This is a genomic window from Phaeobacter sp. JH204B (genome assembly GCF_048055755.1).
Taxonomy (GTDB): domain Bacteria; phylum Pseudomonadota; class Alphaproteobacteria; order Rhodobacterales; family Rhodobacteraceae; genus Phaeobacter; species Phaeobacter bryozoorum.
This window is the reverse complement of sequence record NZ_JAYMXF010000009.1, coordinates 1-115,041: the sequence shown is the minus strand read 5'-3', so window position 1 is coordinate 115,041 and position 115,041 is coordinate 1. Positions and strand designations below refer to the sequence as shown.

104 protein-coding genes, 3 tRNA genes and 1 other RNA gene are annotated in these 115,041 nt (G+C 62.1%); 48 read left to right on the top strand and 60 right to left on the bottom strand.

Annotated elements, in window-relative coordinates; all coding sequences use genetic code 11:
- Positions 1-265 precede the first annotated feature (265 nt).
- From VXL81_RS04665 to VXL81_RS04650, 4 genes are all read left to right on the top strand, one after another.
- The gene (locus tag VXL81_RS04665) at positions 266-1,936 is read left to right on the top strand and encodes an ABC transporter substrate-binding protein (RefSeq protein ID WP_416553135.1); all 1,671 of its coding nucleotides are present in this window, start codon (positions 266-268) and stop codon (positions 1,934-1,936) included.
- Between the two features lie 139 nt (positions 1,937-2,075).
- Positions 2,076-3,128, top strand: a complete 1,053-nt coding sequence (locus VXL81_RS04660; protein WP_340545436.1) for an ABC transporter permease — start codon at positions 2,076-2,078, stop codon at positions 3,126-3,128.
- 14 nt (positions 3,129-3,142) lie between these two features.
- Positions 3,143-4,585 (top strand): ABC transporter permease, encoded by a 1,443-nt coding sequence (locus VXL81_RS04655; protein WP_340545435.1) that lies wholly within the window; start codon positions 3,143-3,145, stop codon positions 4,583-4,585.
- A 102-nt stretch (positions 4,586-4,687) separates the two neighbouring features.
- Positions 4,688-6,775, top strand: a complete 2,088-nt coding sequence (locus VXL81_RS04650) for an ABC transporter ATP-binding protein (protein WP_340545434.1) — start codon at positions 4,688-4,690, stop codon at positions 6,773-6,775.
- Positions 6,776-6,802: 27 nt separating this feature from the next.
- On the opposite strand, the gene VXL81_RS04645 is transcribed toward VXL81_RS04650, so the two are convergent.
- Entirely contained in the window at positions 6,803-7,177 is a 375-nt protein-coding gene (locus VXL81_RS04645; RefSeq protein ID WP_340545433.1) for a hypothetical protein, read from the bottom strand.
- Positions 7,178-7,470: 293 nt separating this feature from the next.
- The gene (locus VXL81_RS04640) at positions 7,471-8,055 is read right to left on the bottom strand and encodes a lytic transglycosylase domain-containing protein (protein ID WP_416553133.1); all 585 of its coding nucleotides are present in this window, start codon (positions 8,053-8,055) and stop codon (positions 7,471-7,473) included.
- A 342-nt stretch (positions 8,056-8,397) separates the two neighbouring features.
- On the opposite strand from VXL81_RS04640, the gene ssb reads away from it, so the two are divergent.
- Positions 8,398-8,925, top strand: coding sequence for a single-stranded DNA-binding protein (gene ssb / locus VXL81_RS04635; protein ID WP_340545431.1), 528 nt, complete (start codon positions 8,398-8,400; stop codon positions 8,923-8,925).
- A 273-nt stretch (positions 8,926-9,198) separates the two neighbouring features.
- Positions 9,199-11,421, top strand: a complete 2,223-nt coding sequence (locus VXL81_RS04630) for a methyl-accepting chemotaxis protein (protein ID WP_416553131.1) — start codon at positions 9,199-9,201, stop codon at positions 11,419-11,421.
- Positions 11,422-11,564: 143 nt separating this feature from the next.
- Here VXL81_RS04630 and aroB read toward each other — a convergent pair whose 3' ends face one another.
- Positions 11,565-12,692: a 3-dehydroquinate synthase gene (aroB, locus tag VXL81_RS04625; protein ID WP_416536049.1), complete on the bottom strand. Its 1,128-nt coding sequence runs from the start codon at positions 12,690-12,692 to the stop codon at positions 11,565-11,567.
- Positions 12,692-13,282 carry a shikimate kinase gene (locus tag VXL81_RS04620; protein WP_340545429.1) on the bottom strand — a complete coding sequence of 197 codons (591 nt, stop codon included), beginning with the start codon at positions 13,280-13,282 and terminating at the stop codon, positions 12,692-12,694. The genes aroB and VXL81_RS04620 overlap by 1 nt, the downstream gene beginning before the upstream one ends.
- An 81-nt stretch (positions 13,283-13,363) precedes the next feature.
- Between VXL81_RS04620 and VXL81_RS04615 the strand changes: the two genes are divergently transcribed.
- From VXL81_RS04615 to VXL81_RS04590, 6 genes are all read left to right on the top strand, one after another.
- Positions 13,364-13,513, top strand: coding sequence for a hypothetical protein (locus VXL81_RS04615; protein ID WP_340545428.1), 150 nt, complete (start codon positions 13,364-13,366; stop codon positions 13,511-13,513).
- Complete coding sequence (locus tag VXL81_RS04610) at positions 13,503-15,251, top strand: hypothetical protein (RefSeq protein WP_416538689.1); 1,749 nt, start codon at positions 13,503-13,505, stop codon at positions 15,249-15,251. The genes VXL81_RS04615 and VXL81_RS04610 overlap by 11 nt, the downstream gene beginning before the upstream one ends.
- Before the next feature lie 24 nt (positions 15,252-15,275).
- A complete protein-coding gene (locus VXL81_RS04605; RefSeq protein WP_416553129.1) occupies positions 15,276-16,283 on the top strand; it encodes a site-specific tyrosine recombinase XerD in 1,008 nt (335 codons plus the stop codon).
- 95 nt (positions 16,284-16,378) lie between these two features.
- Entirely contained in the window at positions 16,379-17,689 is a 1,311-nt protein-coding gene (locus VXL81_RS04600) for an HlyC/CorC family transporter (protein ID WP_340545425.1), read from the top strand.
- A gap of 188 nt (positions 17,690-17,877) precedes the next feature.
- On the top strand, positions 17,878-20,295 hold the full coding sequence (locus VXL81_RS04595) for a GcvT family protein (protein ID WP_416553127.1): 2,418 nt from the start codon (positions 17,878-17,880) through the stop codon (positions 20,293-20,295).
- A gap of 245 nt (positions 20,296-20,540) precedes the next feature.
- The gene (locus VXL81_RS04590; RefSeq protein ID WP_416542349.1) at positions 20,541-21,203 is read left to right on the top strand and encodes a nucleotidyltransferase family protein; all 663 of its coding nucleotides are present in this window, start codon (positions 20,541-20,543) and stop codon (positions 21,201-21,203) included.
- A gap of 9 nt (positions 21,204-21,212) precedes the next feature.
- On the opposite strand, the gene VXL81_RS04585 is transcribed toward VXL81_RS04590, so the two are convergent.
- The 13 genes from VXL81_RS04585 to VXL81_RS04525 form a co-directional block, all read right to left on the bottom strand.
- Positions 21,213-21,812: a Hint domain-containing protein gene (locus VXL81_RS04585; RefSeq protein WP_416553125.1), complete on the bottom strand. Its 600-nt coding sequence runs from the start codon at positions 21,810-21,812 to the stop codon at positions 21,213-21,215.
- Positions 21,813-22,328: 516 nt separating this feature from the next.
- A complete protein-coding gene (xylB, locus tag VXL81_RS04580) occupies positions 22,329-23,765 on the bottom strand; it encodes a xylulokinase (protein ID WP_416553123.1) in 1,437 nt (478 codons plus the stop codon).
- Between the two features lie 39 nt (positions 23,766-23,804).
- The gene (gene xylA / locus VXL81_RS04575; protein WP_416553121.1) at positions 23,805-25,109 is read right to left on the bottom strand and encodes a xylose isomerase; all 1,305 of its coding nucleotides are present in this window, start codon (positions 25,107-25,109) and stop codon (positions 23,805-23,807) included.
- Positions 25,110-25,111: 2 nt separating this feature from the next.
- Positions 25,112-26,176 (bottom strand): LacI family DNA-binding transcriptional regulator, encoded by a 1,065-nt coding sequence (locus VXL81_RS04570; RefSeq protein WP_416553119.1) that lies wholly within the window; start codon positions 26,174-26,176, stop codon positions 25,112-25,114.
- A gap of 195 nt (positions 26,177-26,371) precedes the next feature.
- Positions 26,372-26,461: transfer RNA gene (locus VXL81_RS04565), tRNA-Ser, on the bottom strand.
- A 92-nt stretch (positions 26,462-26,553) separates the two neighbouring features.
- A complete protein-coding gene (locus tag VXL81_RS04560; RefSeq protein WP_416553117.1) occupies positions 26,554-27,285 on the bottom strand; it encodes an alanyl-tRNA editing protein in 732 nt (243 codons plus the stop codon).
- Positions 27,282-29,813 (bottom strand): DUF3772 domain-containing protein, encoded by a 2,532-nt coding sequence (locus tag VXL81_RS04555; RefSeq protein WP_416553115.1) that lies wholly within the window; start codon positions 29,811-29,813, stop codon positions 27,282-27,284. The genes VXL81_RS04560 and VXL81_RS04555 overlap by 4 nt, the downstream gene beginning before the upstream one ends.
- Positions 29,810-30,844, bottom strand: a complete 1,035-nt coding sequence (locus tag VXL81_RS04550; RefSeq protein WP_416553113.1) for a cysteine synthase A — start codon at positions 30,842-30,844, stop codon at positions 29,810-29,812. Before VXL81_RS04550 ends, VXL81_RS04555 begins: the two co-directional genes overlap by 4 nt.
- 90 nt (positions 30,845-30,934) lie before the next feature.
- A complete protein-coding gene (locus VXL81_RS04545) occupies positions 30,935-32,053 on the bottom strand; it encodes an NUDIX domain-containing protein (protein ID WP_416540256.1) in 1,119 nt (372 codons plus the stop codon).
- 29 nt (positions 32,054-32,082) lie between these two features.
- Positions 32,083-32,523, bottom strand: a complete 441-nt coding sequence (locus VXL81_RS04540; protein ID WP_340545414.1) for a TrgA family protein — start codon at positions 32,521-32,523, stop codon at positions 32,083-32,085.
- Between the two features lie 15 nt (positions 32,524-32,538).
- Positions 32,539-33,744, bottom strand: coding sequence for a class I SAM-dependent methyltransferase (locus VXL81_RS04535; RefSeq protein WP_416553111.1), 1,206 nt, complete (start codon positions 33,742-33,744; stop codon positions 32,539-32,541).
- 90 nt (positions 33,745-33,834) lie between these two features.
- Entirely contained in the window at positions 33,835-35,274 is a 1,440-nt protein-coding gene (locus tag VXL81_RS04530) for a cryptochrome/photolyase family protein (RefSeq protein ID WP_416553109.1), read from the bottom strand.
- Between the two features lie 32 nt (positions 35,275-35,306).
- The gene (locus VXL81_RS04525) at positions 35,307-36,530 is read right to left on the bottom strand and encodes an aminotransferase class V-fold PLP-dependent enzyme (protein WP_416553107.1); all 1,224 of its coding nucleotides are present in this window, start codon (positions 36,528-36,530) and stop codon (positions 35,307-35,309) included.
- A gap of 146 nt (positions 36,531-36,676) precedes the next feature.
- Here VXL81_RS04525 and VXL81_RS04520 point away from each other — a divergent pair, with 146 nt between their 5' ends.
- Positions 36,677-37,060: a VOC family protein gene (locus VXL81_RS04520; RefSeq protein WP_416538677.1), complete on the top strand. Its 384-nt coding sequence runs from the start codon at positions 36,677-36,679 to the stop codon at positions 37,058-37,060.
- Positions 37,061-37,127: 67 nt separating this feature from the next.
- On the opposite strand, the gene VXL81_RS04515 is transcribed toward VXL81_RS04520, so the two are convergent.
- Together VXL81_RS04515 and acuI are read right to left on the bottom strand one after the other, a co-directional pair.
- The gene (locus tag VXL81_RS04515) at positions 37,128-38,765 is read right to left on the bottom strand and encodes a BCCT family transporter (protein WP_340545409.1); all 1,638 of its coding nucleotides are present in this window, start codon (positions 38,763-38,765) and stop codon (positions 37,128-37,130) included.
- Between the two features lie 492 nt (positions 38,766-39,257).
- Entirely contained in the window at positions 39,258-40,250 is a 993-nt protein-coding gene (acuI, locus tag VXL81_RS04510) for an acryloyl-CoA reductase (protein WP_416553105.1), read from the bottom strand.
- A 214-nt stretch (positions 40,251-40,464) separates the two neighbouring features.
- Here acuI and VXL81_RS04505 point away from each other — a divergent pair, with 214 nt between their 5' ends.
- The 5 genes from VXL81_RS04505 to VXL81_RS04485 all read left to right on the top strand — a co-directional run bounded on the left by VXL81_RS04505 (position 40,465) and on the right by VXL81_RS04485 (position 44,481).
- On the top strand, positions 40,465-41,214 hold the full coding sequence (locus VXL81_RS04505) for a FadR/GntR family transcriptional regulator (RefSeq protein ID WP_416553233.1): 750 nt from the start codon (positions 40,465-40,467) through the stop codon (positions 41,212-41,214).
- Positions 41,215-41,274: 60 nt separating this feature from the next.
- Positions 41,275-41,627: a transfer-messenger RNA gene (ssrA, locus tag VXL81_RS04500) on the top strand.
- Positions 41,628-41,990: 363 nt separating this feature from the next.
- Positions 41,991-42,431, top strand: coding sequence for a nuclear transport factor 2 family protein (locus VXL81_RS04495; protein ID WP_340545407.1), 441 nt, complete (start codon positions 41,991-41,993; stop codon positions 42,429-42,431).
- A gap of 129 nt (positions 42,432-42,560) precedes the next feature.
- Positions 42,561-43,868 (top strand): chromate efflux transporter, encoded by a 1,308-nt coding sequence (gene chrA / locus VXL81_RS04490; protein ID WP_416553103.1) that lies wholly within the window; start codon positions 42,561-42,563, stop codon positions 43,866-43,868.
- A 136-nt stretch (positions 43,869-44,004) separates the two neighbouring features.
- Complete coding sequence (locus VXL81_RS04485; RefSeq protein WP_416538673.1) at positions 44,005-44,481, top strand: SspB family protein; 477 nt, start codon at positions 44,005-44,007, stop codon at positions 44,479-44,481.
- Between the two features lie 231 nt (positions 44,482-44,712).
- Here VXL81_RS04485 and VXL81_RS04480 read toward each other — a convergent pair whose 3' ends face one another.
- Positions 44,713-45,255 carry a hypothetical protein gene (locus VXL81_RS04480; protein ID WP_340545404.1) on the bottom strand — a complete coding sequence of 181 codons (543 nt, stop codon included), beginning with the start codon at positions 45,253-45,255 and terminating at the stop codon, positions 44,713-44,715.
- 312 nt (positions 45,256-45,567) lie between these two features.
- Here VXL81_RS04480 and fumC point away from each other — a divergent pair, with 312 nt between their 5' ends.
- From fumC to VXL81_RS04460, 4 genes are read left to right on the top strand one after another with little or no spacing between them, the layout of a single operon-like run.
- The gene (gene fumC, locus VXL81_RS04475; RefSeq protein WP_340545403.1) at positions 45,568-46,962 is read left to right on the top strand and encodes a class II fumarate hydratase; all 1,395 of its coding nucleotides are present in this window, start codon (positions 45,568-45,570) and stop codon (positions 46,960-46,962) included.
- Positions 46,962-47,141 carry a DUF4169 family protein gene (locus tag VXL81_RS04470; RefSeq protein WP_340545402.1) on the top strand — a complete coding sequence of 60 codons (180 nt, stop codon included), beginning with the start codon at positions 46,962-46,964 and terminating at the stop codon, positions 47,139-47,141. Before fumC ends, VXL81_RS04470 begins: the two co-directional genes overlap by 1 nt.
- Positions 47,134-47,352 (top strand): ribbon-helix-helix domain-containing protein, encoded by a 219-nt coding sequence (locus VXL81_RS04465; RefSeq protein ID WP_029601902.1) that lies wholly within the window; start codon positions 47,134-47,136, stop codon positions 47,350-47,352. The genes VXL81_RS04470 and VXL81_RS04465 overlap by 8 nt, the downstream gene beginning before the upstream one ends.
- Before the next feature lie 29 nt (positions 47,353-47,381).
- Positions 47,382-47,549, top strand: a complete 168-nt coding sequence (locus tag VXL81_RS04460) for a hypothetical protein (protein WP_416553101.1) — start codon at positions 47,382-47,384, stop codon at positions 47,547-47,549.
- 48 nt (positions 47,550-47,597) lie between these two features.
- Here VXL81_RS04460 and VXL81_RS04455 read toward each other — a convergent pair whose 3' ends face one another.
- From VXL81_RS04455 to VXL81_RS04445, 3 genes are all read right to left on the bottom strand, one after another.
- Complete coding sequence (locus tag VXL81_RS04455; protein WP_416553099.1) at positions 47,598-49,034, bottom strand: cytochrome P450; 1,437 nt, start codon at positions 49,032-49,034, stop codon at positions 47,598-47,600.
- Positions 49,034-50,284 carry a hypothetical protein gene (locus VXL81_RS04450; protein WP_416553097.1) on the bottom strand — a complete coding sequence of 417 codons (1,251 nt, stop codon included), beginning with the start codon at positions 50,282-50,284 and terminating at the stop codon, positions 49,034-49,036. Before VXL81_RS04450 ends, VXL81_RS04455 begins: the two co-directional genes overlap by 1 nt.
- A gap of 244 nt (positions 50,285-50,528) precedes the next feature.
- A complete protein-coding gene (locus VXL81_RS04445) occupies positions 50,529-51,281 on the bottom strand; it encodes a cytochrome c biogenesis CcdA family protein (protein WP_340545399.1) in 753 nt (250 codons plus the stop codon).
- 66 nt (positions 51,282-51,347) lie between these two features.
- Between VXL81_RS04445 and VXL81_RS04440 the strand changes: the two genes are divergently transcribed.
- Positions 51,348-51,608 carry a sulfurtransferase TusA family protein gene (locus VXL81_RS04440; RefSeq protein ID WP_416542366.1) on the top strand — a complete coding sequence of 87 codons (261 nt, stop codon included), beginning with the start codon at positions 51,348-51,350 and terminating at the stop codon, positions 51,606-51,608.
- Between the two features lie 82 nt (positions 51,609-51,690).
- On the opposite strand, the gene VXL81_RS04435 is transcribed toward VXL81_RS04440, so the two are convergent.
- The 7 genes from VXL81_RS04435 to purC all read right to left on the bottom strand — a co-directional run bounded on the left by VXL81_RS04435 (position 51,691) and on the right by purC (position 60,605).
- Positions 51,691-52,113, bottom strand: a complete 423-nt coding sequence (locus tag VXL81_RS04435; protein WP_416553095.1) for a DUF4440 domain-containing protein — start codon at positions 52,111-52,113, stop codon at positions 51,691-51,693.
- Positions 52,114-52,188: 75 nt separating this feature from the next.
- Positions 52,189-55,104 carry an Rne/Rng family ribonuclease gene (locus VXL81_RS04430; RefSeq protein ID WP_416553093.1) on the bottom strand — a complete coding sequence of 972 codons (2,916 nt, stop codon included), beginning with the start codon at positions 55,102-55,104 and terminating at the stop codon, positions 52,189-52,191.
- 564 nt (positions 55,105-55,668) lie between these two features.
- Positions 55,669-57,006: a sigma-54 dependent transcriptional regulator gene (locus VXL81_RS04425; protein WP_340545395.1), complete on the bottom strand. Its 1,338-nt coding sequence runs from the start codon at positions 57,004-57,006 to the stop codon at positions 55,669-55,671.
- A gap of 29 nt (positions 57,007-57,035) precedes the next feature.
- The gene (locus VXL81_RS04420; RefSeq protein WP_340545394.1) at positions 57,036-58,805 is read right to left on the bottom strand and encodes an ATP-binding protein; all 1,770 of its coding nucleotides are present in this window, start codon (positions 58,803-58,805) and stop codon (positions 57,036-57,038) included.
- Positions 58,806-58,842: 37 nt separating this feature from the next.
- Positions 58,843-59,511 carry a phosphoribosylformylglycinamidine synthase subunit PurQ gene (gene purQ, locus VXL81_RS04415; protein ID WP_340545393.1) on the bottom strand — a complete coding sequence of 223 codons (669 nt, stop codon included), beginning with the start codon at positions 59,509-59,511 and terminating at the stop codon, positions 58,843-58,845.
- A complete protein-coding gene (gene purS / locus VXL81_RS04410) occupies positions 59,508-59,741 on the bottom strand; it encodes a phosphoribosylformylglycinamidine synthase subunit PurS (protein ID WP_416536096.1) in 234 nt (77 codons plus the stop codon). The genes purQ and purS overlap by 4 nt, the downstream gene beginning before the upstream one ends.
- Before the next feature lie 102 nt (positions 59,742-59,843).
- The gene (gene purC / locus VXL81_RS04405) at positions 59,844-60,605 is read right to left on the bottom strand and encodes a phosphoribosylaminoimidazolesuccinocarboxamide synthase (protein WP_340545391.1); all 762 of its coding nucleotides are present in this window, start codon (positions 60,603-60,605) and stop codon (positions 59,844-59,846) included.
- A gap of 280 nt (positions 60,606-60,885) precedes the next feature.
- Between purC and VXL81_RS04400 the strand changes: the two genes are divergently transcribed.
- The 3 genes from VXL81_RS04400 to bmt all read left to right on the top strand — a co-directional run bounded on the left by VXL81_RS04400 (position 60,886) and on the right by bmt (position 64,579).
- A complete protein-coding gene (locus VXL81_RS04400; RefSeq protein WP_340545390.1) occupies positions 60,886-61,203 on the top strand; it encodes a DUF1476 domain-containing protein in 318 nt (105 codons plus the stop codon).
- A gap of 113 nt (positions 61,204-61,316) precedes the next feature.
- Complete coding sequence (locus VXL81_RS04395) at positions 61,317-63,473, top strand: phosphatidylglycerol lysyltransferase domain-containing protein (protein ID WP_416553091.1); 2,157 nt, start codon at positions 61,317-61,319, stop codon at positions 63,471-63,473.
- Between the two features lie 89 nt (positions 63,474-63,562).
- Positions 63,563-64,579, top strand: a complete 1,017-nt coding sequence (bmt, locus tag VXL81_RS04390; protein WP_416536100.1) for a betaine--homocysteine S-methyltransferase — start codon at positions 63,563-63,565, stop codon at positions 64,577-64,579.
- Between the two features lie 86 nt (positions 64,580-64,665).
- Here the strand turns inward: bmt and VXL81_RS04385 are convergent, their stop codons facing one another.
- Positions 64,666-65,772: a PA0069 family radical SAM protein gene (locus VXL81_RS04385; protein WP_416553089.1), complete on the bottom strand. Its 1,107-nt coding sequence runs from the start codon at positions 65,770-65,772 to the stop codon at positions 64,666-64,668.
- Positions 65,773-65,994: 222 nt separating this feature from the next.
- Here VXL81_RS04385 and VXL81_RS04380 point away from each other — a divergent pair, with 222 nt between their 5' ends.
- Both VXL81_RS04380 and VXL81_RS04375 read left to right on the top strand, forming a co-directional pair.
- Positions 65,995-66,696, top strand: a complete 702-nt coding sequence (locus tag VXL81_RS04380; protein WP_340545386.1) for a corrinoid protein — start codon at positions 65,995-65,997, stop codon at positions 66,694-66,696.
- 1 nt (position 66,697) lies between these two features.
- Positions 66,698-67,423 (top strand): DUF1638 domain-containing protein, encoded by a 726-nt coding sequence (locus tag VXL81_RS04375; protein ID WP_416553087.1) that lies wholly within the window; start codon positions 66,698-66,700, stop codon positions 67,421-67,423.
- Between the two features lie 46 nt (positions 67,424-67,469).
- Here VXL81_RS04375 and VXL81_RS04370 read toward each other — a convergent pair whose 3' ends face one another.
- Positions 67,470-68,099, bottom strand: coding sequence for a glutathione S-transferase family protein (locus VXL81_RS04370; protein ID WP_416536106.1), 630 nt, complete (start codon positions 68,097-68,099; stop codon positions 67,470-67,472).
- A gap of 95 nt (positions 68,100-68,194) precedes the next feature.
- Here VXL81_RS04370 and VXL81_RS04365 point away from each other — a divergent pair, with 95 nt between their 5' ends.
- The gene (locus VXL81_RS04365) at positions 68,195-68,905 is read left to right on the top strand and encodes a helix-turn-helix transcriptional regulator (protein WP_416536944.1); all 711 of its coding nucleotides are present in this window, start codon (positions 68,195-68,197) and stop codon (positions 68,903-68,905) included.
- A 33-nt stretch (positions 68,906-68,938) separates the two neighbouring features.
- On the opposite strand, the gene VXL81_RS04360 is transcribed toward VXL81_RS04365, so the two are convergent.
- The gene (locus VXL81_RS04360) at positions 68,939-69,349 is read right to left on the bottom strand and encodes a SufE family protein (RefSeq protein ID WP_340545382.1); all 411 of its coding nucleotides are present in this window, start codon (positions 69,347-69,349) and stop codon (positions 68,939-68,941) included.
- 163 nt (positions 69,350-69,512) lie between these two features.
- On the opposite strand from VXL81_RS04360, the gene VXL81_RS04355 reads away from it, so the two are divergent.
- Positions 69,513-70,037, top strand: a complete 525-nt coding sequence (locus VXL81_RS04355; protein ID WP_340545381.1) for a hypothetical protein — start codon at positions 69,513-69,515, stop codon at positions 70,035-70,037.
- Between the two features lie 99 nt (positions 70,038-70,136).
- Here VXL81_RS04355 and rnd read toward each other — a convergent pair whose 3' ends face one another.
- Positions 70,137-71,294, bottom strand: a complete 1,158-nt coding sequence (gene rnd / locus VXL81_RS04350; protein WP_416553085.1) for a ribonuclease D — start codon at positions 71,292-71,294, stop codon at positions 70,137-70,139.
- 229 nt (positions 71,295-71,523) lie between these two features.
- Here rnd and VXL81_RS04345 point away from each other — a divergent pair, with 229 nt between their 5' ends.
- A complete protein-coding gene (locus VXL81_RS04345; RefSeq protein ID WP_416553083.1) occupies positions 71,524-71,718 on the top strand; it encodes a hypothetical protein in 195 nt (64 codons plus the stop codon).
- A 29-nt stretch (positions 71,719-71,747) separates the two neighbouring features.
- On the opposite strand, the gene purN is transcribed toward VXL81_RS04345, so the two are convergent.
- From purN to VXL81_RS04330, 3 genes are all read right to left on the bottom strand, one after another.
- The gene (purN, locus tag VXL81_RS04340; RefSeq protein ID WP_416553081.1) at positions 71,748-72,344 is read right to left on the bottom strand and encodes a phosphoribosylglycinamide formyltransferase; all 597 of its coding nucleotides are present in this window, start codon (positions 72,342-72,344) and stop codon (positions 71,748-71,750) included.
- The gene (gene purM / locus VXL81_RS04335) at positions 72,341-73,387 is read right to left on the bottom strand and encodes a phosphoribosylformylglycinamidine cyclo-ligase (protein ID WP_416540276.1); all 1,047 of its coding nucleotides are present in this window, start codon (positions 73,385-73,387) and stop codon (positions 72,341-72,343) included. Before purM ends, purN begins: the two co-directional genes overlap by 4 nt.
- A 123-nt stretch (positions 73,388-73,510) precedes the next feature.
- On the bottom strand, positions 73,511-74,488 hold the full coding sequence (locus tag VXL81_RS04330; protein WP_416544269.1) for an MBL fold metallo-hydrolase: 978 nt from the start codon (positions 74,486-74,488) through the stop codon (positions 73,511-73,513).
- 118 nt (positions 74,489-74,606) lie between these two features.
- Between VXL81_RS04330 and VXL81_RS04325 the strand changes: the two genes are divergently transcribed.
- The 9 genes from VXL81_RS04325 (at position 74,607) to VXL81_RS04285 (ending at position 83,402) form a co-directional block, all read left to right on the top strand.
- Positions 74,607-75,542 carry a LysR family transcriptional regulator gene (locus tag VXL81_RS04325; protein ID WP_416544268.1) on the top strand — a complete coding sequence of 312 codons (936 nt, stop codon included), beginning with the start codon at positions 74,607-74,609 and terminating at the stop codon, positions 75,540-75,542.
- Between the two features lie 34 nt (positions 75,543-75,576).
- Positions 75,577-75,652: transfer RNA gene (locus VXL81_RS04320), tRNA-Ile, on the top strand.
- 193 nt (positions 75,653-75,845) lie between these two features.
- Complete coding sequence (locus VXL81_RS04315) at positions 75,846-76,877, top strand: LacI family DNA-binding transcriptional regulator (RefSeq protein ID WP_340545374.1); 1,032 nt, start codon at positions 75,846-75,848, stop codon at positions 76,875-76,877.
- 114 nt (positions 76,878-76,991) lie between these two features.
- Entirely contained in the window at positions 76,992-78,293 is a 1,302-nt protein-coding gene (locus VXL81_RS04310) for an ABC transporter substrate-binding protein (RefSeq protein WP_416553079.1), read from the top strand.
- Positions 78,294-78,409: 116 nt separating this feature from the next.
- Positions 78,410-79,276, top strand: coding sequence for a carbohydrate ABC transporter permease (locus VXL81_RS04305; protein ID WP_340545372.1), 867 nt, complete (start codon positions 78,410-78,412; stop codon positions 79,274-79,276).
- A 9-nt stretch (positions 79,277-79,285) separates the two neighbouring features.
- Positions 79,286-80,116: a carbohydrate ABC transporter permease gene (locus VXL81_RS04300; RefSeq protein ID WP_340545371.1), complete on the top strand. Its 831-nt coding sequence runs from the start codon at positions 79,286-79,288 to the stop codon at positions 80,114-80,116.
- 12 nt (positions 80,117-80,128) lie between these two features.
- Complete coding sequence (locus VXL81_RS04295) at positions 80,129-81,133, top strand: ABC transporter ATP-binding protein (protein WP_340545370.1); 1,005 nt, start codon at positions 80,129-80,131, stop codon at positions 81,131-81,133.
- On the top strand, positions 81,130-81,903 hold the full coding sequence (locus VXL81_RS04290; protein WP_416538657.1) for an L-iditol 2-dehydrogenase: 774 nt from the start codon (positions 81,130-81,132) through the stop codon (positions 81,901-81,903). Before VXL81_RS04295 ends, VXL81_RS04290 begins: the two co-directional genes overlap by 4 nt.
- A gap of 29 nt (positions 81,904-81,932) precedes the next feature.
- Positions 81,933-83,402: a mannitol dehydrogenase family protein gene (locus VXL81_RS04285; RefSeq protein ID WP_416553077.1), complete on the top strand. Its 1,470-nt coding sequence runs from the start codon at positions 81,933-81,935 to the stop codon at positions 83,400-83,402.
- 36 nt (positions 83,403-83,438) lie between these two features.
- On the opposite strand, the gene VXL81_RS04280 is transcribed toward VXL81_RS04285, so the two are convergent.
- A complete protein-coding gene (locus VXL81_RS04280) occupies positions 83,439-84,752 on the bottom strand; it encodes a cytochrome-c peroxidase (protein ID WP_416553231.1) in 1,314 nt (437 codons plus the stop codon).
- Between the two features lie 51 nt (positions 84,753-84,803).
- Here VXL81_RS04280 and VXL81_RS04275 point away from each other — a divergent pair, with 51 nt between their 5' ends.
- A complete protein-coding gene (locus tag VXL81_RS04275) occupies positions 84,804-85,277 on the top strand; it encodes a tetratricopeptide repeat protein (RefSeq protein ID WP_340546311.1) in 474 nt (157 codons plus the stop codon).
- Between the two features lie 59 nt (positions 85,278-85,336).
- On the opposite strand, the gene dctP is transcribed toward VXL81_RS04275, so the two are convergent.
- The 6 genes from dctP to VXL81_RS04245 form a co-directional block, all read right to left on the bottom strand.
- Positions 85,337-86,395 (bottom strand): TRAP transporter substrate-binding protein DctP, encoded by a 1,059-nt coding sequence (gene dctP / locus VXL81_RS04270; RefSeq protein ID WP_416553075.1) that lies wholly within the window; start codon positions 86,393-86,395, stop codon positions 85,337-85,339.
- 46 nt (positions 86,396-86,441) lie between these two features.
- Positions 86,442-87,917 (bottom strand): TRAP transporter large permease, encoded by a 1,476-nt coding sequence (locus VXL81_RS04265; protein ID WP_416553073.1) that lies wholly within the window; start codon positions 87,915-87,917, stop codon positions 86,442-86,444.
- A complete protein-coding gene (locus tag VXL81_RS04260; RefSeq protein WP_416536124.1) occupies positions 87,917-88,507 on the bottom strand; it encodes a TRAP transporter small permease in 591 nt (196 codons plus the stop codon). The genes VXL81_RS04265 and VXL81_RS04260 overlap by 1 nt, the downstream gene beginning before the upstream one ends.
- A gap of 62 nt (positions 88,508-88,569) precedes the next feature.
- Positions 88,570-89,091, bottom strand: a complete 522-nt coding sequence (locus tag VXL81_RS04255; protein ID WP_416544261.1) for a flavin reductase family protein — start codon at positions 89,089-89,091, stop codon at positions 88,570-88,572.
- On the bottom strand, positions 89,091-89,981 hold the full coding sequence (locus VXL81_RS04250) for an aldo/keto reductase (RefSeq protein ID WP_416553071.1): 891 nt from the start codon (positions 89,979-89,981) through the stop codon (positions 89,091-89,093). The genes VXL81_RS04255 and VXL81_RS04250 overlap by 1 nt, the downstream gene beginning before the upstream one ends.
- On the bottom strand, positions 89,981-91,135 hold the full coding sequence (locus tag VXL81_RS04245) for an LLM class flavin-dependent oxidoreductase (RefSeq protein WP_416553069.1): 1,155 nt from the start codon (positions 91,133-91,135) through the stop codon (positions 89,981-89,983). Before VXL81_RS04245 ends, VXL81_RS04250 begins: the two co-directional genes overlap by 1 nt.
- A 101-nt stretch (positions 91,136-91,236) precedes the next feature.
- Between VXL81_RS04245 and VXL81_RS04240 the strand changes: the two genes are divergently transcribed.
- Entirely contained in the window at positions 91,237-91,947 is a 711-nt protein-coding gene (locus VXL81_RS04240; RefSeq protein WP_340545362.1) for a GntR family transcriptional regulator, read from the top strand.
- 8 nt (positions 91,948-91,955) lie between these two features.
- Positions 91,956-93,062, top strand: a complete 1,107-nt coding sequence (locus VXL81_RS04235; protein ID WP_416553067.1) for a Gfo/Idh/MocA family protein — start codon at positions 91,956-91,958, stop codon at positions 93,060-93,062.
- Positions 93,063-93,083: 21 nt separating this feature from the next.
- Here the strand turns inward: VXL81_RS04235 and VXL81_RS04230 are convergent, their stop codons facing one another.
- A complete protein-coding gene (locus VXL81_RS04230; RefSeq protein ID WP_416553064.1) occupies positions 93,084-94,403 on the bottom strand; it encodes an ATP-binding protein in 1,320 nt (439 codons plus the stop codon).
- A gap of 84 nt (positions 94,404-94,487) precedes the next feature.
- Between VXL81_RS04230 and VXL81_RS04225 the strand changes: the two genes are divergently transcribed.
- The gene (locus VXL81_RS04225) at positions 94,488-95,402 is read left to right on the top strand and encodes an MBL fold metallo-hydrolase (RefSeq protein ID WP_416553063.1); all 915 of its coding nucleotides are present in this window, start codon (positions 94,488-94,490) and stop codon (positions 95,400-95,402) included.
- A gap of 86 nt (positions 95,403-95,488) precedes the next feature.
- Positions 95,489-95,563: transfer RNA gene (locus VXL81_RS04220), tRNA-Asn, on the top strand.
- A 56-nt stretch (positions 95,564-95,619) separates the two neighbouring features.
- On the opposite strand, the gene VXL81_RS04215 is transcribed toward VXL81_RS04220, so the two are convergent.
- The 8 genes from VXL81_RS04215 to VXL81_RS04180 form a co-directional block, all read right to left on the bottom strand.
- The gene (locus tag VXL81_RS04215) at positions 95,620-96,825 is read right to left on the bottom strand and encodes an MFS transporter (RefSeq protein ID WP_416553061.1); all 1,206 of its coding nucleotides are present in this window, start codon (positions 96,823-96,825) and stop codon (positions 95,620-95,622) included.
- 153 nt (positions 96,826-96,978) lie between these two features.
- Positions 96,979-98,412: a sensor histidine kinase gene (locus VXL81_RS04210; RefSeq protein WP_416553059.1), complete on the bottom strand. Its 1,434-nt coding sequence runs from the start codon at positions 98,410-98,412 to the stop codon at positions 96,979-96,981.
- Between the two features lie 25 nt (positions 98,413-98,437).
- Positions 98,438-99,115, bottom strand: a complete 678-nt coding sequence (locus VXL81_RS04205; protein WP_416536140.1) for a response regulator transcription factor — start codon at positions 99,113-99,115, stop codon at positions 98,438-98,440.
- 194 nt (positions 99,116-99,309) lie between these two features.
- Positions 99,310-99,678 (bottom strand): glycine zipper family protein, encoded by a 369-nt coding sequence (locus VXL81_RS04200; protein WP_416553057.1) that lies wholly within the window; start codon positions 99,676-99,678, stop codon positions 99,310-99,312.
- A gap of 119 nt (positions 99,679-99,797) precedes the next feature.
- A complete protein-coding gene (locus tag VXL81_RS04195; RefSeq protein WP_416553055.1) occupies positions 99,798-100,280 on the bottom strand; it encodes a hypothetical protein in 483 nt (160 codons plus the stop codon).
- A gap of 186 nt (positions 100,281-100,466) precedes the next feature.
- Positions 100,467-101,867, bottom strand: a complete 1,401-nt coding sequence (locus VXL81_RS04190; RefSeq protein WP_340545353.1) for a TRAP transporter large permease — start codon at positions 101,865-101,867, stop codon at positions 100,467-100,469.
- 11 nt (positions 101,868-101,878) lie between these two features.
- The gene (locus VXL81_RS04185) at positions 101,879-102,529 is read right to left on the bottom strand and encodes a TRAP transporter small permease subunit (protein WP_340545352.1); all 651 of its coding nucleotides are present in this window, start codon (positions 102,527-102,529) and stop codon (positions 101,879-101,881) included.
- A gap of 86 nt (positions 102,530-102,615) precedes the next feature.
- On the bottom strand, positions 102,616-103,632 hold the full coding sequence (locus VXL81_RS04180) for a C4-dicarboxylate TRAP transporter substrate-binding protein (RefSeq protein ID WP_340545351.1): 1,017 nt from the start codon (positions 103,630-103,632) through the stop codon (positions 102,616-102,618).
- A gap of 604 nt (positions 103,633-104,236) precedes the next feature.
- Here VXL81_RS04180 and acs point away from each other — a divergent pair.
- The 3 genes from acs (at position 104,237) to VXL81_RS04165 (ending at position 107,583) form a co-directional block, all read left to right on the top strand.
- Complete coding sequence (gene acs, locus VXL81_RS04175; RefSeq protein ID WP_416553053.1) at positions 104,237-106,198, top strand: acetate--CoA ligase; 1,962 nt, start codon at positions 104,237-104,239, stop codon at positions 106,196-106,198.
- An 8-nt stretch (positions 106,199-106,206) separates the two neighbouring features.
- Positions 106,207-106,890, top strand: a complete 684-nt coding sequence (locus VXL81_RS04170) for an adenylate kinase (RefSeq protein WP_416553051.1) — start codon at positions 106,207-106,209, stop codon at positions 106,888-106,890.
- A 192-nt stretch (positions 106,891-107,082) separates the two neighbouring features.
- A complete protein-coding gene (locus VXL81_RS04165) occupies positions 107,083-107,583 on the top strand; it encodes a flavin reductase family protein (protein ID WP_340545348.1) in 501 nt (166 codons plus the stop codon).
- Positions 107,584-107,631: 48 nt separating this feature from the next.
- Here the strand turns inward: VXL81_RS04165 and VXL81_RS04160 are convergent, their stop codons facing one another.
- The 7 genes from VXL81_RS04160 to hydA form a co-directional block, all read right to left on the bottom strand.
- Positions 107,632-108,885, bottom strand: coding sequence for a 4Fe-4S binding protein (locus tag VXL81_RS04160; RefSeq protein WP_416536152.1), 1,254 nt, complete (start codon positions 108,883-108,885; stop codon positions 107,632-107,634).
- Between the two features lie 289 nt (positions 108,886-109,174).
- Complete coding sequence (locus VXL81_RS04155; RefSeq protein WP_340545346.1) at positions 109,175-109,393, bottom strand: DUF6500 family protein; 219 nt, start codon at positions 109,391-109,393, stop codon at positions 109,175-109,177.
- 137 nt (positions 109,394-109,530) lie between these two features.
- Positions 109,531-110,517: an ABC transporter substrate-binding protein gene (locus VXL81_RS04150; RefSeq protein WP_416553049.1), complete on the bottom strand. Its 987-nt coding sequence runs from the start codon at positions 110,515-110,517 to the stop codon at positions 109,531-109,533.
- 117 nt (positions 110,518-110,634) lie between these two features.
- Positions 110,635-111,480 carry an ABC transporter permease gene (locus VXL81_RS04145; protein WP_340545344.1) on the bottom strand — a complete coding sequence of 282 codons (846 nt, stop codon included), beginning with the start codon at positions 111,478-111,480 and terminating at the stop codon, positions 110,635-110,637.
- 85 nt (positions 111,481-111,565) lie between these two features.
- Positions 111,566-112,483, bottom strand: a complete 918-nt coding sequence (locus tag VXL81_RS04140; RefSeq protein ID WP_340545343.1) for an ABC transporter permease — start codon at positions 112,481-112,483, stop codon at positions 111,566-111,568.
- A gap of 105 nt (positions 112,484-112,588) precedes the next feature.
- Positions 112,589-113,428 carry an ABC transporter ATP-binding protein gene (locus tag VXL81_RS04135; RefSeq protein ID WP_416553047.1) on the bottom strand — a complete coding sequence of 280 codons (840 nt, stop codon included), beginning with the start codon at positions 113,426-113,428 and terminating at the stop codon, positions 112,589-112,591.
- 60 nt (positions 113,429-113,488) lie between these two features.
- Positions 113,489-114,943, bottom strand: coding sequence for a dihydropyrimidinase (hydA, locus tag VXL81_RS04130; protein ID WP_416540294.1), 1,455 nt, complete (start codon positions 114,941-114,943; stop codon positions 113,489-113,491).
- Between the last annotated feature and the right edge of the window lie 98 nt (positions 114,944-115,041).

The following is a 115,041-nucleotide window of genomic DNA, read 5'->3' as shown; positions in this document are numbered from 1 at the left end:
GCGGCCTACCGGCTGACTGTGCACATATGCCCAGTACTAAAACTTTCGGACTGGCCTCCCTTGGGGAAAAACACAAAACCGACACCGACAATGTCGCAAAAGTCATGTGAAACGTCGACTTCTTACATTGACCTCACCCGCGATCTGGGGCCGAATGATCAGACGGGGAAACAATCTTTGAACACAGCACCTCAAACGGCGCCAGCCAGCTCAGATGGCCCGCCGTTCCAAAAGCGAAAACTTGCGGTGCAACAGGGAGAGCCACATGACAAAAGACACCATCACCGGGACCGATATCCACCCGGCGGCAAAGATGTATGCGACAGAAACCCTTGCTGGGAAGATGGATCGACGCGAATTCATGGTCCGCGCCACCGCGCTTGGCGTCAGTTCGGCTGCGGCATACGGCCTCCTTGGGCTTGACGCCCCTGTTCAGGCCGCAGGTCATGAACAGACCGGCGGCACCCTGCGCATGCAGATGGAAGTGCGCGCCCTGAAGGACCCGCGCACCTATGACTGGGCGCAGATCGCAACCTTTACCTCCGGCTGGCTGGAATTCCTGGTCGAATACAACAGCGATGGCTCCTTTGAGCCGCTGCTGCTGGAAAGCTGGGACGTCAACGAAAACGCGACCGAGTTCACCCTGCATGTCCGCAAAGGGGTGAAGTGGAACAATGGCGACGATTTCACCGCAGAGGACGTGGCCCGCAACATCACCGGCTGGTGCGACAAGAGCGTCGAGGGCAACTCCATGGCAGGCCGTATGGCGTCGCTGATCGACGCCGACACCGGCCAAGCCGCCGAAGGCGCCATCACCGTTGTCGACAGCCATACCGTGCTGCTGAAAACCAACACCCCGGACATCACCATCATTCCGGGGATGGCTGATTATCCCGCGCAGATCACCCATGCCAGCCATACCGGCGACACCATGCTGGAGAACCCCATCGGCACCGGTTACATGCTGCCTGAGTCGATGGAAGTCGGCGTGAAAGGCGTCCTCGTACGCAACGAAGACCACGAATGGTGGGGCACCGCAGCGGGCAAAGGCGGCTATCTGGACCGGATCGAATTCATTGATTACGGCACCGATCCGGCGTCGTTCCTGGCGGCCTATGAGGCCGAAGAAATTGATATGAACTGGGAATCCGTGGGGGAATACGTCGATATCTTTGACGGCATCGGCCTGAACCGCTCGGAAATCGCCTCCGGCTTCACCATCGTGATCCGCCCCAACCAGCTGACCGAGGTCAACGGCACCAAGCCTTATGCCGACAAGCGCGTGCGCCAGGCGATTGCCATGGCGGTGGACAACACCGTCTGCCTTGAACTGGGCATGTCCGGCTATGGCATTCCGGCAGACAACTGCCATGTCGGCCCGATGCACCCCGAACACGATCCGACTGTGACGCGGCTGCCGTTTGACCCGGCCAAGGCCAAGGCGCTGATGGAAGAGGCAGGCATGCTCGACTATGAGCACGAGCTGCACTCCATCGACGACGACTGGCGCCGCAACACGACCGACGCGGTCGCAGCCCAGCTGCGTGACGCGGGCTTCAAGGTCAAACGGACCATTCTGCCCGGCTCGACCTTCTGGAACGACTGGGCGAAATACCCGTTCAGCTCCACCAACTGGAACCACCGCCCGCTCGGCACCCAGGTTCTGGGACTGGCTTACCGCTCCGGCGAAGCCTGGAACGAAGCCGGTTTTGCGAATGAAGAGTTCGACAGCCTGCTGGCCGAAGCCAACGCACTTGCAGATGTCGATAAACGGCGCGAAGTCATGGCCAAGCTACAGGCCATCATGATTGACGAAGGCGTTACCATCCAGCCCTTCTGGCGGACCGCCATCCGCCACCACACCGACAATGTGGTCGGCGTCGACAAGCACATCGCCGATCTGCCCCAGATCTACAAATGGGCTTTCAAGGCCTGATCTGACACAGCGGGCCGCGCCGCACGGCGCGGCCCAAAGCTTCTGGCCGCAAGAAAACGCTCAATAGCCTGGCAGGCCGCCGACTGCGGCCTGACCATTGGCCTAACTCAAGGCGTACAGCCACCAACGGGAGCATTCCATGGGACTGTTCATCCTCAGGCGTGTCGGGATCATGATCCTGACCGCGCTCTGCCTGACCTTCATCGTCTTCACGCTGACCAATCTCTACCCGAACCTTGAAAAACTCGCCAAGACCCAAGGCAACTTCCGCATGTCGGACGAGGCGGTCGCCAGCTGGCTGGAAAAGGGAGGGTATCTGCAACCGATGCCGGTGAAATACGGCCAATGGCTGGGAGTGCTGCCGGGCTGGACCACGGTGACAGATGAGGGGACCACAGGGCGCTGCATCACCGGGGTTCAACCCGCCGAAGAGGCCGCAGCCGCCCCACGTTTCTGCGGCATTCTTCAGGGCGACTGGGGCCATTCGAGCGTTTTCAAGGATGATGTCAGTTCCATCATTGCAACGCGCCTTGGCAATACCGGTTTTCTGATGATGTGGGTGCTGATCCTGATGGTGCCCTCGGCGCTCTTGATCGGGATCCTGGCCGGGATGCGCGAAGGCTCCGTCACGGACCGCACACTGTCAACCGCCTCGATCCTGACCACGGCAACCCCGGAATATGTCTCCGGTGTGATCTTCATGGCGGTCTTCACCTCCTCTGCCGTTGGCTTGAAATGGTTCAAGGGCACCGCAAATTCGGCGATGGTCGACGCCAATTTCGAAAACTTCTTCCTGCCGGTACTGACCATCGCCCTTTATGGCATCGGCTATATCGCCCGGATGACCCGCGCCTCCATGACCGAGGTGATGACCGCACAGTATATCCGTACCGCCCGGCTCAAGGGCGTCAGTTTTCCAAAAATCGTCATGCGTCACGCGCTGCGGAATGCGCTGATCGCCCCCTTCACGGTGATCATGCTGCAGTTTCCCTGGCTGCTGAACGGCGTGGTGATTGTCGAGACCCTGTTCAACTACAAGGGCTTCGGCTGGGCGCTGGTCGAGGCGGCTGGCAATAATGACATCGAACTGCTCTTGGGGATTTCGGTGGTCTCTGTCGTTGTCGTGCTGCTCACGCAGCTGATTTCCGACATTGGCTATGTCTATCTCAATCCCCGTATCCGGATTTCCTGAAGGAGGAACGCAGCATGGACCCTCTCAGCTGGACCGGAAGTCTTGCCTTTCTGAACCCGGTGCTGATCCTTGCCCTGGTGGCACTGGCGCTCTGCATCATTGCCTGGCTGGTGCTCAGCATCGTCACGGTCAGCCCGACAACAATGATCAACGCCCATGGCAGCGCCGGTCTCGCGACCACACCCGATGTGCTGGCCGGCAGGGCGGTGCGCCTCAGCTTTCTTGCGGTGATCGGACTGATCCTGATCTATATCCTCTTCGGCGTGCTGTTTGGCGCCAGCGGCGGCATCGTCGGTGCCATGGCGCGGCTGCTGCTGCCGGTCTGGATCGCGCTGGTGGTGCTGTTTGCGGTGTCGATGACCTTCAAGCGGCGGCTCGGTCTTTATGGCAAGCTGTTCGACAGCCCAATCGGTATGATCGGCTTTGCGCTGGTGATGTTCTGGGTCTTTACCGGTGTGCTGGGCGCGATGGATCTGATCTCACCGCACGACCCGCTGACCCAGGTCAGTGGCCTCAAGAACAAGCTGCCCGGCACCCCCCTGCCCGGCGCCGAGGCCGACAGCGGCATTGCGGCCTGGTATCTGCTTGGCGGTGACAACCTGGCACGCGACGTCTTCAGCCGCCTGATAGATGGCGCCTGGGTGGTGGTGCAGATCGCGCCGCTGGCCACGGTGTTTGCCTTTATGGTGGGGATCACGCTGGGGCTGCCTGCGGGCTATTACGGCGGCCTGTGGGACACGGTGCTGTCCTTCCTCGCCAACCTGATCCTGGCCTTCCCGGTGATCCTGCTGTTCTACCTGCTGGTCACCCCGGAGATCATCGCAACCGGCCTGCCGCAATATATCGCCGTGGTGCTCTTTGCCTTTCCGCTGATCTTTGTCGGGGTGCTGATCCACTCGCGCTTCCGCACCCGGCCGCAGCACAGCGCGCTCTGGCTGGCCGTCGTGCTGATCCCGGGCCTGCTGGGCTATCTGTCGCTGATCAATGAGGCGGGATCCAAGATTACCTTCTGGCCGCTCGATCTCTTTGACGTGCCGGGCGGTATTCTGGTGGTCTTTGTCTCGGTTGTCTTTGTCAATTCGCCCACCGTGTTCCGCATCGTGCGCGGGCTCACCATGGACATCAAGACCCGCGACTATGTCGCCGCCGCCCAGACCCGGGGGGAACGGCCCTGGTACATCATGCTGTGGGAGATCCTGCCCAATGCGCGCGGGCCGCTGATCGTCGATTTCTGCCTGCGCATCGGCTATACCACCATCCTCCTCGGCACGCTGGGCTTTTTCGGACTGGGCCTGCCACCGGAAAGCCCTGACTGGGGCAGCACCATCAACGACGGGCGCAAGCTGCTGTCGGTCTACCTGCACCCGCCGCTGCCGCCGGCGCTGGCGCTGCTGAGCCTGGTTCTGGGGCTGAACCTCCTGGCCGATGGCCTGCGCGAAGAAAGCCTGCGCGATTGATCCGAACCGGTCGGACCGGGGGCCAGCCCCCGGACCCCCGGGATATTTTGGGGCCAGAAGAAGGGCAGACCACCCTTCCAGCTCCAACAGGGAGATAAGATGATGAACAAACTGGCAGATTATGACGGCCCGATCCTGGAAATCGACAAGCTGTCGATCTCCTTTTTCACCCGGTTGCGCGAAATTCCGGCGGTGATGGATTTCTCCGTCACCGTGCAGCCCGGCGAGGCGGTGGGGCTGGTCGGGGAATCGGGCTGCGGCAAATCCACAGTGGCGCTTGGCGTGATGCAGGATCTGGGCAAGAACGGCCGCATCACCGGCGGCTCCATCAAGTTCAAGGGCCGCGATCTGAGCGAGATGAGCGCCGAAGAGCTGCGCGATGTGCGCGGCAATGAGATCGCGATGATCTATCAGGAGCCGATGGCCTCGCTCAATCCGGCGATGAAGATCGGCAAGCAGCTGATGGAAGTGCCGATGATCCACGAGGGCGTCAGCAAGGAAGAGGCCTATCGGCGCGCGCTGGAGGTGGTGAGCGATGTCCGCCTGCCCGACCCTGAGCGGATGCTGAATTCCTTTCCGCATCAGCTGTCGGGCGGCCAGCAGCAACGTATCGTGATCGCCATGGCCTTGATGTCGAAACCGGCGCTGCTGATCCTTGATGAGCCGACCACCGCGCTCGACGTGACGGTGGAGGCCGCCGTGGTCGAGCTGGTGAAGGATCTGGGCAAGAAATACGGCACCTCAATGCTGTTCATCAGCCACAACCTCGGGCTGGTGCTGGAAACCTGCGACCGGCTCTGTGTGATGTATTCCGGCGAGGCGGTGGAGCGCGGCTCCATCCATGATGTCTTTGACGAGATGCAGCATCCCTATACCCAGGCGCTGTTCCGCTCGATCCCGCTGCCCGGCGCCGACAAGAATGCGCGCCCCCTGGTGGCAATCCCCGGCAACTTCCCGCTGCCCCACGAGCGCCCGCCCGGCTGCAACTTCGGCCCGCGCTGCGATTACTTCGTGGCCGGGCGCTGTGATGCCCAGGATATTCCGATGGCAGCCGTCCATGGCAACGACCGCCACCATACCCGCTGTCTGCGCCATGATGAAATCGACTGGAACGCCCCGATTGCCGCCGCTGTGCAAAAGGAAAAACCCGAGGTCGGCAAGGTGGTCCTGAAAATCGACAATCTGCGCAAATATTACGAGGTCTCGGCCAATGCGCTGTTTGACAGCGGCGCGCGCAAGGTGGTGAAGGCCAACGAAACCCTGAGCTTCGAGGCCCGGGAGAGTGAGACCCTGGCCATCGTCGGCGAGAGCGGCTGCGGCAAATCCACCTTTGCCAAGGTGCTGATGGGGCTGGAGACCGCGACCGATGGCGCCATCGAATTGGATGGCAAGAATATCGAAGCCACCCCGATCGAACAGCGCGACACCCGCACGGTGTCCGATGTGCAGATGGTGTTTCAGAACCCGTTCGACACGCTGAACCCCTCGATGACCGTGGGCCGTCAGATCATGCGGGCGCTGGAAATCTTTGGCATCGGCGACAGCACGGCGGCGCGCCGGGAGCGGATGCTGGAGCTGCTGGATCTGGTCAAGCTGCCGCGGGCTTTTGCCGACCGGATGCCGCGCCAGCTGTCAGGCGGGCAGAAACAGCGCGTCGGCATTGCCCGCGCCTTTGCCGGTGGCGCCCGCATCGTGGTGGCGGATGAGCCGGTCTCGGCGCTGGATGTCTCGGTGCAGGCGGCGGTCACCGATCTGCTGATGGAAATCCAGCGCAAGGAGAAGACAACGCTCCTGTTCATCTCCCACGACCTCAGCATTGTGCGCTATCTCAGCGACCGCGTGATGGTGATGTATCTCGGCCATGTGGTGGAACTGGGCACCACCGATCAGGTCTTTGCCCCGCCCTATCACCCCTATACAGAGGCGCTGCTGAGCGCCGTGCCGATCGCCGACACCTCGGTTGAGAAACGCCATATCGTGCTGGAAGGCGATATCCCCTCGGCGATGAACCCGCCGCCCGGCTGCCCGTTTCAGACCCGCTGCCGCTGGAAGTCGAAGGTGGCCGATGGGCTCTGCGAACGCGAGGTTCCGCCGGTCCGCACCCTTGCGGGGGGCCATCAGGTGAAATGCCATCTCGACGATGCCGAACTGGCCCAGATGGAACCGGTGATCAAAATCGCCGCCGAGTGATCGGCGGTCAGGGCGCCTGGGAAACGATCAGCCCAGCAGAAGCATCACGATGATCAGCAGGTTCATCGAGGCAAACTGCATCAGTCGCGGCATATCGTGGCGGCGCAGCACGGCATAGGCGGCCAGCGCAATAGAGGCCGCCGCCCCGGCGAGAGAGGCGCCGCCGATCAGCAGCCCGATCTGGCCGGTATTGGGTCCCCAGGGCGCGCCGGGCGTATAGATCCCCTTGAGGCCGACACCGATCAGGATGCCCAGAATGGCGCCCGCCAGCGTGAACTCCACGCCGCGGATCGCCAGCGGTGCGCGGTCGGCAATCACACTGTCAACGATCTGCGGCGACGGGCCGGACTGGGGCTGCCATTGCATCTGATTCAGGCGTTCGTCGAAGCGTTTGAAAGACACCGGGATATTCCTCTTCTGAAGCTTCCGATTAGTTGCCAAGAGATTAAGGCAACTTTCTGGCAGTCAGACGGAGTTAACGCGGCATTAAGGAAGATTATCAGCGTATTAATGCCGATCGCCCGGACAATCGGCAAGCTGCTGCCGAAACTGCGTAGAATTTCAGATTTGAAGCTCAGATTTCAAACAGAGAAAACACGCAGACCCCCGGTCAATTGCGCCCCCAAGCGCGCAGGCTCAGCGTGGTCAGGCTGCTGCGCGACGGTCACCCTGGCGCAATCCCCTGCCGGAGGGGCTTAGCTGCCCCAGATCTTCTTCACGTAGTTCTGGGTCTCGCGGTAGGGCGGCACACCGCCATGTTTGCGCACCGCTTCGGGGCCTGCGTTATAGGCCGCCAGCGCCAGCCGCCAGGATCCGAACTTGCGGTACTGCCGGGCGAGGTAGCGCGCGCCACCTTCCAGGTTCTGCCTGGGATCGGTGGCATCCACCCCCAGCGCCTTGGCGGTGGCGGGCATCAGCTGTGCCAGCCCCAGCGCGCCCTTGTGGGATTTTGCCGTCGGGTTCCAGCCGCTTTCCTGCTGCACCAGTCGCAGAAACAGATCCTCCGGCACGCCGTGTTTCTGCGCCGCGGCCCGCGCAATGTTCAGATACTGGCCCCGATATTTGCCTCTATACGGCAGGCTGCCGTGTTTGGAGGGCGTATGGATGGTGGGCGGTTGCAGGCGGATCGAATTCTTGTACTGCCCGGCAGCGCGCTCATCCAGAACCCGCGCGTGCGAGGCAAACAGCTTGCGCTGGCTCTTTGTGCTGAACATATCTGCCGTCGCCATCTGGCCCGACACAACACCGGCCAGCGTGACCCCCACCAACAGCCTACGCATAAAACGCCCTGCCCTGTCCCTGTTTTTCCGTATCCTGGATTGCGCGAAACTATATCCGGATTGACTAAAAAGAAAAGAACCTTCGCGTTTCCTGCGGCTGCGGCCGGTGATGCGGGCGCCTCTCGCGCAAAATATGAGGATGACCTCAGATATCGCGGCCAGCCGACTTTCATGTGGCGACCCGGAGCGGTAGTGTGGCCGCCAACCCGGCGCGACCAGATTCGGACCGGACAGATTTCATACCCCGACGGGGCCCGCCGAAACCGCTGAGCTGGAGGGGTAGACCACCCGGCTTTTGCTGATTTTCGCGACTCCGAACGACCAGACCAAGAGGACAGACCCATGGCAGGCTCAGTCAACAAAGTAATCCTGATCGGCAACCTCGGCCGTGATCCCGAAGTGCGCAGTTTCCAGAACGGCGGCAAGGTCTGCAACCTGCGGATCGCAACCTCCGAGACCTGGAAAGACCGCAACACCGGCGAGCGTCGCGAAAAAACCGAATGGCATTCGGTCGCGATCTTCTCCGAAGGTCTGGTGCGCGTGGCAGAACAATATCTGCGCAAAGGCTCCAAGGTCTATATCGAGGGCCAGCTGCAAACCCGCAAATGGCAGGACCAGAGCGGCCAGGACCGCTACTCGACAGAGGTGGTCTTGCAGGGCATCGGCGGCACGCTGACCATGCTTGATGGCCGCAACGAAGGCGGCCAGGGTGGTGGCAGCGGCTATGGTGGCGGTCAGGGCGGCGGCAGCTATGGCGGCGGCGGTGGCTACGACAGCGGCCCCAGCGGCGGCGGTCAGGGCGGCGGCTTCGGCGGCGGCAACCAGGGCGGCGCATCGCATAATATCGACGATGACGAGATCCCGTTCTAAAGGCGAATCACAGTCACGAACCGGCGCCAAAAGCCCGGTCGACTGGTGTTTTTCCTGCGCAGACCTCCATCGGTCTGCGCATTTTTTTTTGCAAAACCCTTAGTTCCCATAGCGATAGCGGCGGCGATTGATCCCAGCCAATAACCAGCAAAACAAGGCGATTTTGAATTCATCTTTTATCTAAAATCTCTATCGGGCGATAAAGTACATATTCTATTAGCACCTCGAACCTACGGTTTTGCGGACCGATAACGTTAAGCCGGAGCGTAGAGTATGATCAGCCGACTGTTGCAGCGTATGTCCATCCGGGCAAAGATTATGACCCTCATCGGGTTGCCTCTCCTTATTATTATCGGGATATCCGGCGCGGTGCTGTACACGCTGAACAAACGGGCGAGTTTCGACACCACGCTGACCCGGGACATCATGCTGACCGCGAGCGAGCTGGTTCATAATCTACAGCTGGAGCGCGGCATGTCTGCGGAGTTCCTCTCCACCGAGGCGACCGCGCTCCCTGCCCGGCTGGAAACCCAGCGCCAGACATCGCAGGAGTTGCGCGAGCATATGCTGGAGGTGATCGAAACCGCCGATCTGTCACAGTTGCACGACAACACGCGTGTCTTCGTCAGTCTCGCCCATGACGAGCTGGAAGGCCTGGATGACATGCGCCTCAAGATCGCGGATCGGGCCATCAGCGCGCCGGAAGCGGTCGAATTCTACAGCAAACTGAACCTCCACCTGCTGGAAACCGCCCTTGCCTTTGAGGTGCTGGTCCACGACACCGAACTGGCCGAGCGTGCGATGGCCTTTACCTATTTTCAGATGGCCAAAGACGCCTATGGCATCCAGCGTGCGGTCGGTGCCCAGGGCTTCGCCAACGGCTGGACCGAAAACCTGCAATCACGGATGCTCATTTCCTATATGCAGTCAAAAGAACGCATGCGCGTTTTCCATGAGCTGTCCGACAGCGAAAGCGTCGAGCTTTTTGACGGGCAGGCCGCAGGCGAAACCTATCAGACCTTTGCGAATATCCGGTCGGATGTGCTCGCCGGTCGCACCCCTCAGGACCTGACCGCCGAGGAGTGGTTCGAGATCGCCACCAACGCGATTGAGATTGTCAAAGAGGTCGAAACCGAGATCCGCGATCAGCTGATGGCCGATTTCGAGGCTTTCGACAGGTTCAACAACAATGCCTTCTACCAGACGCTGGCTGGCCTCTCCTTTGTGATCGTGGCGATAAGCCTTGGCGCGCTGGTGATGGCCCGCGATATCGCAGGCGGGGTGCGGATGGTAACCACCGCTCTGGAGCGGATCAGCTCCGGTGAGCTGGAGATCGACATCTCCGGCAAATCGCGCAAGGACGAGATCGGCAATATCGCGCGACAGGCCGAAATCCTGCGCGGTCACGCCCTCGAAAAACGCGCGGCCGATGATCATCTGGACCGCGCGATGGCCGAACAGAAACTGGTCTCCGACGCCATCGCCGAAGCGCTGAGCCAACTCAGCAACAAGGTGCTGGTCTACCGTCTGAAAGACCATTTCCCCGAAGATTTCAAAAGCCTGCGCATGGATTTCAACGAACTGGCCGCCTCGCTACAGGATGCCATGAGCACCGTCCGCAGCGCCGCCCTGTCGGTTGGCGACGACAGCCAGACCATTGCCGCCAATATGGATGATCTGTCCCGGCGCACCGAGTCGCAGGCCGCCGCGCTCGAACGCTCCACCCATGCCATGAACGAGATCACCACCAGCGTTGGCGAATCCGCCAGCAACGCCAAGGAGGCCGAGACCATTGCCGGCACCACTCAGGACAAGGTCAACGATTGCGAAGAGATCGTTCAGAAAACGGTGACTGCGATGGAGGAGATCCGCGCCTCCTCCGACGAGATTTCCCAGATCACCAAGGTGATCGAGGATATCGCCTTCCAGACCAACCTCCTGGCCCTCAATGCCGGTGTCGAGGCGGCGCGCGCCGGTGAGGCCGGCCGTGGCTTCGCCGTTGTCGCCAGCGAGGTGCAGCGGCTGGCACAGCGCTGCTCCGATGCGGTATCGCAGATCGACGAAATCACCGCCCGCAGCTCGGCACAGGTCAATACCGGATCCAGCCTCGTCGGCTCTGCCGGCAGCGCCATGTCCGAGGTCAGCACCCAGGTGAGCGCGATTTCCGTACTGATCGTCTCGATTGCAAAGGGGCTGGAGACCCAGTCGACCCAGCTGAGCGAGGTGAACCACGCCGTCGGCGAGATGGAACAGATGACGCAGACCAATGCCGCCATGACCGAGGAGACCACCGCCTCGGCCACGCAGCTGTTCCAGCAGGCACGCGAGCTGAACACGATGATCGGCGCCTTTCAGCTGGAAGGCACAGCAGCCCCCGCCTCAGCGCAGGAGGAGCACAGCGACGCGGAGATGGCGGCGCAGATGGCCGCCGCCGCCGAGCATGACGCCGCAGATATCGAAGCTGGCGTTGACGACGACGAATCCTGGGTCGCCTGATCCTCAGGCCAGCCAGGCCAGATCCTCATCCGGCATATGACACAGCCCCCGCCATGGCAGGGGCTGGCGTCAGTTGAACGGCGTGCCGAGCAGCGCGCCGTCACGTCGGGATCAGGTCTGGGCCAGCGCCGCCCCTCAGGCCGTCACCGCTGCGCCAGCGCCTCCCGCAGCACCTCCAGCACCGCCTCCGGCGGCACGTCCCCGGTGACAAAAGCATGGCCGATGCCGCGCGCCAGAATGAACCGCAGCTGGCCATCGACCACCTTCTTGTCCTGCCCCATCAGCGCCAGCAGCGCCTCGGCATCCGGCAGGTCGCCGGGGATATCGGCGAGGTCGGTCTTCATCCCCATCGCCTTCAGATGCGCCCGCACCCGGCTGGGGTCTTCCTGGCTGCACAGGCCCAACCGCGCCGACAGCTCAAACGCCAGCGCGCAGCCGATCGCCACCCCTTCGCCATGCAGCAGCCGGTCACCATATCCGGTGGCCGCCTCCAGCGCATGACAGAAGGTATGGCCAAGATTAAGCAGCGCGCGGTCGCCCTGTTCGGTCTCGTCACGCACCACGATATCGGCCTTCATCTGCACCGAGCGGGTCACCGCCTCCACCCGTGCCGCGCGCGCACCGGCCGCCAATGTCGGCCCCTGCGCCTCCAGCCAGTCGAAAAACGCCGCATCCCCCAGCAGCCCGTATTTGACCACCTCGCCATAGCCGGCCAGAAAATCGCGCGGCGTCAGCGTGCTCAGCAGCGCGGTATCCGCCAGCACCAGCGAGGGCTGATGAAAGGCCCCGATCAGGTTCTTGCCCTGCGGCGCATTGATGCCGGTCTTGCCGCCGACGGAGCTGTCGACCTGCGCCAGCAGCGACGTCGGGATCTGCACAAACCGCACCCCGCGGCGCAACACAGCCGCCGCAAACCCGGCCAGATCGCCGATGACGCCGCCACCAAAGGCGATGACGATGTCATTGCGCTCGACCTTCTGCTCCAGCAGCCATTCCACAGCGCGGCTGAACTGCGGCCAGCCCTTGGTGCTTTCTCCGGGGGGCAGCGCCAGCGCCGCCATCTCGATCCCCGCTTCCGCCAGCCCGGCCTGCAAGGCCTCCAGATGATGCGCAGCCACTGTCTCATCGGTCAGCACCGCCACTTTCGGACGGCGCAGCAATGGTTGCAGCCGCGCGCCCACATCCGCAAGAAGATCCGGCCCGATCACCACGTCATAGGCCCGCTCGCCCAGGTCGACATGCACAACCCGTTCCAAGCTGAACTGCACCATCATATCCACTCCAGCACGTCCGGGCGGGCGCGCAGCGCCTCGATCACCCGGTTCACCATTTCATCTATCGACGCCTGCCCGTCCGACACCACGGTCAGATCCGCCTGCGCATAATAAGGCACCCGTTCATGATAGAGCGCCGACAGCGTCGCATGGGGATCCTTGGTGCGCAGCAGGGGCCGCGTGTCGCGGTGTTTGACCCGGTTCCACAGCACCTCAAGATCCGCATTCAGCCAGATCGCAACCCCGCGTTCGGAGATGATCCTGCGGTTTTCCTCGGCCAGGAACGCACCACCGCCGGTGGACAGCACGCCACGCTCCTCATCCAGAAGACGCCGGATGACCTGGCGCTCCTTCTGCCGAAAGAACGGCTCGCCATCGCGGGCAAAGATTTCGGGAATGGTGCGGTTGGCCGCGGCCTCGATTTCGTGATCGCTGTCCAGAAACGGGGCCTTCAGACGGGCAGCAAGGGCCCGGCCCACGGCCGTCTTCCCTGCCCCCATCATCCCCACCATGACGATGGTCTTCTTCAGCGCTCCGGGCACCCGGCGGTCACCCGCGCCACTGAGTGTTTGCTCTTTTTCGCTCATTCTTCAGTGAATGACGTGATATTGCTAAAAAGGCCATATATAACTTGCACAAAAGCCAAAGAAGCAGTCAGCGGGACACCCATGGGGCGATTGATCAAATACCTACTTTATTTAGTTATACTGGCAGCGATCGGATTGGTGATCTATGCCTATGTCGGGCCGTGGTTCGGGGCGGATTTCGACGCCCCCACCTCCGAGGTCCGCAAACCGGTGGTTCTGAATGCCGACTAGAAAACGGCGCGGTGAGTCGGCCCCTGCGCGCTCTCCCTCGGGCAGAGAATGCGAGGCCGCCCCCGCCCTGATCACCCAGCGACTGGCGCAGATCGCGTCCCTGACCCGCCCCCTGACGCTGAGCCTCGGGGTGGCGGTCGGCGTTGGCCTTGCCGCTTCGGCCCCGGCACAATCGCCCGCGACCACGCGCCCCCCCGCACCCGCTGCCACCCCCCCATCAACCACGCCCCCCGCGGCCAAGACGCCGCGACCGGGCAGCCGGGCCGCAAAACCGGATGATCCGCTCGCCGCCATCGACTGGCTGGCCACGCCGGCGCCGGATGCAGGGCTGCCCGGCACCGTTCTGCTGGAACCACCCGTCGCCGGGTCTGCCCGACGCCCCGAGGTCACCGTGACGCCGCTCGCCAGCCTTGTTGCGCCCGTCGGCCTTGTCAAACCCGCCTCCACCGGACTGCCTGTCGACCTGTGGCGCGGCAGCAGCGCCGAGGAGCTGGCCACCCTGCTGGCCGCCGTGCCTGTGCGCAACTCCCCGGCGATGCAGTCGCTGATGTTCACCCTGCTGCTGTCGGAAACCCGCCCGCCTGCCGAGGGCGGCGAGACGCTGCTGCTGGCGCGGCTGGACCGGCTGATGGATCTTGGCGCCCCGGACCCGGCGCAGGCCCTCGCCGAACAGGCAGGCCCCACCCGCAGCACCGCCCGGTTCAAGCGCTGGTTCGACGCCACCCTGCTGACCGGTGACGAGCAGACCGCCTGCCGTGCCCTGCAGGAACAGCCGCATCTGGCGCCCGATTACGCCGCCCGCATCTTCTGCGCCGCCCGACTCGGCGACTGGCCGACCGCCGCGCTGCTGCTGGAGGCCGCCCATGCGCTTGAACTGGTCGACAGCCGCCAGCTCGACCTTCTGGACCGCTTCCTCAACCCCGATGTGTTCGAGGATGCCGCCCCCCTGCGAGCGCCCAAATCGCCGGATCCGCTGACCTTCCGCCTGTATGAAACCATCGGAGAACGCCGCCCGACCGCCAATCTGCCCCGCGCGTTTGCAGCGGCAGATCTGCGCGATATCGCCGGCTGGAAGGCGCAGCTGGAAGCGGCTGAACGGCTGACCCGCATCGGCGCGCTGAACCCCAATCATCTGCTGGGGCTCTACTCCGAACGCGCCCCCGCGGCGTCCGGCGGCATCTGGGACCGGGTTGCGGCGCTGCAACGCTTTGAAACCGCACTCGAAACCGGCAGCGCCGAGGCCGTCAGCAAGACCCTGCCAAAGGTCTGGCAGGCCATGCGCACCGCAGAGATCGAAACCGCCTTTGCCGATCTTTTTGCCGACCGGCTGGCGCGGATCCCGCTGGAGGGCAGCGCCGCACAGCTGGCCTGGCGCATCCGCCTGCTGGCCCCGACCTATGAAACCGCCTCCCACAGCCTGCCGGATCTGAAGGGCCACGCCGCCTTTGTCGCGGCGGTGGCGCAGGGCGTGCCGACGGCCGAGCTGGCACATAGCGGTCTTGAGCAGGCGATCGCCGCCGCCTTTGCCCCCGAAAGTGCTGCCCCTCGCAAGCTTCAGCGCCTGCTGGACAATGGCCAGCTCGGCGAATCGATCCTGCGCGCGATGCAGCTCTTTGCCCAGGGCGCCGAGGGCAATCTCGGCGATCTCACCGATGCGCTGGCAACCTTCCGCGCCGTCGGACTCGAGGATACCGCCCGCCGCGCCGCCTTGCAGCTGCTGCTGCTGAACCGTCGCTAGGCCCGCCGCCATGGTCCCTCCCCGATGAGCAGCCCCGCCAATGCCCCACAGGATGATCTGCAATGGATCTCCACCTTTCTGGATGCGCAGGCCGCCGATCTCGGTGCGGCGCGCAACACCTTGCTGGCCTATGGCCGCGATCTGAAGGATGTCGCCAGCTGGCTTGCCCATAATAACCTCGGTTTTGGCAGGGCCTCCCGCGATAATATCGAGGCCTATCTGATCTCCTGCGACGCCGAAGGGCTGGCCCGCGCCACCCGCGCCCGCCGCCTCTCCGCGATCAAGCAGATCTACCGCTTTGCCTTTGACGAAGGCTGGCGCAGCGACAATCCCGCGATCCAGATCAAGGGGCCGGGACGCCAGAAGGCCCTGCCCAAAACCCTTGAGGTGATCGAGGTCGACCGGCTGCTCTATGCCGCCCGCCAGTCTGGCCGCAGCACCGCCGACCGGCTGCGCAACACCTGCCTGATGGAGCTGCTCTATGCCACCGGCATGCGGGTGAGCGAGCTGGTTGGCCTGCCGGTGGCGGCCGCGCGGGGCGATCCGCGCATGTTGCTGGTGCTGGGCAAGGGCGGCAAGGAACGCATGGTGCCGCTGTCGCCGCCGGCCCGCGATGCGCTGGCGGCCTGGCTTACCGCGCGCGACACCGCCGAAGAGGCCGCCGTTGCCAAAGGGGCCGCCCCCTCGCGTTTCTTGTTCCCGTCGCGCGGCAAATCCGGCCATCTGACCCGGCATCGGTTCTATCTGCTGATCAAGGAATTTGCCGTCGCCGGGGGCATCGCGCCCGAAGCGGTGTCGCCCCATACCCTCCGCCACGCCTTTGCCACGCATCTTCTGACCAATGGCGCCGATCTGCGGGCGATCCAGGCACTGCTTGGCCATGCCGATATTGCCACCACCGAGATCTACACCCATGTGCTGGACGCCCGGCTGAGCGAGCTGGTGCTGGACCATCACCCGCTGGCCCGCCCTGCCGGGGCTGCCGATCACCCCGCCCCACCGGGTAAAACCGACCTGTCGGGAACAGAATAGCTCCCGCACGGCGCGAGCGTGCCACCTCCCCCCTTGCGACAGAGCGGTCGGCACCCCATAACCATGGGGATCACAACATTTCTTTCGGGACTCTGATGGACAGCACCACGACCTTTGTCGATTCCACCTTCTGGACCACCGCCGGCGCAATTGTCTTCCTGCTGGTTCTGTCGGGGTTTTTCTCTGGCTCCGAGACCGCATTGACAGCCTCTTCGCGGGGCAAGCTGCGTTCGCAGGCCGACAAGGGCTCCAACGGCGCCAAACGTGCACTGGCGATCACCGAAGACAGCGAACGGCTGATCGGCTCGATCCTCTTGGGCAACAACCTGGTGAATATCCTCGCCACCTCGCTGGCCACCGCGCTGTTCACCCGCGCCTTGGGCGAAAGCGGTGTCGCGCTGGCCACCCTCGTCATGACCCTTCTGGTGCTGATCTTTGCCGAGGTCCTGCCCAAGACCTACGCCATCTCCAATGCCGAGAAAGCCGCCGCCGCCGTTGCCCCTCCGATTGGCATATTGGTCACGTTGCTGGCCCCCGTGGTGGGGGCCGTCCGCCTTCTGGTGCGCGGTGTGCTCCGTCTGTTTGGCGTACGCATCGACCCCAACAGCCACATCATGGCCGTCCGCGAGGAAATCGCCGGCGCCCTGCACCTTGGCCACTCCGAAGGCGTGGTCGAAAAGGAAGACCGCGACCGGATCCTTGGCGCCCTTGATCTCTCCGACCGCTTTGTCGAGGAAATCATGCTGCACCGCTCCAATATCGAGATGATCGACGCCAGCCTTGAGCCACAGAAGATCCTCGAACAATGTCTGACCTCGCCGCACACCCGCCTGCCGGTGTTCAAGGACGAGCCGGAGAACATCATAGGCGTGCTCCATGCCAAGGATCTTCTGCGGGAGATGTACGCCCAGATCGGCGGCCCCGACGGCGATGCCGCCTCGCTGCGCAACTTCAATATCACCAGCGTGACCAAACCGCCCTATTTCGTCCCGGAAACCACCACACTGGATGAACAGATGCGCCAGTTCCTGCGCGCACGCACCCATTTTGCGCTGGTGGTCGATGAATACGGCACCCTACAGGGCCTGATCACCCTGGAAGACATCCTTGAGGAAATCGTCGGCGAGATCACCGATGAATTCGACCCGGATGAGGAAACCGTGGTGAAGAAAACCAGCGACGGCAACTATCTGGTCGATGGCGCCACCACCATTCGCGATCTCAACCGCGCAACCGACTGGTCGCTGCCCGATGACGAGGCCAACACCATCGCCGGTCTGGTCATTCACGAGGCGCAGACAATCCCCGTCGTGGGGCAGGTCTTTTCCTTCCATAATTTCCGCTTTGAGGTCACCGCCCGCGACGGCAACCGCGTGACGGAGCTGAAAATCCGCCCGCTGCAATAACGCAACCGCGCCCCCGCATCATCAGGCCGCCGCCCCACCGGGTGGCGGCTTTTTTTGATGCAGCACCCCATGGCTGACGCCCGGTTCGTCCTTGCAGCGCTCAATCCCGACGGCAGATGTCGCGTTTTTGCTGGACTACTAAACACATCTGTCCAGAATAACCGCAAACAGCCAGTGGGGGATGCAAGATGAAGACGACAACACGGGTAGCGGTGATCGGTGGCGGCGTTGTGGGGTGCTCGGTGCTCTATCACCTGACCAAGCTCGGCTGGTCCGATGTCCTGCTGCTGGAACGCTCGGAGCTGACCTCAGGCTCCACCTGGCACGCGGCGGGCGGCTTCCATACGCTGAACGGCGACACCAACATGGCGGCGCTGCAGGGCTACACCATCAAGCTCTACAAGGAACTGGAGGAGATCACCGGCATGTCCTGCGGGTTGCACCATGTCGGCGGCGTCACCCTCGCGGACAACCAGGAACGTTTCGACATGCTGAAGGCGGAGCGCGCCAAGCACCGGTTCATGGGGCTGGAAACCGAGATCATCTCTCCCGAGGAGATCAAGAAAATCGCCCCGGTCACCAATATCGACGGCATCATCGGCGGCTTGTATGACCCGCTCGATGGCCACCTCGACCCCTCCGGCACCACCCACGCCTATGCCCGCGCCGCGCGCATGGGCGGCGCCACGATTGAAACCCACTGCAAGGTGATCGAGACCAGCCAGCGCCCCGATGGCAGCTGGGATGTGGTCACAGACAAGGGCACAGTGCACGCCGAACATATCGTCAACGCCGGCGGCCTCTGGGCGCGCGAGGTGGGCGCCATGGCAGGCATCTACATGCCCCTGCACCCGATGGAGCATCAATATATCGTCACCGACGAGGTGCCGGAGATCGCCGAAATCATCGACGGCGGCGGCGAGCATCCGCATGTGATGGACCCGGCCGGCGAAAGCTACCTCCGTCAGGAAGGCCGCGGCCTCTGCATCGGCTTCTATGAACAGCCCTGCAAACCCTGGGCCGTCGATGGCACGCCATGGGACTTCGGCCACGAACTGCTGCCCGATGATTTCGACAAGATCGAGGACAGCATCGCCTTCGCCTACAAACGCTTCCCGGCGCTCGAACGCGCAGGCGTCAAATCGGTGATCCACGGCCCCTTCACCTTTGCCCCCGACGGTAACCCGCTGGTCGGCCCGGTGCCGGGGATGCGCAACTACTGGTCAGCCTGCGCCGTCATGGCCGGCTTTAGCCAGGGCGGCGGCGTCGGGTTGATGCTGGCGCAATGGATGGTCGAGGGCGAATGCGAGCGCGATACATTCGCAATGGACTGCGCCCGTTTCGGCGGCTGGATCACTCCGGGCTATACTCGGCCCAAAGTTATTGAAAACTATCAGAAACGCTTCTCCATCGCCTACCCGAACGAGGAACTGCCCGCGGCCCGCCCGTTCCGCAGCACCCCGATGTATGACATCTTCGATGGCATGGGCGCGGTCTGGGGTGCCCAATACGGGCTGGAGGTGCCGAACTACTTCGCCACAGGTGACGAGCCCCGCTATGAAACCCCCTCCTTCCGCCGCTCCAACGCGTTCGCGGCCACCGCACGCGAAGTGAAAGCCGTGCGTGAAAACGTCGGTATCAACGAGGTCCACAATTTCGGCAAATACCTGGTCAAAGGCGCCGGCGCCCGCGCCTGGCTCGACCGCATCATGGCCGGTCGGGTGCCACAGCCGGGCCGCCTGTCGCTGACACCGATGCTGTCGCCCAAGGGTCGCCTGATCGGCGACTTCACCATCTCCTGCCTGTCCGAGGACGAGTTCCAGCTCACCGCCTCTTACGGCGCGCAGGCCTACCATATGCGCTGGTTCCTGCAGAATAACGACGACGGCATCAGCATTGAGAACATCTCCGACACCCGCACAGGCTTCCAGATCGCAGGCCCCCGCGCGCGCGCGGTCCTGCAAGCCTGCACAAGGCAAGACATCTCGGACATGCGCTTCATGGATGTGCGCCGCCTGAACTTGGGCATGGCCGACTGCATCGTGCAGCGGGTCAGCTATACCGGGGATCTGGGCTATGAAATCTACTGCGACCTGCCCAGCCAGCGCGCCCTGTGGGATGCGCTGTGGAATGCAGGCCAGCCGCACGGCATGAAACCCTTTGGCATGCGGGCGATGATGTCGCTCAGGCTCGACAGGTTCTTCGGCTCCTGGCTGCGCGAATTCTCCCCCGATTACACGGCGGCGGAAACCGGCTTGGACCGCTTTATCTCCTTCAAGAAACCCGTTGATTTCATTGGCCGCGCCGCGGCTGAAGCCGGACGCGACACACCGCCAGCCCGCCGACTCTGCGCCTTTGAGGTGGAGGCTGACGACGCAGATGTGACCGCCTATGAGCCGATCTGGCTGGACGGCGCAGTTGTGGGCTTCTGCACCTCCGGCGGCTACTCCCACCACGCGCAGAAATCCATCGCACTCGGCTTTGTCCCCACCAACCGCGCTGAAGAGGGTCTGGCGGTCGAGATCGAGATCCTGGGCAAGATGCACAAGGCCCGACTGATCACCAGGCCGCTGTTTGATGCCGACGGCGCCCGGATGCGCGGCTGACAGCAGCAGGCGGGTCAATATTTCTGACCCGTCTCCCCCACCGTTGCCATGTCAGCGCGCGCCGGGCCGCCGCTTTCGTGCAACAGATGGGTCCTGCCCCGGCCCCAATGTTTCGCACGCGAAACATTACGTCAGCCTCACTGACCTGCCCTGTCGCTTTTGCTGGACCCCCCTCCTCTTCTGGCCCTAAATATCCCCGCCGGAGGCTTCCGACAGCGCGGCACCACGCCAGGGAGGCGACAGATATGACCGCCATCGCCATTCTGATCCTCGCTGCCGGCAGCGCCTCGCGGATGCGCGGGCGTGACAAACTGCTGGAGGAGATCGACGGAACACCGCTTCTGGCCCGGATCTGCGGGGCGGCCCTTGGCACCGGGCAGGACACCTATGTCACCTTGCCAGCCGCACCCCACCCAAGAGCCCAGCTGCTCAGCCGCGCCTGCCCCGCTGCAACAGCGCTCTTTGTGCCGGACGCGCAGGAGGGCATGGCCGCCTCCATTCGCTCAGGCATCGCAGGTCTGACCAAGAGCTACGAGGCGGTGATGATCCTGCCTGCCGATATGCCGGAGTTGACGCAAGCCGATCTGGCGCAGGTCGCGGGCAGCGCTATGGCGCTGCCAGACCGGATCCTGCGCGCGACCGGAACAGCAACCGGTGCAGCCACAGGCCCAATCACCGGGGCGCAGGAGCGGTTTGGACATCCGGTGGTCTTTCCCCGCCGGTATTTCGCCGCGCTCGGCCAGCTTAGCGGCGATCAGGGTGCCCGCGCGGTTCTAAAGGCTGCACAGGATCAGGGAGAGACCATTCACCCGGTGCCGCTGCCCGAGGCCCATGCGCTCACCGATCTGGACACGCCCGAGGCGTGGACGGCCTGGCGCCGCGCGCGCACGACATTCAAAAGCGATTAGGCCACAGGGCTAGTGGATGAACCACTGCGCCCCCGCCTTGCACCCCGGCCGTCGGCGTGACGGCTGCGCAGGGGGCCCACCGGGCACCGGCGGCCGTGTCTGCAACTCGGGAAACAGCATCAGCACCTCATCGCGCTGGGCGCGATCCAAGCCGCGCTGGGACTGGTCGGCAGGCTGAAAACACTCGATCCACGCCCCGTCGGCACAGACCACCTGATGGTCCTCACAGACAAAATGCAGATAGTCGATGCTGGTGGTCTCTACCGCATCGACCCCGGACAATCCGGTCAGATGTTTGGCCGCGACCAGTATCTCGCGATTCTCGAAATAAAACGCAGTCTTGTCATTGCCGATCAGCACCCGATGGCTCGGGCTGAGCAGCAGATCCCGCTCCGGCATCCCATTGCCAAGCGACCCTGCCGCGATCAGCACCGGTTGCAGATGTGCCGCCGCCTGCAGGGCGCTGCGATCCAGCCTCCGCCGCCCGATCCAGCGAATGGGCTGCAGGCCGTTGTCGCGGGTCATCACCCGATCGCCAACGCTCAGATCCTCGACAGCACAGCTCCCCTGAGGGGTCGCAACAGTTGTTCCGGGCGTAAAGCAAGGCACGTCATGATCTCCGTCCAAAAGCCCGACCACCCCGGTCGCACAGCCGTGCAACCGGTCCCTGGCCTGCCTTGGTATTGCAAAGGGGCGCCACACCTCGGGGTACAGCTTTGAAGAGAGCGCCACTCATCCTGTGGCAGCATGGGATTACCCTACGCGGGCAAATCTGCCTAAAAAAGAACAAAATCTTAATCAGCGTGCATCCGCCGGCCCGGCCGTCCGATGATCCCGTCCCCAGAGGCCGGGGATTGTTTCCGGTCTGACCGCCGTCACCGCGCGATCCCGCAGAATCTGCCGTCACCGCCGCGAAACAACCGCCGTTTGTCGCCATCCTGCAAACAATGGCAGATCATCAGAGCGCACAGCCGCCCTCTGTCAGATCCATCACGCGAACCGCTGGGCGCAGGGGTTGTCCCACGGCGCGCAACAATGGGGAGAATTTTAGACAACTTGTCGCCACCACGGGCTGATTTACGATTCGCCCGGCCCCGTGACGCCGACTGAGGCGCCGACCAGCGCTCAGATCATGTCGCTGACCCGCTGGCGAAAGGTCGCATAGGCTGCGTCAAAACCATCGCGCAGGGCAGCATCGGGGGTGACCGTGCGCGCGATCTGCGGCGCGGTCAGAACCTCGGCGGGATCCGCACCTGTCACCGCCAGCCGGGCCAGTCGCGCCGCACCAAGCGCGGCGCCGAACTCGCCCCCCTGCGGGAGATGCAGCGGCAGGTCCAGCACCGTGGCCAGCAGCCTGACCCAATAGGGTGATCTGCTGCCGCCGCCGATGACCAGACAGCTGTCCAGCTCAGCGCCGGTACTGCGCAGCGCCGCCAGACAGTCGCGCAGCCCGTAGCAGACACCCTCCATCACCGCGCGGGCCATATCCTCGGTCGTGGTCGCGACCGACAGCCCCTGAAACCCACCGCGCAGGCTTGCCGAGTTATGCGGCGTGCGCTCACCGGAGAGATAGGGAAGGAATGTCACCTCGCCGGGGGGGCGCAGCTGATCGCCAAGACCTGCTGTCAGATCCGCAGGGCTGCGTCCGGTGATCCGTCCCAGCCAGTTCAGGCAATCGGTGGCCGAGAGCATCACCCCCATCTGATACCAGCGCTCCGGGATCGCGTGACAGAAGGTATGCACCGCCGTTGCCGGATCCGGGTGGAACCCGTCTCGCGCGGTCAGCACCACACCGGAGGTGCCAAGCGAGACAAACCCCTGCCCCGATGCCATCACCCCGGTGCCACAGGCCGCAGCGGCATTGTCGCCTGCGCCACCGGCCACGGTCACGTCTTTGCCAAATCCCCAGCGCGCGGCCAGTTCGGGACGCAGGATACCACCAGGCTCGCAGCCCTCGACCAGATCCGGCATTTGATCACGCCGCATGTGACCCGCGCGCAGCAGAGGCTCCGACCAGTCCCGCGCCCCCACATCCAGCCAGGAGGTGCCTGCGCTGTCGGACATGTCGGCCACGTGGCGCCCGGTCAGATGCAGGTTCAGATAGGCCGCAGGCAGCAGGACCTTGGCCGTATTGGCAAAAATCTCCGGCTCGTGGCGCTGCACCCACAAAAGTTTCGGCGCGGTGAACCCCGGAAAGACGATATTGCCGCTCAGATCGCGGACCTTCGCTGTAGCGTCCAGCTCAGCCGCCTCGGCGGCGGAACGGGTGTCGTTCCACAGGATGCAGGGCCGCAGCACCTGATCTGCGCCGTCCAGCAGCACCGCACCGTGCATATGCCCTGCCACTGCAATGCCGCATATCTGACCATAGCCGGGGGTATCCCGCAGCTGGTCCATCGCGCGATCCAGCGCGGTAATCCAGTCGCCGGGATCCTGTTCCGACCAGCCGGGATGGGGGGTCTGCACGCAATACTGCGCCTCAGCCGAGGCGACAGGCTTGCCCGCCGCATCGGTCATCAGCGCGCGTAGCCCCGATGTGCCAAGATCAATGCCAAGATACATATCTGTGCCCTCTCCCCATTACGCCGTGGTCCTGCCGCCTCAGACGAAGCGGTTGACCAGCGCCTCCAGCTGTTCCTGACGGCCAGAGACCGGCTGCGGATCAAGCGCCCTGGCCTCGGCCTGATCGGCGATGGCCTCCAGCGTTGCGCCCTCGGCCAGATAGGCCTGCGCCTCGGCAGTGGTCCAACCGGCGTAACGGTCGCGGCGCTTGGCCTCGAGGCTATCACTTTCCAGCATGGCAGCGGCGGCGCGTAGCCCCCGCGCGCAGACGTCCATGGCCCCCACATGGGCCGCGATCAGATCCTCGGCATCCAGCGACTGACGGCGCAGCTTGGCATCGAAATTGGTGCCGCCGCTGGCAAAGCCACCGCCGCGCAGAATTTCATAATAGGCCAGCGCCACCTCCGGCACGTTGTTGGGGAACTGATCGGTGTCCCAGCCGGACTGGTAGTCGTTGCGGTTCATGTCGATGGAGCCAAAGATCCCCAGCGCGTTGGCCATGGCGATCTCATGTTCAAAGCTGTGACCGGCGAGGATCGCGTGACCCTGTTCAATGTTCACCTTCACCTCATCCTCAAGACCAAAGCGTTTGAGGAAGCCGTAAACGGTGGCAACGTCATAGTCATATTGATGTTTGGTCGGCTCCTGCGGCTTTGGCTCGATCAGGATCGCGCCTTTGAAGCCGATCTTGTGTTTGTAGTCGACCACCATCGACAGGAAACGGCCCATCTGCTCCAGCTCACGCGACAGATCGGTGTTGAGCAGGGTTTCATAGCCCTCGCGTCCGCCCCAAAGGACATAGTTCTCGCCGTTCAGACGATGGGTCAGATCCATGCAGGCGCGCACGGTGGAGGCGCAATAGGCAAAGACATCCGGGTCAGGGTTGGTGCTGGCGCCGGCCATATAGCGGCGGTTGGAGAACATATTGGCCGTCCCCCACAGAAGTTTCGGACCGCCATCTGCCATTTTCTGTTCCAGCAGATCGCCCATCTGGTTCAGGCGTTTGTGGCTTTCGGCGAGGCTTGCGCCTTCTGGCCGGATATCGTGGTCGTGGAAACAGTAGTACGGCACGCCGAGGATGCGGAACATGTCAAAGGCGGCCTCCGCCTTCATGCGCGCCAGATCCATGGTATCGGCGGGGAACCACGGCCGATCAAAGGTCTGCCCGCCAAAGGGGTCGTTCCCCTCCCAAACAAAGTTGTGCCAGTAGCAGACGGCAAAGCGCAGGTGGTCTTCCATCCGTTTGCCCATGATCATTTCATCGGGGTTGTAGTGGCGATAGGCCAGCCCGTCGCCATCTGGATTGTAGGTGATTGCTGCGATGTCGTCGAAATAGCCAGCCATGGTCAGGCCCTCTCTTCTGGCCCGACCGCAGGCTGCGGGGGCATGTTGTGTTTGAAATGGACGGCGGGAATGATCTGCGCGGTCAGCGGGTCGAACGGCAGCCCGTCGCTGAGCGCGACAAGGGCCGCAAGGGCGGCGGTGATTTCCTGCGCCGGTTTCTGGTCGATCACCGCATCAATAAGGCCCTGCGCCACGGCATCGCGGGTCGCGGCGCAGAGTTCGTGGCTGATCACCACCGGAGGGTGCGGCCGTGCCGTCGCCGACAGGGCCGCGACCAGCCCCGGAATGCCGGCACCCAGATTGTAGACCCCGGTAATGTCGGGGTTTGCATCAAGCGCGCGGCGCAGCGCCTGTTCCAGCACATCGGGGTCGTCGCCGGTCTCCAGCGGTGGCAGCACCGGCAGACCGGGCGAGACCACATCGCAGAACCCGGCGTAGCGGTCGGCATGATCGCGGGCGCTGAGACTGCCGGTGATGGGAAGGATCCGGCCCCGCCCTTCGGAGGCCGCTCCGCGATGGGCCAGCACCATCAGGTCGCCTGCGGTGCGACCTGCGGTCCGGTTGTCGATCCCCACATAGGCATCCCGCGTGGTTTCCGGGCTGTCGGCGACCAGTGTGACCACGGCAACACCCCTGGCCCGCAGGCTGGTCAGCCCGGCCTCAACCTGCGGATCCTCCACCGCCACAAGGCAGAGGCCGTCGTAATCCTCGGCGGCGCAGTTTTCGATCGCCCGCACCAGCGCCGCCGCATCAAAGGCAGGCACATGGGTGATGGTGATCTGCTGGCGCGCCTGCGCGCGGCGGGTCTGTTCGCTTTGGAGATGCTCATGCAGCCGGGCAAAGAAGCCCTCGCCCGCCATCGGCAGCAGAAAGGCAAACCGGTAGCGGCGACGGCGTGACAGATTGGCGGCGGTGATATCGCGCTGATAGCCCAGCTCGGCAATGGCGGCGCGCACCCGGTCCTGCGATTTTTTCGCCACCCCGCCGCGATTGTTCAGCACCCGGTCCGCCGTGGCGTAGCTGACCCCGGCCGCGGCAGCGACATCATGTAATGTGGGTTTTCCCATCCTTGCAGCCCATCTGTTTCCGGCAGTTTTGACAGACGTATATCATTTTCTGATAGACGTCTATCATTTTGTCGATCAAGCCGCGGTCGCCACGATCTGACAGGTGGCTGATGGATCACGGGGGCAAGGTCTGAAACGCAAAAAGCCACCACATGCTGTGGCGGCTGTCATAAAACCATCTTGGTCTAGATGTTATGGCGGAGAGACAGGGATTCGAACCCTGGAGACGGTTCCCCGCCTACACACTTTCCAGGCGTGCGCCTTCGACCACTCGGCCACCTCTCCGTTGGGCGGACTTTTGACGGATCACGGAAGCAATTGCAAGAGCGAAAACAGCAAAAAATTCACTCTTGCAGAAACTTATTTGCAGCCCGCGCTCAAGCCCCCAGATGCAGGTAGACACGGCGGTTCTGCTTGCCCTTTTTTTCAACCTTTCCAAGGCGGATAGGGCCAATTTCAGCGGTGCTGCGCACATGGGTGCCGCCGCAGGGTTGCAGGTCGATCTGCTCCTGCATCGTGCCGATCCGCACCAGCCGAATGCGGCCATTGCCACGGGGCGGCGCCACCGACATGGTTTTCACCAGATCGGGGTTTGCATCCAGCTCCTCCTCGGTGATCCAGCGTTCGCTGACCTCCAGATCGCGGCTGATGAGGGCGTTGAGCGCATCCTCCAGCGCCTGTTTGTCCTCCGGCGCCTCGGGCATGTTGAAATCAAGCCGCCCCTTGTCGGCGCCGATGGAACCGCCGGAGACCGGCAGGGGAATCACCACCGAGAGGAGATGCAGCGCGGTATGGATGCGCATATGGCCAAGGCGGCGGTCCCAGTCGAGGGTCTGCGTCACCTCCTGCCCGACGCTGGGCAGCGGCTGGTCAGGTTCCGGCAGCAGGACAATGGCGCCCGCCTCCCCCTTTACCGTATTGGTGATGGTCAGGCGGTGCGCCCCTGCCCCATCGGACCAGCTGAGATGACCGGTATCGCCCGGTTGCCCGCCCCCGGTTGCGTAAAAGACGGACTGGTTCAGCACCAGCCCGCCTTCGGTTGTGTGGTCAATGATCTGCGCCGGGGCCTGTTGTGCATAGGCATCCGTCAGGAACAATTGGTCGGTCATCGATCGCCGTCTCCGTCTTCATCGCCGCTGTCGGCTGCATCGTCCCGGTTGGAGAGGTCCTCCAGATCCGGGGTTTCGGGGCGTTTGCTGGCGGGCGCCGCTGCCGCAGCCGGTGATGGCCGGGCCGCGCTGTCCTGAACAGATCCGGGGCCAGATCCGGGGCCAGAGTCGGGCGCAGCTTCAGGCGCCGCGGCCGCCGCCGCCCCGGCCAGCGCCTCGGGGTTGCGGATCCAGATATCGCGCTGGGCGAAGGGGATCTCGATCCCGGCCTCGTCGAAGCGGCGGGCGATGTCGTAGTTCATGTCGGATTTCACCGACAGGACCCAGTTCACATCGCGCAGGATCGCGCGGATCTCAAAGTTGAGACTGTCCGCCCCAAAGCCCTGAAACACCACCGATGGCGGCGGGTTCATCAACACCATCGGATGTGCCTTGGCGACCTCGATCAGGATGGCCTCGACCTTGCGCGGGTCGGTGCCGTAGCTGACGCCGACAGGCACGATCACCCGGCCCACGGTATTGCCGCGAGTGTAATTGGTGACGGTGCCGGTGATCAGATCCGAGTTCGGAACAATCACATCGGTGCGGTCGAAGGTCTCGATCCGGGTGGAGCGCACGGAGATATCGCGCACATAGCCCATCAGGCCGCCAACCTCGATCCAGTCGCCCTTGGACACCGGGCGCTCGACCAGAAGGATGATGCCGGAGACAAAGTTCGACACGATGGTTTGCAGACCAAAGCCGATGCCCACAGAGAGCGCACCGGCGACAATGGCGAGCGACGACAGATCCAGACCGGCCATCGAAATCGCCACCAGAGCGGCCAGGAAAATCCCGACATAGCCCATGCCGGAGACGATGGCGTTCTGGCCGCCGACATCAATGCGGGTCTTGGGCAGCAGCGCGTTGCGCAGGCTGCCCTGCACCAGCCGGGTCAGACCGTAGCCGACGGCAAAGATGGTCACAAAGGTCAGAAAGGCGGTGGGCGAAATACGGGTGTCGCCAATCTGGAAGCCCTCGAGGAAGTTCGACCACAGCTCCGTCAGATCCGCAACGCGCGCGCCCCAGATCAGCGCCAGCATCGGCAGCGCCACCAGCGCCAGCGCAAAGCCGATCAGCGCCGTGAAGAGCGAGTCGCGGGCCGCGCTACCCTTGCCGGTGACAAAGCCGTAGAGATCGGCAAAGAACCGTTGCAGGACAAACAGGCCCGCCAGCATCGCCAGCGTCAGCATGGCCGGGTAGATCACCGCCTCGGCCGCGTTGAGATAGCCCACCGCAGCCAGCAGCGGCCCGGCAAAGCCGAGAAGGTAGATCGCCCGGCGCACCACCGCGATGATGCGATTGGCCCCGGCGGCGATGGCGCCTTCCTCGGGCTCCTCCTCGCTCTGTGCCTGACGCTGCTTGGCCCCGATGCGGTGCAGACGCAGCAGGATCAGCGCAGCACAGCTGATCAGCGGAAAGGCATAGACCGCGGAACTGCTGTCCGGGATGTTCTGGATCCGCTCGATGGTGGCAAAAACATCCTGCAGCACCAGGATCACCGCCATCATGTCGATCAGAAAGCGGGTCTCGGCCTGATTGCCCTCCTGTACGGGCAGCAGATCATTCTCGATCTGATTGGTATAGAGCTGCTCACCCAGCCAGTGGAACGACAGCATGATAAAGGCCCAGGCCGGCACGGATTCGAGGAAGATGCTGCCGCGCACCCCAAGAATGCCCGAAAGATCGACCGCTGCGACCAGAAAGATGACACCGATCAGCGGCAGCAGCACCTGTAGCAGCGAGACGACAAAGGTCCAGACGCCGGTGCCCCGCGCGCCGTAGCGCCGCAGGTAATCACCCGCCAGATGCGCCCATGGGCGCCCGCGCAGGATCAGCAGCATACCGATCAGCACCAGCACAAGAATGCCCACCAGATCGCCGCTGATGCGTTCGCTGGTGGTGTCATTGCGCAGCTGCGACAGGGTTTCATTGCCCACGGCGCGGCTGGCGTGGACCAGATCCCGCAGCGCGCCGGGCCAATGTTCGGGGTTGAGCGGCGAGGTGCCGCGTTCAAACAGTCGTTTGGTCAGCCGTTCGCGGACAATCTTGTCGATCTCGTTGATCAGGCCGTCGGCGCGGCTGTAGGCCTCTTCGGCGACGATGCGCGGCACCCGCAGCTCGTTGAGCTGCTGGGTCAGCGCGTCACGCAGCTGGGCGATGTCTTCGGGCTCTTCCTCGCCCTCGCCCGGTGGGGCGCCAAGCGCGTCCAGCTGGCCCTGAAGGGTCTGGATACGCTCGCCGTTTTCCCCACGCTTGGTCTGGAAGGTCTGCCGGAATTCGGCCAGCTCGCTGCGCAGCTGTTCCAAGGCGATATTGGAGGCGCGGCTGGCATCAATGACGTTTTCGGCCCGGTTCGCGGTGCGCAGCCAATCCTCGTAATAGGATTTCGAACGCGCATCGAGCTGGGCCAGAGCGGGAAAGGCCAGGCTGATCAGAAGAACCAGCCCGGCCAGACATTTCACAAAACCACGCATGAGGGCGATCATACGTCCTCGAACACGCCGGGGATAGAGGCCGGGGCGTGAGTCATCCAATCCGGCACCGGCAGGTTCTTTTCACGCAGGAAGTCGGGGTTGAACAGTTTCGACTGGTAGCGCGTGCCGTAGTCACAGAGCACGGTGACGATGGTCTTGCCCGGTCCCATGTCCTTGGCCATGCGCACGGCACCGGCGATATTGATCGCCGAGGAACCGCCCAGCACCAGACCCTCTTCGTGCAGGAGGTCGAAGACATAGGGCAGCGCGTCGCGGTCCTCGATCTGGTAGCAGAAATCCGGTTTGAACCCTTCAAGGTTCTTGGTGATGCGCACCTGGCCGATGCCTTCTGCGATGGAGCCGCCTTCGGTCACGATTTCACCGGTGGTGTAGTAGGAATAAAGCGCCGCGCCCATCGGATCGGCAAGGCCGATTTTTACGCCCTTGGGCTGGAGCACATCGGCCACACCTGCCAGCGTGCCGCCAGAACCGACCGCGCAGACGAAGCCGTCCACTTTGCCGTCGGTCTGCTCCCAGATCTCGGGTGCGGTGGTTTCGATATGGGCCTGCCGGTTGGCGACATTGTCGAACTGATTGGCCCAGATCGCGCCATTGGGTTCGGTCTTGGCCAGTTCCTTGGCCAGACGTTCCGAATAGCGGACAAAGTTGTTGGGATTGCGATAAGGCGCTGCGGGGACCTGCACCAGCTGGGCGCCGGCCAGTCGCAACATGTCCTTTTTCTCTTCGGACTGGGTTTCGGGGATCACGATCACCGTTTTGAAGCCCATCGACGCGCCAACCAGCGCCAGGCCGATCCCGGTGTTACCGGCAGTGCCCTCGACGATGGTGCCGCCCGGCTTCAGATCACCGCGCGCGATGGCGTCCTTGATGATATAAAGTGCGGCGCGGTCCTTGACCGACTGGCCGGGGTTCATGAACTCGGCCTTTCCCAGAATCTCACATCCGGTTTCATCGCTGACGCGGTTCAGGCGGATCAGAGGCGTGTGGCCGATCGCGTCGGCCAGATCATGTGCAATGCGCATGGTATCCCTTTCGATCATTCCAGTTGAGGTGTAGCCAAGGCATTGGACAACCACAAGCCGAGATAGCGGCGCGCCGCGCGGTTGGCGGGGTCAGCCCTGCCGCAAGCGCTCACGATGGCGTGACAGCCAGAGGGCGGCGGTGACCAATGGCATGTCCTGGTAGGTCTGGTCATCTACGCCCTGTATCAGCGCCTCATAGGGCAGGATCTGGCTGCGGATATCTTCGCCCTCGCTCTCCAGTCCACCGCCGCCAGCGATCTCATCAAAGTCGCAGAGACCCACAAAAATATGCAGAAATTCGCCTGAGGCGCCGCTGGAGGGGTAGACCTGGGCGACGGTTTCCAGCTGGTCGATCTTCAGCCCCGCCTCCTCCATCGCCTCGCGGCGGGCGGCCTGTTCGGGGGTTTCGCCGGGGTCGATCAGCCCGGCCACCGGCTCCCACATCCAGGGGCGCTGGTTGCCCGCGATATAGGTGGCGGCGCGGAACTGTTCGATCAGCAAAACCGCGTCGCGGCGGCGATCATAGGGCAGCACCACCGCCGCCTGCCCCACCAGCGCGACGCCCCGGTTGATCACCGGGCTGAGGCTGCCGTCATAGCGGCGGAATTGCAGGTCCATCTCCTCCATCGCGAAGAAGTTGAGATAGGCGCGTTTATGCTGGTGGACGACGACGTCGCGGGCCAGATCGTGATCTGGATCGCCGGGGCGGTTCTGCGCCGCGAGCCAGGCGGCGGCGCGGATGCGGATCGGGCGGAACCGCTCGGCCACCTCGGCGGCGGTCAGGCGACCGCGATAGGCCATGACCTCCTCTGCCGCGCGCAGCGACAAGGCGCCCCATTTCTGCTGCCAGTCGCCCAGATCCCAGGCCGCCCCGGTCTGCCACAGGCCCGGCTCCGGGAAATAGACCTCCGCCGGGGCGCTGCCGCCTGCGTCCAGCGCGACCGTGACGGGGCGCAGCGTATAGTCGAACCCGCCTTCGTAGAAATTCAGCGCCGCCATATCGTCCGGGGTGAGACCGCGCAGCAGCAGCCCCGGTGCGCGGTGGCCGACGCGGGCCTCTATCGCCGGGAAAGGCTGATCCACCACCGCAAAGGCACCGTGATCGGGCAGATGTGCAGGGGTGACATCCAGCGCGGCACCTGACCGCCCCAACACCAGTTCAAGCAGCGGCATATGGCGCAGCGTGCCATAGACAAAAAGATCAACCACGGTCTGTATCCTGTTGGAATTCTGTTATCTCAGCGCCAGCGTCTTGCGGCATTCTCGGTCACCAGACCGCTGAAGATGCCGCCGATCACCAGCGCCAGCAACACATGTGGCACCGCCATCACGAAAAAGAAATCCAAACCGATGACAAAAATCGCCGAAAGCGCCTCAAACGGGCCGTCATAGCGGTTGCGCATGGCGAGGCGAAACATTTCCCAGGCGCCTTGCAGAAACAGCCCCCAGAGCACCAGCAGGGCCACACCGGTGACGCCGTTGTTGATCGCATTGACCACGCCGCGGCCGACATGGCGGCCGACCCAGACCCAGCCGATCAGCGCGCCAAGCGCGGCGTTGAGCGGCACGAAATAGCCGAAATCGGTGCCCTCGGGCATCAGTGGCATGATCAGGAAAGAGGCGGCAATCGCGACAAGCGCCATGCTGACGGCGGCGATAAGGCGGGCGGCTGTGGGCATGATCGGGGCTTTCGTTCAGCGGTGGGCCAGTGTGATCTGGGTCACGTCGCAGGTTTGCGCCTTGAACGCGGCGGCGCAGGAGGTGAGATAGAAATTCCACATCTTTTTGAACCGATCATCAAATCCCATGGCCGCAATCTCGTCCCAGCGACTGTTAAAGGTGGTGTGCCAACGCCGCAGCGTCTGATCGTAGCTATCACCGAATTCGAGCGATTTCATGACCTTTAGCCCGGCATTTTCAACCTGCTGGCGCAAGATCCCGGGTGCAGGGAGCATGCCGCCGGGAAAGATGTGTTTCTGGATGAAATCAACGCCGCGTTTGTAGACCGTCCAGCGCCGGTCGGCGACGGTGATGATCTGCAAGGTGGCCTGACCGCCGGGGCGCAGCCGGTCGTGGATCATCCTGAAATAGGCGGGCCAGTATTTTTCGCCCACCGCCTCGAACATCTCGATAGAGGCAATGCCATCGAAGGTGCCGTCACAGTCGCGGTAATCCTGCATCCTGAGCTCGACCCGGTCGGAAAGCCCCGCCTTTTCAATGCGCTCGCGGGCGTATCTCAACTGTTCGGCACTGATGGTGAGGCCCGTGACCCGCAGGCCGCGTTCGCGGGCTGCATATTCGGCAAACCCGCCCCAGCCGCAGCCGACCTCCAGCACGTGATCGCCGGGCTGCACGCCCATCTGGTCGACCATGGAGGCATATTTGGCGGTCTGCGCCGCCTCCAGGCTTTCCTGCCCGGTTTTGAACAGGGCGCTGGAATAGGTCATCGTGTCATCAAGCCACAGCCCGTAGAAGGCGTTGCCGAGGTCATAGTGATAGGAGATATTCGCCTTGGCCTGCGCGCGGTGATTGCGTTGCAGCCAGAAGCGAAACTGTTCATAGGCGCGGATCAGCCCGCGTCCCGGAAAGCCATCATAGACGGTTTCAGACCCCAGATGTACCAGATCCATGAAGGCCTGAAGATCGGATGTGCTCCACCAGCCATCAAGATAGGCATCGGAGAACCCCAGATCCCCCTCGCGGATCAACCGGGCGAAACAATCGGGGTTGTGAATGCGCAGATCTGCCACCGGACCGGGGCGGTCGCCAGTGACACGGAACACCCGACCGTCCGGCAGATGGATGTCCAGCTGCCCCACCTCCAGCGCCTGCAACTGGTCAAAGATCGCCGCGAAATAGCGCGGCAGATTGGCCTGTCCTTCGGTCTGTGTGAGCGCCATTCTCTCCTCCCCTAGACGGGTCCGGTGGGTTCACGGCCCCTGTCCAGAGAAAAGGCTAGGCCAAATCAGGCGCTTCTGGCAAGGGATCTGTCAGTCCTCGGGCAGCTCGCGCTGACCGTAAACCTCAAGCGCGCGGGCGCGACCCTCTTTCAGATCAACGAAGGGGCTGGCGCGTCTGTCCTGCGGCGACAGCTCCCAGGACAGGGGTGTCGCGCGGTAGAAATCCAGCGCCGTCTGCGGCGGGCTGTCCTGACCTTCGGCGATCCACGCGGATTGGTAGCTGCCCTTGGGGTCGAATTTCTCCAGCTGGCCGTCAGGGTTGAAAATCCGGAAAAACGGCGAGGCATCGGGGCCGGAGCCGGCCACCCACTGCCAGCCCATGGCGTTGGAGGCCGGATCCCAGTCCACCAGACACTCCTCGAACCATTTCTGACCGATGCGCCAGTGGGTGAGCATATGTTTGGTCAGGAAACTGGCCACGATCATCCGGGCGCGATTGTGCATCTTGCCGGTCACATAGAGTTCGCGCATGGCGGCATCGACGAAATTGTAACCGGTCTGACCACGCCGCCAGGCCTCGACCCGGTCGTCGTCCTGCTCGGACCAGCGGAAGCTCTCCCATTCGGGGCGCCAGTTGCGGGTCAGGATATGCGGTGTGTGGAACATCAGGTGGTAGGCGAATTCGCGCCAGACGATTTCCTTGAGAAAATGCTCAGCGCCGGATTTGCCTGCGCGACGTGCCTCCAGCCCGTGATGCCACATGCGGCGCGGGCTGATTTCTCCCCAGGCGAGGTTTTCAGACAGGCCGGATGTGGCATCCACAGCCGGAAAGTCTCGGTCCTGTTTGTAGTCGGCCACGCGGGAGTCGAGGAATTCCGCCAGCCGCTCCTGCGCGGCATCTTCCCCGACCCGGCAATATTGCGCCACGATGTCAGCGCCGCGGCGCATATCAGCGGCGAGTTTCCAGCTGTCCAGATCATCAGAGGCGGGCCATTGCTCCGGCGCGGGTATTCGGGATGGGGCGGCGATCAGATCCGCGACATCGCGGTCGCGCACGGATTTCCAGTAGGGCGAATAGACCCGGTACATGCCGCCGGTCTTGGTCTCGACGGTCCAGGGTTCAAACAGCAGATGACCACCAAAAGACTGCGCCGCAACGCCCTGCCCATTCAGCTGTTCCTTGATGGTGGTGTCGCGGGCGATGGCGTCGGGATCATAGGCGCGGCTCCAGTGCACCGCCCCTGCCCCGGTCTCCGCGATCACCTGCGCCAGCACCTCGGCTGCCGGACCACGCCGCAGGATCAGGCGGCTGCCGCGCTGCTCCAGCATCTTGGCCAGATGGGCAAGCCCCAGCCCCAGCCGGAACTTTGGCGCAGCGCCCAGGTGTTCATCCAGCGTGTCAAAGACAAAGAGCGGGATCACCGGGGTGCCCCGGGCGACGGCCGCCTCAAGGGCGGGGTTGTCGGCGAGCCGCAGGTCTCGGCGCAGCCACCAGATCACCGGCGCCTGTGGCGGGGTATGGTCAGTCATGAAAGATCAAGGTCCCTGTATCGCTGCGGTTTTCACAACACGCGATCTAGGGCCTCGATCAACTGTGTCATCTCTTTTTTCGAGGTGTAATGCGTAAAACTGAGCCGCAGCACGCCGTCACCGGTAGAGACACCCATCGCATTCAGGGCACGCAGCGCATAGAAATCACCGCCCCCCGCCATGATGCCATGTTCGGCCAGTTCACCGGCTACGGCTTCGGCGGGGCGATCCAGCGCCAGTGCCACGGTGGGCGCGCGTCTGCTGGCATCAGAGGGGCCGATCAGGCGCAGATCGTTGCGGTCCTTCACCATATCGAGCAGCGGTTGCAGCAGCTCCAACTCATGGGCGCGCATCAGATCGTGGACAAAGGCCCCCTGTGCCGCGCCTTCGGTCAGCGGGCCGCCGTGATGATGGGCCAGCGCGGCGATGTAGTCAGCCATGCCCGCGCAGGCGGCGACCTGAGCGTGGTCCGGCCCCGCCGGAGTGAAGCGTTTGTAGAGCGCGTCACCGTTGAAGAAATGTCCCTGATTGGGCAGCAGCTCCCCCAGGGCGCGGCGGATCACCATCAGCCCCTGATGCGGCCCGTAGGTCTTATAGGCGGAGAACAGATAGATATCCGGCCCCAGCTCGCCGACATTGGGCAGGCCATGGGGCGCGTAAGAGACACCATCGACGCAGACAAAGGCGCCGGCCGCATGGGCCAGAGCGGTGATTTCGGTGACCGGGTTCAGCTCCCCGACCACGTTGGAACAATGCGGAAAACAGACCAGCCGGACGTTTTCGTCCAGAAGATTTTCCAGATCTGCGGGGTTCAGATGGCCGGTTTGCGGGTCGATCTGCCATTCACGCACCTCGATCCCGGCATCCGCAAGGCGCCGCCACGGGCCGCTGTTGGCCTCGTGATCCTGATTGGTGACGATGATCGCCTCCCCCGGAGACAGGAACTGACGAAAGGCCTGCGCCAGCACATAGGTGTTCTGGGTGGTCGAGGGGCCAAAGCTCAGCTCATCCCGTGCCACCCCGAGGATGCCGGAAAGCCGGTGCCGCGCCTCGTCCATCTCGTCGCCCGCCAGCGTCGAGGCCTCATAGGGGGCATAGGGCTGCACTTTGCGTTCGGTATAAAAACGGGTGAGCCGGTTGATCACCTGCTGACAGGTATAAGAGCCACCGGCGTTCTCGAAAAAGGCCTGACCTTGCAGGTTGGGCGCTGCAAAGGCCGGAAACTGGCTGCGGACAAAGTCGATATCAAGGGCCATGGTCTCTCCTCTTTCTGTCTCAGAAGAAGTGACGGCGATGATGCGCAAGGTCAAGCGCGGAGAGACTGCGGCCGCCGCTGACCTGATGTCATTTTCTGTCAACAGTGGCGGGTAGCTAGGGGATACATCAACACGAAAGGATGCAGATGATGGCCTATACGCCCAAGGATTTTCTGGTCTGGGGAGAGATCCCCGTCACCGACATGGACGGCGCGCGCAAGTTCTACGAGCATGTGACCGGCGCCGCGCTGGAACTGGTCAGCGATGGACCAAACCCGATGCTGCTGTTTCGCCCCAAGGACCCGGCAACCGGGGTCGCGCTGAGCATATATCCCGGCACCCCGGCCCCGGATGGTGTTGGCCCGACCCTGCATCTGGCCGCCGAAGGTGCGCTGGCCGATGTGATGACGCGGGTGACCGACGCCGGTGGGCAGGTGGTGTCAGAGGCGGTGCCGCTGCCCGACGGGCAGTTCTTCTACGCCAAAGACCCCGACGGCAATTCGGTCGGCTTCTATGAGGCCAAGAGCTGAACGGCAAACGCCCCGGAGTTCTCCGGGGCGTTTCTGGGCATTGCCGGTCCGGGATGGCGGCGCGGGATCAGCGCGCCTCGGTCTGCAATCCGCGCAGGATCGCCCAGCACATCAGCAGCAGCACGATGGTGAACGGCAAGCCGGTGGAGATCACCATCGCCTGCAGGGCCACAAGACCACCGCCGAGCAGCAGCACGATCGCAACCGCACCTTCGAACACGCACCAGAAGACCCGTTGCGGCAGCGGCGCGTCGACCTTGCCGCCTGCGGTGATGGTGTCGATCACCAGCGAGCCGGAGTCCGAAGAGGTGACGAAGAACACGATCACCAGAAGGATGCCGACAAAGGAGGTGATCGAGGCCAGCGGCAGCTGATCCAGCATCTTGAACAGCTTCAGCTCAAGTGCGGCATCCTGCGCGCCGGTATAGCCATCAGCCACCACCTGATGAATGGCGGTGCCGCCAAAGACGCTCATCCACAGGACGCAGACCAGGCTGGGGATCAGCAGAACGCAGATGATGAACTCGCGCACGGTGCGACCCCGGCTGACGCGGGCGATGAACATGCCGACAAACGGCGACCAGCTGATCCACCACGCCCAGTAAAAGGCGGTCCAGCCCTGGCTGTAGTTGGCATCCTCGCGGCCGAAGGGCATGGAGAGCGCCGGCAGATACTGCACATAGGCCACCAGACTGTCGAAGAAGCCGGTGATGATCAGCAGCGTTGGCCCGACCAGAAGCACGAAGATCAACAGCAGGAAGGCCAGCCCCATGTTGATTTCGCTCAGCACTTTCACACCGCCATCAAGACCGCGCACAACCGAGATCAGCGCAACCGCGGTGATGGCGGAGATCAGCAGCACCTCGGTGGTTGAGCCAACCGGCACACCGAACAGCTCGTTCAGGCCCGCATTGGCCTGTGTCGCGCCAAAGCCCAGCGAGGTTGCAAGGCCAAAGAGCGTGGCGAAAACCGCCAGAATGTCGATGATATGGCCGGTCCAGCCCCAGACCCGCTCGCCGAAGATCGGGTAGAAGGCCGAGCGGATGGTGAGTGGCAGCCCCTTGTTGAAGGAGAACAGCGCCAGCGAAAGGGCAACAATCGCGTAGATCGCCCATGGGTGCAGGCCCCAGTGATAGATCGTCGCCGCCATGCCCAGACGCACGGCTTCGGTGCTGTCCCCGGCTGCGCCGCCCAGCGGCGCCCAGTCGGTGCGGGCGCCATTTTCACCCATGCTCACGCCACCAAAGGCGGTGGAGTAATGGCTCATCGGTTCGCTGACGCCGTAGAACATCAGGCCGATGCCCATGCCGGCCGCAAACAGCATCGCAAACCAGCCGATGTAGGTATAATCGGGTGCCGCGTCGGCCCCGCCAAGGCGCACCTTGCCCCAGGGCGAGACGATCAGGAAGAAACAGAACAGCACGAAGATATTGCCCGCGCTGAGGAAGAACCAGTCGAACGAGCTGGTCACGGCGGGGCGCAGCCAGCCAAAGAAGGTTGCCGCCTGTTCCGGCAGAACCAGCGCGTAGAACACAAACAGCATGATGCTGATGCCGGAGACCATGAAAACCGGGTTGTGGATGTCAAATCCAATCGGTCCCACGGATCCTTCCAGATTGTCCTGTCCGATTTCATATTCGGTGTCGATGACGGCGGCCTCACCGTCGGGGGCGGGTATGCCCTGATTGGCCGTTTCGTCTGTCATGGGTGTCCCTGTTCTGTCTTATGTGAACGTCCAGTGTCTCAACCGTCGCGCGCTGCGCAGGTTCCCGCCGATCGCGAAAAAAATGCAGCCCCCGCACGGGTGCCTCTCCATGACCGGCGCCCGCTGAGCAGGCGGTCGGGCGCGATCATCACAGCGCTCATGCCGACAATGATCGCCGATAGATCCGCGTCAACCCAGTCACACGCTGCGGTCAGGCAGCGGCTGGCGTGGCCATGGACAGATCACCAGCCTAGCAGAAAACCATGCAAATGTCGCGTCTTGTGGGGCGATCTGCGTGACAGCGGTGCAATCGCTGCGCGACATGCGCCCGGTTGCCGGGTCTATGACGCGGGGATTGACCAGCTGGCCCCGCGGACGCGCAAAGAACGCGCAGGCTGGCTGCGCGTTCTGACAGGTTTCCCTGTGATCATCGCCCGATCAATCTCTGATCTGTCGACCTTCAGGCGGGCTGCCCCGTCAGCAGGGGCCGTGTCAGCCGTTCACATCAACGACAACGCGGCCCTTCACCTGCCCTTTCAGGATATCGGCGCCCAGCTGTGGCAGATCGGACAGGGTGGCCGGCTGCACCATCGCCTCCAGCTTATCCATCGGCAGATCGGTGGCGATGCGCTGCCAGGCCCGCAGGCGGTTGTCATAAGGCTGCATCACGCTGTCGATGCCCAGAAGGTTGACGCCGCGCAACAGAAACGGGATCACCGTGGCGGGCAGACCGGCCCCTCCTGCAAGGCCAACCGCCGCCACCGAGGCCCCATATTTCATCTGGCCCAGAACCCGCGCCAGCATCGCACCACCGACCGCATCAATGCAGCCCGCCCAGTTCTCGCTTTCGAGCGGGCGCTTTACCGTCTCGTTCAGCTCTTCGCGCGGCACGATCTGGGTGGCGCCAAGGGCGGTGAGATAGTCGGATGTCTCAGGGCGCCCGGTGACCGCCGCAACCTCATAGCCGAGGTTGGAGAGGATCGCGGTTGCCACCGACCCCACGCCACCCGCAGCGCCGGTCACCAGCACCGGGCCGTGGCCGGGTGTCAGCCCGTGATCCTCAAGCGCCATGACGGCCAGCATTGCGGTAAAACCCGCTGTGCCAACAGCCATGGCCTGGCGCGTGTCGATCCCATCCGGCAAGGGCACCAGCCAATCGGCGCGCACGCGGGCCTTTTGCGCATAACCGCCCCAATGGGCTTCGCCGACGCGCCAGCCAGTCAGCACAACCTTGTCGCCGGGTTTGTAACGCTCATCGCTGGAGGTCTCGACCGTGCCTGCAAAATCAATGCCCGGCACATGTGGATATTTGCGCACCAGTCCGCCGCCCGGACCAAGACAGAGGCCATCCTTGTAGTTCACGGTTGAGTAATCCACTGCCACGGTCACCTCGGCATCCGGCAGCTGCTCGAGGCTGAGCGTTTGCTCGGCGGCGGATGTCTCGCCGCTGTCTTCGTCCTTGGTCACAACCAATGCGTTGAACATGATGGGTCCTCCTCTGAATTCAACCTGACGCGCCAGGAGCGCGGACCCGCCGTGCAGCCGAAACGGCGATGGCGGGCGACTCAACTCTTGCCAATCAAATGTCAGACTTTTAAATGTCTGACAAATGATTTCTGCCGAGACGCGCGCCACGCCACAGGTCATCACAGAGATCATCACACAGGCCAAGACACTGGCCACCACACAGGGCACCGACATGAAGCTGAACCCCCGTAGCGCCGCCGATCTGTCGGCGCAGATTGCCGAAGCCATCCGCGATGCGATCATCAGCGGCGCCCTGCCTGTGGACCAGCGCCTGCCCTCGGAGGCCGAACTGGCCGAGCAGTTTCAGGTGTCCCGGCCAACAGTCCGCGAAGCCCTGAAGCGGCTGGCCGCGCAGGCGCTGATCCGCACCCAGCGCGGCGCCACCGGCGGCGCCTTTGTCAACCGGCTGAGTTTTGAGGATGCCTACGCCCAGCAGGTGACCACATCGACGCTGCTGCTGAGCATGAATGCTGTCAGTTTCGACACCGCCTGCGAGGCACGCTATGCGCTGGAACGGGCCTGCGCGCCGCTGGCGGCGGCACGTCGGACGGCGGATCAGCTGGCGACCATGCGCGCCGAGATCTTTCGTCAGGGGCAGCCCGGGCTGACGGATGAGGCGTTCTGCGCCTCGGATGTGGCCTTTCACCGGGCGCTGGTCGATGCGGCGGGCAATCCGGTGTTGTCCTACCAGCTGGCCGGAGCGGTCGAGGCGATGCAGCCGCTGATGAACATGATCACCTTTACCGCGCGCGACCGCGCCCGGATGGTGGCGCTGCATGGCGCCATTGCCGATGCGCTGGAGGGGCGCGACGAGGCCGCCGCCACTGCCGGGCTGACCGCATTGGAGGACGAGACCCGCACGCTGGGCGCTGCGGTCTTTGCCCGGCGGGCTGGCGAAGCGACCAGGGGCGACCATGGCTAAACCACCGCCCCGGCGTCGTGGTGCAGCCGCTCCCGCCGGGACGTATTTTATGTGTCATTTCCCCTTTAACTCCGTATCGGCACGGCCTATATTCAGGGTGTTCCTTCGGGAACTATGGACATAAACGCGCTCGTAATAAGCGGATCGGACCCGGGGGCGGTACCCGGCGACTCCACCAAACATCCTTCATTTGGGGATCATGGGGTCGAAACAGGATCGACGAACGTCTAAAGGGGTTAGCTTTGTCTCGGCTGTCTGCCACCGTTATCGGCGAAACTTGTACAATTGCAAATGACAATCGTGCTCCGGCAATGGCAGTAGCAGCGTAAGCTGTTAATGTCGCCGAAACTAAGTCCTTGCGCCTAGCCGCGTAAGGCGGGGTTCGCAGGTACCTGGCAACAGAAACCTGCACTTCCTCCTCGCCTACTCCAGACTTCGATCTTGGCCTCGGCCCTGACGCGCAATATCTGTTTCTCACAATGCAGGCATCTCGGTACCACAGGCGCCCCCTGACGCCACATCCGGGGCCACGCCGAAGGTCGATACACCAGCGCAGATGCGGGAGGCACCAGAGGCGATCAAACTCGACTGCGGGCAGCGCCAACCGGAGCGAATGCCCATTGAATTGTTGTTAACACTTGTGCTTCAGTCTCATGTCTGACGACGGTCCAGTCCCGCGTCAGGCGTTGTTTTGACCAATGCTGCAACCCTGAATAAGGCTGCCTGCGCAACCCCGATGCTTCAACCGGTGTCAGTTTCTGACCCTTAGGGAATAAATGAAAAACAGTGAACGGCTCTTTCGATGGTTTTACGATGTCTGGGTCGGTCTGGACCTCGACCAGATTGAGCCGATGTTTCATCCTGAGCTTGAGGTAAACGGCCCTCTGCATGGCGCAATCGCAATTGCCGCGGACTACCGCGAAATTGTCGGCACGCTGCACAATCTCATGGAGGATCTTGACCTGACCCTGACCCATGCGCTGGATGACGGCGACTATTGCGCGATCCGGGTCCACGTGCGGTGCTATGGCCGCAGTTCGGATGACAAACTGGACTACTACGGCCAGCTGATTGTGCGGATGCAGGATGGTCAGATCCGGGAATTCCTGTCCAACTTCGACTATATGACCATGTTCGAGCAGCTCGGCCAGCTGCCACAGGACTGTCTGCCGATCTGCATGACCGGTGAGCGGCTGACCTGGATGGATGACACCTGACCAGGCAGCCGCAGGCGGCACTGTGAAGTTTCTGTAACCTCTCCGGTTTTCGGCCTCTCCACGGTCCGCGGCCACTGGCACTGGTCGCGCAGAATGCTACAAGGTCAGCGTCCAGCCAATGGTGCGCCTATGACCGACATGTCCGCAGACCCCGAGATCAGCCCAGCCCCCCCCCAGATCGCGATGGCGAATCTGATCCGGGTGTTTGGCCGCATTGGGCTGCTGTCCTTTGGCGGGCCTGCGGCGCAGATTGCATTGATGCACAAGGAGCTGGTCGAGGATCGCCCCTGGCTGAGCGAGGCCGGATTTCTGCGTGCGCTGTCTTTCTGCATGATGTTGCCGGGACCGGAAGCGATGCAGCTGGCCACCTACGCCGGCTGGCGGCTGCGTGGCGGCATCGGCGGGCTGATTGCAGGGCTGTTGTTTGTCCTGCCGGGCGCGCTGGTGATCGCCGCCCTGGTCTTTCTATACGTGAACTTTGGCACCCAACCTGTTGTTCAGGCGGCTTTCCTCGGCATCAAGGCAGCGGTGGTCGCGATTGTCCTTCAGGCGCTGCAACGGCTGGGAAAGAAGGCGCTGCATGGTGTCACCGATTATGGGCTGGCGGCTTTTGGCTTTGTTGCGCTGTTCCTGTTCGGGCTGCCGTTTCCGCTGGTGGTGCTGGCGGCTGCGCTGATCGGCGCGCTGGGGGCCCGGCACGCGCCCCCCTCTCCCGCCGGGCCGATCGGTCACGGGCCCGAGGCCGCAGCACCGTTCTGGTCGACACTGCTGATCTGGGGCGGGCTCTGGCTGCTGCCGCTGGCTGCTTTGAGCCTGTTCGGCCCGCAGCTGCTGGCGGATATCGGCTGGTTCTTTGCCAAGTTGGCGGTTGTCACCTTTGGCGGAGCCTATGCGGTTCTGGCCTATATGTCGCAGACGGTGGTCGGGCAGTACCAGTGGATCGATACCGGCCAGATGATTGATGCGCTGGGGCTGGCGGAAACCACACCGGGGCCGCTGATTCTGGTGACGCAATTTGTGGCGATGCTGGCCGGTGCGCTGGCCTCCGGGGCATGGATGGCGATTGCGGCCGGGCTGGTCGCGCTTTGGGCGACCTTTCTGCCCTGTTTTCTGTGGATCTTTCTCGCGGCTCCACATGTGGAGCGGATTGCCAGCCATCCCCGGCTGGGCGCTGCGCTGCGCGCAATCACCGCGGCCGTGGTCGGCGTCATCCTGAACCTGTCGGTCTGGTTTCTGCTGCATGTGCTGTTTCGCGAAATTGCGGTTCTGGAACTGCCCGCGCTCACCCTGATGATGCCAGTCATGGCCAGCCTGAATGTCAGCGCTGCGCTTTTGGTGCTGGCCGCACCGGTGGTGGCGCTGGCCTGCGGTGGACGACTGGCGCTGATACTGCCGGTGATGGGCGGACTTGGCATCCTTCTGGCGCAGGTCATCTGAGCAACGCAATCCCAGCGCAAATGTCGGGCATTCCCCTGCTAGTGTCAGAAATTATTTACGAATCCCTAACGAGCGGGCCTTTAGTTTCCGGTAGAAATCCGTATTCTGAAACCAATAGAGACTTAAGGGTATCGGAATGTCCCGCGAAATTGACTATGGAAATCTGATGCATTCGGCCATGCGTGGTCTGATCCGATCTGTACTGGATGGGGTGGCTGAACACGGGCTGCCCGGAAATCATCATTTTTTCATCACCTTCGACACCTCGCACCCTGATGCGGAGCTGGCAGATTGGCTGTCGGATCGCTACCCTGGCGAGATGACCGTGGTCATGCAGCACTGGTTCGACAATCTAGAGGTCGGCGAGGACGGCTTTGCCATCACGCTGAATTTCGGCGATGCGCCGGAGCCTCTCTATATCCCCTATGACGCCATCAAGACCTTTGTCGATCCCTCGGTTGAGTTCGGCCTGAGGTTTGAGACGCCAGAGGATGACGACGACGCCGAAGAGATGATTGCCGAACTGGACGACGGCATCGAGATCGAGGTCGACGAAGACCCGGACGCGAAGAAGGCCGCCGACGTAGTATCGTTGGACAGTTTCCGCAAGTAACACGCGGTTCCACGCGCCCATTCATTCACATCTGACCGCTAAGGTTCGTGAACCGGTGCTTGCATCGGTGCGCTCCTGTGGAGCCACTGAATGGGCCTCGATAGACGGTGTCTCGTGCGGTGCAGCCCTGACACGCCCCGTAGCCGCGCCTGTTTGACGCCGCCCGTGACGCCTTAGCTTTGCGCCGCAAGAGACTGTTAATAAAATATTTCGCCGGATTCGTCGCGGCGGTCAGTGACGTTCGAGGAAAGTTTTCAGCTCTTTGCGCGGCAACCCGTTGCGATGAGAGGAATAGACCAGATCCAGCCCGCCCTCTGCCAATGTCCGGTCATATTGCTGCATCTCGTAGTCGCCATTGGGGCCGATGAACATCGAGAAAACCGTCAGCGTATCGCCCACGATGCGGCCCCAGACATAGGGTTCGCCCTTCATCGGATCGAGCTGCACGGTATGGCCAAACACATTGCGCTTCATCGCGGCGGCAAAGATATCGTCCCGCTCGGTCGGCTGGAACTCGACACTATAGGACTTGGTCTTGCGTCGCCCATCCTTCTTCAGCGAGGTGGTTGTCCATTGCACGTAGAAGCCTTCATCGCTTTTGGCGATCGGGCCGATCTGCACGGTGGCATCACGGTGTTCCTCGCTGCCGTCAGCGTTGGGCACCACCAGAGAGCCCTGATAGCGGCCAAAGAATGGCCGCACATCAGCGGCCAGCGCCTGCCCGGCAAAGATCACGATCAGCGCAAGTGTCAGAAACCCGGCCTGAAGACGCATCTGCAGCCGTGATACACACCGCGTCGCCGCCTCGGGCGTGCAGTGGCGCCTGCCCTGTGAGATGGCCTGAGATGGCTGCAATGGTCGGTGTCTAAGCACAGGCGGATCCTTCGGTTTGGGCTGACGTCGGATTGTCTGAGCCTAATCTAGCGGTCTTCTGCCCCGGTGCAATGGCTCATCCCGCATTGGCCTCTATACCTCGGGTGCGGAATGGCTATGCTGCGCGAAACTGCGCAATTGCCTCGTGGTCCGGCACGGGGTAGACGGCATACCAACGCATACATTTAGTCATCATCAGACGGAGAGAGACTTATGTCCGATACCCGCACCGAAACCGACAGCTTCGGTCCGCTTGAGGTCCCTGCAGACAAGTACTGGGGCGCTCAGACCCAGCGCTCGATCATGAACTTCCCCATTGGCTGGGAAAAACAACCCGTCGCCATCGTGCGCGCGCTGGGGGTGATCAAACAGGCCTGCGCCATGGCCAACAAGGCATCGGGCGCGCTGGATGCGACGCTGGCGGATGCCATCATCCAGGCTGCGGGCGAAGTGATCGAGGGCAAGTTCGATGACAACTTCCCGCTGGTGGTCTGGCAGACCGGGTCCGGCACCCAGTCCAACATGAACTCCAACGAGGTGATCGCCAACCGCGCCATCGAGATCCTCGGCGGCACCATCGGCTCCAAGGATCCGGTGCATCCGAATGATCACTGCAACATGGGCCAGTCCTCAAACGACACCTTCCCCACCGCGATGCATATCGCCACCGCGATGATGGTGCGCGACGTGCTGGTGCCGGGGCTGACGAAACTGGCCGAAGGGCTGGAAGCCAAATCCGAGGCCTTCAAGGATATCATCAAGATTGGCCGCACCCATACGCAGGATGCCACCCCGCTGACGCTGGGCCAGGAATTCGGCGGCTACGCCCATCAGATCCGTCAGGGTCTGGCCCGGGTCGAGGCGGCGATGCCCGGCATCTACGAGCTGGCACAGGGCGGCACCGCCGTTGGCACCGGACTGAACACGCAAAAAGGCTGGGGCGAGACGGTCGCTGCCAACATGGCCGAGATCACCGGCCTGCCGTTTGTCACCGCGCCGAACAAGTTCGAGGCACTGGCCGCCCATGACGCCATGGTGTTCCTGTCCGGCGCGCTCGCGACCATTGCAGGCAGCTGTTACAAGATCGCCAATGACATCCGCTTCCTCGGCTCTGGCCCGCGCTCTGGTCTGGGCGAGCTGATCCTGCCGGAGAATGAGCCGGGATCGTCGATCATGCCGGGTAAGGTGAACCCGACCCAAGCAGAGGCGCTGACCCAAGTTGCCGCCCACGTGATGGGCAATGATGCCGCGATCAAATTCGCAGGCTCGCAGGGCCATTTCGAGCTGAACGTCTACAACCCGATGATGTCCTATAACCTCCTGCAGTCGATCCAGCTCCTGGGCGATGCGGCGGACAGCTTCACCGAGCGGATGCTGAACGGCATCGAGGCCAATGAGCCGCGCATCGACAAGCTGATGAAGGAATCGCTGATGCTGGTCACCGCGCTGGCGCCGACGATTGGCTATGACAATGCTACCAAGGTTGCCAAGACCGCGCATAAGAACGGCACCACGCTGAAGGAAGAGGCCATTGCGCTTGGCTTCGTGGATGAGGCGACATTTGACGCCGTGGTGCGGCCTGAGCAGATGATCGGTCCCAAGGGCTGATGGTGAAACCGGTCAATCTGAACCGGTATCGCAAAGACAAGGCGCGGGCCGAGAAAAAGGCCCGCGCTGATCGAAACGCCGTGACCTATGGCCGGACCAAAGCCGAGAAGGATCTCGACAAGGCGCGCAATGCGCAGGAGATCGACCGGCTGGACAAGCACCGGCGCGACGATGACTAACCGGCCCAGAAAACACTCTCTGACCCTGCGGGGCCACCGCACCTCGGTCTCGCTGGAAGATGAATTCTGGCAGGCCTTCCGCGAGATTGCAGCCGAAGACGGGCGCGCCATCAATGATCTGGCCGCCGAGATCGACGAAACGCGCGGCGTGGATTGCGGTCTGGCCTCGGCCATCCGCCTGCATGTCTTGCGACGCTTAAGGTCACGTTAATCAGGGCTTGGGATCGTATCGCCATACCGATGCCCGCCCCGCCTATCACCGACAGCCGCCAGAAGCGCGACATCGACCGGCTGCTGGGTTGGGAGCGTTTTCGGCGCGAGCTGAAACGCAGGGGCGATCACGCGGTTGAAAACGTAAGTCAGGTGATCCTCTTTTGCCATCAGGACGCAATGCGCATCATTCAGTGACGCAAATGTCCTAGGCAAAATTTGCCAATAAAATTCGAATTTTCTTGGCTAGCGCGGTGTCAGCTGCAGCCAGATCCCGTTCTTTGACCGAACCGTCAGATGGGCCACCGGGATCGGCTCTTTGCCTGATACCGGCGCCACGCGAAACCTTCGCAGGATCATCGACAGGATCAGCGGCCCCTCGACCATGGCAAACCCCGCGCCGGTACAGACGCGTGGTCCGGCCGAAAAGGGGATATAAGCCTCGCGCTGACAGGTCTTGCCATTCTCGGTCTGCCACCGCCCCGGATCAAACCCGTCCGGGTTCTCCCAGAGCCGCGTATGGCGGTGCAGGTGCCAGGGGCTGAGCACGACCTGAGCGCCCTTTGGCAGGGTGCGGCCACGAAATTGCTGCGGACAGGTCGTCTCGCGCACCATCATCGGCACCGGCGGGTAAAGCCGCAGCGCCTCGCGGAATACATCACGGCTGACCCTGAGCTTGCCCACTTCCGCGAAACTGTCGAGTGACAGATCCTGAGCCTCCGCCGCGATCCTGTCCTGCCAGTCGGGCGCAAGGGCCACCAGATAGAGTGCCCAGGCCAGGGCCGAGGCACTGGTTTCATGCCCGGCCAGAAAGAAAATCGCGACCTGATCGACCATCTCCTGGGTTGAGAACAGATCTCCGGTTTCGGGGTCCGCCGTGGTCATGATCTTGGTGGCCAGATCATCCGGGGCGCCGCCTGCCGCGATGGTCGCCATCCGCTGTTGGGTGAGATCGGTGATCAGAGCCCGGATCCGCGCGGCGTTGCGGCGTGTGGCAAGGCGGTGAAACCGCGGCATCCAGCGCGGCAGCGGCACCAAGGCGGCAATATTGAGGATCGGCTGCGCCTGCTGATAGGCCCGAAAGCGATGAAAGACCTCCTGCGCCATATGATGCTCTATCGGGATCGAAAACAGCGTGCGAAAGATCACATCGGCCGCCGCATGAGAGGTCACGGATTCGATTTCGACCGGGTGGCCGGGGGTTTCGCGCTGTTGATCGGCGAGCCGCGCCACTGCGGCCTCGGCGGCGTCATGGATGGCCGGATAGATCTGGCGCAGGCGGCCACCTTCAAAGGCCGGGTCAATGATCCGGCGCTGGCGCTTCCAGACCTCGCCATTGGTCAGAAACACCGAATTCCCGAGCAGCGGGCGCAGCCCCTCGCTGATGCGGCTGGATTTCGGGAAGCTCTCCGGGCGCTGTTTCAGCACCGTATCAACCAGATCCGGCTGATTGACCAGATAAGAGCGAAAGAAGGGTGTGCGAAACTCTGCCATCCAGGCGCGGTAGAGTTTGGCGGGCTGTGCCGATAGAAGATCGGCGCGAAACAGCCGCAGATAGCGCCAGAGCGAGACCTTGTCGGCGCGCGCGGGCGGCTTGGGCGGGGTTACCGTTGATCCTGCGGAACCGGGCGCAGAGCCGGGTTTGGCTGTGGTTGGATCTGACGTTTTGCCTTTGCCCGCCATCAGTCCCCCAACGAGGTATATTTGGACGCGGTGACATCAATCCGGGACCGCGAGGGGTTACGGTTGCGATAGCGGCTTTCGAGCGTCCTTGGCCCTGCCGTGATCTGAAAATAATCGTAATCCCCCGGCTGGTCGAAGGCGCAGAGATATTGAAAATGCAGCCGGAAAAACCGCCACCGCAGCGCGGCCCATCGTTCCGGGCTGAGGGTCTGGGTAAAGGCCGCCGAGATCACCAGCGGCCAGCGTTTTGTCGCGGGAGCAACGCCGCTCACGGCAACCGGATCACAAAGCGCAAAGGCACAGCCATCTCCCGGCGCCGTGACATCCACCCAGCACAGATCCCCGCGCCCGGACAGGTCGTGCAGATCACGGCGCAGCCGATGTGCCTCGGGCAGGAAGGAGACCATCGGGACCACCTGGCCGAGGCTCAGAAAGCCGAGGGTGGCATGACGTCCGGCCAGCCCGCTGCGCTGCACATCGGCCAGTACGCTGACCCCGATATAGGCGCCGGAGGAATGACCGACGACCAGCACCTCGTCATAGCTGGGGTCACTCAGGGCGACGGCAACCTCCCCGGCGAATTGCGCAATACGCTGTCCCAGTTCGGGCGCATAGGCGCCGCGCAGCGCGGCGGAATGGGCGTAATCATGCATCAGGTAATAGGCAAACAGCCGACCGTCCTGACGCCTGAACCAGCGCATCAGCGCCGCCGCCGCAATCAGCCCCAACGCCCAGAACACCACCGCTGCCGCCGCCGCAGCCCAGCCCACGGAGAGACCAAGCCAGGCAACAGCGCCCTGCCCGAGCCGGGCGATGGTCACGGCAAGCAGACAGGCAAGCACCAGCTGAAGCAGCAGCATACCCACAGGATAAAGCGCCGCGATCACCGGGCCTTTGCGCAGCCACATGAGCCGACGCAGGGTGCCGGTGGAGATATAGATCCAGGCGGTGCGCAGCATCTGCCAATAGGTCTGCGCAATCGACGGCGCCATGCTGCCCTGAACAATGTCCGACCAGATCAGCACATCAACATCGGTGTGGACCTTGCAGCCCTCGATCTGTGCGGTGACCTGCCAGCCGAACCCGGGTGTTGCGGCAGCTGCCTGCGGTCTCTCGGATCGGGGCGAGAGCGACAACTGGTAGCCGGAAATCTCCGCCTGCCGGGCGCCCTCCGTCCGGTAGAGCTCGCGGTAGCGGCGCGGTGGCATCGGATCATAGCCCGGGATGTAGAACAGCTTGCGGCGGCGCACGGGCGGATCCTGCCCGTCGCACGGGGAGGCGCCACTCGTTTGCGCACCGGGCTTGCCAACGGCGGATGTCTTGGTTGTTTGCTCTTGCACGGACTGCGCGACCCGATTTGCCTGTTTGTCGTCGCGCCAGCTTAGCGGTGCCTTGCAAAAAGAGTAAGCCCCGCCGGACCTCTGTCAGACGGGGCGATCTCGGGCGGGGATATCGTGGCAACGGCGCAAAGGGACCGCCAGCCCGGACGGCAGGTCAGCCGAGGGTGGCCAGCGCCGGGAAGGTCTCAAGCAGCCAGAAAGAGAACTCAGAGAACAGGCCGGTGACCAGCATGAACCCGACAACAATCAGCAGCAGGCCCATGAACTTCTCGATCACCCCCATGTAGGGTTTGATCCGGTTCATCAGGACCATCGACCGGGTCAGGAAGATCGCCGCCAGCAGGAACGGCACGCCAAGACCAAGCGCGTAGATCCCGAGCAGCAGCGTACCGCGCGCCACCGATGCCTCGGTCGCCGCCAGCGAAAGAATGGCTCCGAGCTGCGGGCCGATACAGGGCGTCCAGCCAAAGGCAAAGGCGAGCCCGAGAATATAGGCCCCCACGGCCGAGCCGCCGGATTGATCGGTTTCCATCCGCGCCTCGCGGTCAAGGATCGGAATGCGGAAAACCGACAGGAAATGCAGGCCGAAAATGATTACGACAACGCCTGAGATCTGCGCAAAGAGTTCCTGATTCTGCAGCACAAAGGCACCAAAAGCCGAGGCCGTGAACCCAAGCAGCAGAAACACCGTCGACAGCCCCATGACAAAGAACAGCGCCGCGACGATGGCCTTGCGCCGGGCTTGGGTCGTGCCCTGAATCTCGCCAATGGAAACGCCGCTCATATAGGCCAGATAGGGCGGCACGATGGGCAGCACACAGGGCGACAGAAAGCTGATCAATCCAGCCGTCAGCGCCACCAGCATGGCAGGGATCAGCCCTGCGTCGATGATTTCAATACCAAACATGCCCAATCCTTAGACCAGCCTCTTGCAAAGGTCACGGGGGGCGCCGGTCACAACCTTGTGGACAGGATGAAACAACCGGATTATCTGCAAGGTATGACCGACACCAAAGAGACTCTGGACGCAATCGGGCTGCTGTGCCCCCTGCCCGTACTGAAGGCGCGCAAACGCCTGAAACCATTGGCCTCTGGCATGGTTCTGGAGGTTCATGCCGACGATCCGGCAGCGGTGGTGGATATCCCGCATTTCTGTCATGAGGCGGGCCATGAGCTGCTGGAAATCCGCGACAATCCGAAGCATCAAACCTATCTGATCCGCAAAGGCGGCTGAGCCTATCAGCCCGTGCAACCCTCTGTTCAGGGTACGGACATGGACAGGCTGCGCGCCTGGGCGGGCTGGTGATCTCCAGCGCCTAGGGGAGCGGGTTTTCCGCCCCCTCTGGCAGGGCCTCGGTGTCTTGGCTGAAGATATTGATCCAGACCGCATCGACGCGCTGCCAGATTGAACTGACATACATTGCGGCGGCCTCTGCATCCCCGCCGGTCTGGTCCGGGCGGGCATAGGTGGCACGATAGGCGAGCAACGCGCAATCGGGTGCCAACGACAGGACGCGCGCCTGCTCAAGTTTGAACCATGCCACTGTGGGTCCGTTGGCCAGCTGTTCGCAATGATCGTCGCGCCCGGCAAAGCCGCTGGGGTAGACGCCCAGAAACTGCGGATGCAGCGCGGCGCGGTCCGCGGCAACATCACCCCGCTGCAACGCTGTCCAGACGGCGGTTTCCGCCGCCAGCAGCTGCTCCAATAGCGGATCCATCACGGGGGGCTCGCTCTGCATGGAGGTGCTCCTGATGTCTTGAGACCTGACATGAAAAAGGCGGGCTAAACGCCCGCCTTTCTTTGGTTTTGCTGATCAGCTACCAACCGACCACCAACCGCGCCGCTTGGGCTTGGGCGGGCTAACCGGCTCCGCCTCTGCGCCTGCCAGGGCAGGTTCGGCCTGGTCCTCAGGCGCCGCTTCGCTAGGCGCTTCGGCAGCGGTCTCCGTCGGCGCCTCGACGTGATCTGCCGCCACATCCTGCGCCGTCGCCTCATCGGTCTCGATCGGGTCGGCCGTTGCCGGTTCGGCTGGAACCTCCTGCGCGGCGGTCGGCTCAACCTCCGCAGCGTCTGGCTGTTCGGGTGTGGAGACGGTGTTTGCCGCTTGGGTTTCTTCCACCGGAGCCGCCCCGTTGAGAGCTGCTGCTGGTGTGGGTGCCACCTCCTCCTCGGTCGGGGCCTCCACAGACGCCTCCTCTGCCGTCACCTGCTCATCCGAAGGCTCCGGGGCGGGATCCGCCTCCTCTGCCCCGGCTTCGGCCGGTGTCTCACCATCGGCTGCCACGGTCTCATCGGTCTTCTTCTTGCGGCTGCGCGAACGGGTGCGGGTGCGGGTGCGTTTCTTCACCTCGCCCTCACCCTCCTCGGGTGCGGCGTCCTTGCCTTCGGCGGCATCAGCTTTGTCGTCGCCGTCGTCTGCGTCGCCATCTGCCGAGTCTGCGGCCTTCTGGTCATCAGATTTCGCATCCGCCTGAGCGTCGCCGTTGGTCTCATCGCCCTCACCGCCGGAGGACTTCCGCCGCCGCCGACGACGACGCTTGCGCTTGGGTTTGTTGTCCCCATCGCCCTCGTCGCCAGAGGCTTGGGTCTCTGCGACATCCGCGTCATTGGTATCGGTCTCGACCTCATCATCGGCCTCCTCGGCCGCCTCGTCGGCGTCGACCTGATCCATGATCGAGGTATCAACGGATACCACCGGCGTCGTGACAACAGGAACCACACGCGAGGCGGTCTTGAACTTCTCGAGCGAGAAATCCGGGCTGACCAGATGCGGGTCACCCTCGATCCGCACGGACAGGCCATAACGGGTTTCGATCTGGGCGATATGCTCGCGTTTCTGGTTCATCAGATAGTTGGCAATGCTGACCGGGCAGCGCACCAGCACCTCGCGGGAACGACGGCGGGTGCCCTCTTCCTCGATCTGGCGCAGGATCGACAGCGCCAGCGAGTCATCCGACCGGATCAGACCGGTGCCGTGACAATGCGGGCACGGCGCGGTGGTCGCCTCGATCATGCCGGGACGCAGACGCTGACGCGACATTTCCATCAGGCCAAAGCCGGAGATCCGGCCCACCTGAATACGGGCGCGGTCGGTCTTCAGCTTGTCCTTCATGCGCTTTTCGACGGCGGCGTTGTTCTTGCGCTCGTCCATGTCGATGAAGTCGATGACGATCAGACCGGCAAGGTCACGCAGACGCAGCTGGCGCGCCACCTCTTCGGCGGCCTCCAGGTTGGTCTTGAGCGCGGTTTCCTCGATCGAGCCTTCCTTGGTGGCGCGACCGGAGTTCACGTCGATTGCCACCAGCGCCTCGGTCACGCCGATCACGATGTAACCGCCGGATTTCAGCTGAACGGTCGGATTGAACATCGCACCGAGGTAGCTTTCGACCTGGAACCGGGCAAAGAGCGGCAGCTGATCCTGATAGTTTTTCACGTTCTTGGCGTGGGACGGCATGATCATTTTCATGAAGTCCTTGGCGATGCGGTAGCCGCGTTCGCCCTCAACCAGAACCTCGTCGATCTCGCGGCTGTAGAGGTCGCGGATCGAGCGTTTGATCAGATCGCCCTCTTCGTAGATCTTGGCCGGTGCGATGGATTTCAGCGTCAGTTCGCGGATCTGCTCCCACAGGCGCTGGAGGTATTCATAGTCACGCTTGATCTCGGATTTCGTGCGTTTGGCACCGGCGGTGCGCACGATCAGCCCCGCGCCGCTCGGCACGTCCAGTTCAACCGCGATATCTTTCAGCTTTTTGCGGTCGGCGGCATTGGTGATCTTGCGCGAGATACCACCACCGCGCGCGGTGTTGGGCATCAGCACGCAGTAGCGGCCAGCCAGCGACAGATAGGTGGTGAGTGCTGCGCCTTTGTTGCCGCGCTCTTCTTTCACGACCTGAACCAGCAGGACCTGACGGACCTTGATAACTTCCTGGATCTTGTAGCGACGCGGGCGCGGTTTGCGCACCGGACGAATGTCTTCGCTGTCGTCTTCCTCGGCAACGGATTCGATATTCTCATCCTTGGCCGTCGCATCGGCAGCGGTCTCGGCATCGTCGCCGTCGTCATCGGCAGCCGCATCAGAAGCGTCTTCTGCCTCTGCCGCGAGATCGTCTGCGGAGCTGTCGTCCTGTGCTTCCGGCTCTGGGGAAGCTTCCTTCACCGCTTCTTCGACAACCACCTCTGCGGCGGCGGTCTCATTGCCGTCTGTGGCCTCGGGCACATCCGCCAGCTTGGTGTCAGCTGCGGCCATGTCATCGGTCAGGTCGATGGTTTCCATACCCGCGATGTCGGCGCCGCCTTCGCTGGCCTCCGGGCTGACATCCTTCGTCTCGACGACATCGGCGGATTTCACCTCGGCAGCCCGAGTGCGACCACGACGCGACCGCGACTGGCGCTTGGCAGGCCTTGCCTCTTCCTCGTCATCACGGGCGCGCTGTGCCTCGGCATAGGCGCGCTCTTCCTCCATCAGGGCCTCACGGTCGGCGACGGGGATCTGGTAATAGTCGGGATGAATTTCCGAAAAAGCGAGGAAGCCATGGCGGTTGCCGCCATAGTCCACAAAAGCTGCCTGCAGCGAAGGTTCGACGCGGGTTACTTTTGCGAGGTAGATATTGCCAGCGAGCTGACGTTTGTTTTCGGATTCAAAGTCAAATTCCTCAACCTTGTTTCCATCGACCACCACAACGCGGGTCTCTTCCGCGTGGGTGGCATCAATAAGCATCTTCTTTGCCATGAGTCCTTGGTGCACCTGCCGCGCACGCGCGCATCTGGCCCGTTTCCGGGCGGACGTGAACGATTGGGGTGGTGTCTTGTCTGGGCGATGTCTTGAGGCGCGCGATTGGCCCATGCAGTACAGCGGTTAGCCCCGGAACATCTGTCCGGCCCTCCTGCCTGTCTGCTGTTCTCTCTCGCGCGCGTCATCGCGTTTCTTCTCCGACAGGTGGGAATATCCGCGCCCTGCCCTGATTATATCCCTGCTGGGAAACCCCAGTCAGGTGCTAAACTGCCCCGAAATACTGCGGGGCCAATCGGTCTGACTTTGCTTTCTCGGATCTTGCCGGACAAAAACAAAGGCAGCGAATCTCATCAAGAGGGGCAGGATCACTCTAGTCCCGTCCCCATTTAGGCAGCATAAGACCTGTGGATAGGTAATGACAATGGTCATTCGTCACACCTGCAATCTAAATGCTATCCCCTTGGTTCCTAGACTGAAAATCATGAATATTCCGTTACCGGAACGACAAGGACCGCCCCCGGAGGGAGGCGGTCCAATCTTGGTTAACGCGCGGTTTGGCGGTCAGGACAGATAGTCGGAACGTTGCAGCCCGTATTTGGCCATCTTTTCGTTGAGCGTCCGACGTGGCAGGCACAGCTCATCCATGACGCTGGCGATGGACCCTTTGTGGCGCCGCATGGTGTTGTCGATCAGCATCCGTTCGAAGGCTTCGACATATTCCTTCAGCGGCTTGCCTTCGGTGGTCATCACCGGTTGCATGTCCTCGTGGTCCGACATCAACAGCGATGCAATGGTCCCCGAGCCACGGCGCGACTGAAGCACCGCGCGTTCGGCGATATTGATCAGCTGGCGCACATTGCCCGGCCAGGGCGCCTGCAACAGCTGCGCGGCCTCCTGGGCGCTCACCTGAGGTGCGTCACAGCCGTATTCTTCGGAAAACTGTTCGGACAGGCGGGTGAACAGCGTCAGGATATCCTCGCCGCGCTGGCGCAGTGGCGGCACGGTGATCCGAAGCGCGGCAAGCCGGTAGAACAGATCCGGGCGCAGCGCGTCTTCGCAGGTCTTGCCAGCTTCCTGCAGGTTGGAGATCGCCACGATGCGTGTCTCCCCCGGAATGCCCTGCTCATTGATGACGCTAAGCAGCTTGGCCTGGAGCGTTTCGCTCAGGGCTTCGACATCTTCCAGCACCAGGGTGCCGCCACGGGCCTCCTCAATGGCGGGGAGCGAGCTGTCTTCGGGCTGCATCGGACCGAACAGGCGTTTGGACAGCGCCTCCTCTTCCAGCGCGGCGCAGGAGACCAGCACGAATTTCTTGCCCGCCCGGCTGCCGACCGCGTGCAGCGCGTGGGCCACCAGCGTCTTGCCGGTGCCGGTTTCGCCGTCGATCAGCACATGGCCATCCGCCTGCCCCAGATCCAGGATATCCTCGCGCAGGCGCTCCATCACCGGGCTGGAGCCGATGAGTTTCTTCATGATGGTGCTGCCGTCGGAGAGCTCGCGCCGCAGCACCCGGTTGTCGAGCGTCAGGCGCCGGGCCCCGGTGGCGCGCTTGGCCAGTTCCGACATGCGATCCGGGTTAAAGGGTTTTTCGAGAAAGTCGAATGCGCCAACCCGCATCGCCTCAACCGCCATTGGCACATCACCGTGACCGGTGATCATGATGACCGGCAAGGCAGAGTCGCTGCCCATCAGTTTCTTCAGGAACTGCATCCCGTCCATGCCCGGCATCTTGATATCCGAGATGACAATCCCGGGATAATCCGGCCCCAGCACCTTTAGCGCGTCCTCGGCGCTGGCAAAGGTCTCGGTGTCATAGCCAGACAGCGCCAGCCATTGGCTGATCGACTGTCGCATATCCTGTTCATCATCGACGATCGCGATTTTCATGGCCTGTGCCATTCGCGTGCCCTCCATCCAGTGATACCGCGCTATTCCGCGGCCTCGATACCGTCCACAAGGATCGGCAGTTGCATTTCAAATACGGCGCCACCGCTCTGCCCGTTGCGGGCGGTCAGCCGACCGCCTAGGTCGTTCACGATACCCGAGGAGATGGCAAGCCCCAACCCAACCCCGTCCCCCGGCTGCTTGGTGGTGTAGAAGGGTTCAAACAGGCTGCCGAAGTCCTTGATCCCCATCCCGTTGTCGCGCACCGACAGAGTGGCTGTCTCGCCCGCCGCCAGCAGGATTTCGACCTCCGGGTCTTCGACTGACTTTGTAGCATCTAGTGCGTTTCGCAACAGGTTCACCATCACCTGCTCAATCCGCATCCGATCGCCCATCACATAGACAGGTTCCTCGGGCAGGATACGGGCGATCTTGACGTGCCGCTGACGCAGCTGCGGCTCCATCATCGACAGCGAGGAGGCAAGCGCATCGCCCATATTTACGGGGCTGAACGTATCACCGCCCTTGCGCGCGTAGGACTTCAGCTGGCGGGTGATCGCGCCCATCCGTTCAATCAGATCGTCGATCCTGCCAAAGGAGGCCAGCGCCTCCTCGGGGCGGTTGCGATTGAGCAGCAGCCGCGCCCCCGCCAGATAGGTTTTCATCGCCGCCAGCGGCTGGTTCAGCTCGTGGCTGACGGCCGCCGACATCTCACCCAGAGCGGCCAGTTTCGAGCTCTGCGCGAGGCTCTGTTCGGCGACTGCAAGGGTCTCCTGCATGCGTTCGCGTTCGGCAATTTCCCGCTGTAGCCGTGCGTTCAATACGCGAAGCTCTGCCGACTCGCGCTGGAACAGCGCCATGCGCAGCGCGGTGCGACGGCTCAGCGCATAGAAAGCCAGCGCCAGCAGAATGGCGAATCCCATGATCTCAAGCGCCAAAACCGTGTTCACCCGCTCGCGGATCGACGCGTAGGTGGTGAAAGAGGTCAGCCGCCAGCCCTGAAACGGGATCCGGGATTCCAGCCGCATCACCGCTTCGCCCTGGAGATAGGCATCGGCGGGCAGCGCGGTCCAATCCGTTGTGGCCCGGATCGCGCGCTGAATGGCCCCCTCAGGGGTCTGCAATTGCAGCGCATCCGCCTCCGACAGGCCGCGCCAGCGCGACTCCGTTGCCAGAATGATGGTGCCGGTGCTGTCGGACACCATCACCGCGTCCGAAATCCCTGCCCAGGCGCGCTCGAACTTCTGCAGATCGACCTCCACCACGATCACCCCGAGGATGCCGGAGGTGTCGACGATGCGGCGCGAATAGGTGAAACGATAGCTGCCGACCTCGCTGCGGATCGCCGAGAACACGGTGGTTTTGGAGCGCAGCGCGTCGACGAAATAACCCGCATTGCGGTGAGTTTGGCCCAACCGGTTGCGATCGGTGGCGGCCACGGTGCGCCCGTCCTGCGCCATCAGCATGATGGAGGCGGCGCCGATTTCCTCGACAAAGGAGATCAGCCGCTGGGTCGAGAGCGAAAAATCATTCGATTGCAGCGCCGAGATCAGTGCCTGATCTCGCGCCAGAAGCTGCGGCACGATGGCGTGGCGCCCCAGCTCGCTCACCAGGTTGCCAGAGTAGAGCGCAAGACGCAGCTCAGCCCGGTTGCGGGTGCTTTCGGTGAAGCGATCGGTCAGCGCCCGATTGGTGACCCAGACGGTCACCGCAGCGACGGCCATAAGCAAGAGCAAAGCAAGACGCACCCGCCACGAGGTCGTGCGGGAGCGCGGTTTTCCAGAGGATAGGGTTGCGTCACGCGCGGCAGTCATAGGCAAAACCTAACGCAAGCCGCCGCGCATTCACAAGTCACGCCGCAGTGACTAGCCCAGCCAATGCGCGGAACACTGCCGCCCCGTCGGTGCCCCCATGGCCTGCATCCGCAGCCCGCTCCGGGTGAGGCATCATGCCCAGAACCCGACGGTTTTCCGACAGGATACCGGCAATATCGGCCACCGAGCCATTGGGGTTGTCTACATAGCGGAAGGCGACGCGGTCCTGATCCTGAAGGGCGGCGATGGTGTCGGCATCGGCATAGTAGTTGCCGTCGTGATGCGCGATCGGCACGCCGATCACATCACCTGCCGCATAGCCTTCGGTAAAGACGCTGTCGGCTGTCGCCACCTGCAGATCGACGGTGCGGCAGATGTATTTCAGACCGGCATTGCGCAACAGCGCGCCCGGCAGCACGCCGGTTTCGGTCAGAATCTGGAAGCCGTTGCACACGCCGATGGCATAGCCACCGCGATTGGCATGATCGACAACCGCTTGGCAGATGGGTGACTGGGCGGCAATGGCGCCGCAGCGCAGATAGTCGCCATAGGAAAACCCGCCCGGTACGCCAACGATATCGACACCCTCGGGCAGCGCGCTGTCCTTGTGCCAGACCATGGAGACGTCACAGCCCGCCTGTTCAAACGCCACCGCCAGATCGCGGTCGCAGTTGGACCCGGGGAAGACAACAACAGCCGCCTTCATCCCTGCATCTCGATGCTGTAGGATTCGATCACGGTGTTGGCCAGCAGCTTTTCGCACATCGCGGTCACATCCGCCTCGGTGGCATCATCCGCCAGATCGAGGTCGATCACCTTGCCCTGACGCACGCCGCCCACCTTGTCAAAGCCCATGGCGCCAAGCGCGTGGCGCACGGCCTCGCCCTGCGGATCCAGAACCCCGTTTTTCAGCATTACATGCACGCGTGCCTTCATCGCATTTTCCCTCAGGTTTCGATGGCAAAGCCCGGATTAGGGGCCTCTAAGTTAGATAGTCAAAATCCCGCCCTTTGGTCAGGGCGGGATCCATGGATCAGATCAGTTTACCAGCGTCGGCTTGCCGCTTGCCGGCGGGTTGTTCGGCATCACGCCCAGACGCCGGGCCACCTCGGTATAGGCGTCGGTCAGATTGCCAAGGTCGCGGCGGAACACATCCTTGTCCAGCTTCTGACCGGTTTTCATGTCCCACAGACGGCAGCTGTCGGGGCTGATTTCATCGGCGACGACCAGACGCTGGAAATCGCCGTCATAGATCCGGCCGATTTCGATCTTGAAATCCACCAGCTTGATCCCGACCGCCAGCATGACACCGGACAGGAAGTCGTTCACCCGTAGCGCGAGGCTGAGGATATCATCCATATCCTGCTGGCTGGCCCAGCCGAAGGCGGCGATATGCTCCTCGGTGACCAGAGGATCCCCCAGCGCGTCGTCCTTGTAGCAGTATTCCACAATCGGGCGCGGCAGCTGGGTGCCCTCGTCAATGCCCAGGCGTTTGGAGATCGACCCGGCCGCATAGTTGCGCACGATCACTTCCAGGGGAATGATCTCGCAGCTGCGCACCAGCTGTTCACGCATATTGAGCCGCTTCAAGAAATGGGTCGGCACGCCGATCTGCCCCAGACCTTGCATGAAGAACTCGCTCAACAGGTTGTTGAGCACGCCCTTGCCTTCGATGACATCCCGCTTTTCCGCGTTGAAAGCGGTGGCGTCGTCCTTGAAGTACTGAACGATGGTGCCCGGTTCGGGACCTTCATAAAGTGTCTTCGCCTTGCCTTCGTAGATCTTCTTGCGACGTGCCATGCGGAGCCTTTCGGGAAAAAAGCGGGAATCTCATGCCCGGGAACTGTCGCCCTCATACGGCAAGGGGGGCCGTGCCGCAAGCTTGGTCCCGGCCCGCCCGCAATCACGAGTGGGGAGACGGGCTTTTCGTCCCTGCGGGCCTGCTGTGCTATGATGGCCGGGCGTGGTCGGGGAGCCACGCGGATTCTGGGATCAATTGCCCCGCCCGCCTCTTGTTGGCGCCGCGCGCCATCCACATATCACAATGATCTACGACACTTATCGCCCTGAGGGAGGATCCATGACCACTTTCGACGACCGCGAACACGCCTTTGAAGCGAAATACGCCCATGACGAGGAAATGCAGTTCAAGGCGCAGGCCCGCTGCAACAAGATGCTCGGGCTGTGGGCCGCTGGGCTGCTGGGCAAAACCGGCGCTGATGCCGAGGCCTATGCGCATGAGGTGATCAAATCCGATTTCGAGGAACCGGGGTTTGAAGATGTGCTGCGCAAGGTCAGTGCTGACCTGGAAGGTCGGGCCACCGCGGATGAGGTACGCCAGAAGCGGGCCGCCCTGCTGCCGGAGGCCAAGGACCAGGTTCTGAACGACAGCGCATGATTTTACGCGCATTTCACGCAGGACCGGCAGCGATGGGACTGGCATTAACCGGGTGACAATCCATCAGGTGTAGCGTGTCGGATGGCGACCTGCCATTTGACACAAGGATGCTGATGCCCAGCCTACTGTCCCCTGCCGCCCGCATCTTTGCGCGGACAGCCGCACGCGGTCTGCGCCTGATGCTGCCTGTCGCCGTCATGATCGGCTGTCTGGCATTGCTGCAAGCCCATGTGGCGCTGCCCGATCTGGCGGAACTGCGCGGGATATTGCGCTCTCTTGCGCCGTGGCAATGGGGCGCTGCGCTGATGGCCACCGCGGTAAGCTTCTGGGCTCTGGGCCGCTATGACAGCGTTGCGCACAGGCACCTCGGGACCGGGCTGGATGGCCCGCAGGCGCGGCGCGCCGGTATGATTGCCATCGCGGTGTCGCAAACCCTAGGGTTTGGTCTGGTCACCGGCGCCTTTGCCCGCTGGCGCATGCTGACGGGGCTGCGCCCGATCCGTGCAGCCCAGCTGACCGGAATGGTCGCCATCACCTTCCTGATTGCACTGGCGGGTATCTGTGGCGGTGCCCTGATCCTGAGCCCGCCCCCGGTGTCCAGCCCATGGCTGGGATCGGCTATTCTCCTTGCAACTTTCGCCATGACCGCTGCCATGGTGGCGGTGCCGGTGGTGCGGATCGGCCGGATGACCCTGCGCTGGCCCTCGCTGATGGCGATTTCCGCGCTTGGGTTCTGGGCCATGATCGACGTGGTGGCAGCTGGCACAGCGCTGTGGCTGCTGCTACCTGCCTCTGTCGAGCTGTCTCTTGCTGCAATGTTGCCCGCCTATTTTCTGGCGCTTGGCGTTGCGATCCTTTCCTCGGCGCCCGGCGGCGCCGGCGCATTCGAACTGGCGCTTTGCGCGATGTTGCCCGCAGATATCACCCCCGAAGTTATCGCGGCTATCCTCGGGTTTCGTCTGGTCTACTACCTGCTGCCGGCGATCATTGGCGGGATCTGCCTCGGGTGGCCTGCGCTGGCCGAACTGCCACGACGATTGGCAAGCAATACGCCCGACGCTGAGCTCTCTGATCCCGAAGACACGCAGGCCCTCAGCGGCAGTCGGATGCGCCCAGCAGCACAACTGCCGCAGATCCGCCGTGTCGCCGAAACCGCCGTGATCCAGCAGAATGGCGGACATCTGCATGCTTTTGGCTTCAATCAGGTGGCGCTGCTGGACAGCCCGCAGGCCTCAATCGCGCTCTTTGGTGCGGTGAGCGGTCATCTAAGCGAACTTCTTCCGGGCCTTCACCACCATGCCAAACACCGCAATGCCGTTGCCTGCCTCTATAAGTGCACGGCCCGCGACGCGGTTGAGTGTCGCCGTGCCAGCTGGCGGGTGCTTCGGATCGCGCAGGAGGCGGTGCTTCACCCCGCGACCTTCAGAGAAACAGGCTCAAGCCGGCGGCAGCTGCGACGCAAACTCCGGCAGGCCGAAAAGGCGGGCGTCTGCGCCCTGCCCGCAGCCGCCGAGCTGCCGATTGACCAGATGAAAGCCATCGATGCCGCCTGGCAGTCCACCCACGGACAAGCCAAGGGCACGACGATGGGACGGTTTCAGGCAGAATATCTGGCACAGCAGCAGGTGTTTATCGCCTGGCATGACAAGCGGATGGTCGGCTTTGTCAGCTTTCACGCCATCGCACATGAATGGTGCCTCGATCTGGTGCGCCTGCTGCCCGATGCCCCCGATGGCACCGGCCACGCGCTGATCCGCGCGGCGCTTGCTGCGGCGGCGGAGAGCGGCGTTTCGCGACTGTCACTCGCCGCGGTGCCCGATCATCGTTTTGCCAAGCGCCTGGATCCCGGCTTGCGCCGCTTCAAGACCAGCTTTGCCCCGACGTGGGAAGATCGCTATGTGGCCGCGCCCTCATTCCTGCACATGCTCATCGCCCTTGGCGAACTGCTGCGGCTGGTCCATCATCCTGCGCCGCTGCCCCATTGGCCCAGATCGACCGAAACCGATGGCAGCGACGACACAGCACCGCGCGATGGCGACCGTGGACCGGATGGCGAGCGGCTGAACGGCAGCGTTGCCGACACAAACGCCCGGACCGAAGAGAGCCTGTGGCGCAAATTCGAGCGCCGCGCAGCAGCTGCCCGCGCGGCCCGAAAGCAGGCCTCGGGAAGATGGTCCGACGTGGCAGATCGCGATGATCCGCCGCCCGATGGTGATCGCCTTCATAATGAAGATGAAGAAAATGAAATTGCCCTCACCCGCCGCGCATGACAGACCGGGCCATTGACACAAGCCGACCCCAGGTGCCGATAGCGGCGAGCCGCGGCCCAACAACCGACATCACCCCACAGGAACATCCCATGACAAATACTTTCACAACCCTGCTGGAAACCAAGGACGCCCTGCTTGCCGATGGGGCCACTGGTACCAATCTGTTCAATATGGGACTGCAATCCGGTGACGCGCCTGAACTGTGGAATGTGGACGAACCCAAGAAGATCACCGCGCTTTATCAGGGATCGGTCGATGCAGGCAGCGACCTGTTTCTGACCAACACCTTTGGCGGCACCGCAGCCCGGCTGAAGCTGCACGACGCGCAGCGCCGTGTGCGGGAGCTGAACATTGCCGGCGCAGAGCTGGGTCGCAATGTCGCCGATCGCTCCGAGCGCAAGATCGCGGTGGCCGGATCCGTTGGCCCGACCGGCGAAATCATGCAGCCGGTGGGCGAATTGAGCCATGCGCTGGCCGTCGAGATGTTCCATGAACAGGCCGAGGCCCTGAAGGAAGGCGGCGTTGATGTTCTGTGGCTGGAGACGATCTCCGCGCCCGAGGAATTTCGCGCCGCGGCGGAGGCGTTCAAACTCGCCGATATGCCCTGGTGCGGCACCATGAGCTTTGACACCGCAGGGCGCACCATGATGGGCGTGACCTCATCCGACATGGCGGAGCTGGTCGAGGAGTTTGATCCGGCACCGCTGGCGTTTGGCGCCAACTGCGGCACCGGTGCCTCGGATATTCTGCGCACCGTGCTTGGCTTTGCTGCGCAGGGCACCAGCCGCCCGATCATTTCCAAGGGCAACGCGGGCATTCCCAAATATGTCGATGGTCACATCCATTATGACGGCACGCCAGCCCTGATGGGCGAATATGCCGCCATGGCGCGCGATTGCGGCGCCAAGATCATTGGCGGCTGCTGTGGCACCATGCCCGATCATCTGCGCGCCATGCGCGAGGCGCTGGATACCCGCCCTCGCGGCGAGCAGCCGACGCTGGAGCAGATTGTCCAGATCCTCGGGCCGTTCAGCTCAGACAGCGATGGCACCGGCGAGGATAACGCGCCCGAACGGCGCAGCCGTCGCGGCCGTCGGCGCGGGTAACACCCGCCCGAACGGCATTGCGTTTTCAGCCCGAAGCGGTCTCAGGATGGCTTCGGGCGATCACCTTCGCGGCCCTGCGACGACTTTTAGAACAGCGCCAGCTGATCCCCGGCCTGTGCCGGTTTTGCAAAGAGATCACAGCGCAGCTGAGGCGCGCGCTGCGCAAGGCCCAGCCGTTTGCACGCGGCATTGAACCGGTTGGCGATCACCGTCGCATAAGGCCCCTCGCCACGCATACGATGCCCCCAGCGCGGGTCATAGTCGCGCCCTCCGTGCATTTCGCGCAGCCGTGCCATGACTTTTTCGGCGCGCAGCGGCACATGCTCCGCCAGCCATTCCTGCCAGAGCTCCGACACGTCACGCGGCAGCCGCAGCATGATCCAGCTTGCCGCATCGGCGCCGGCATCGGCCCCGGCGGCCAGCAGCGCCTCCAGCTCATGGTCGGTCAGCCCCGGCACGACGGGCGAGGTCATGATACGCACCGGGACACCCGCCTCAGACAGGCGCCGGATGGTCGCGAGGCGACGGGCAGGCGTCGGCGCGCGCGGCTCCATGCGGCGCGACAGCTCCGCATCCAAGGTGGTGACGGAGATGCCAACCCGCACAAGGCCACGCCCGGCCATGGCCGACAGAATATCAAGATCCCGCTCAATCAGGGTCCCCTTGGTGACGATGGCGACCGGATGGGAGAACTGATCCAGCACCTCCAGACAGGCGCGGGTCAGCCCGAGATCACGCTCACACGGCTGGTAGGGGTCGGTATTGGTCCCGATGGCAATCGGCGCCACCTTGTAGCGCGGCTGCGACAGTTCGCGGCGCAACACCTCGGCGGCATTGGGGCGCGCGATCAGCCGGGTTTCGAAATCCAATCCCGGCGACAGCCCCAGATAGGCATGGCTGGGACGGGCAAAGCAATAGATGCAGCCATGTTCACAGCCGCGGTAGGTGTTGATAGAGCGATCAAATGGCAGATCGGGCGATTTATTATAGGAAATCAACGAGCGCGCCACCTCATGCCGGATATCGGTTTCGATCCTCGGCGCGCCGCCATCATCGCCGTCATCACGCGAATCCTGCAGCCCTCCCCAACCGTCATCAATGGCATCTCGCGCCAAATCAAACCGCCCTGCCGCATTGCTGAGGCTGGCGCGGGCTTTGCGACGTTGTGGAGGTGGTGGTAAGATCTCGGTCATCGGGGCATCTTGCCGCAAAGTCGAGAACAAATAAAGAACAAACGCAAGAAACCGAAGATTTCCATGCGAAATCTTCATTATTATTCCGCCATTTTTGCGCCTATACGTCGGTTCGGACCAAGGCAACGTCGCAAACAATGCAGTCTCTTGGGGTCAATCTGGACCAATACGAGTTAAACGAGGCCAAACCGGGGTCACCCCGCCCAGTCAAGGAATACACCCATGTCGGAAGACGCAGATGACATCATCCTGGCAGATCTCAATGACGAGGAACTCGTCCAGCAGATGTTCGATGACCTCTATGACGGCCTCAAGGAAGAGATCGAAGAGAGTGTCAACATTCTGCTCGAGCGCGGTTGGGCACCCTACCGGATCCTGACTGAGGCGCTGGTAGGTGGCATGACCATCGTGGGCGCCGACTTCCGCGACGGCATCCTGTTTGTGCCCGAGGTGCTGCTGGCGGCCAACGCGATGAAGGGCGGCATGGCCATCCTGAAGCCGCTGCTGGCGGAAACCGGCGCGCCGCGCATGGGCTCCATGGTGATCGGCACCGTGAAGGGCGACATTCACGACATCGGCAAGAACCTCGTCTCCATGATGATGGAAGGTGCCGGTTTCGAGGTGGTGGACATCGGCATCAACAACCCGGTCGAGAACTATCTGGAAGCTCTGGAAGAGCACAAGCCGGACATCCTCGGCATGTCGGCCCTGCTGACCACCACGATGCCCTATATGAAGGTCGTGATCGACACGATGATCGAACAGGGCAAACGCGACGATTACATCGTTCTGGTTGGCGGCGCGCCGCTGAACGAAGAATTCGGCAAGGCAATTGGCGCAGATGGCTATTGCCGTGACGCGGCTGTGGCCGTGGAAATGGCGAAGGACTTCGTTGCGCGCAAGCACAACCAGATGAGCGCCTGATTTGTCACGCAAAGGACGCGCCGCCCGCCTGACTGAGCGGGCGGCGTTCCAACCGCCCACCGGGCGGTCGCTTGAGGAAACCTCCCTCACCGAGCGGGGCCTGGCCGCACCTTCGAGAAAAACGGGCCGTATCCTGTTGATTGCCTGCGGTGCGCTGGCCCGGGAAATTCTGGCTATAAAAGATGCCAACGGGCTTGATCACATTGATCTCACCTGCCTGCCGGCCAAGCTGCACCTTTACCCTGAACAGATTGTTGATGCGGTGGAAGGGGCCGTCGCCAAACATTCCCGCGTCTATGACAGCATCTATGTCGTCTATGCCGATTGCGGTACGGGGGGCGCGCTGGAGCGCAAATGCGCCGAGCTGGGTGTCGAGATGATTGCCGGCCCGCATTGCTATTCGTTCTTCGAAGGCAACGACCAATTTGCCGCCCATGGCGAGGCCGGAGAGATCACCGCCTTTTACCTGACGGATTTTCTGGTGAAGCAATTCGACGCCTTTGTCTGGCGGCCGATGGGATTGGATAAGCACCCGGAACTGCGGGACATGGTGTTCGGCAACTACACCAAGCTGGTTTACCAGTCGCAGATCGATGATCCGGCACTGCTTGAGAAAGCTGAACTTTGCGCCAAGCGCATGGGGCTGGCGTTTGAACATCGCCACACCGGGTATGGGGATCTGAAAACCGCGGTGCTGGCCTGGAGCGATATGACGGCGCGCGATTAGACCGCGCGCCGCAGATTTATCGGAATGGGTGGCTGCCCTGACCCGCTCAGGCGTCTTCCAGCGCGCTCAACTGCGCGGTTGTTTCGGCCTCGTAGGCCGCGATGGCCTGACCGTCCTGCGCGGCGCTGACCCGCTCCACCCAGGCCTTGATCACGGCGCTGTCGGGCATCAGATGCGGCGCCCACTGAAATGGCGACGCCAACAGGATATCCGCGAGGCAGAGCGTATCGCCCAGCAGGAAGTCACCTTCGGCCAGCGCTGTTTCCAGCGCGGTGCAGACTTCAGCCAAACCGCGATATGCCCCGTTGATGGCCGGATGATCCAAGCCTGAGAAGGCCGCCACCAGAACCGGATCCAGCACGCCGCCGGCGTAGGTCATCCAGCTGAGATAGCGGCCACGATCCGGCGCGCCGATCTTGGGGCTGAGCGGCTGACCGTACAGCTCATCCAGATACATCATGATGGCAGCGCTCTCACGAACACCCTGCCCCTCATCGGTGACCAGATAGGGGACTTTCCCCTCGGGATGAGGATTGCGTGGATCACGGCGACCGGTGCCATCAAAGCGCTCTACGCTGACGGGAACGACCTCGACCGCATCCAGTTTGCCGATGAGCATAAGCTGCGCAATGACACGAGAGGAGCGGCTGTTGGGGCAATGATAAAGCGTCGGCATTTCAATGACTTTCCATTTGTTATGTTGCTGATGGTAGTGATATGCGACTACCCTCCTGCCAAATTCTGTCAGGATGCTTGCGGATAGATGGACCCATGCCTAAAACAGATCGCCTTTTTCGTCTGCTGCATCTGATCCGGGGGTTGCGCCCGCCGGTCACGGCGGCCCGGCTTGCCGCCGCGATGGAGGTGTCGGAGCGTACGATCTACCGTGACATCGACAGCCTGCGCGCGGCAGGGGCGCGGATCGAGGGAGAGGCGGGGCTGGGTTATACGATGACCGAAGATCCGGCGCTGCCGCCGCAGACCTTTTCCCAGATCGAGCTGGAAGCGCTGACCCTTGGGCTGTCGGATGTGAATCAGCGCGGCGACCCCGATCTGGCGAAGGCAGCGACAGATGCGCTGGTCAAGATCCTCGCAACATTGCCCGAACGCCAGCAGCGGCAGGCCATGCATGCGGTAAATCTGGTCCATCGCTATTATGCACCGGCCAAACCCACCATTGACATGACCCTCCTGCGCGAAGCGATGTGGGCGGAGGAGGCGCTGGATATAGGTTATCGCGACCTGAAAGACGCCCGGACCACGCGGCGGATCTATCCGCTGGCGCTATCCTATCACGACCGCAGCGTGATGCTGCTGGCCTGGTGCTGCAAACGCGAGGACTTCCGCAGTTTCCATGTGACCCGGATTGATGGCTACAGCAAGACCGGAGAAAGCTTTCGCCCCCGGCGTGTCACCCTGCTGCGTGCGTTCATTGACCACCTTCATTCGCGGGATCGCGGTGGCGAAGGCGCGGCCCGATGACGGGCGATAATCACCCGGGACCGGCCCGCTGGATCAGACGGCCGCCGCTGCCGTTTCGCGAATGCGCTGGACCATGGCAGTCAGCCCATTTGAACGCTGCGCCGACAGATGATCATTGAGACCCAGCCGCGCCAGTTCGGCCCGCGCGTCGACCGCCAGCACCTCCTCAAGGGAGAGGCCGTTATACAGCGCACGCAACACCGCGATCAGCCCGCGCACGATCATCGCGTCGCTTTCACCGTCGAAGTGGAACACACCGTTTTCGATGGTGGGATGCAGCCAGACCTGACTGGCGCAGCCGTCAACCTTGGTTGCGGGCACCTTCAGCGCGTCTTCCAGCGGATCCATCGCCTTGCCCTGTTCGATGACATGGCGGTAGCGATCTTCCCAATCGTCGAGAAACTCGAAATCTTCGACAATCTCTTCAAAGGCGGCACTGGCCATGGGGGTGTTCCTCGTCTGGTTTTGCGGCCCGGTGTCCTGCGCTGATCCACGCAACCACCGGCACCGCTGGACCTAAGGCGCAAACAATGGCTTTTCAACTGCTTTTCAAGTGGCTTGCAATCGGGTAACCACATGCGAGGACATATCGAACGGGTGAACCATCATGCAACGATCTCTCGCACTCCTCCTGATTGGAGCCGTGGCGCTATCTGGCTGTGGGTTTCGCGATTCGCGGGTGAACCCGTTGAACTGGTTTGGCGGCTCCGATGAGGTCGAGGTGCAGGAGACCAGCGGTGAGCCGGTCAATCCGCTGATCCCGGTGAAGACCCGCGTCAGCGTCTTTGCCCGCCCCGATGCGGTGGACAACAGCGTGCTGGTGCAAAGCGTCAGCGAGATGCGGGTGGAACGCACGCCAACCGGCGCAATCGTCTATGCTACCGGCATTGCCGCGCGGCAGGGCGCCTATGGGGTCGAGCTGCGCCTGGACGAGGCCGATCGCGACGTGCGCACCCGTGACGACACGCTGGATTTCACATTCCGCGCCACCTACCCCGAGTATCGGACGGCTGTCGGCAGCGACCGCACCCGGACCTTGCGCGCTGCTTTCAGCCTCAGCAAGCAGGAGCTTGCCAGCGTACGCAGCATCCGGGTTGTCGCCGCACAGAACGCACGCGAAAGCCGCCGCTGAGGTTCACGCCCAACATAGGCTGAATATGCAAAAGGCGCCTGCAACGGGCGCCTTTATTGTTTTATGTCCCGGTGCCCCGGCGACGTGATCGGGCAGCGATCAGAGGGTTACAACCTTCACGTATTGCCCCTTTGCAGCCAGCGCGATCTCGCCGTTGCAGAGACGCAGCGCATCGGCGCCAAACACCTCGTGACGCCAGCCATTAAGCGCGGGAACATCGCGCTGACCGGCCGCGATGGCGTCCAGATCGGAGCTGGGGGCAATCAACTTGGCCGCAACACCGGAGGCCTCGGTCTTGGCCTTCAGGAGCACCCGCAGCAGATCGGCGAGCGCCGGATTCACCTGCATTTTCTCACGGCTGCGATCCGGTTGCGGCTGTGATCCCGCCGGGCAGTTCACACCCTTGGCAACCGCCTGAAGGATGCCTTCGGCGATTGCGCCCTTGCGGGCCTCGCGCAGCAGCAACCGCGAATTGCCGAGGTCTGAGCTGTTCTTCGGCTTGGTCGAGGCCAGCTCCACCAAGGCGTCATCCTTGAACACACGGTTGCGCGGGACATTGTTGGTCTTGGCGTAGCTCTCGCGAAAAGCCGCCAGCTCGCGCACGATTGCAAGGAATTTGCCGGAGTTGGTGCGGGTTTTCACGCGCCGCCACGCCTCTTGCGGGTCAACATCATAGGTCGCCGGATCGGTGAGCACCTGCAGCTCTTCAGCCACCCAATGGGCGCGTTCGGTGCGCCGCAGCTCGGCCGCGAGATGTTCGTAGATCTGACGCAGATGAGTCACATCCGCCAGCGCATAGGTTTTCTGCGCCTCGCTCAGCGGGCGGCGCGACCAGTCGGTAAACCGCGAAGTCTTGTCGACCCCCTGTTTGGCGATCTTGCGCACCAGTGTCTCATAGCCCACCTGTTCGCCAAAGCCGCAGACCATCGCCGCGACCTGCGTGTCAAACAGCGGCTTGGGAAAGACCTGCGCGTCAACCCAGAAGATTTCCAGATCCTGCCGCGCGGCATGGAACACCTTGACCACATTCTCGTTGCGAAACAACGCATAGAGCGGTTCCAGAGAAATCCCGTCAGCCAGCGGATCAACCAGAACGGCGTCAGTCTCTCCGTCACCGGAGAAGGCCAGTTGAATCAGGCAGAGCTTGGAATAATATGTCCGTTCACGCAGAAACTCGGTATCCACCGTGACATAGGCGTGCTGCGCTGCAGCTTCGCAGAAGGCCTGCAGTTCTTCGGTAGAGGTCAGAGTTTTCATCAATTACGGCTTTTTCTTTATCTGAATTATTGGGCCGTGATACGCGCTTGTCCCGGTCAATGCAAACATGTGCAGAGGGGGCCAGAGGATTTCAGCCCCGCCGTGATGTAGCAGGCGCACAGTCGCTGAAAATGTTCAATATACGTGATTATAAAGCAATCAAACATTCATTTTCGGAATACCTAACGGATGGCTAGGTTGGTCATATAGCCAAAAAGGAGCATGACCGATGACCGCCCTGACCCCCTGTGAAACCAGCCCCCTTGCCCTCGCCTGCCCCGGGTCGTCCGCCGCCAGCCTGGCAGCAGTGGCGCTTGTCCTGGTGCTTGGCCTGCCCGCCCTGATGGCCCCGTCACCACAGGGGGCGACGCCGGACTGGCATGGCAACAGCGCGACACTGCCTATGCCAGGACCGAGCAATTAGACCGGGAAGATAGTCGTCTGGGCAGATCGTCAGGGCAGATAGACTGGCGTGCGATCTCCGGCGGCATAGCGATGCAACACGGCCGGATAGAGCTGATGCTCCTGCACCAGAACTTTTGCGGCCAGGCTCTCCGGCGTGTCGTCAGCAGCGACATCGACCCGCGCCTGCCCCAGAATCGGTCCGTCGTCGAGCACGGCCGTCACCTCATGTACGGTGCAGCCATGCTGGCAGTCGCCCGCAGCGAGCGCCCGTGCATGGGTGTTGAGACCGGTGTATTTCGGCAGCAGCGAGGGGTGAATATTCAGCATCCGCCCCTGAAACTGCGATACAAAACCATCAGTCAGAACGCGCATGAACCCCGCCAGACAGACGATATCCGCGCCGGAGGCAAGGATCGGCTTGACGAGTTCCGCCTCAAATGCGGCGCGATCCTTGCCATAGGGTTTGTGGTCCACCACCGCAGTTGGAATGCCTGCGGCGGCAGCCTTAGTCAGGCCACCGGCGCTGGCGATGTTGGACAAGACCAGACAGGGCCGCGCCGGATGATCGCCGGTCATGCTTTCGACCAGCGACACCATGTTGGAGCCGCCGCCCGAAATCAGGATCGCGACCTTCTTGTGGCTCACAGCAGCTTGCCCGAATAGCGCATACCGGCGCCTGCTGTGACGGTGCCCAGACGCGAGACGGTCTCGCCCTCGGTTTCCAGCACCTTCACCAGTTCATCCGCGCGGTCGGCAGAGACAGACAGGATCATGCCAATGCCGCAGTTGAAGGTCTTCAGCATCTCTGCCTCGGCAATACCGCCAGTCTCGGCCATCCATTTGAAAACGGGCGGCAAGTCCCAGGCATTCAGGTCGATGTCAGCGCCCAGATCCTCGGGCAGGACACGCGGCAGGTTTTCGGTCAGACCACCGCCGGTGATATGAGCCAGCGCATGAACGCCGCCCGCCCGCACCGCAGCCAGGCATTGTTTTACATAAAGACGGGTCGGCGTCAGCAGCGCCGCACCCAGCGTGCCCTCGCCGAAGGGGCAGTCCGCGTCCCAGCCGAGGCCGGAGACGTCAACCAGCTTGCGCACCAGCGAGTAACCGTTGGAGTGCACGCCGTCAGAGGCCAACCCCAGAAGCACGTCGCCTTCTTGCACGTCGGCAGGCAGCGCGCTGCCGCGTTCCATTGCGCCCACCGCAAAGCCGGCCAGGTCGAAATCCCCTGCGGGGTACATGCCTGGCATTTCGGCCGTCTCACCGCCGATCAGCGCACAGCCAGAGCGCACGCAGCCCTCGGCGATACCTTCGATGATGCGGGCCGCCACGTCGGTTTCCAGCTTGCCGGTTGCGAAATAGTCGAGGAAGAACAGCGGCTCAGCACCCTGGCAGACCAGATCGTTGACGCACATCGCCACCAGGTCGATGCCAACGCCATCCACCACACCGGTGTCGATGGCAATCCGCAGTTTGGTGCCGACACCATCGGTGGCGCCAACCAGAATGGGGTCGCTATAGCCTGCGTCCTTCAGATCGAACAGCGCGCCAAAGCCGCCAAGGCCGCTCATCACGCCAGAACGGTTGGTCCGTTTCGCGGCGGGCTTGATGCGGTCCACCAAAGCGTTGCCTGCATCAATATCCACCCCCGCGTCCGCGTAGGTCAAACCGTTCTTGCCGCTGGTCATCTCAGTGCTCCTTCAAAGACGTTGGGCAGCCTTTAGCGCAAGGCGCATCAGAAGGGAACTAGGGAATCCGCTGCGCCATCCCGGACGGCGCAGCGGGCTGTTGTTCAAGACGGGAGAGCTGTCTCAGATGCCGAACTGCCAAGGCGCTGCCTGATAGGCAAAGGCGTCCCCCTGCCGCAGCACCCGGCCCAGCGCCGGGAAGTCGAGATGCGCGCCAGTGACCAGCAGGTTGTCCGCCGCCGCCCGGTCCATCATCCGCCGCCGTGTCTGAGCGGTCTGGGCCGGATCGGTGTCAAAGGCGATGGTCCACTCCGGCAGCGCGAACTGCAGCGCGGCGCTGTGGATCAGGTCACCCCAGAACAGCAACCCCTCGCCGCCCGCATCCAGCATGAAGCCGGTGTGGCCCGGCGTATGGCCCGGCAGTTCCAGCGCGGTGAAGCCAGGCGCGGCCTCGCCCTCGCCCTGTAGGAGGCGCAGGCGGTCCGCATAGGGGGCAACCGTGCGGCGCGCCATTTCAAAGAAACCGCGGTTGCTTTGCGGTACGCCCGCCATGATGGCATCGTCATGCCAGAAATCCCATTCCCGCTGCGCCACGACCAGCTCAGCACTGGCAAAGGCCGCATCACCGTCGGGCGTGATCAGCCCGCCGGAATGATCCGGGTGGATATGGGTCAAGAGTACAGTATCAATACTCTCCGGCGCGACGCCCGCTGCGGCCAGTCCGGCACCCAGCGCCCCCAGCCCCGGCCCCATCAGCTGCGCGGTCCCGGTGTCGATCAACAGCTTCTTCCCGCCCCGCTCCACCAGGTAGCCGTTGACAGGGATCTGCAACGCATCGTTCTGAAGCCGGTGCAGCCCCTGTGCCAGGACGGTTTCGGCCTTGGCGGCATCGTAGTCGTTGAAGAGCTGCGTCCCCAGCGGCAAGTGGCCATCCAGCAATACCGTGATTCTGGCATCCCCAAGTGTGAATGCGTGGATAACCGGGCTCGCCGTTACAGCCCCTTCTGCCGCCCAAGCCCAGCTGCCGCCCGCGAACCCGGTTGCCACTGCCGCGGGGGCCGCTACCAGCCCGCCCAGAAATGCCCTACGATTGATTGTCATAAGAAACTCCAATATCTGTTTCAGGAAATATTCCCGTGCACCGGACTTAAGGCGGTAATTTCACGGCTTGCAGCCCGGCAGCACCGATAACTGTTATTAGCAACTCTTATAGGCCCCCATGGACAAACTGACCCTGCTGGAAACCTTCACCATCGCCCTGGACGAAGGCAGCCTGAACCGCACTGCCCAGCGCCGCGGCATTACCCAGTCTGCAGTTAGTCAGCAGATCAAGCAACTAGAGGCGCTGATGGGCCAGCAATTGCTGCACCGCACCGCCAAGGGCATTCACGCCACCCGCGCAGGCGATCTGGTGTTCAGCCATGCGCAGGCCCTGCTGTCCGGCTACAACCGCATGACAGCCGAAGTGGACGCCCTGGAAGGCAGCGTCTCCGGCACCTTCCGCATCAGCGTGAACTCCTTTCTGGGGCGCAGTGTGATCGGGCCGATGCTTTTGGATCTGAACCGCGAACACCCGGACCTGAATATCGTGATGCGGCTGGAGGACCGGCTGGTCCATGTGGTGCGTGAAGGCTACGACCTTGCGATCCGCACCGGGAGGCTGGGCGACACAGACGGTTTTGGACGCAAGATCTCCACTCTGGAAACAGTGCTGTTTGCCACCCCGGACTATCTGGACCGCGAAGGTCGCCCGCAAACGCCGGAGGAGCTGAAACGGCTCAAGTTCATTCAGCACCACGAGGATCAGACCCGCGGCTTCTTTCCGCTGCGCCGCGGCGGGCAGGAATACCCGGCACCGGTGCAGGTTGGTTTCACCGCCGACGACCCGGACCTGATCATGCGCGCCGTCAGCAGCGGCTCCGGCTATACCCGCGCACCCCGTTTCATGGTGGAGGATCAACTGGCCAGCGGGGAATACGAACAGGTTCTTCCCGGCTTTGAAGCCCCTTTGAAGGACGTGTTTGCCGTCTACCCGTCGCGCCGCACGCCAGACCGCCGCCGGGACCTGACCATCGAACACACCGTGGCACGGCTGGACGCCTTGCTGCGGCCCCAAGCTGCGGAAACACCGGCGCCCTCTGCAATCACCGCTTGACCTTGGCTGCCCCATTTCCTAACCAACCTGTGGCGGGCCTGTAGCTCAACGGTTAGAGCAGAGCGCTCATAACGCTTTGGTTGCAGGTTCGAATCCTGCCGGGCCTACCATTCCTCCGCTACAGACCAGGGTGATACCACTACCGGAGCACCCGCAAGGAATTTGACGCGCGTCAACTTGCGTGACACAGTCCACATCCTGCGCGGCGCACCGCGGCGACGGGCGCTGGCATTCAGACCGCAAGAATGCCCCCGGACGCCCCCCTCTCCGTACGCCCAAGGACGACAACAAGGACCGCCACTGATGAGTGATCCCAAGATCAAGAACATGGATGAATTCGCGGCCGTTAGCGGCATCTCCCGCCCGACGCTGTCGAAGTTCTTCAACGATCCGGCCAGCGTTCGCACCTCGACGCGCAAGCGGATTGAAGATGCGCTGGAGAAATTCGACTACCGACCCAATCTCTATGCGATGAACCAGAACCGGCGGCTGACCAAGACCATCGGCATCGTGGTTCCAAATCTCACCGATCCGTTCTTTGCCAAGATCGCCGGCCATATCGAAGATCATGTCATCGCCGCAGGCTATCGGCCGGTATTGCTGGGATCAAACGGCACGCCGTCACAGGAATTGGAGAACCTGACCAATCTGCGTATGCTCAAACCCGCCGGTGCGCTGCTGGCGCCCCTTGGGCGCGGGTCCGAGGTCCCGCAGATCCGGCAGTTCTGCGAAGAGGTGCCGACCGTCCTGTTTGATGCCAATCTGGAAGAGACCGGTGCCGCCTTCATCGGCTCGAACAATCAACAGAGTATCGGCACGATCGTGGAGTATCTGTGCCGTACTGGCGATGCGCCAGCCTTTTTCGAGATGAAGACGCCGACGAACCCCAATGCGGTGAAACGGCGCAACGCCTATATTTCCGCGATGCAACAGCTGGGTCACGAACCCGAGCTGATCCAGGTCGAAGGTGACGGCTGGGATTTTGAAGAGATCGGCTTTCGCGAGGGCACCCGGGTGCTGTCTGGTCAGCGACCGCAAACCGATACCATCCTGTGCAGCAATGACCGGCTAGCCATCGGGCTGTTGTCCGCTGCCTATCAGCAGGGGCTGCGCGTCGGCCTTGGGGATGGCTGCGCCCTGCGGATCGCAGGGCATGATGACCACCCGTTTTCCCGCTACACCTGCCCGACGCTGACAACCGTTTCGCAGGATTACACCGCAATCGCCCGCACCAGTGCCGAAACACTGGTGGCCCGAATCGAAGGCAGCGCGGCGGCGGCGCCCCGCCGGGAAATTCTGTTTGACGGACAGCTGGTCATGCGCGGATCCGCATAGGCACTCCCATTCATCCAGCTCTTTCAAAACTTTACGCGCGTTAAATTTAAATTGACGCGCGATGACCTGCTCCGGTATCCTCACGTGGCAACATCCAATCATGGGAGGATAAGGATGTACCTTAAGAGCGCATTGCATGCGGCAACGGCCTTGACCGTTTTTGCCAGCACCGCCGCCTTTGCCGATACGATCACAATCGCCACCGTGAACAACGGCGACATGATCCGAATGCAGGGGCTGACAGAGGATTTTACCGCCAAGACCGGCCATGAGGTGGAATGGGTCACGCTTGAGGAAAACGTGCTGCGGCAGCGTGTCACCACCGACATCTCGGCAAAGGGCGGTCAGTTCGACATCATGACCATCGGCATGTACGAAACCCCGATCTGGGGCAAGAACGGCTGGCTGGTCCCTCTGGATGATCTGCCTGCCGAGTATGACGTGGACGATATCCTGCCCGCCATGCGGGGTGGCCTGTCCCATGACGGCACGCTTTATGCGGCGCCGTTCTACGGCGAAAGTTCCATGATCATGTATCGCACCGACCTGATGGAAAAGGCCGGTCTTGAAATGCCCAGTGCACCGACCTGGGACTTTGTCGCCGATGCGGCACGTCAGATGACCGACAGGGACAATGAAATCTATGGCATCTGTCTGCGCGGCAAAGCCGGCTGGGGGGAGAATGCGGCCTTCCTTACAGCGATGTCCAACTCCTTTGGTGCGCGCTGGTTCGATGAAAACTGGGTGCCTCAGTTCGACAGTGATGCCTGGTCAAACACGCTCAATTTCTACATCGACCTGATGAATGACGCAGGCCCTCCCGGGGCATCGGGCAACGGGTTCAACGAAAACCTTTCGCTGTTCCAGCAGGGCAAATGCGGCATGTGGATCGACGCCACAGTTGCGGCGTCTTTCGTGACCAATCCGAATGATTCCACCGTCTCGGACAAAGTCGGCTTTGCCCTCGCGCCGGATACCGGGCTCGGCAAACGCAGCAACTGGCTCTGGGCCTGGGCGCTGGCCATTCCGGCAGGAACACAGAAGGAGGCCGCCGCAAAGGAATTCATCCAATGGGCCACTTCGAAGGACTATATAGAGCTGGTCGCCGAGAAAGAAGGCTGGGCCAATGTCCCGCCGGGAGCGCGGACCTCGCTCTATGACAACCCAAACTACAAGGATATCCCCTTTGCCAAGATGACACTGGACAGCATCCTGTCGGCGGATCCGAACAATCCGACGGTTGATCCGGTGCCCTATGTTGGGATCCAGTTTGCGGCAATCCCCGAGTTCGCAGGCATTGCGACGCAGGTCGGTCAGGAGTTCTCGGCGGCCCTCGCCGGGCAACAGACCGCTGACGAGGCGCTGGCCAAGGCGCAGGCGCTGGCCGCAGACGAAATGGAAGCGGCAGGGTACTGACGCCTCCTCCCTCCCAGAGGGCGGCGCCACGATCTGGCCGCCCTCTGGCCCCCCGGAACTAACAAGCCAATATTGCTCACGACGGCCTCAGCCCCCGGCGAGAACGGAGATTTGCCATGGCGACCCAGCATTCCCGGTCGGCAGCACGCATCATGATGGCCCCCGCAGTGATCCTGCTTCTGGGCTGGATGCTGGTCCCGCTGACGATGACGCTCTACTTTTCCTTCAAGAAATATCTGCCCCTGCGTGGTGGCGATCTGGGCTGGGTGGGATTTGACAACTACGTCCGGTTCCTGTCCTCCAGCTCGTTCTGGCCAAGCGTTCAGGCGACGCTGATCATCGTTGGTGGAGTGCTCCTCATCACCGTGATCCTCGGCGTGTGCCTCGCGCTGCTGCTCAATCAGCCGATGTGGGGACAGGGCATTGTCCGCATTCTGGTGATCGCGCCGTTTTTCGTGATGCCCACGGTCTCTGCGCTGGTCTGGAAGAATATGTTCATGGATCCTGTGAACGGTCTCTTTGCTCACCTGTGGAAGGCCTTCGGAGCCGAGCCGGTGTCATGGCTGTCCGAGGCCTCGCTGCAATCCATCATCCTGATCGTCAGCTGGCAGTGGCTGCCCTTTGCCACGCTGATCCTGCTGACCGCGATCCAGTCGCTGGACAGCGAACAGCTGGAGGCTGCTGAAATGGATGGCGCCCCGCCGGTTGCACGCTTCGGTTATATCACCCTGCCCCATCTCAGCCGCGCGATTACCGTCGTGGTGCTGATCCAGACCATTTTCCTCCTGTCGATTTTCGCGGAGATCTTCGTCACCACCCAAGGCTCGTTCGGGACCAAGACGCTGACCTATCTGATCTATCAACGCGTGCTGGAAAGCCAGAACGTCGGATTGGGATCCGCCGGTGGTGTCTACGCCATCATCCTCGCCAATATCGTTGCCATCTTCCTGATGCGCATCGTTGGCAAGAACCTCGACGCATAGGAGGCCACCATGGCACGAGCCGTTACACCTAGACGCAAAGCCATCAATACTGCGCTGGCCTGGGCTGTTGGGTTGCTGATCTTCTTTCCAATCCTCTGGACCATTCTGACCAGCTTCAAGACCGAGGCACAGGCCATCAGCGATCCACCCGTCTTCCTGTTCTTTGACTGGACGCTTGAGAACTACAGCATCGTCCAGGAGCGCTCCGACTATATGCGCTTTCTGTGGAACTCGGTGATCATTGCCGGCGGCTCCACCATATTGGGGATAGTCATCGCCGTTCCCGCCGCCTGGTCGATGGCCTTCGTACCCTCGAAACGGACCAAGGATATCCTGCTGTGGATGCTCTCGACCAAGATGCTGCCAGCGGTCGGCGTGCTGTACCCGATCTATATCCTGTTCATCAAAATGGGTCTTCTGGACAACCGCTTTGGCCTGGTTGTGGTGCTGATGCTGATCAACCTGCCGATCATCGTCTGGATGCTTTACACCTACTTCAAGGAAATCCCCGGCGAGATCCTTGAGGCGGCGCGCATGGATGGCGCCACCCTGAAGGAGGAGATCCTCTATGTGCTAACGCCCATGGCCATTCCCGGCATCGCGTCCACGCTGCTGCTGAATATTATCCTGGCCTGGAACGAAGCCTTCTGGACGCTGAACCTGACGGCGGCGCAGGCTGCCCCCCTGACCGCCTTTATCGCCAGCTATTCCAGCCCGGAAGGCCTGTTCTACGCGAAACTGTCAGCCGCCTCGACCATGGCCATCGCGCCGATCCTCATCCTTGGCTGGTTCAGCCAGAAACAACTTGTCAGCGGCCTGACCTTCGGCGCCGTGAAATAAGGAAGATACCCCATGGGACAGATCAAACTTGAACGCGTGACCAAGCGCTTTGGCTCCGTTGAGGTTATCCCGCCGCTGGACCTGACCATTGAAGATGGCGAATTCACCGTCTTTGTCGGCCCCTCCGGTTGCGGCAAGTCCACGCTGCTGCGGCTGATTGCAGGGCTTGAGGATATTACCACCGGCACCATCCGCATCGACGGGCAGGATGCCACCGACATTCCCCCGGCCAAACGCGGGCTGGCGATGGTATTTCAGTCCTATGCGCTCTACCCGCATATGACAGTGCGCAAGAACATCGCCTTTCCGATGAAGATGGCGGGCATCCCCGCAGATGAGCAGAAGCGACGCATTGAAAATGCCGCGGCGGCGCTGAACCTCACCGATTATCTGGATCGCCGTCCGGGGCAGCTGTCCGGCGGTCAGCGCCAGCGGGTCGCCATCGGTCGCGCCATCGTGCGTGAGCCCGCAGCCTTTCTGTTTGACGAACCGCTGTCCAATCTGGATGCCGCCCTGCGCGTCGGGATGCGTCTTGAAATCTCCGAACTGCATAAGCGCCTTGCCACAACCATGGTCTATGTGACCCATGATCAGGTTGAGGCGATGACCATGGCCGACAAGATCGTGGTCCTGAATGCCGGGGTCATCGAACAGGTTGGCAGCCCGCTGGAGCTCTATCGCGCACCGCGCAATGTATTTGTGGCAGGCTTCATCGGCTCGCCCAGAATGAACCTGCTGACCGGACCGGCGGCAGCGGCGCAGGATGCCGCAACGATCGGCATTCGACCCGAGCACATCGCGATTTCCGAGACCAAAGGATCGTGGGAGGGAACCATCGGCGTTTCCGAGCATCTGGGCTCCGATACGTTTTTTCATGTTCAATGTGAGGCCTTTGACGATCCGCTCACTGTTCGTGCCGGGGGCGAACTCGATCTTCGCTATGGAGCGCGCGTTTTTCTGACGCCCGATATGGCGCATCTGCATCGGTTCGGCTCTGACGGGCTGCGGATCGGATGATGCGGCTGCTTGGAAAACGCGCCCTGATCACCGGGGCCGCGCGTGGCATCGGCGCAGCCTTTGCCGAAGCATATCTGCGCGAAGGTGCACGGGTGGTCATCGCCGATATCGATCATGCGCGCGCCGAGGCTACCGCCGCGCGTCTCGGCGACGCCGCCATTGCCATCGACCTTGATGTCACCGATCAGACCAGCATTGACCATGCGCTTGCCCGCACGGTGGAGGCGCTGGGAGGCCTGGATATCCTGATCAACAATGCCGCCGTGTTCACCGCAGCGCCGCTGGTCGAGGTCACGCGGGAGGCCTATCAGCGCACCTTTGATATCAATGTCTCCGGCACGTTGTTCATGATGCAGGCCGCCGCGCGGCAGATGATCGCGCAGGGCAATGGCGGCAAGATCATCAACATGGCCAGCCAGGCCGGCCGCCGGGGAGAACCGCTGGTGTCGGTCTACTGCGCAACCAAGGCCGCGGTGATCAGCCTCACCCAATCTGCCGGACTGAACCTGATTTCGCATGGCATCAATGTGAACGCCATCGCACCCGGCGTGGTCGAGGGCGAGCATTGGGACGGTGTCGATGCTTTCTTCGCCAGATACGAAGACAAGGCACCCGGCCAGAAAAAGGCCGAAGTGGCGCAATCCGTTCCCTATGGCCGCATGGGCACCGCAACGGATCTGACCGGAATGGCAGTCTTTCTTGCCAGCGACGAAGCCAATTATATCGTCGCCCAGACCTACAATGTCGACGGCGGTCAATGGATGAGCTGATGCGGGAACACAAGCGGGAGGCAGCGGCCATGAAACTATCGAATGACACCCTGACACAATTGCCGCAAACAATCGCGCGCCCCGGCTACGACCGGGCACAGATCACGCCCGGCATCGTCCATATTGGGCTTGGGAATTTTCACCGGGCACATCAGGCCTGGTATCTCCACGCGCTGATGCAGCGCGGTCTTGCGATGGACTGGGGCATTATCGGAGCAGGTGTGCGCGCCGCCGACGCCAGAATGCGCGACCGGCTGCTTGCGCAGGACTGCCTGACAACTTTGATCGAACTCGACCCCACCGGGCGCTCGGCCGAAGTGATCGGCCCGATGATCGACTTTCTCCCCGTGGAGGCGGGCAACACAAGCCTGATCACGACGATGGCGAGCCCCGCGATCAGGATCGTATCGCTTACGGTGACGGAAGGCGGCTATTATCTGGACCCGCAGCAGGGTGGGCTTGACCTCATACATGAGGATATCCGTCACGACATCGCCCATCCGGGCCATCCTCGCAGCGTGTTCGGCGCCATCGTCGAAGCGCTGAGGCGGCGCAGAAGCCGCAGCCTGCCCGCCTTTACCGTGCAGAGCTGCGACAATCTGCAGGGCAATGGTCAGATCACCCGCACCGCCGTTGTCACCCTGGCACGACAAACCGATCCCGAGCTTGCGGCATGGATTGATCAGAACGCAGCCTTTCCGAACTCCATGGTCGATTGCATCGTTCCGGCCACCGGCCCGGCAGAGGTGGCACTGGCGCGCGGATACGGGCTTGAGGATAGCGCCCCGGTGACTCATGAGAATTATCGCCAATGGGTGATCGAGGATGATTTCTGCGCAGGCCGCCCCGATTGGGATCAAGTTGGTGCGATTATGACCGATGACGTGCACGGTTATGAAAGCATGAAGATCCGCGTGCTGAACGCAGGGCATCAGGTGCTGGCGAATGTCGGCGAGCTATTGTCGATCCCGACCATCGCCGATTGTATGGGTGACCCTTTGGTGGCGGCCTTCTTTCGCAAGGTCCAGCAGGAGGAAATCCTGCCCTATGTCGCGGCCGTCCCGGACATGGCGCCGAGCGATTACCTCAGCCTGATTGAGGCGCGGTTTTCCAACCCGGAGATCCGCGACACGACGCGGCGGGTGGCCTATGATGGCTCGTCTCGCCATCCCGGTTTTGTGCTGCCCATCCTGCGAGATGCGGTGCAGCAGGCCGGAGCGATTGATGGCTTGTGTCTTGTCGAGGCGCTATGGGCGCGGATGTGTACCGGCATTCGCGAAGATGGCAGTCTCATCCCGCCAAACGATCCGGACTGGGAGGTCCGTAATACCCACGCCGAACGGGCACAGCACGCCCCGGAAGCCTGGCTACAGCAGAGCGCCATCTACGCAGATCTGTCGGTTGAGGTGCCTTTCGTTCAGCGGTTTTCCCACTGGATGCAGGTCATAACGGCGCAGGGCTGTCGTTCGGCACTTCGCACCTATCTCGGCCCGGCATGAACATGTCCTATTGCGGAATGCTGGACCGGTCAGCGATTAGGTCCCATCAACGGGCAGGCCGCTTGGAACGGATGCGGGCACTGATGACGTTTCGGCGCGGGCCTCTGCCCCGGTGAGTGCTGTGAGGAAAGCGATCAGCGCTGCGATGTCCTGATCGCTGAGGTCCCGGCGTAGATAGATGTCCCGCGCGCGCGCCTGTCGCGCCATCTCGAACCGGTCCTGCTGTACCACAAAATCCGTGGCGGCCAGCCAGGGCACATCTGGCAATTGCAGATCGTCAGGCGTCCACGCCGAACGGCTTGCGACTGGATCGAGGTGATGCCGGATCATCCGGTCAAGCGTCGGAAAAGCGCCATTATGGCCATAAGGCGCGGTCAGTTCCACATTGCGCAGCATCGGCGTGCGAAAGCGGTAGGCATCTGACAGATCATCGCTTTCTCCCATTCGACCGACATCCCGGACGTAGGGGTCAAAGCGGCGCGCGCGACCGGGGCCAAAGGCCGGCAGACCAAGGGCGTAGAAGTTCTGATCCGAAAACAGCGGCCCAGCATGGCAGCCGCTGCATCCGGCGCTGCCAAAAAACAGATCGGCACCGGCTTTTTGCTGCGCGGTCAGCGCCGTCGCATCCCCGGCCAGATAGGCGTCAAACGGGCTGTCGAACGAGGTGAAATCCTGCACCATGAACTGGGCCAGAGCCTCCGCGATATCGGTGATCTGCACATCCTCAGGCGCCATGATGTGATCAAAGGCGGCGACAAACCCTGCCGCATATGTCGGCAGGCCGCGGACGCGTTTGGCAATGATCGGCCAGGCCAGATCAATCCGGTCGCGGCTGGCACCGATGATTTCATTCTCGCCGACATTCCCGGCCATTTCCACGCTGGACGTCATCGGAAACAGCGCCTGCGCCGCCAGCAGGGATTGCAGCCCGTCAGGCAGCCATTCCTCTGCCGGGGTGTTGAAGCCATTGCCATAGACCGGATCCGCGCTGATCCGCCCGTCGTGCATCAGAACCCGGATGGATTTTGCCCCGAGGTTCCAGAGCGCGGGCGCATTGCGGGGAATGCGTTTCTGCACCCGGTTGCTGCCCCTGGTGGAAACCCGCGCCCGGCCCAGCCCCTCGCCGCCTTCTCCAAGGCCTAAGGATAGCCCGTCAGAGGTGCCATGGCGCGGATGATGGCAGGTTCCGCAGCTGATATTTCTGTTCCCGGACAGGATCTTGTCGTAAAATAGCAGCCGACCCAACTCGGCCTTTGCGGGGTCTACGGGTAGAAAATCGCTTGCCCCCAGCGGCGGCGGAAACCGCCGATCAGTCGCAGCCGCCGCCCCCGCAAAAAGGCCAAACGCCAGCACAACACAGGAGAGCACATGCGCAAGAGATGGAAACCGGTTCTGGCCGCGATGGCGCTGTCCACGAGCAGCCTGACGCTGCTGGTCCCGCTGCCCGCGCGGGCCGAAATCGAGCAGGCGCGCGACCTGATGGAGGCCGGCGAATTTGCGGCTGCGCGCGAGGCGCTCTGGCCAGCGGCGCGCTCCGGCAACGCAGACGCTGAAGAGCTGATCGGGGTGATGTATGCCATGGGGCTGGGTGTTGACCGTGACGACCAGCGGGCCTTTGAATGGTATCTGCGCAGCGCCATGAAAGGGCACCCCGGCGCGCAATCGGGTATCGGTTGGTACTATGAAATCGGCCGTGGGCTGCCCGCCCCCGACTTGGTGCGCGCCTATATGTGGTACACGCTGTCGGCCATTGGCGGTGATCCCGATGCGGCGATCAGCCTTGAAGAGGTGGTCAAGAAAATGACCCCTGCGGAGATCGAGAAAGCGCATGTTCTGGTCGCGGACTATAAGGTCTGGATGTATCCGTTTCGCTAGCCAACGGGGCAGCGGCGCGGCTAGATCCCGCACCGCCGGTTGGTGTTGCAGCCTACTGATCAGTTCAAATCGGCGGCACGGGCCGCGTTGACGTCGGCTTCGGCCTTGGCGACTGCATCGGTCAGCGCGGTAAAGATCTCATCGCCGCGCGTCACGTTGGATTTGAACCAGTCATAGACCGGCTCGGCTGCGGATTTGAACGCCGCCTTCTGTTCGGGCGTCGGAACATAGAGATCGCCGCCACCGGCAACAAAATCCTCATAGGCCTGGATCGACTTGCGCTTGGGCGAGGCAAATGTGGCCTGTTGCAGCGCGTAGAAGCCATCGACCACGACCTGCCGCATGTCTTCCGGCATATTCGTGAAGGTTTGGTTCGACATCCACCACAGCGCCCCCATATAAGCGTGTCCGTCCAGCGTCACATATTGCAGGCCAGCGTCGGGGAATTTCATGCCCATGATATCGGTGATGCCGTTCTTGGAGCCTTCGACCACGCCGGTCTGGAACGAGGTAAACAGCTCCGGCCAGGGGATCGGTGTCGGAGAGGCCCCGAGCGCCTTTACCAGCTCCTGCGGCAGGTCGGCGACGACCGTTCGGATTTTCAGACCTTCCATGTCGGCAGGTTCCGCGACCCGGCGTTTGGTATTGGCGAAGTTGCGCCAGCCGCCGGTGTTGCCAATGGTCATCAGGCGGATCGCATCGCCGGAATCCTCCAGTGCCATCCGGCGCATGGTGCGGGTGAAATCGCCCGACAGCACATGTTCGGCAATCCGGTCATCCGCCATCAGATAGGGCAGATCCAGCACCTGGACGTAAGGGAACAACCCCGACGCGCCGCCGGAGGTGGAAATATAGATGTCGATTGAACCATCCGCGACGCCTTGCAGGCATTCTGCCCCGTTGGAGCAAAGCTGGGTGCCGATGAACAATTCAACCTCGATTGCGCCATTGGAGGCCGCTTCGACGTAGTTCTTGAACACGACCAGACCGTCGTAATCCTCGTCATTCTCGTTGGAATTGGCGGTCGCGCGGATCTTGTAGTCTGCGGCGTAGGCCGACAGCGCGGTGCCTGCCATCAGGGCCGACAGGGCCAGTGTCTTCACCATTTTTCTGAGCATTCGTGTCTCCTCCTGTTGCTCTCTTATTCTGGGTATCGGGTCGTCCTTAGTTCAGAAATCCGGTCAACTGCGGAATGGTCAGCGAAATGGCCGGCACAAAGGTGATCAGAAAGATCACCGCAATTTCAATCGCAAGAAAGGGCAGGATCGCCCGGGCAATTGTTGTCACCCGCTCTTGCGAAACGGCGGCTGCCACAAACAGCACCAGCCCCATCGGCGGTGTCGCCAGACCAACCGTCAGGTTCACACACATGATGATGGCAAAATGGACCGAGTCGACGCCAAGATCGGTGAACACCGGTCCGAGGATCGGGCCAAGGATGATGATCGCAGGGCCCGCATCCAGGAACATGCCCACGACAAACAGCAAGAGATTGATCAGGAACAGCAGGATCAGCGGATTTTCCGAGAGGGTGAGGATGAAATCCGCCAGCTGTTCCGGCGCGTGACTGAGGCTGACGACAGTCTTGAACGACATCGCGGCGCCCACCAGCAGCAGCACCACGGCGGAGGTGATCCCCGCCCTCGTGAACACCTGCGGCAGGTCCGCCAGCCGCATCGACCCCAGCACCAGAAAGCTGATCAGCAGCGCATAGGCCACCGCCACGGCAGCTGCCTCGGTCGGGGTGAATACGCCGGCAAGAATGCCACCAAGGATCAGGACAGGCGTCTGCAACGGCACCACCGCTCGTTTGCAAATGGTGCGAAACGCCGGGCTGACCATCCGGCGCAGCCCTAGCATCAGCCCATGGGCAAACAGAACCGCGCCAAGGAACACCAGCCATTTGATCTGCGCTCCGGCCCCCTCGCCCAGCGGGACAAACTGTGCCAGCAACAGGCCAAGGTTGAGCCGCACCAGCCCAAAGGAGAACCAGCGCTCCATCGCGCCGATCTCAACGCTGTCGAACACCACCCGCCGTGCGGCCGGCAGCTCATACCGGTCGGCCATGGCGCGGACCATGATCATCAGGCCGACGCCAACCAGAACACCCGGAACGATGCCTGCGAGGAACAGCGCGGCAACGCTTTCGCCCATGACATAGGCATAGATGATCATGATGCCGGATGGCGGAATGATTGGCCCGATCACCGAACTGGCGGCAGTGACGGCCGCAGCGAATTTGCGACTGTAGCCTTCGCGCTCCATCGCCGGGATCAACATGGACCCAAGGGCAGAGGTATCGGCCACGGCAGAGCCCGAGAGGCCGGCAAACAGGATCGACGACAGGATGTTCACCTGCGCCAGACCGCCGCGCAGATGACCCATCAGCGCCTGCGAGAATTCGACCAGCCGAACGGTGATGCCACCGCGATTCATCAACTCGCCCGCCAGCATGAAAAACGGGATCGCCATCAGCGGAAAGCTGTCCATCCCGTTATAGAGGTTGCGATACAACAGGGTGAGATCGCGTTCTTGGCCATTCAGCCATAGCAGGGCACCCGGGGCTGCCAGAAGACAGAAAAAGACCGGCAGACCGATCAGCAGAAGAAACAGGAACAGCGGCAGGAACCAGATCAGCATCACTCGGCCCCTCCGATGGTCATGCCCGGACGGTCCGGCAGGCGATCACCCTGACCGAACAGTCGCACGATGCGTTCAAGGATCAGCTCGATATTGACCAGGATCAGCAGGCCCAGGCCCACCACAAGCGACAGCATCATCCAGCTGCGGGGCACCCGGTGCCAGCTGTCAAACCCGAGAGAGGTCGGAACATAGAGCGAGGCAGTGGCAAACCGCCCGCCAAGACCGGTGACCTCCCTATATCCGATCTGAATACCAACGATCAGCACTGTCAGGCCAATCGCCAATAGCAGCAGCTGCAGCAGGTGGAACAGCCGCCCACGCAGCAGGGAGTCGATAACATCAATGGCCACAAAACCACCGTTGCGCAGTGCGGTCGGCGCCATCAGGCCGGTCATCCACAACATGCAGAACCGCGCGGCCTCATCCGGCCAGGGCAAGGCACTGCCCAGCACGTAGCGAAAGAAGACCTGAATCAGGATCGCCAGAACCATCAGGCCAATGGCAAAAACGCCCACCCATCGGCCGAGCGCAAGCAGGCCGGTGTTGAGCGGGCGCAGTATGTTCAGGACCGACAGAACTGCCGTCATCGCGTCTCTCTCCTCCCCCCAATGTGCCCGCACCAACCTCCCTTGGTGCAGGCAGCCGGTCGCTAGCGTGACACGGCGATCTGGCCCATCTGGCCCTTGTAGAATGTCAATGCGTCCCCTTCTTCGCGCATGGTGGCGCGGTCAACGTGACCCAGCACGATGGCGTGGTCTCCACCGTCATGGATGGCTGAACGGGTGCATTCAAACCGCGCCAGACAGTTTTCCAAGAGCGGCACCCCGTTTTTGTTGCGCTCCAGCTGCAAATGGTTCAGCCCAAAAGCATCTTTTGCGACCTGCCAACACAGATCATCCTGATCCGCCGCCAGAACGTGGATGGCGTAGTGGCGGGCTCTCTCGAAATAGGGAAAGCGGCGCGAGTTGCGGTCCGGCGACCACAGCACCAGCGGCGGCGTCAGCGAGACCGAGGAAAAACTGTTGGCGGTGATCGCCACAACCCCCTGATCGGAGGCTGCGGTCACGATGGTGACCCCAGTTGCGAACCGGCCAAAGGCGTCGCGCAGCAGCCGCGTGTTGTCCGGTGCGGGAACAAAGCTGTGTTTGCCCTGCCCTGCATGTGCCGACATCATGCGACCTCCCGGCCCAATGCCGCCTCGTACAGGGTGAACCAGGTCGGGCGGTCCAGCTCGACCTTCAGCGCGTCAGAGGCCTGTTTGATCCGCTCCAGATTATTGGTGCCCAGCACCGGCAGGATCTGAGCCGGGTGTCGCAACAGGAAGGCTATGGCGACGGCGGCGCGGTCAACGCCTTGCGCGGCAGCAATCACATCCAGCCGATCGGCCAATTGGCCGCTCCCGGTCATCAGCCCCCCACCGCCAAGCGGTGACCACGCCATCAGCGGATGCCCCTGCCGCTGATGAAAGGCCAGATCGCCGTTGGTGAAGGGGCTGATCTCGGACAAAGAGAGTTCGATCTGATTGGTGGCCAGCGGCGTCTTCATCGCCGATTGCAGCAGCTCCCAATCCCAGGGACGGAAGTTCGACACGCCGACGGCGCGCAATTTGCCTGCGGCGACCAGCGCATCCAGCGCGGCCCCTGTCTCGACATGATCCATCAGCGGATCCGGCCGATGGATCAGCAAGAGGTCGATATGGTCGATGCCCATTTCCATCAGCGACGTCTCAACCGAACGGGTGATATGGGCGGCGGAGGTATCGTAATGTTTGACCGTCGCGTCCGCATAGCGCCCGACCGGAGCCACGATATCGCATTTGGTGACGATCTCCATCTGCTCACGCAGGGCTGGATTCGCCTTCAGCGCCCGCCCCAGGATCCCTTCGGCTGTATAGCCGCCATAGATATCGGCCTGATCAAAGGTGGTGATCCCCTGCGCCAGACAGGCCTCGATCTTGGCCTCGACATGGGCGGTCGAGGTATCGCTGTCATCGCCAAGACGCCACATGCCATAGACCAGACGGCTGAACTCCAGCCCTTCTGCGATCTTGATCCGTTCCATCAACGACGTTCTCCGTTCCCTAGGGGTGTCGCCGGGGTCGATTGCGGCACCCGGCCATATTCATGCGGCAGTGAGCAGGTTTTCAGATGTGGCATCACCCGCGCCCCGAAATGCCGCGCTTCCTCCAGATGCGGGTAGCCCGACAGCACAAAGGCGCGGATGCCCATCTTCTGGTAGGCTTCCAGCTTTGACATGACCTGATCGGTGGATCCGACCAGCGCCGCCCCGCAACCAGAGCGTGCCCGCCCTATCCCTGTCCAGAGGTTCGGTTCGATAAACCCGAATTCATCAGCAATATCGCGGTTCTTGGCCTGATGCGCCACGCCCAGCGAGGTGGCATCCAGCGCCCGCTCCCGAATGGCCCTGCCCTGCGCATCATCCAGTTTCGATACAAGGTGATCGGCGTATTCATAGGCTTCTGCCTCGGTGTCGCGGACAATCACATGCACCCGCAGACCATAATCAAGCGTACGCCCATAAGTTTCCGCGACGCTATGGACCGCCTGCATCCGACCGGCCAGATCTTCCATCTTTTCCGGCCACATCAGGTAGACATCGCAATGTTCACCGCAGAGCTCCAGCGCCGCCGGGGAATAGCCACCGAAATACAGCAGCGGCCCGCCGGTCTGATAGGGTTTCGCCGGATCGGTGGTCAGCCCTTCGAATTGGTAAACCTCGCCCTTGTGGTTGATCTCATCCCGGGTCCAGGCCTGTTTCAGGATCTCGACCACTTCGCGCGAGCGCTGATAGCGAAAGCCGCTGTCGGCGGTCTCCCCCGGAAAATCGGAGGAGATAATATTGACCGTCAGCCGCCCCTTCAGCATGTGATCCAAGGTGGCCAGGGTACGCGCCAGCATGATCGGCTGCATCTCGCCGCAGCGCACCGCTGCCAGCATGTTGATCCTGTCAGTGATCGGCGCACAGCCCGCCACAAAGCTGAGCGTATCCTGACCCACCTGAAAGGACGACGGGCAAAGGATATTGCGAAATCCCTGCGCCTCTGCCTCTTTCACGATGTCAGAGCAATGCGCCCAGGACGACCGCAGGTCACCATCCGGTACACCAAGAAACTGGTAATCGTCCGAGCAGAGTGCCGCAAACCAGGACACTTCGACCGCATCAAGATCCGCGGATGTTACCGGAACAACGCTCATCGGTCTCTCCCTCGCAGTTGGCAACTTAACTCTTGCATAGCCTGCGCCTTGATGTAGATCAATGGTGTATCAATTTTTCTCACATGGTGACGATTGGCCCCATGCCCACCGCCCGCTCCACTGCCAGCGCGCTGCCGCTTTACCTTCAGATCAGCGAGTCCCTGACCCGTGAGATCGCGGCCGGGAGGTTGGCCGACGGGGAGCGACTGCCGCCCGAGCGTCAGCTGGCGCAGCAGTATGGAACCACCGTAAGAACCCTGCGCAAATCCCTGTCGGAGCTAGAAAAACAGGGGATGCTCGAACGGATTCAGGGATCGGGAAACTACATCCGCACCACCCAGTCAGTGCAAAGCGTCTATTCGATGTTTCGGCTGGAGCTGCCCGGCGGTGGTGGCTTGCCCACGGCAGATGTTCTGTCGGTGACCGCGCTCGCCAAGCCCGAAACACTGCCCGAATTTGGCAGGTCAGGCAGTGGCACCCGGATCAGGCGGTTGCGGTATCTCGATGATGTGGTGATTGCCGTTGAAGAGATCTGGCTGGATGGTGGCGCGGGACAGGTCGATGCCGGACAGCTGTCCGATTCCCTCTATAGATATTATCGGCTGCATCTGGGCTTCTGGATCAGCCGAGCCGAGGATCGGGTATCGCTTGGTCGGGTGCCCGACTGGGCGCCGACACGGTTTGGCAAGCCCCCGGGCGCGACGGTTGGGTATATCGAACGGCTAAGCTGGGCACAGGATGAGGCCGCCGTGGAGTTCTCACGCACTTGGTTTGACCCGGACAGGGCGCTTTATGTGCAGCGCCTGACGTAGGAGGAAACATGTCACACCCCACCACCTATGGAATCATCGGCTGCGGCATGATGGGCCAGGAACATCTGCGCAATATCGCCCTGCTGGACAACACGCGGGTCGGTGCGATCTATGAACCCAATGCGGCCATGCGCGAGACTGCCGCCACACTCGCCCCTGATGCAGCGTTCGTGGACAGTATCGAGGCCCTGCTGGCTGTAGCTGAGCTTGACTGCCTGTTGATCGCCAGTCCCAATTTCCGCCATCTGGAGCAGCTGGAGACCCTGGCCCGCCTGCGCCCGTTGCCGGTGCTGGTCGAAAAACCGCTGTTCACCAGTCTTGCCGATCTGGCACGACTGGACGGTTTTGCAGCAGATTATCCGGCCCCCGTTTGGGTGGCGATGGAATATCGCTATATGCCCCCCATTGCGGCTTTCCTGAAGCAGGCCCAGACAGCGACCGGCGGCATCAAGATGCTGAGCATCCGCGAGCATCGGTTTCCATTTCTCGCAAAAGTCGATGACTGGAACCGGTTTGACGCCAAATCCGGAGGCACCTTTGTTGAGAAATGCTGTCACTTCTTCGATCTGATGCGGCTGACGCTCGGTTCTGAACCGCTACGGGTTATGGCCAGCGGCGGTCAGGATGTGAACCATCTCGATGAACGCTACAGCGATGGTGTGCCTGACATCCTCGACAATGGCTACGTGATCGTCGACTTCCGCTGCGGCGCGCGCGCCATGCTGGACCTGTGCATGTTTGCCGAAGGCGCTGAATATCAGGAAGAGGTCGCCGCGGTCGGACCCACAGGCAAGATCGAAGCCTTTGTGCCCGGACCGGGGCGGTTCTGGCCCACCCATCTGGGCGCGCCGCCGCTGCCGAAGCTGGTGACCTCGCCACGCTCCCCCAAAGGCCCTGTAAAACAAGAGTTTCCTGTTGATCCTGAACTTCTTGAGGCGGGTGATCACAACGGATCCACCTTTTATCAGCACCAGAAGTTTCTCGAACTGGTCCGCGGCGAACGCGCAACACCTGAGGTGACCCTTCATGATGGGCGGATGGCAGTGCTCATGGGGATGGCGGCGCAGATCTCCATTGCCGAGCGGCGCAGCGTAGAGATCTCAGAGCTGATCTGAGCGCGCCCCGGTGACGGGATATTACAAGCCGATCACGATATCGGCCTGTAGCCCACCCAGCTCGGCGCTGGTGCCCAGCCGGAGCGTCCCACCATGCGCGCGCGCAATATCGGTGACAATCGCCAGCCCCAGACCAACCCCGCTGCCAAGATCCTGATTGCGGGCAGGATCAAGCCGGGTAAAGGGCCGGGTCGCCTCGGTCCGGTCCGCCTCTGCAATGCCGGGACCGTCATCCTCGACCCTTATGCGCAGGAATTTCTCGGTCATGGCAACGGACACCCGTGCGCGGGTGCCATAACGCACTGCGTTTGAGATCAGATTCTGCACGGCCCGACGCATTGCTGCGCCGCGCAGCATCACCTTACCTTCGCCGCTCATCTCGCCGAGCATCACATCCTTGCCCTGCCGCCGCCAGCCATCGACCAGCAGCGTGATCATCACATGCGGATCCACTTCTTCCGGCTCGCTGGTGGAAACACCGCGCGAGAAGTCGAGAAAGGCATCCAGGAGCGCCTGCATCTCGTCGACATCCTGACGCAGCGGCTCGGCCTCCTCGTCATCCAGCATCGACAGGCCCAGTTTCATGCGCGTCAGCGGCGTGCGCAGATCGTGGCTGACACCGGAGAGCATCAGCGTGCGCTGCTCCATCTGACGTTCGATCCGCGCCCGCATGTCCAGAAAGGCGCTGCCGGCGGCGCGCACCTCATTGGCCCCGCGCGGCGAATAAGGCTCCGTTCGTCCCCGCCCAAAGGCCTGTGCCGCTTCCGCGAGCTGCTTGATCGGGCGCAGCTGGTTACGCATGTAGACGAATGCGATGACCGTCATCAGGAAACCAAAGACGATCATGGTGACAATCAGCTGATGCGGCGCCGCTGCCGTCAGTCGCCGTCTGTCAAACACCAGCGCCAGTGGCCCGTGTTCGCTATCCAGCACCAACTGCACCCGGCGCGTGTTGGGGAACTGGGCAGAGATGAACCGTGGCGCCGTCGCCTGCAAGGTGTCCCGCACCACCCGGCCCGAAAACTCCAGTAGCCCCATCTGATCCAGCGGTACCGGCTCCTCCGGCTCGAGAAAGCGCAGCTGCATCTGGAGCGGTCGCAGCAGCGGATCGGCCAGTTGCAGGGCCTCCTCGCGACTGCCAGCCGGTGCCATCACCTGCTCCAGCAGGCGCAGCTCGCGCAGCATTGTGAGCGTCATCTGGACCGTCAGATCCTCAAGGTCACGCTTGATGAACACAACCGAAATCACCAGTTGCAGCGTTACGATCGGCACCAGCAGGATAAGCGCCGCCCGCCCGTAAAGGCTGCGCGGCATATAGTGTTTGAGCCATTGAAAGAACATGCGCTACACCTACCGCGCGACCCCGCCGCTGAAAAGCAAAACGCGCATCTTCCGCGCCCCGTTTATCACCAAGGATCAGAGCAGATGCAGGCACCCGACGATTTCAATCCCCCCGCAGGCATCGCGGAGAATGTCGAACCGGGTCTGCGCCGTATCCTCGCACCGAACCCCTCTGCGATGACATATCGCGGCACCAATACCTATCTGCTGGGCCACAGCGATATTGCCATCATCGACCCCGGCCCAATGAGTGACGCCCATCTGCGGGCGATCCTTGACGCCGTGGAACCGGATCAGCGCATCAGCCACATTCTGGTCAGCCACAGCCATCTGGACCATTCCCCCCTCGCCCGGCCGCTTGCCAAGGCCACCGGCGCGCCGGTCTACGCCTTCGGCGATGCAACAACAGGGCGAAGCGCTGTGATGACGGAGCTGGCCGCCGCCGGCCTCGCCGGTGGGGGTGAGGGCATCGATGTGGATTTCACGCCAGACATCAGGCTGCGCGACGGTGATATCGTGGCCGGCCCGGACTGGCAGCTGGAAGTGATCCACACGCCCGGACATCTTGGCAATCATATCGCTTTTGCCTGGAAAGACACCTGTTTTACCGCCGATCACGTGATGGGCTGGGCCAGTTCGCTGGTGTCGCCTCCCGATGGCGATCTGACAGATTTCATGGCTTCCTGCCAGCGATTGGCCGCGCGCAACTGGCGCGTCTTCTACCCCGGGCACGGTGCACCGGTTTGCGACCCTGCGACCCGGCTCGCCTGGCTGATCACCCACCGCAAAGGGCGTGAGGCTGCGATCATGGCGGAGCTTGCGAAAGGACCGGCCACCGTGGCAGAGCTGGCAGCGCGCATCTACACCGAAACTCCGGCCGCGCTGCGCATCGCCGCCGAGCGCAATGTTTTTGCCCACCTCGTTGATCTTGCAGGGCAATCCCGCGTCACATGCGCAGATCCTCTGTCATTCGGCGCGCTGTTCGCTCAGCTCCCATAGACAACCGGATTACCGCAGATTTTTTCAAAAAATCGCAAAACGACTCTGGACCTCATCAGATCCGACCGCTATACGGCACAAACCGTTCCGGCGTAGCTCAGCGGTAGAGCAGTTGACTGTTAATCAATTGGTCGTAGGTTCGATCCCTACCGCCGGAGCCAAAGATTTCAAGGGCTTGGAGATTACATCTCCAAGCCCTTTTCTTTTGTGAAGGCCGTCAGCCGGTGTCATGAGCCCTGAGACGCAGTACCAGCGGCACCATCGCCACCACAAGCACAGCGGCGACCAGAAACGGGGCACCGGGCAAATACCAGCCGGTCTCGCCGACAAACCGTTCAAACACCCCGGTAAGCACCAGCGGAGCCGCGACAGCAGCAACCGACGACAGCGAAGCGATGACGCCCTGAACCACACCCTGCTGATCCTCGCCAACCCGGTTGGCGGCAAATGCGGTGATCAGCGGCGGAGCCATATCTGACAGGGCGGCGATCGGCAGAAACACAATGATGACCCAGATGGCACTGGCAACGCCAAACCCGATCATGGAAATCACCGCCGCCACCATCGCGATGATCAGTGTTCTGAAATCCCCCAGGCGTTTGGTGAGCTGCGGCAGGATGCCCGCCTGTACCACGGCGATCAGAACACCATAGGCTGAAAGGGTCAGCCCGATGGTGAAGCCGTCCCAGCCAAACACCTCGCGGCCCCAGAAGGACCAGAGTGTCGGGTAGACCAGATTGGCAAACTCAAAGACAAAGATACAGATCAAGGGGATCGCCAGACCGGGGATGGCAAAGGCGCGAAGGAGGGTCGCGAAGGGGTTGATATCACGGCGGCCAAACGGGCGACGGTTCTCCGGCTTCAGGGATTCCGGCAGAATGATCAGCCCGAACAGCACGTTGACCGCCGAAAGGCCCGCAGCGATCCAGAAGGGCGCGCTGATGTGCAGCCCCGACGCCATGCCGCCAATTGCAGGCCCCAGTACAAAGCCGATACCAAAGGCGGCACCGATCATCCCAAAGGCAGCGCCGCGCTCTGCCGGTTTGGCGATATCCGATATATAGGCGGTCGCCGTGATATAAGTCGCCCCCGCCATCCCGGCGATGACCCGACCAACCAGCAGCATCCAATAGGTCTGGGCCAGCGCCATGATGACATAGTCGATCGTCAGGGTGACAAGCGCGAGGATCAGGATCGGCCGACGCCCATAGGCATCGGAGAGGCTGCCGACAATCGGGCCGAACAGAAACATGGCGGCGGCATAGGCCGACATCATGATGCCGCTCCACAACGCGCCTTCGGCGGTACTTTCGGCCCCCACTCTCAGCATCAGATCGGGCATGATCGGAAACACGATGCCAATGCCAATCGCATCAATCATCAATGTCGCAAGAATGAACAGAAAGGGGCCGGTCAACTTCATGGTGCTTGTCTTTTTTGATCTGAAACAGCGCCAACACGCGGCACAGCACTTAGTAGCTGAGGCGCGCGCGCAATGGGTAACCCTATTTCCGCAGCTTCGCGGCTTTTTGGCGCAGCGGTACAAAATGGCATCCTCGACGGCAGGCGGGCGACGTCAGCCTTCGGGAAATCTCACCTCGACCCGCAGTCCGCGTTGATCTGGTCCCGACATCAACGCCAGGTCAGCTTCGTGCAGGTCTGCAATCGCTTTTACCATGGCCAGCCCAAGCCCTGCCCCGACGGTGTTGCGGCTGCGATCGAGCCGGTAGAGCGGATCCAGCACGCGGCTGCGTTCAGCCTCGGGTATTCCCGGGCCAGTGTCGGTGACTGACAGCCTGCGACCGCTCAAGTCGATTGCAATGCTGGCCCCCTCGCCGGCGTGGCGGATTGCGTTCTCGATCAGATTTGCCAGAAGCTGCATGATCAGGCTGCGGTCCGCATTGATAGTGACGGCATCGCTGACGCGGCAGGACAGCTCTTGCCCGGCGTCCTGCGCCACCGCCTCGTATATTTCATGCACCTGCTCCACGACTGCCGCCAGTTCGACGGGTGCAAAACCGTCCCGCCGCCGCTGGCTCTGCATCCGCGCAATCCGCTGGATGGCGCCAAAGATGGCAATGATATCATCCATCTGCGCAATCGCGGCCTCTCTATGGGCGGCCTGATCCTCGGCGTCTTCCGCCTGATCGAGATGCAGCCGCAGACGTGTCAGTGGCGTGCGCAGATCATGCGCAATATTGGCAGAAAAATCAGACATCTGCCGCATCGAGGCCTGCAAACGTTCGGTGGCACCGTCAATCCGCGCAGCCAGTTCATCAATATCATCGCGGATCACCCGGGGCGCCAGCCGAAGATCAAGATTGCCATCGGCAATACGGTCAAACCCCGCGCCGATCCGGTTCAGACGTCGCTGTGCCCGGATCCCGAAGATCAATCCGATGACCAGCGCAGGCAGCGACAGGATGATGACGAAGATAAGGATGACGCCGGTAAAATCCGCGCCAAAGGCACTGACACCGGGCGCATAGACCAGAAGGCGACCATCCAGCACCGCACCGCTATAGATGCGCCAGCCGAGATCGGCGTCGCTGTCAAACTCCACATCGAAGCCCAGCTGGCGAGCGGTACCAGGGTTCCGCCCCGGCTGGTCAGAGGATATATCGTCCTCTTCGGCTTCATCCTCGATCAGCTCAAAGATCCGGTCCAGAGTTTCCAGTGCCTCAGGTTGAAACAGCTGTTCGCCCTCCAGAATATCAAACCCCGGCCTGTCAAAAGCTCCCCGCAGCACGGGGCCGAGAACCTTGCCATCTGCGCGCAGAACGGCATAGCCGACACCGCTGTCGGAAAACACTTCGGCAGTCACGATCTGATCGGGGAAGCGACCGGTGCGTGTCAGCCGATCGCTGATGCGCTGATATTCCTCCCGCATCGCTGCTTCCGTCTCGGCGCGGAATTCTTCGGTGATGACATCGTCAAGCAGCAGCCCGCCGATGGTCAGCAGAACCAGAAACGCCAGCGACAGGGCAATCGCCTGACGCAGGGCGCTCATCCGCAACAGGCTCTTTATGAAGGATCTAATCAAGGAACATATACCCGGACCCGCGCACGGTTTTGATGAACTCCGTTCCGAAGGGTTTTTCAATCTTGTTCCGCAAGCGGCTCATATGGGTTTCGACAACGCTGGTGGCGGGATCGAAATTAATGTCCCAGACCCGTTCAAGCAGCATGGCGCGGGTCTGGATCCGCCCCTTGGAACGCATCAGAACCTCCAGCAGGCGAAACTCCTTGGGGTTCAGCAAGACGGTCTGGCCATTGCAGGTACAGGTCTGGCTCAAGAGATCCAGCTCAAGCCCGCGATGAGAGAGCCGGGTCGTCATTTCTGCGGCCTCAGCCCGTCCGCGACGGCCCAGGGCGGTGATACGGGCCAGCAGCTCAGACATGGCGAAGGGTTTGCTGAGATAGTCGTCAGCACCGGCTTCCAGCCCCTCGACACGGTCCTCAACCGCGCCGAGCGCGGTGAGCAGGATCAAGGGGGTGGCAATCCGTGCAGAGCGCAGGGTTTTCAGCGCCGAAAGCCCGTCAAGATCCGGCGTCATCCTGTCAAAGATCAGGACATCATAATCGCGGGTTGTTGCAGCCAGCAGCGCCTCGCGACCATTCTCGATCCAGTCGACCACATGGCCCGCTGCCATGAGGCCCTTGACCGTCCAGGTGCCAATTTCAGGATCATCTTCGAGCAGGAGAATTCGCATCAGGACTCCGCCGGTTTCAGCATCGCGCCCAAGTGACCAAGCCGACCCCCTGGCGCTGCAATTGGGTGCAAGCTCGTTTCGGATGACCGGAGTTCAACGGATCACAATTAAGCTCCCCAAGGTTGAACCCGGCGCACCGGACGATCGGCCGTATCTGTCGACCGGCAAGTCGGCGACGGGATCTGGGCAGGGTTTCACGCCAACACACGATGCCCGCGCCCCTGCATGCAGCGGATAAGAATGGTGCGGCGCTGTTTGTCGCGTTCATTCTGCCCGTCAAGCGCCCCGATACCACCGCCGAGTGCAGCTCCGATCCATGCGTCATCGGCGCGGTCTCCATCCTCACTGTCTACCGCTCCGATGATGCCACCGATCGCCGCACCTTGAACAGCGCTGGATTTCAACGTTTTGTCTACATGTTGTTCGGCCAACGCACGGCAGGCGCCCAAATCGGAGTGAAACCCGACTTGCTGCGGCCCATCTAACAGGAGCGGTTCTTCATAGCTGTCGCCACAGGCTCCAAGGGCGACTGCCGCGAGGCAGCCAAGATATAGCTTTTTCATGAATGGTCTCCGGCCAGCCGCCTGATCTGTCTTTCTCGCGGCGGCAAGGATGGTCTAGGGAATACTTCGATAAGGCCGGAGCCCACGCTCCGGCCCGTCATCAGATCCGGACGAGGTAATCAGCCTTTGTGATCGTCATCCTCATCGTCGTCATCGTCGCAATCGCACTCATCATCTTCGAGTTCATCAATCAGGCTTGCGAAGTCCAGCCCGTCCTCGAACTCATCGTCCAACAGCTGCTGCATCATTTCGGGTGAGGCCGCGGTTTGGGTCGCGGTGTTCAGGATCGAGCCATCGGTGGCTGACACCACGATCTCTGTCAGGCTGGTCGGACTGGCGACAACCGCAACAAACACAGGCGAGTCGTGAAGGTCATCAAGGCTGATTTCCACCAGTCGGCCTTCGGCGTTTTCCAATGCTGTGCGCATGACCTGATCAAAGGTGACAGGCACGGCGAGCATATCCGCATAGGTCAGCTCGGCCTCTGCCACCTCGACCGGGGCCACCTCCGGCGCCTGCTGCGCGCGCAGGCTCTGTGCGGCAAAGCCACCTGCAATCAGGGTTGCGGTCATCACGATACGTGTCGTTGTCTTGGTGATCATCTTCCATTCCTCTCATCTATTGCGCCAGGGCGGTGGACGCCGTGTCTGGCTGATGAGACGAATATGCAGGTCCAGTCTTACAGGGTCTCTGCGCGGAGCTTACAATTCTGTAAGCTTAGGATTTTTTGGGCCACGGCATAGGATCTGTCGTGGCCCGAAGCTGTATTCCTTATATCTGGCAGAACCTTAGGCGAGGCTTGGCAGCCAGAGCACGATAGAAGGGAAAGCAACCAGCAAAGCGATGGTAATACCATCGGCAATGAAGAACGGCGTCACGCCCTTGAACACATCCTGCACCGTCAGATCGTCCCGCACACCCGCAACGACAAAGCAGTTGAGACCGATCGGGGGTGTGATCAGGCAGAACTCGGCCATTTTCACCACCAGAATACCAAACCAGATCGCACACATCGGCCCGGACATGCCAAATGTGCTTTCCGCCGCTGAAACGTATTCACCACCGTTAAGCGCCATCACCGCCGGATAGACCACCGGAAGCGTGAGCAGCAGCATACCGATGGCGTCCATGAACATGCCGAGCACCGCATAGGCCAGCAGGATGCAGATCAGGATCAGCATCGGCGACAGGGTGAGCGAGGTGATCCAGTCGGAAAACGCCGCCGGCAGTTCGGCAAAGCCAAGGAAGCGGACGTAGATCAGGACGCCCCAGATGATGGTAAAGATCATCACCGACAGTTTTGCGGTTTCCAGCAGCGCGTCCTTGAACTCCGCCCATCGCATCCCGCGATACAGCGCCATCAAAAACACCACGAAGGCCCCGATTGCGCCACCCTCTGTCGGGGTCCCCCAGGCATCGCCCCCAAAGGGGTTGTAGACAAACAAAATGATCGTCGCGACCACAAACAGGATCGGCAGCGCAGGCGGCAGCGAAACAAAGCGCTCGCGCCAGGTAAAGCCGGTGACAGCAGGGCCAAAGCCCTTGATCGTCATCGCCATGCCGATGATCAGCAAACCGTAAATCAGTGCCGAGAAGGCACCGGGGATAAAGCCTGCCAGCAGGAGCTTGCCCACGTCCTGTTCGACGATAATCGCGTAGATTACAAGGATCGCAGAGGGCGGGATCAGCGAGGCCAGCGTGCCGCCGGCCGCCACCACACCTGCGGCAAAGCGTTTGTCGTAACCGATTGCCAGCATCTCGGGGATCGCGATCCGGGCAAAGACGGCGGATGTCGCAACAGAGGCGCCAGAGACGGCGGCAAAGCCCGCCGTGGCAAAGACGGTCGACACCGCCAGCCCGCCCGGCACCCAGGCCAACCAGCGTTTTGCGGCCTCAAACAGCGCTTTGGTGAGGCCTGCGTAATAAGCGAGATAGCCGATCAGGATGAAGGTCGGAATGAGGCTCAGCGCCTGGCTTGAGACCTTGGAATGGGGCACCTGCCCTGCGGTCTTCACGGCGATGGTCAGCGCCTTCGTGAACCGCGCCGGATCATAGCCAAACTTGGCCCAGAAGATCCAGACAAGGCCGACCAGCCCAGCGAGACCGGCGGCAAAGGCCACCCGCATCCCCAAGAACACAGTTACCAGAAGAAAGCCGCTGACCCAGAGGCCAATTTCGATAGGTTCCATAGTCTGCCCCTTTAGTCGCGGTCACTGGCGGTGGTCGACACCCCGCCCAGATGTTCAGCCTCGGCCGCTGCCTGCTCTGCGGCGCTCTGCACCAGCGGAACCGCAGCCGGGCTGTCCAGCCCCAGAACCAGCGCGCGGCCATAGCCCCAGACCTGCAGCAACAGGCGCAGGCACAGCACGCCAAATGCGACCGGCGCCAGCAGCTTGGCCGGCCAGATCGGCAGACCGATATCGATGGAGCTGTCGCGGCTCCACAGGGGGGCGGCAAAATCGAAGGAGCGCTGGAAATGCGACCAGCTGCCCCAGAGCAGCGCCAACATCAGGGCCAGGATCAATAACACCGAGAACAGCTCAAACAGCCAGAGTGCACGCCCCCGCAGCGACGAGATCACCAGATCCATGCGAATATGGCTGCCGTCGCGCTGAACAAAGGAAATGCCCATAAAGGCGATCAGCGGCATCACCTGTTCGATCCAGTCCACATAGCCAGGTAGCGGCGCGTTGAAACCATTGCGCCCGCCAACCGAGACCACCGCAAGTACCATCAGCGAAAACACCGCAAGACCACTGACCAGGGCCAATCCGCGTTCCAGCCGCAGCAGACGCCTGTCCAAACTGCTGATCAGGCTGTCATCTACCAGCACCGCCGCACTGCCTGCCATCGTCTGCCCCCGTCATATCTACTTTGCAATCACGTAAGAAAGGGCCGGCGCAGCTCTGCCCGGCCCTTTCATCATTTGGATGAAAATCAGCTTCCCGAACGCAGGTCGCTCAGGGTTTTCTGCACCAGGTCATAAAGCTCCTGTGCAGGCAGTCCCTGCGCGCTCATGTCGGCGATCCACTGCTCGCGGATCGGATCGGCGGCAACCTTGCGGAATTCAGCCAGCTGATCCTCGGAGATGGTGACCTTCTCGACGCCTTTTTCGGCCAGAACACTGTCCCATTTCTCAAGCAGCACGCCATAGTTCGCAAGGTAATGGGCAATCGCCTCATCCACCGAGCTGTCCAGGGCTTCACGCTCGGCATCGCTCAGCGCGTCGTAGGCATCGGTGTTCACGACCACCGGGCAGTTCACGGTGCCGGGGTTGAGGTTTTCGGTCCACCAGTCGGCCTTGTTGATGGTGCCAAAGCTGAGATGCGCGTGCTGGGCAAAGGCAACGGTATCGACAACGCCGGATTCCATCGCGTTATAGGCTTCTGTTGCAGTCACGGATGTCGGCACCGCGCCCACGGCAGAAAATGCCTGACCGATGCCGCCGGTGGCGCGCACCCGCATATCCTTGAACTCACCCAGCTCATCGCGCGCCTCGCCGGTGCCGACGATATTGTACTGCGGCATGGGTGAAGTCATCAGCAGCTTGGCGTTCCAGCGCGCCAGATCCTTTTGTACGGCCGGATGTGCATAGACCGCATGGCTGACAGCGACTTCCTCTTCCAGCGTATTCACGCCAAGGAACGGCAGTTCCAGCACGGTGATCGACGGGTTCTTGTCGCGGTGGTAGCCCGCGCAGAACTGCGCCATCTCGAAGGCACCGATGGAAATCCCGTCAAGGTTTTCCTTGTTCTTCGACAGGCCACCATAGCTGATGTTCATGGTGAATTCGCCGCCGGTTTTCTCGGACACCAGCTCAGCCAGCTTTTCGACATGTTCGGTAAAGGCGCGGCGTTTGCCCCAGACAGAAACGTTCCATTCGGTGGCCGCAGCGCTGCCTGCAATGGACAGGCCGACAAGCGCCGCAGTTGCGGCGGTCAAATTGGTCTTCATGAGTACCTCCCAGTTTGTGCCCTTGTCCCTCTTGCGCCCCCCCCCTGCACCTTGGCGTCGCCGGGTGCCGGGCTTGCTGTGATCCTGCGATCACAGCCCTCAGGTCCGCAGAGTTGCGAGCATCTGGCACCACGCTAGCGCTAAGCCAGGGCGCTGCCAACCCCACAAGGCGCTGGTGCGCCATGGGCACAAAACCTGCCTGACAACCTGGCAGCGGTCCGCAGACGCGCCCGGCCCCATGGACCGACAGGCACCCGAGGGCGTCGTACCCTGGCACAGTTTGCCGCAGGCGATGGTGCCAGTCGGCGCCCGATGATAGCGCCAGCATCGCGCAGGCCGCTGATTTGCCAGCACGGGCGCTCCGGTCGATATTTACACCTAACATCATGATAAACAAAAGATTGATGTGCCAGCGCCGGAATAAGTTTACTACCTCAGACCAACCTCGGAAATAGATTTACAGGTAAATCCTTATTCCTCGGACACTTATTTCCTTATTTTCAAGCTTGGGTATTATCGCTGTGGAGGACGGAAAAGGTTTGACACATCTCGCTGTGCGCTGTGGTGTGCCATTCCGAGAACAGACTGGAGGGAGGGACACAAGATGACCCAGGAGAGCGACAGCAAAGCCTATGCGCCGTCGGAGGAGACGGTTGCACGCGCCCATGTCAACGCTGCACAATACGACGAGATGTACGCCGCTTCGATGCGGGATCCCGAGGGATTCTGGGGCGAACAGGGCAAGCGGATCGACTGGATCAAGCCCTTCAGCCAGGTGAAGGATGTGGATTTCACACTCGGCAATGTCTCGATCAACTGGTACGCGGACGGTACGTTGAACGTCTCCGCCAACTGTATCGATCGCCACCTGGACACCCGAGGCGATCAGACCGCGATCATCTGGGAACCGGATGATCCGGAAGAGCCTGCCCAGCATATCTCTTACAATCAGCTGCATACCCGTACCTGCCGGATGGCAAACATCCTGGAGACCATGGGCGTGCGCAAGGGCGACCGGGTGGTGATCTACCTGCCAATGATCCCCGAAGCGGCCTATGCCATGCTGGCCTGCGCCCGCATTGGCGCCATTCATTCCATCGTCTTTGCAGGCTTCTCCCCCGATGCGCTGGCGGCCCGGATCAACGGCTGCGACGCCAAGGTGATCATCACCGCCGACGAGGCGCCGCGCGGCGGCCGCAAGACCCCGCTGAAATCAAACGCCGACGCAGCCCTCTTGCACACAAAAGACACGGTGAAATGTCTCGTGGTGAAGCGCACCGGCGGTCAGACCACCTGGGTCGACGGGCGCGACTACGACTACAACGAAATGGCGCTGGAAGCGGATGACTACTGCAAACCGGCCGAGATGAATGCCGAGGATCCGCTGTTCATCCTCTACACATCCGGCTCAACCGGCCAGCCCAAGGGCGTGGTGCATACCACCGGCGGCTATCTGACCTATGCCGCGATGACCCACGAAATCACCTTCGATTACCACGACGGCGACATCTACTGGTGCACCGCGGACGTGGGCTGGGTCACCGGCCACAGCTATATCGTCTATGGCCCGTTGGCCAATGGCGCCACCACGCTGATGTTTGAGGGCGTGCCGACTTACCCGGATGCCTCGCGCTTCTGGCAGGTCTGCGACAAGCACAAGGTGACGCAGTTCTACACCGCACCCACCGCCCTGCGCGCCTTGATGGGTCAGGGCAATGAATGGGTCCAGAAATGCGATCTTTCCTCGCTGCGCACCCTCGGCACCGTCGGCGAGCCGATCAATCCGGAAGCCTGGACCTGGTACAATGATGTGGTCGGCAAGGGGAAATGCCCCATTGTCGACACTTGGTGGCAGACTGAAACCGGTGGCCATCTGATGACCCCCCTGCCCGGCGCCCATGCGACCAAACCGGGTGCTGCGATGAAACCCTTCTTTGGTGTGGCCCCCGTTGTTCTGGACCCGCAGTCCGGCGAGGAAATCGACGGCAATGGCGTCGAGGGCGTGCTCTGCATCAAGGACAGCTGGCCCGGCCAGATGCGCACCGTCTGGGGTGATCATGAGCGGTTCGAGAAAACCTATTTCTCCGACTACAAAGGCTATTACTTCACCGGCGACGGCTGCCGCCGCGATGCCGACGGCGATTACTGGATCACCGGTCGGGTCGATGACGTGATCAATGTCTCCGGCCACCGCATGGGCACCGCTGAGGTCGAAAGCGCGCTGGTGGCCCACGCCGCCGTGGCCGAGGCCGCCGTGGTTGGCTACCCGCATGAGATCAAGGGCCAGGGCATCTATTGCTATGTCACCCTGATGAACGACCGCGAGCCCTCGGATGAGTTGATGAAGGAGCTGCGCACCTGGGTGCGGACCGAGATCGGGCCGATTGCCAGCCCGGATGTGATCCAATGGGCGCCGGGTCTGCCAAAGACACGGTCAGGCAAGATCATGCGGCGTATCCTGCGCAAGATCGCCGAGAACGATTTCGGCTCGCTTGGTGACACTTCGACCCTCGCCGACCCTTCCGTGGTCGACGACCTCATTGCAAACCGGGCCGACAAAGGATGATTGCTGACATGGAGACTGATGTTCTAACCCGCCCTGCGGTTCTGATCCTGCTTGGACCGCCCGGCGCCGGCAAAGGCACCCAGGCGCGTAAACTGGAACAGAGCTTTGGCCTTGTCCAGCTATCCACCGGCGATCTGCTGCGGGCCGCCGTCGCTGCGGGCACTCCGGCGGGCCTAGCGGCAAAAGCCGTAATGGAGGCAGGCGAGCTGGTCAGCGACGAGATCGTGATCAACATCCTGCGTGACCGGCTGGCGGAACCGGATTGTGCAAAGGGCGTCATCCTGGATGGCTTCCCCCGCACGACGGTCCAGGCGGAGGCACTGGACAAGCTGCTGGCGGAAACCGGTCAGCGGATCAACGCCGCTGTCAGCCTGGAGGTGGACGATGCCGCAATGGTGGCGCGGGTTGCCGGACGGTATACCTGCGCAGGCTGTGGCGAAGGTTATCACGACCAGTATAAACAGCCACGCGTCGAGGGCACCTGTGACGCCTGTGGTGGCACCGAGATGACGCGTCGGGCGGACGACAATGCCGAAACCGTAGGCTGCCGTCTGGCCGCCTATCATGCTCAGACCGCGCCGCTCATCAGCTATTACGACGACAAAGATGTGTTGAACCGAATCGATGCCATGGGCGAGATCAACCAGATCGCGAACTCGCTGAGCAAAGTTGTACGTGCTGCAACCGCTTGACGAAGGTCAGCACCACGACGTTCAATCAAAGCGTGTTGTCGAAAAACATTAATTACCAGACAGGTCCGCAGAAATGTGGGCCTGTTTTCAATCCTCTCTGGCTTTTGAGGGGGTGCGTGCCACATTGGTAGCTGGTGGACATGGGCTTGTTCCCATGGCACCCAGCACAGAACTGAACCAAAGGCGCGCGAGATGTCCGAAACCAGCTTTATCCCCGGTCCCGACAGCCTGCGGGCCTACCGAGACGCCCTCGGGTGTTTCGGCACTGGCGTGACCGTGGTGACCACACGCACGGACCGTGGGCCGCTGGCAATCACAGCCAACAGCTTCACCTCGGTCTCGATGGATCCGCCACTGCTGCTCTGGTGTCCCGCCCGCGCGTCCAAACGCCACGATCCATTTGTTGCTGCCACCCATTTTTCGATTCATGTCATGGCCGAGGATCAATTGGACATGGCGATGCATTTTGCCCGCAACGGCGAAGATTTTTCCTGTATTCCAGCGCGAGACAATGACGAGGGAATACCCGTTCTGCCTGATGTCATTGCCCGATTTGATTGCCGCACCCATGCTTGCCACGACGGCGGCGATCATAGTATTCTTGTCGGCGCGGTGCTGCGTACTACCAGCCGCCCAGGAAAGGGTCTGATCTTCAAACGCGGCCAATACGGCGGGTTTATGGAGCAGAGCTAACTTCGGATCTCCGGATCTGTCGCCCCTCTGCACAGCCACGCCAAGGTCCTAGGACAGCGGATCTTCGCGCCGTTTTGCCATAAGTCCCGTCAAACGCGCCCAGTCAGGCCAATGCGCGCCCAGATCATTCAGCCGCAGCAGCGACGAACCCGTGCCGCCCCCCCGGTCTGTCCTCTCCCGGACAGTATGCCCGGACCAGTCAGCGCCGCCACCGCCCATCCAATCATCGGGATCGTCATGATCATCATCGTTCTCGGTCTTGCCCGATGCCGCTGCCTCAGTCGCCCGAGCAGCGCCCGGCGTATCGATGGTCGGCCCGGAACCGCAACTGGCCGTCTGCGGCGCCGTCTCCCCCGTTGCGGTTTCGGCCCCGCCAGACAGCCCATCCGACCAGAAGAAATCCGGCTGGGTCAGCGATACCGGCAGCCGGTCCCGCTTCAGCTCCAGCCGTGGCACCAATCTGATCGCATTCTGGCGGCACACCGATACGCATAGCCCGCATTGCATGCAGTCCGCCTCTATGAAGTCCAGCCCGCCTCCGTTCTCCGCTCCGATCAGCGCATTGGTGGGGCACATCCAGGTGCAGGCCTGACAGAGGGTGCAATCCCCAGTCAGCTCGATCCCGCCATATGGGGCGTCCTGCGGCAACGCGATGACATCAGTGTCTTGCGACAGGGTCACACTGGCAAAGAGCTGCAGCGCCTCGCGCCGACGGCGCGGCTTGGCCTTGCTCTCGGTGTCGACACACCGGTGCTCCATCACCGGCAGCTGCGCAATACCTTCCGCCAGCAGCTGCTCCAGATGCGCCGCCGAATGGAACAGGACCACCCGCCCCTCAAGCCCCAGACAAGCGGCCAGCTCCATCTCCCGCAGTTGCGCCAGACGCGCGTTCTCTTCAATTGCGGATTCCAGCAGCACCCAGTCAAACCCGTCGGAAATCGCGTGTAAGAGATCCGCGTGACCAGCGCGTTCCAGACCGCTGGTGGCGGCAGCTGTGACATCCATACCCGCAATCGGGGGATGGTTCTTCAACCAGGATAGCTGCTCCACTGCGCGGGCATCATACATCACCAGCACCTGATCGGAGCGCGGCGCCGATGCTCCCAACCGCGAATGCTGCTGACGCCGCCGCACCGCCGCCTCACAGAGATCTGCCAGTGGCCAGCGCACCTGGCTTTCGGGGTTATACCGTCGATAGGAGGCACCGGGATGCGACACCCGGACCGCAGTCCGCAGATCAGCCATTTCGCGCACATTGGGTTGAGAGCGCAGGCAGAGTTGCACATTTTCCCAGACAGTCATGGCCTCTCCCTTCAGATTGAGAACCAAACCACAGCCGAAAATCCCCATCGTTTGATGAGATGAGGCTAACATGGAAATTCGACCTGTAACGTGTAATCGAAAATAAGACTCAACTTTTAACTGTCATTTATTCTGAAAGATCCGCCCTATCCGATCGGCGGTCACGCCGTTTCTGTCGGCGTCAACAGCTGCTGAAGGGACAGGGAAATGGGCCACCCGCCCACAGACCGGGCGCAACTGGTGCAGAACCAGCTGCCGCACCGGCTGCGGCGCAACAACGACGGCAGGGTCACAGACCTGTCTCCACCATCTGACGAATCTTTACTGCCTTTTCAAAATGGTCCAGCTGATGATGCTTGATCCACCATTCTGCCGCCTCCATCAGCGCCTCGGGATCGTCATTCCGATTGGCAAAAAACGCATAGAAGGAAAGGCCAACGCCATCCCCCTTTTTCGCGATCTTGTCGTTGCAGACGGCGATGATCTTTGCCCTCAAACTGTCTCTCATAAGATGCTTCCGCCCCCACCGCTGGCCTGCCGAGACAGGCGAGGATCACAGCGCCCCATAGCGCGCCTGTGCGCAATACAATAGAAAAGCCCCCGCCCGCAGAACAGCGGACAGGGGCCAGATCACTGCACTAAAGCTCAGTTCAGCGCGGCATCGGTGATGGCATGGGTCCAGGCGCCTTCCGGCTCCTTGGTGATCACCGGGCTTGAGCCGCCATCAAGCAGCGTCTTCACCGTGCGCTGGTAATCAGCCTCGCTCAATGCGCCGTTGCTGCCAGCTGTCAGCTTGGCGACTTCCGACATCATCCGCTTCTGATGCTCTTCGGTCTGCGCGCCCGAGGCATCATTGTCCAGGACGATCTCTGCTGCGGCGTCCGGGTTCTCCTCAGCCCATTTCCAGCCCTTCATGGAGGCCCGGACAAAACGCTGCATCTTGTCGACAAAGGCCGGATCAGAAAGCTTGTCTTCGAGAACGTAAAGACCATCCTCAAGCGTTGCTACGCCCTGATCCTCATATTTGAAGGTAATCAACTCATCCGGCGACACGCCGGCATCAATCACCTGCCAATACTCATTGTAGGTCATGGTCGAAATGCAGTCGGCCTGACGCTGCAGCAGCGGATCGACATTGAAGCCCTGTTTCAGAACCTCGACGCCCTTCTCACCCTTGCCCTCGGTGGAAATCCCGAGCTGGCTCATCCAGCTCATGAAGGGGAATTCATTGCCAAAGAACCATACCCCCAGCGTACGATTTGCCAGATCTTCAGGCGCTGCGATGCCAGTGTCCTTCCAACATGTCAGCATCATGCCCGAGCTTTTGTAGGGTTGCGCGATATTGACCAGTGGCAAGCCCTTTTCACGCGCCGCAAGCGCGGCCGGCATCCACTCGACCGTGACATCCGCACCGCCGCCTGCAATCACCTGCGTCGGCGCAATATCGGGACCGCCGGGCAGAATGGTCACATCGAGATTCTCGGCCTCGTAGAACCCCTGATCCAGCGCGACATAATAGCCCGCGAACTGGGCCTGCGTGACCCATTTCAGTTGCAGCTTCACCTCATCGGCAGCCTGCGCAACCGATGCCGTTCCCAGCGCCAATGCGGCGGCGGTCAGCAGTGTTTTCATCTGTCTTCTCCCTGTTGTTATGTCTGTTGTTCTTTGCGAATTCTGCGCGAATTTCCCTGTGTCTCCAAAGGTTTTTTCCAGTTTTTACGGGGCCGGGCAACGACGGCCCGCCCCCGCCTATCCCCGTTGCGACGGGTGCCAGAAAGTAAGCGTTTTCTCAACCAAAGCCATCATGCCGTAGAATGCCGACCCCGCCAATGCAGCCACCAGGATTTCGGCCCAGACCATGTCCAGCGCCAGCTGTCCGACCGAGGTCGAGATCCGAAACCCCATCCCCACCGTCGGCGAGCCAAAGAACTCCGCCACAATGGCCCCCACCAGGGCCAGCGTGGTTGAAATCTTCAGACCATTGAAGATGAAGGGCAGCGCCGCAGGCAGGCGCAGTTTGAAGAACCCCTGCCAGTAGCTCGCCGCATAAGTCTGCATGAGATCGCGTTGCATGGCCGAGGTTTCCCGCAGCCCGGCAACGGTGTTCACCAGAACCGGGAAAAACACCATCACCACCACAACGGCCGCTTTTGACTGCCAGTCAAAGCCGAACCACATCACCAGAATCGGTGCGGTGCCGACAATCGGCAGCGCGGCCACAAAATTGCCAACCGGGAGCAATCCCCGCCGGAGGAAGTCACTGCGGTCCACCGCAATGGCCATCAAAAGCGCCGCGACGCAGCCGATGATATACCCAGACAGCGCCCCTTTGAGAATGGTCTGCTGAAAATCCTGCCAGAGAATGGGCAGGCTGGTCGCAAACCGCTCCGCAATGACCGAAGGCGCAGGCAGGATCACCAGCGAAACCGCAAGCCCCCGCACCAGAAGCTCCCAAACGACAAGAAGCGTCACGCCAAAAATTGCCGGGACAAGCAGCTTCACACCACGGGTATGGGCGCGTGGACCATTGGCCAGACGGCTGTTCAGCCACCAGCCTCCACACCAGACCAGCAGCGCAATCGCAACCATCGTCATGATCTGATCCCCTTGTTCTTCTGGCCGAAAATATCCCGGGTGAGCCGCGCAGCGGCGAGGGCAGAGCCCTTGGCCCAAACATCAATCATACGGTCACCCCCATCCGTTTCAGCACCAGCCGTTCGATCAGTCCCAAGAATGCAACCAACGCGGCGGCCAAGATCGCAGCCGCAAAGAGCGCCGACCAGATCTGCACGGTCTGCCCATAGTAGCTCCCCGCCAGAAGCCGCGCGCCTAGGCCCGCAACGGCGCCCGTTGGCAACTCCCCGACGATGGCCCCGACCAGCGATGCGGCAATGCCGATCTTGAGGGAGGCAAAAAGATAGGGAATCGAGGCAGGCAACCGCAGCTTCCAGAACCCCTGCCCGACACTCGCATTGTAGGTCTTCAGCAGGTCAAGCTGCATCTGGTCCGGGCTACGCAAGCCTTTCACCATCCCCACAACAACCGGGAAAAAACTCAGATAGGCCGAGATCACCGCCTTTGGCAGGATTCCCTGTACCCCGATGGAATAAAGAACCACGATGATCATCGGTGCCAGTGCAATAATCGGGATGGTTTGGCTGACGATGGCCCATGGCATCACCGACATATCCATCACCCGGCTGTGTACGATTCCAACCGCCAGAAGAATGCCCAACCCAGTGCCGATCACAAAGCCGAGAAGCGTCGCCGACAGCGTCACCTGACCGTGATAAATCAGACTGCGCTTTGAGGTGATCCTCTTCTCAACCGTGGTCTCCCAAAGCTCCACCGCCACCTGATGAGGAGCCGGCAGTCGGGGCCGGTCCTGCGACCAAACCTGTGTCACCACAGCGGGGTTGCCAAAAACCAGCCCAAACGCCGCCATATCTCGCCGCTCACGCGCGGTGGCCGGTGTCACCTCGGCACCCGCGCGTTCAGCAGCGTCCAGAACTCCCTTGATGTTCATCGGCACACAGGCCGCGTACCAGATCGCGGTTATCGCAGCGAGAACACTTAATATAGCAAGTGCGGTTTTCATGATCCTGCCCCTCCGGACCCAGCGCTCCGCGACCCCCTGTTTCTTCCACGAAAATGTCCCGGAAAATTGGAATCTTCCGGTGCCCTGCCCCGCAAACAGACCACATCAGTCATCGGCATGCCCCGCTCGCAGACCGTCACGAACACGATGCGCAATCTCGATGAACTCCGGGCTGTCGCGAATATCCAGCGGTCGGTCCTTTGGCAGCGGGCTGTCAATCACGTCATGGATCCGTCCGGGTCGCGGCGACATGACCACAATCTTGGTCGACAGATAGACCGCCTCCGGGATCGAGTGGGTGACAAAGCCGATGGTCTTGTTGGTGCGCGCCCAAAGCTTCAAGAGCTGCTCATTCAGGTGGTCGCGCACAATCTCGTCCAGCGCCCCAAAGGGTTCATCCATCAGGAGGATATCCGCATCAAAGGCGAGCGCCCGCGCGATCGAGGCCCGCTGCTGCATACCGCCCGACAGCTGCCAAGGGTATTTGCCGCCAAACCCGGTGAGTTCCACGAGGTCCAGAACCCGTTCGACCCGCTTGTCCTGCTCCGCCCTTGAGTAGCCCATGATCTCCAGCGGCAGCTTGATGTTCTTGGCGATGGTTCGCCACGGATAGAGCCCGGCCGCCTGGAACACATAGCCATAGGCCCGCTTGCGCCGCGCTTCATCGGGGGTCATGCCATTGACGCTGAGACTGCCACCGGTGGGCTGTTCCAGCGCCGCGATGCAGCGCAGGAAAGTTGTCTTGCCGCAGCCGGACGGCCCGATAAAAGAGACAAAGTCGCCGCGATTGATCTCCAGGCTGACATTCTTCAGCGCGTGCACGGGCCCGTCATTGGTCTGAAACGTCAGATCGAGCGCCTTCGCCTCTATGACAGGGCCAAGCGGGGTGATGTCGGAAGCGGCGGCCTGGGAGTTGAGCGCCTGGGTGGTCGTTTCCATGTTCATTTCTTCGCCTTGATTACACACAGGAAAACGGGCCGCCATAGCTGGCAGCCCGTCCCTGGATTACACACCTGTTGCCGGAATTCCCGACCGCTCCACCGGGCGCGGCGCCGTCAGCTCCTTCCAGGTCGACAGCGCCTTGTTCACAGTGGCATTGGCCTCGCGGGCGACGAACTTGCCATGGCCCTCCTGACAGCGGATCTCTCCGTCATGCACTGCCACATGGCCACGGGTCAGGGTAAAGCGCGGCAATCCCTTCACCTCATGTCCCTCGAACACGTTATAGTCGATCGCCGACTGCTGGCTGGCCGCGGAAATCGTCTTGCGCTTCTCCGGATCCCAGACCACCAGGTCGGCATCAGCGCCAACCAGAACCGCGCCCTTTTTCGGATAGCAATTCAGGATCTTGGCAATATTGGTCGAGGTGACGGCCACAAATTCATTCGGGGTCAGTCGGCCGGTTTCGACGCCGTGGGTCCATAGCATCGGCATCCGGTCTTCCAACCCGCCGGTACCATTGGGAATCTTGGTGAAATCGCCAACGCCATAGCGTTTCTGCTCGGTGGTAAAGGCACAGTGGTCCGTCGCCACCACCGACAAGGAGCCCGACTGCAAGCCGTTCCAGAGCGAGTCCTGATGCTGCTTGTTGCGGAACGGCGGCGACATCACCCGGCGCGCGGCGTGGTCCCAGTCCGTATTGAAATACTCGCTCTCATCGAGCGTCAGATGCTGGATCAGCGGCTCGCCCCAGACGCGCTTGCCCTGCATGCGGGCCCGGCGAATGGCCTCGTGGCTGTCCTCGCAGGAGGTATGGACCACATAGAGCGGCACGCCAGCCATGTCGGCAATCATGATGGCGCGGTTGGTGGCTTCGCCCTCCACCTGTGGCGGGCGCGAATAGGCGTGTGCTTCGGGGCCGGTGTTGCCTTCTGCCAACAGCTTGGCCGACAGCTCCGCCACCACATCGCCGTTTTCAGCATGCACCATGGCGATGCCGCCAAGCTCAGCCAGCCGCTGGAAGGAGGCATAGAGCTCGTCATCATTCACCATCAGCGCGCCCTTATAAGCCATGAAGTGCTTGAACGTGTTGATGCCGCGCTCCTGGATCACGGTCTTGATGTCGTCGAAGACCTGCTCGCCCCACCAGGTCACCGCCATGTGGAAAGAGTAGTCGCAGTTGGCGCGGGTCGATTTATTGTCCCAGCGTTTCAGCGCGTCCAGCAGGCTCTCGCCTGGATTCGGCAGCGCAAAATCCACCACCATGGTGGTGCCCCCCGCCAGCCCGGCCCGGGTGCCGCTTTCAAAATCATCCGAGGAATATGTCCCCATAAAGGGCATTTCGAGATGCGTATGCGGGTCAATCCCCCCCGGCATCACATAACAGCCGGTGGCGTCCAGCTCCTCGTCGCCTTTCAGGTTCGGGCCAATCTCGGTGATCACCCCGTTCTCGATCAGCACATCCGCTTTATAGGTCAGATCGGCCGTCACGACGGTGCCGTTCTTGATGACTCTACTCATGGTAACAACTCCCTGGATTGGGGCGTGTTTCTACGCCTCCGCGTGTTCTTTAAGAACAGGTGCCCTGTTCCTCTGGTTGTTCTTCTGGCCGGAAATAT

Coding starts and splice junctions, on each gene's coding strand:
- VXL81_RS04665 (WP_416553135.1), top strand. CDS start 266: ATGACAAAAGACACCATCACCGGGACCGATATCCACCCGGCGGCAAAG.
- VXL81_RS04660 (WP_340545436.1), top strand. CDS start 2,076: ATGGGACTGTTCATCCTCAGGCGTGTCGGGATCATGATCCTGACCGCG.
- VXL81_RS04655 (WP_340545435.1), top strand. CDS start 3,143: ATGGACCCTCTCAGCTGGACCGGAAGTCTTGCCTTTCTGAACCCGGTG.
- VXL81_RS04650 (WP_340545434.1), top strand. CDS start 4,688: ATGAACAAACTGGCAGATTATGACGGCCCGATCCTGGAAATCGACAAG.
- VXL81_RS04640 (WP_416553133.1), bottom strand. CDS start 8,055: ATGCGTAGGCTGTTGGTGGGGGTCACGCTGGCCGGTGTTGTGTCGGGC.
- ssb (WP_340545431.1), top strand. CDS start 8,398: ATGGCAGGCTCAGTCAACAAAGTAATCCTGATCGGCAACCTCGGCCGT.
- VXL81_RS04630 (WP_416553131.1), top strand. CDS start 9,199: ATGATCAGCCGACTGTTGCAGCGTATGTCCATCCGGGCAAAGATTATG.
- aroB (WP_416536049.1), bottom strand. CDS start 12,692: ATGGTGCAGTTCAGCTTGGAACGGGTTGTGCATGTCGACCTGGGCGAG.
- VXL81_RS04620 (WP_340545429.1), bottom strand. CDS start 13,282: ATGAGCGAAAAAGAGCAAACACTCAGTGGCGCGGGTGACCGCCGGGTG.
- VXL81_RS04615 (WP_340545428.1), top strand. CDS start 13,364: ATGGGGCGATTGATCAAATACCTACTTTATTTAGTTATACTGGCAGCG.
- VXL81_RS04610 (WP_416538689.1), top strand. CDS start 13,503: ATGCCGACTAGAAAACGGCGCGGTGAGTCGGCCCCTGCGCGCTCTCCC.
- VXL81_RS04605 (WP_416553129.1), top strand. CDS start 15,276: ATGAGCAGCCCCGCCAATGCCCCACAGGATGATCTGCAATGGATCTCC.
- VXL81_RS04600 (WP_340545425.1), top strand. CDS start 16,379: ATGGACAGCACCACGACCTTTGTCGATTCCACCTTCTGGACCACCGCC.
- VXL81_RS04595 (WP_416553127.1), top strand. CDS start 17,878: ATGAAGACGACAACACGGGTAGCGGTGATCGGTGGCGGCGTTGTGGGG.
- VXL81_RS04590 (WP_416542349.1), top strand. CDS start 20,541: ATGACCGCCATCGCCATTCTGATCCTCGCTGCCGGCAGCGCCTCGCGG.
- xylB (WP_416553123.1), bottom strand. CDS start 23,765: ATGTATCTTGGCATTGATCTTGGCACATCGGGGCTACGCGCGCTGATG.
- xylA (WP_416553121.1), bottom strand. CDS start 25,109: ATGGCTGGCTATTTCGACGACATCGCAGCAATCACCTACAATCCAGAT.
- VXL81_RS04570 (WP_416553119.1), bottom strand. CDS start 26,176: ATGGGAAAACCCACATTACATGATGTCGCTGCCGCGGCCGGGGTCAGC.
- VXL81_RS04560 (WP_416553117.1), bottom strand. CDS start 27,285: ATGACCGACCAATTGTTCCTGACGGATGCCTATGCACAACAGGCCCCG.
- VXL81_RS04555 (WP_416553115.1), bottom strand. CDS start 29,813: ATGATCGCCCTCATGCGTGGTTTTGTGAAATGTCTGGCCGGGCTGGTT.
- VXL81_RS04550 (WP_416553113.1), bottom strand. CDS start 30,844: ATGCGCATTGCACATGATCTGGCCGACGCGATCGGCCACACGCCTCTG.
- VXL81_RS04540 (WP_340545414.1), bottom strand. CDS start 32,523: ATGCCCACAGCCGCCCGCCTTATCGCCGCCGTCAGCATGGCGCTTGTC.
- VXL81_RS04535 (WP_416553111.1), bottom strand. CDS start 33,744: ATGGCGCTCACACAGACCGAAGGACAGGCCAATCTGCCGCGCTATTTC.
- VXL81_RS04530 (WP_416553109.1), bottom strand. CDS start 35,274: ATGACTGACCATACCCCGCCACAGGCGCCGGTGATCTGGTGGCTGCGC.
- VXL81_RS04525 (WP_416553107.1), bottom strand. CDS start 36,530: ATGGCCCTTGATATCGACTTTGTCCGCAGCCAGTTTCCGGCCTTTGCA.
- VXL81_RS04520 (WP_416538677.1), top strand. CDS start 36,677: ATGATGGCCTATACGCCCAAGGATTTTCTGGTCTGGGGAGAGATCCCC.
- VXL81_RS04515 (WP_340545409.1), bottom strand. CDS start 38,765: ATGACAGACGAAACGGCCAATCAGGGCATACCCGCCCCCGACGGTGAG.
- acuI (WP_416553105.1), bottom strand. CDS start 40,250: ATGTTCAACGCATTGGTTGTGACCAAGGACGAAGACAGCGGCGAGACA.
- VXL81_RS04505 (WP_416553233.1), top strand. CDS start 40,465: ATGAAGCTGAACCCCCGTAGCGCCGCCGATCTGTCGGCGCAGATTGCC.
- VXL81_RS04495 (WP_340545407.1), top strand. CDS start 41,991: ATGAAAAACAGTGAACGGCTCTTTCGATGGTTTTACGATGTCTGGGTC.
- chrA (WP_416553103.1), top strand. CDS start 42,561: ATGACCGACATGTCCGCAGACCCCGAGATCAGCCCAGCCCCCCCCCAG.
- VXL81_RS04485 (WP_416538673.1), top strand. CDS start 44,005: ATGTCCCGCGAAATTGACTATGGAAATCTGATGCATTCGGCCATGCGT.
- VXL81_RS04480 (WP_340545404.1), bottom strand. CDS start 45,255: ATGCGTCTTCAGGCCGGGTTTCTGACACTTGCGCTGATCGTGATCTTT.
- fumC (WP_340545403.1), top strand. CDS start 45,568: ATGTCCGATACCCGCACCGAAACCGACAGCTTCGGTCCGCTTGAGGTC.
- VXL81_RS04470 (WP_340545402.1), top strand. CDS start 46,962: ATGGTGAAACCGGTCAATCTGAACCGGTATCGCAAAGACAAGGCGCGG.
- VXL81_RS04465 (WP_029601902.1), top strand. CDS start 47,134: ATGACTAACCGGCCCAGAAAACACTCTCTGACCCTGCGGGGCCACCGC.
- VXL81_RS04460 (WP_416553101.1), top strand. CDS start 47,382: ATGCCCGCCCCGCCTATCACCGACAGCCGCCAGAAGCGCGACATCGAC.
- VXL81_RS04455 (WP_416553099.1), bottom strand. CDS start 49,034: ATGGCGGGCAAAGGCAAAACGTCAGATCCAACCACAGCCAAACCCGGC.
- VXL81_RS04445 (WP_340545399.1), bottom strand. CDS start 51,281: ATGTTTGGTATTGAAATCATCGACGCAGGGCTGATCCCTGCCATGCTG.
- VXL81_RS04440 (WP_416542366.1), top strand. CDS start 51,348: ATGAAACAACCGGATTATCTGCAAGGTATGACCGACACCAAAGAGACT.
- VXL81_RS04435 (WP_416553095.1), bottom strand. CDS start 52,113: ATGCAGAGCGAGCCCCCCGTGATGGATCCGCTATTGGAGCAGCTGCTG.
- VXL81_RS04430 (WP_416553093.1), bottom strand. CDS start 55,104: ATGGCAAAGAAGATGCTTATTGATGCCACCCACGCGGAAGAGACCCGC.
- VXL81_RS04425 (WP_340545395.1), bottom strand. CDS start 57,006: ATGGCACAGGCCATGAAAATCGCGATCGTCGATGATGAACAGGATATG.
- VXL81_RS04420 (WP_340545394.1), bottom strand. CDS start 58,805: ATGACTGCCGCGCGTGACGCAACCCTATCCTCTGGAAAACCGCGCTCC.
- purQ (WP_340545393.1), bottom strand. CDS start 59,511: ATGAAGGCGGCTGTTGTTGTCTTCCCCGGGTCCAACTGCGACCGCGAT.
- purS (WP_416536096.1), bottom strand. CDS start 59,741: ATGAAGGCACGCGTGCATGTAATGCTGAAAAACGGGGTTCTGGATCCG.
- purC (WP_340545391.1), bottom strand. CDS start 60,605: ATGGCACGTCGCAAGAAGATCTACGAAGGCAAGGCGAAGACACTTTAT.
- VXL81_RS04400 (WP_340545390.1), top strand. CDS start 60,886: ATGACCACTTTCGACGACCGCGAACACGCCTTTGAAGCGAAATACGCC.
- VXL81_RS04395 (WP_416553091.1), top strand. CDS start 61,317: ATGCCCAGCCTACTGTCCCCTGCCGCCCGCATCTTTGCGCGGACAGCC.
- bmt (WP_416536100.1), top strand. CDS start 63,563: ATGACAAATACTTTCACAACCCTGCTGGAAACCAAGGACGCCCTGCTT.
- VXL81_RS04385 (WP_416553089.1), bottom strand. CDS start 65,772: ATGACCGAGATCTTACCACCACCTCCACAACGTCGCAAAGCCCGCGCC.
- VXL81_RS04380 (WP_340545386.1), top strand. CDS start 65,995: ATGTCGGAAGACGCAGATGACATCATCCTGGCAGATCTCAATGACGAG.
- VXL81_RS04370 (WP_416536106.1), bottom strand. CDS start 68,099: ATGCCGACGCTTTATCATTGCCCCAACAGCCGCTCCTCTCGTGTCATT.
- VXL81_RS04365 (WP_416536944.1), top strand. CDS start 68,195: ATGCCTAAAACAGATCGCCTTTTTCGTCTGCTGCATCTGATCCGGGGG.
- VXL81_RS04360 (WP_340545382.1), bottom strand. CDS start 69,349: ATGGCCAGTGCCGCCTTTGAAGAGATTGTCGAAGATTTCGAGTTTCTC.
- VXL81_RS04355 (WP_340545381.1), top strand. CDS start 69,513: ATGCAACGATCTCTCGCACTCCTCCTGATTGGAGCCGTGGCGCTATCT.
- rnd (WP_416553085.1), bottom strand. CDS start 71,294: ATGAAAACTCTGACCTCTACCGAAGAACTGCAGGCCTTCTGCGAAGCT.
- VXL81_RS04345 (WP_416553083.1), top strand. CDS start 71,524: ATGACCGCCCTGACCCCCTGTGAAACCAGCCCCCTTGCCCTCGCCTGC.
- purM (WP_416540276.1), bottom strand. CDS start 73,387: ATGACCAGCGGCAAGAACGGTTTGACCTACGCGGACGCGGGGGTGGAT.
- VXL81_RS04330 (WP_416544269.1), bottom strand. CDS start 74,488: ATGACAATCAATCGTAGGGCATTTCTGGGCGGGCTGGTAGCGGCCCCC.
- VXL81_RS04325 (WP_416544268.1), top strand. CDS start 74,607: ATGGACAAACTGACCCTGCTGGAAACCTTCACCATCGCCCTGGACGAA.
- VXL81_RS04315 (WP_340545374.1), top strand. CDS start 75,846: ATGAGTGATCCCAAGATCAAGAACATGGATGAATTCGCGGCCGTTAGC.
- VXL81_RS04310 (WP_416553079.1), top strand. CDS start 76,992: ATGTACCTTAAGAGCGCATTGCATGCGGCAACGGCCTTGACCGTTTTT.
- VXL81_RS04305 (WP_340545372.1), top strand. CDS start 78,410: ATGGCGACCCAGCATTCCCGGTCGGCAGCACGCATCATGATGGCCCCC.
- VXL81_RS04300 (WP_340545371.1), top strand. CDS start 79,286: ATGGCACGAGCCGTTACACCTAGACGCAAAGCCATCAATACTGCGCTG.
- VXL81_RS04295 (WP_340545370.1), top strand. CDS start 80,129: ATGGGACAGATCAAACTTGAACGCGTGACCAAGCGCTTTGGCTCCGTT.
- VXL81_RS04290 (WP_416538657.1), top strand. CDS start 81,130: ATGATGCGGCTGCTTGGAAAACGCGCCCTGATCACCGGGGCCGCGCGT.
- VXL81_RS04285 (WP_416553077.1), top strand. CDS start 81,933: ATGAAACTATCGAATGACACCCTGACACAATTGCCGCAAACAATCGCG.
- VXL81_RS04275 (WP_340546311.1), top strand. CDS start 84,804: ATGGCGCTGTCCACGAGCAGCCTGACGCTGCTGGTCCCGCTGCCCGCG.
- dctP (WP_416553075.1), bottom strand. CDS start 86,395: ATGCTCAGAAAAATGGTGAAGACACTGGCCCTGTCGGCCCTGATGGCA.
- VXL81_RS04265 (WP_416553073.1), bottom strand. CDS start 87,917: ATGCTGATCTGGTTCCTGCCGCTGTTCCTGTTTCTTCTGCTGATCGGT.
- VXL81_RS04260 (WP_416536124.1), bottom strand. CDS start 88,507: ATGACGGCAGTTCTGTCGGTCCTGAACATACTGCGCCCGCTCAACACC.
- VXL81_RS04255 (WP_416544261.1), bottom strand. CDS start 89,091: ATGTCGGCACATGCAGGGCAGGGCAAACACAGCTTTGTTCCCGCACCG.
- VXL81_RS04250 (WP_416553071.1), bottom strand. CDS start 89,981: ATGGAACGGATCAAGATCGCAGAAGGGCTGGAGTTCAGCCGTCTGGTC.
- VXL81_RS04245 (WP_416553069.1), bottom strand. CDS start 91,135: ATGAGCGTTGTTCCGGTAACATCCGCGGATCTTGATGCGGTCGAAGTG.
- VXL81_RS04240 (WP_340545362.1), top strand. CDS start 91,237: ATGCCCACCGCCCGCTCCACTGCCAGCGCGCTGCCGCTTTACCTTCAG.
- VXL81_RS04235 (WP_416553067.1), top strand. CDS start 91,956: ATGTCACACCCCACCACCTATGGAATCATCGGCTGCGGCATGATGGGC.
- VXL81_RS04230 (WP_416553064.1), bottom strand. CDS start 94,403: ATGTTCTTTCAATGGCTCAAACACTATATGCCGCGCAGCCTTTACGGG.
- VXL81_RS04225 (WP_416553063.1), top strand. CDS start 94,488: ATGCAGGCACCCGACGATTTCAATCCCCCCGCAGGCATCGCGGAGAAT.
- VXL81_RS04215 (WP_416553061.1), bottom strand. CDS start 96,825: ATGAAGTTGACCGGCCCCTTTCTGTTCATTCTTGCGACATTGATGATT.
- VXL81_RS04210 (WP_416553059.1), bottom strand. CDS start 98,412: ATGAGCGCCCTGCGTCAGGCGATTGCCCTGTCGCTGGCGTTTCTGGTT.
- VXL81_RS04205 (WP_416536140.1), bottom strand. CDS start 99,115: ATGCGAATTCTCCTGCTCGAAGATGATCCTGAAATTGGCACCTGGACG.
- VXL81_RS04200 (WP_416553057.1), bottom strand. CDS start 99,678: ATGAAAAAGCTATATCTTGGCTGCCTCGCGGCAGTCGCCCTTGGAGCC.
- VXL81_RS04195 (WP_416553055.1), bottom strand. CDS start 100,280: ATGATCACCAAGACAACGACACGTATCGTGATGACCGCAACCCTGATT.
- VXL81_RS04190 (WP_340545353.1), bottom strand. CDS start 101,867: ATGGAACCTATCGAAATTGGCCTCTGGGTCAGCGGCTTTCTTCTGGTA.
- VXL81_RS04185 (WP_340545352.1), bottom strand. CDS start 102,529: ATGGCAGGCAGTGCGGCGGTGCTGGTAGATGACAGCCTGATCAGCAGT.
- VXL81_RS04180 (WP_340545351.1), bottom strand. CDS start 103,632: ATGAAGACCAATTTGACCGCCGCAACTGCGGCGCTTGTCGGCCTGTCC.
- acs (WP_416553053.1), top strand. CDS start 104,237: ATGACCCAGGAGAGCGACAGCAAAGCCTATGCGCCGTCGGAGGAGACG.
- VXL81_RS04170 (WP_416553051.1), top strand. CDS start 106,207: ATGGAGACTGATGTTCTAACCCGCCCTGCGGTTCTGATCCTGCTTGGA.
- VXL81_RS04165 (WP_340545348.1), top strand. CDS start 107,083: ATGTCCGAAACCAGCTTTATCCCCGGTCCCGACAGCCTGCGGGCCTAC.
- VXL81_RS04160 (WP_416536152.1), bottom strand. CDS start 108,885: ATGACTGTCTGGGAAAATGTGCAACTCTGCCTGCGCTCTCAACCCAAT.
- VXL81_RS04155 (WP_340545346.1), bottom strand. CDS start 109,393: ATGAGAGACAGTTTGAGGGCAAAGATCATCGCCGTCTGCAACGACAAG.
- VXL81_RS04150 (WP_416553049.1), bottom strand. CDS start 110,517: ATGAAAACACTGCTGACCGCCGCCGCATTGGCGCTGGGAACGGCATCG.
- VXL81_RS04145 (WP_340545344.1), bottom strand. CDS start 111,480: ATGACGATGGTTGCGATTGCGCTGCTGGTCTGGTGTGGAGGCTGGTGG.
- VXL81_RS04140 (WP_340545343.1), bottom strand. CDS start 112,483: ATGAAAACCGCACTTGCTATATTAAGTGTTCTCGCTGCGATAACCGCG.
- VXL81_RS04135 (WP_416553047.1), bottom strand. CDS start 113,428: ATGAACATGGAAACGACCACCCAGGCGCTCAACTCCCAGGCCGCCGCT.
- hydA (WP_416540294.1), bottom strand. CDS start 114,943: ATGAGTAGAGTCATCAAGAACGGCACCGTCGTGACGGCCGATCTGACC.